102 protein-coding genes, 7 pseudogenes and 2 riboswitches (1 of these 111 only partly in view) are annotated in these 113,049 nt (G+C 70.8%); of the genes and pseudogenes, 68 read left to right on the top strand and 41 right to left on the bottom strand.

Features of this window, described 5'->3' with window-relative positions; all coding sequences use genetic code 11:
- A protein-coding gene (locus ABZ396_RS22845) for a tellurite resistance/C4-dicarboxylate transporter family protein (RefSeq protein WP_358923063.1) crosses the window boundary here: on the bottom strand, positions 1–441 show its beginning. The gene continues 528 nt to the left of window position 1, outside the view; 441 of the gene's 969 nt are visible here — the first part of the coding sequence; the start codon lies at positions 439–441; the stop codon falls past the left edge of the window.
- A 156-nt stretch (positions 442–597) separates the two neighbouring features.
- Positions 598–1,743 (bottom strand): NlpC/P60 family protein, encoded by a 1,146-nt coding sequence (locus tag ABZ396_RS22840; RefSeq protein ID WP_358923062.1) that lies wholly within the window; start codon positions 1,741–1,743, stop codon positions 598–600.
- Positions 1,744–1,751: 8 nt separating this feature from the next.
- Positions 1,752–1,924: riboswitch (cyclic di-AMP (ydaO/yuaA leader) on the bottom strand.
- A gap of 325 nt (positions 1,925–2,249) precedes the next feature.
- On the opposite strand from ABZ396_RS22840, the gene pcrA reads away from it, so the two are divergent.
- The gene (gene pcrA, locus ABZ396_RS22835; RefSeq protein WP_358923060.1) at positions 2,250–4,742 is read left to right on the top strand and encodes a DNA helicase PcrA; all 2,493 of its coding nucleotides are present in this window, start codon (positions 2,250–2,252) and stop codon (positions 4,740–4,742) included.
- A 73-nt stretch (positions 4,743–4,815) separates the two neighbouring features.
- On the opposite strand, the gene ABZ396_RS22830 is transcribed toward pcrA, so the two are convergent.
- Together ABZ396_RS22830 and ABZ396_RS22825 are read right to left on the bottom strand one after the other, a co-directional pair.
- A complete protein-coding gene (locus ABZ396_RS22830) occupies positions 4,816–6,285 on the bottom strand; it encodes a M23 family metallopeptidase (RefSeq protein ID WP_358923058.1) in 1,470 nt (489 codons plus the stop codon).
- Positions 6,286–6,551: 266 nt separating this feature from the next.
- Positions 6,552–7,406 (bottom strand): alpha/beta fold hydrolase, encoded by an 855-nt coding sequence (locus ABZ396_RS22825; RefSeq protein WP_358923056.1) that lies wholly within the window; start codon positions 7,404–7,406, stop codon positions 6,552–6,554.
- Positions 7,407–7,722: 316 nt separating this feature from the next.
- On the opposite strand from ABZ396_RS22825, the gene ABZ396_RS22820 reads away from it, so the two are divergent.
- Entirely contained in the window at positions 7,723–8,139 is a 417-nt protein-coding gene (locus ABZ396_RS22820) for a cobalamin B12-binding domain-containing protein (RefSeq protein WP_358923054.1), read from the top strand.
- Positions 8,140–8,271: 132 nt separating this feature from the next.
- Here the strand turns inward: ABZ396_RS22820 and ABZ396_RS22815 are convergent, their stop codons facing one another.
- On the bottom strand, positions 8,272–9,864 hold the full coding sequence (locus ABZ396_RS22815; RefSeq protein WP_358923052.1) for a DUF5691 domain-containing protein: 1,593 nt from the start codon (positions 9,862–9,864) through the stop codon (positions 8,272–8,274).
- Between the two features lie 64 nt (positions 9,865–9,928).
- A complete protein-coding gene (locus ABZ396_RS22810; RefSeq protein ID WP_358923051.1) occupies positions 9,929–11,284 on the bottom strand; it encodes an SWIM zinc finger family protein in 1,356 nt (451 codons plus the stop codon).
- A 132-nt stretch (positions 11,285–11,416) separates the two neighbouring features.
- Here ABZ396_RS22810 and ABZ396_RS22805 point away from each other — a divergent pair, with 132 nt between their 5' ends.
- The 7 genes from ABZ396_RS22805 to sucD all read left to right on the top strand — a co-directional run bounded on the left by ABZ396_RS22805 (position 11,417) and on the right by sucD (position 21,478).
- A complete protein-coding gene (locus tag ABZ396_RS22805) occupies positions 11,417–12,628 on the top strand; it encodes an AAA family ATPase (RefSeq protein WP_358923050.1) in 1,212 nt (403 codons plus the stop codon).
- Complete coding sequence (locus tag ABZ396_RS22800) at positions 12,625–15,252, top strand: DUF5682 family protein (RefSeq protein WP_358923048.1); 2,628 nt, start codon at positions 12,625–12,627, stop codon at positions 15,250–15,252. The genes ABZ396_RS22805 and ABZ396_RS22800 overlap by 4 nt, the downstream gene beginning before the upstream one ends.
- Positions 15,249–16,433 carry a VWA domain-containing protein gene (locus ABZ396_RS22795; protein WP_358923046.1) on the top strand — a complete coding sequence of 395 codons (1,185 nt, stop codon included), beginning with the start codon at positions 15,249–15,251 and terminating at the stop codon, positions 16,431–16,433. Before ABZ396_RS22800 ends, ABZ396_RS22795 begins: the two co-directional genes overlap by 4 nt.
- A gap of 230 nt (positions 16,434–16,663) precedes the next feature.
- The gene (locus ABZ396_RS22790) at positions 16,664–17,464 is read left to right on the top strand and encodes a hypothetical protein (RefSeq protein WP_358923044.1); all 801 of its coding nucleotides are present in this window, start codon (positions 16,664–16,666) and stop codon (positions 17,462–17,464) included.
- A 231-nt stretch (positions 17,465–17,695) separates the two neighbouring features.
- A complete protein-coding gene (locus ABZ396_RS22785) occupies positions 17,696–18,970 on the top strand; it encodes a hypothetical protein (protein ID WP_358923042.1) in 1,275 nt (424 codons plus the stop codon).
- A 417-nt stretch (positions 18,971–19,387) separates the two neighbouring features.
- Entirely contained in the window at positions 19,388–20,566 is a 1,179-nt protein-coding gene (gene sucC, locus ABZ396_RS22780) for an ADP-forming succinate--CoA ligase subunit beta (protein WP_358923040.1), read from the top strand.
- 27 nt (positions 20,567–20,593) lie between these two features.
- Positions 20,594–21,478, top strand: coding sequence for a succinate--CoA ligase subunit alpha (sucD, locus tag ABZ396_RS22775; RefSeq protein ID WP_358923038.1), 885 nt, complete (start codon positions 20,594–20,596; stop codon positions 21,476–21,478).
- A 134-nt stretch (positions 21,479–21,612) separates the two neighbouring features.
- Here the strand turns inward: sucD and ABZ396_RS22770 are convergent, their stop codons facing one another.
- On the bottom strand, positions 21,613–22,467 hold the full coding sequence (locus ABZ396_RS22770) for a sigma factor-like helix-turn-helix DNA-binding protein (RefSeq protein ID WP_358923036.1): 855 nt from the start codon (positions 22,465–22,467) through the stop codon (positions 21,613–21,615).
- A gap of 87 nt (positions 22,468–22,554) precedes the next feature.
- Here ABZ396_RS22770 and ABZ396_RS22765 point away from each other — a divergent pair, with 87 nt between their 5' ends.
- Positions 22,555–24,174, top strand: coding sequence for a DUF6350 family protein (locus ABZ396_RS22765; protein ID WP_359185620.1), 1,620 nt, complete (start codon positions 22,555–22,557; stop codon positions 24,172–24,174).
- Positions 24,175–24,245: 71 nt separating this feature from the next.
- On the opposite strand, the gene ABZ396_RS22760 is transcribed toward ABZ396_RS22765, so the two are convergent.
- Positions 24,246–25,025 carry a hypothetical protein gene (locus ABZ396_RS22760; RefSeq protein ID WP_358923032.1) on the bottom strand — a complete coding sequence of 260 codons (780 nt, stop codon included), beginning with the start codon at positions 25,023–25,025 and terminating at the stop codon, positions 24,246–24,248.
- A 326-nt stretch (positions 25,026–25,351) separates the two neighbouring features.
- On the opposite strand from ABZ396_RS22760, the gene purN reads away from it, so the two are divergent.
- Both purN and purH read left to right on the top strand, forming a co-directional pair.
- Complete coding sequence (gene purN / locus ABZ396_RS22755) at positions 25,352–25,981, top strand: phosphoribosylglycinamide formyltransferase (RefSeq protein WP_358923030.1); 630 nt, start codon at positions 25,352–25,354, stop codon at positions 25,979–25,981.
- Positions 25,978–27,561, top strand: a complete 1,584-nt coding sequence (gene purH / locus ABZ396_RS22750; RefSeq protein ID WP_358923028.1) for a bifunctional phosphoribosylaminoimidazolecarboxamide formyltransferase/IMP cyclohydrolase — start codon at positions 25,978–25,980, stop codon at positions 27,559–27,561. The genes purN and purH overlap by 4 nt, the downstream gene beginning before the upstream one ends.
- 122 nt (positions 27,562–27,683) lie before the next feature.
- Here the strand turns inward: purH and ABZ396_RS22745 are convergent, their stop codons facing one another.
- On the bottom strand, positions 27,684–28,283 hold the full coding sequence (locus tag ABZ396_RS22745) for an RDD family protein (RefSeq protein ID WP_358923026.1): 600 nt from the start codon (positions 28,281–28,283) through the stop codon (positions 27,684–27,686).
- A gap of 230 nt (positions 28,284–28,513) precedes the next feature.
- Here ABZ396_RS22745 and ABZ396_RS22740 point away from each other — a divergent pair, with 230 nt between their 5' ends.
- The 16 genes from ABZ396_RS22740 to ABZ396_RS22665 all read left to right on the top strand — a co-directional run bounded on the left by ABZ396_RS22740 (position 28,514) and on the right by ABZ396_RS22665 (position 45,888).
- Positions 28,514–29,368, top strand: a complete 855-nt coding sequence (locus ABZ396_RS22740) for a bifunctional methylenetetrahydrofolate dehydrogenase/methenyltetrahydrofolate cyclohydrolase (protein ID WP_358923024.1) — start codon at positions 28,514–28,516, stop codon at positions 29,366–29,368.
- Positions 29,358–29,786, top strand: coding sequence for a DUF3017 domain-containing protein (locus ABZ396_RS22735; protein ID WP_358923022.1), 429 nt, complete (start codon positions 29,358–29,360; stop codon positions 29,784–29,786). The genes ABZ396_RS22740 and ABZ396_RS22735 overlap by 11 nt, the downstream gene beginning before the upstream one ends.
- A gap of 700 nt (positions 29,787–30,486) precedes the next feature.
- Entirely contained in the window at positions 30,487–31,539 is a 1,053-nt protein-coding gene (locus ABZ396_RS22730; RefSeq protein WP_358923021.1) for a DUF2690 domain-containing protein, read from the top strand.
- Positions 31,540–31,848: 309 nt separating this feature from the next.
- A complete protein-coding gene (locus ABZ396_RS22725; RefSeq protein ID WP_358923019.1) occupies positions 31,849–32,838 on the top strand; it encodes a malate dehydrogenase in 990 nt (329 codons plus the stop codon).
- A gap of 337 nt (positions 32,839–33,175) precedes the next feature.
- The gene (locus ABZ396_RS22720) at positions 33,176–33,679 is read left to right on the top strand and encodes a DUF664 domain-containing protein (RefSeq protein WP_358923017.1); all 504 of its coding nucleotides are present in this window, start codon (positions 33,176–33,178) and stop codon (positions 33,677–33,679) included.
- Between the two features lie 178 nt (positions 33,680–33,857).
- Entirely contained in the window at positions 33,858–35,618 is a 1,761-nt protein-coding gene (locus ABZ396_RS22715; RefSeq protein WP_358923016.1) for a hypothetical protein, read from the top strand.
- Positions 35,608–35,958: a hypothetical protein gene (locus ABZ396_RS22710; protein ID WP_358923014.1), complete on the top strand. Its 351-nt coding sequence runs from the start codon at positions 35,608–35,610 to the stop codon at positions 35,956–35,958. Before ABZ396_RS22715 ends, ABZ396_RS22710 begins: the two co-directional genes overlap by 11 nt.
- Positions 35,959–36,021: 63 nt before the next feature.
- A complete protein-coding gene (locus ABZ396_RS22705) occupies positions 36,022–36,315 on the top strand; it encodes a hypothetical protein (RefSeq protein ID WP_358923012.1) in 294 nt (97 codons plus the stop codon).
- A gap of 445 nt (positions 36,316–36,760) precedes the next feature.
- Positions 36,761–37,417: a hypothetical protein gene (locus ABZ396_RS22700; RefSeq protein ID WP_359185610.1), complete on the top strand. Its 657-nt coding sequence runs from the start codon at positions 36,761–36,763 to the stop codon at positions 37,415–37,417.
- Positions 37,418–37,595: 178 nt separating this feature from the next.
- Positions 37,596–37,775 (top strand): hypothetical protein, encoded by a 180-nt coding sequence (locus tag ABZ396_RS22695; protein ID WP_358915904.1) that lies wholly within the window; start codon positions 37,596–37,598, stop codon positions 37,773–37,775.
- Positions 37,776–37,798: 23 nt separating this feature from the next.
- Positions 37,799–38,536 carry a DUF2637 domain-containing protein gene (locus tag ABZ396_RS22690; RefSeq protein ID WP_358915902.1) on the top strand — a complete coding sequence of 246 codons (738 nt, stop codon included), beginning with the start codon at positions 37,799–37,801 and terminating at the stop codon, positions 38,534–38,536.
- 164 nt (positions 38,537–38,700) lie between these two features.
- On the top strand, positions 38,701–40,212 hold the full coding sequence (locus ABZ396_RS22685; RefSeq protein WP_358915900.1) for an aldehyde dehydrogenase family protein: 1,512 nt from the start codon (positions 38,701–38,703) through the stop codon (positions 40,210–40,212).
- 66 nt (positions 40,213–40,278) lie between these two features.
- Positions 40,279–41,805 (top strand): GMC oxidoreductase, encoded by a 1,527-nt coding sequence (locus tag ABZ396_RS22680; protein ID WP_358915898.1) that lies wholly within the window; start codon positions 40,279–40,281, stop codon positions 41,803–41,805.
- A complete protein-coding gene (locus ABZ396_RS22675; RefSeq protein ID WP_358915896.1) occupies positions 41,802–42,998 on the top strand; it encodes a glycine betaine/L-proline ABC transporter ATP-binding protein in 1,197 nt (398 codons plus the stop codon). Before ABZ396_RS22680 ends, ABZ396_RS22675 begins: the two co-directional genes overlap by 4 nt.
- Positions 42,998–44,935 (top strand): ABC transporter permease subunit, encoded by a 1,938-nt coding sequence (locus ABZ396_RS22670; RefSeq protein WP_358915894.1) that lies wholly within the window; start codon positions 42,998–43,000, stop codon positions 44,933–44,935. Before ABZ396_RS22675 ends, ABZ396_RS22670 begins: the two co-directional genes overlap by 1 nt.
- 2 nt (positions 44,936–44,937) lie before the next feature.
- Positions 44,938–45,888: an ABC transporter substrate-binding protein gene (locus ABZ396_RS22665; RefSeq protein WP_358915892.1), complete on the top strand. Its 951-nt coding sequence runs from the start codon at positions 44,938–44,940 to the stop codon at positions 45,886–45,888.
- A gap of 39 nt (positions 45,889–45,927) precedes the next feature.
- Here ABZ396_RS22665 and ABZ396_RS22660 read toward each other — a convergent pair.
- Both ABZ396_RS22660 and ABZ396_RS22655 read right to left on the bottom strand, forming a co-directional pair.
- Positions 45,928–46,314, bottom strand: a pseudogene (locus tag ABZ396_RS22660) (isocitrate lyase/phosphoenolpyruvate mutase family protein); the annotation flags it as partial.
- The gene (locus ABZ396_RS22655) at positions 46,274–46,774 is read right to left on the bottom strand and encodes a carboxymuconolactone decarboxylase family protein (protein ID WP_358915890.1); all 501 of its coding nucleotides are present in this window, start codon (positions 46,772–46,774) and stop codon (positions 46,274–46,276) included. The pseudogene ABZ396_RS22660 and the gene ABZ396_RS22655, both read right to left, overlap by 41 nt.
- A 98-nt stretch (positions 46,775–46,872) precedes the next feature.
- Between ABZ396_RS22655 and ABZ396_RS22650 the strand changes: the two genes are divergently transcribed.
- Both ABZ396_RS22650 and ABZ396_RS22645 read left to right on the top strand, forming a co-directional pair.
- Positions 46,873–47,082, top strand: a complete 210-nt coding sequence (locus tag ABZ396_RS22650) for a hypothetical protein (protein WP_358915888.1) — start codon at positions 46,873–46,875, stop codon at positions 47,080–47,082.
- Positions 47,083–47,217: 135 nt separating this feature from the next.
- On the top strand, positions 47,218–48,564 hold the full coding sequence (locus ABZ396_RS22645) for a beta-1,3-glucanase family protein (protein WP_358915886.1): 1,347 nt from the start codon (positions 47,218–47,220) through the stop codon (positions 48,562–48,564).
- 9 nt (positions 48,565–48,573) lie between these two features.
- Here the strand turns inward: ABZ396_RS22645 and ABZ396_RS22640 are convergent.
- Both ABZ396_RS22640 and ABZ396_RS22635 read right to left on the bottom strand, forming a co-directional pair.
- Positions 48,574–48,702: pseudogene (locus ABZ396_RS22640) on the bottom strand (IS5/IS1182 family transposase); the annotation flags it as partial.
- A gap of 327 nt (positions 48,703–49,029) precedes the next feature.
- Complete coding sequence (locus ABZ396_RS22635) at positions 49,030–49,893, bottom strand: hypothetical protein (RefSeq protein WP_358915926.1); 864 nt, start codon at positions 49,891–49,893, stop codon at positions 49,030–49,032.
- 229 nt (positions 49,894–50,122) lie between these two features.
- Here ABZ396_RS22635 and ABZ396_RS22630 point away from each other — a divergent pair, with 229 nt between their 5' ends.
- Positions 50,123–50,467 (top strand): hypothetical protein, encoded by a 345-nt coding sequence (locus tag ABZ396_RS22630; RefSeq protein WP_358915884.1) that lies wholly within the window; start codon positions 50,123–50,125, stop codon positions 50,465–50,467.
- A gap of 7 nt (positions 50,468–50,474) precedes the next feature.
- On the top strand, positions 50,475–51,665 hold the full coding sequence (locus ABZ396_RS22625; RefSeq protein ID WP_358915882.1) for a glutathionylspermidine synthase family protein: 1,191 nt from the start codon (positions 50,475–50,477) through the stop codon (positions 51,663–51,665).
- Between the two features lie 20 nt (positions 51,666–51,685).
- Here ABZ396_RS22625 and rocD read toward each other — a convergent pair whose 3' ends face one another.
- Entirely contained in the window at positions 51,686–52,891 is a 1,206-nt protein-coding gene (rocD, locus tag ABZ396_RS22620) for an ornithine--oxo-acid transaminase (RefSeq protein ID WP_358915880.1), read from the bottom strand.
- Positions 52,892–52,994: 103 nt separating this feature from the next.
- Positions 52,995–53,084: riboswitch (ZMP/ZTP riboswitch) on the top strand.
- Here rocD and ABZ396_RS22615 point away from each other — a divergent pair.
- The 3 genes from ABZ396_RS22615 (at position 53,066) to ABZ396_RS22605 (ending at position 56,490) form a co-directional block, all read left to right on the top strand.
- On the top strand, positions 53,066–54,562 hold the full coding sequence (locus ABZ396_RS22615; RefSeq protein ID WP_358915878.1) for a glycine hydroxymethyltransferase: 1,497 nt from the start codon (positions 53,066–53,068) through the stop codon (positions 54,560–54,562). (Overlaps the previous riboswitch by 19 nt.)
- A gap of 170 nt (positions 54,563–54,732) precedes the next feature.
- On the top strand, positions 54,733–55,746 hold the full coding sequence (trpS, locus tag ABZ396_RS22610) for a tryptophan--tRNA ligase (RefSeq protein ID WP_358915876.1): 1,014 nt from the start codon (positions 54,733–54,735) through the stop codon (positions 55,744–55,746).
- 165 nt (positions 55,747–55,911) lie between these two features.
- Entirely contained in the window at positions 55,912–56,490 is a 579-nt protein-coding gene (locus ABZ396_RS22605; RefSeq protein WP_358915874.1) for a 2'-5' RNA ligase family protein, read from the top strand.
- 15 nt (positions 56,491–56,505) lie between these two features.
- Here the strand turns inward: ABZ396_RS22605 and ABZ396_RS22600 are convergent, their stop codons facing one another.
- The gene (locus ABZ396_RS22600; RefSeq protein WP_358915873.1) at positions 56,506–57,261 is read right to left on the bottom strand and encodes a decaprenylphospho-beta-D-erythro-pentofuranosid-2-ulose 2-reductase; all 756 of its coding nucleotides are present in this window, start codon (positions 57,259–57,261) and stop codon (positions 56,506–56,508) included.
- Positions 57,262–57,283: 22 nt separating this feature from the next.
- Positions 57,284–58,675, bottom strand: coding sequence for an FAD-binding oxidoreductase (locus ABZ396_RS22595; protein ID WP_358915871.1), 1,392 nt, complete (start codon positions 58,673–58,675; stop codon positions 57,284–57,286).
- Positions 58,676–58,825: 150 nt separating this feature from the next.
- On the opposite strand from ABZ396_RS22595, the gene ABZ396_RS22590 reads away from it, so the two are divergent.
- The 4 genes from ABZ396_RS22590 (at position 58,826) to ABZ396_RS22575 (ending at position 61,666) form a co-directional block, all read left to right on the top strand.
- Positions 58,826–59,350, top strand: coding sequence for a phosphatase PAP2 family protein (locus tag ABZ396_RS22590; protein ID WP_358915869.1), 525 nt, complete (start codon positions 58,826–58,828; stop codon positions 59,348–59,350).
- 137 nt (positions 59,351–59,487) lie between these two features.
- On the top strand, positions 59,488–60,351 hold the full coding sequence (locus ABZ396_RS22585; RefSeq protein ID WP_358915924.1) for a decaprenyl-phosphate phosphoribosyltransferase: 864 nt from the start codon (positions 59,488–59,490) through the stop codon (positions 60,349–60,351).
- Positions 60,348–60,773, top strand: a complete 426-nt coding sequence (locus ABZ396_RS22580; protein ID WP_358915867.1) for a GtrA family protein — start codon at positions 60,348–60,350, stop codon at positions 60,771–60,773. Before ABZ396_RS22585 ends, ABZ396_RS22580 begins: the two co-directional genes overlap by 4 nt.
- Positions 60,761–61,666 (top strand): YihY/virulence factor BrkB family protein, encoded by a 906-nt coding sequence (locus ABZ396_RS22575; RefSeq protein WP_358915865.1) that lies wholly within the window; start codon positions 60,761–60,763, stop codon positions 61,664–61,666. Before ABZ396_RS22580 ends, ABZ396_RS22575 begins: the two co-directional genes overlap by 13 nt.
- Here ABZ396_RS22575 and ABZ396_RS22570 read toward each other — a convergent pair.
- Positions 61,614–63,038 (bottom strand): D-alanyl-D-alanine carboxypeptidase, encoded by a 1,425-nt coding sequence (locus tag ABZ396_RS22570; protein ID WP_358915863.1) that lies wholly within the window; start codon positions 63,036–63,038, stop codon positions 61,614–61,616. The two genes, ABZ396_RS22575 and ABZ396_RS22570, sit on opposite strands and share 53 nt — an antisense overlap.
- Here ABZ396_RS22570 and ABZ396_RS22565 point away from each other — a divergent pair.
- The 4 genes and pseudogenes from ABZ396_RS22565 (at position 62,977) to ABZ396_RS22550 (ending at position 65,800) form a co-directional block, all read left to right on the top strand.
- Positions 62,977–63,216: a hypothetical protein gene (locus ABZ396_RS22565; protein ID WP_358915861.1), complete on the top strand. Its 240-nt coding sequence runs from the start codon at positions 62,977–62,979 to the stop codon at positions 63,214–63,216. The two genes, ABZ396_RS22570 and ABZ396_RS22565, sit on opposite strands and share 62 nt — an antisense overlap.
- 47 nt (positions 63,217–63,263) lie before the next feature.
- Positions 63,264–63,581, top strand: a pseudogene (locus ABZ396_RS22560) (metallophosphoesterase); the annotation flags it as partial.
- Positions 63,582–63,782: 201 nt separating this feature from the next.
- Positions 63,783–65,339, top strand: coding sequence for an ABC transporter substrate-binding protein (locus ABZ396_RS22555; RefSeq protein WP_358915859.1), 1,557 nt, complete (start codon positions 63,783–63,785; stop codon positions 65,337–65,339).
- A gap of 59 nt (positions 65,340–65,398) precedes the next feature.
- Positions 65,399–65,800, top strand: coding sequence for an ATP-binding protein (locus ABZ396_RS22550; RefSeq protein ID WP_358915857.1), 402 nt, complete (start codon positions 65,399–65,401; stop codon positions 65,798–65,800).
- A 34-nt stretch (positions 65,801–65,834) separates the two neighbouring features.
- Here the strand turns inward: ABZ396_RS22550 and ABZ396_RS22545 are convergent, their stop codons facing one another.
- Positions 65,835–67,268, bottom strand: coding sequence for a HAMP domain-containing sensor histidine kinase (locus tag ABZ396_RS22545; protein ID WP_358915855.1), 1,434 nt, complete (start codon positions 67,266–67,268; stop codon positions 65,835–65,837).
- On the bottom strand, positions 67,265–67,954 hold the full coding sequence (locus ABZ396_RS22540) for a response regulator transcription factor (protein ID WP_358915854.1): 690 nt from the start codon (positions 67,952–67,954) through the stop codon (positions 67,265–67,267). Before ABZ396_RS22540 ends, ABZ396_RS22545 begins: the two co-directional genes overlap by 4 nt.
- Before the next feature lie 175 nt (positions 67,955–68,129).
- On the opposite strand from ABZ396_RS22540, the gene ABZ396_RS22535 reads away from it, so the two are divergent.
- Positions 68,130–70,559, top strand: a complete 2,430-nt coding sequence (locus tag ABZ396_RS22535) for an MMPL family transporter (protein WP_358915923.1) — start codon at positions 68,130–68,132, stop codon at positions 70,557–70,559.
- Here ABZ396_RS22535 and ABZ396_RS22530 read toward each other — a convergent pair.
- From ABZ396_RS22530 to ABZ396_RS22485, 10 genes are all read right to left on the bottom strand, one after another.
- On the bottom strand, positions 70,531–71,145 hold the full coding sequence (locus ABZ396_RS22530) for a Uma2 family endonuclease (protein WP_358915852.1): 615 nt from the start codon (positions 71,143–71,145) through the stop codon (positions 70,531–70,533). The genes ABZ396_RS22535 and ABZ396_RS22530 overlap by 29 nt on opposite strands.
- A gap of 90 nt (positions 71,146–71,235) precedes the next feature.
- Entirely contained in the window at positions 71,236–71,979 is a 744-nt protein-coding gene (locus ABZ396_RS22525; protein ID WP_358915850.1) for a TetR family transcriptional regulator, read from the bottom strand.
- A 9-nt stretch (positions 71,980–71,988) separates the two neighbouring features.
- Complete coding sequence (locus ABZ396_RS22520) at positions 71,989–72,534, bottom strand: DCC1-like thiol-disulfide oxidoreductase family protein (RefSeq protein WP_358915848.1); 546 nt, start codon at positions 72,532–72,534, stop codon at positions 71,989–71,991.
- Positions 72,531–72,938 carry a hypothetical protein gene (locus tag ABZ396_RS22515; protein WP_358915846.1) on the bottom strand — a complete coding sequence of 136 codons (408 nt, stop codon included), beginning with the start codon at positions 72,936–72,938 and terminating at the stop codon, positions 72,531–72,533. Before ABZ396_RS22515 ends, ABZ396_RS22520 begins: the two co-directional genes overlap by 4 nt.
- Positions 72,939–73,032: 94 nt before the next feature.
- Positions 73,033–73,443: a VOC family protein gene (locus tag ABZ396_RS22510; RefSeq protein WP_358915844.1), complete on the bottom strand. Its 411-nt coding sequence runs from the start codon at positions 73,441–73,443 to the stop codon at positions 73,033–73,035.
- 307 nt (positions 73,444–73,750) lie between these two features.
- A complete protein-coding gene (locus ABZ396_RS22505) occupies positions 73,751–74,530 on the bottom strand; it encodes a succinate dehydrogenase iron-sulfur subunit (protein WP_358915842.1) in 780 nt (259 codons plus the stop codon).
- Positions 74,530–76,284, bottom strand: coding sequence for a succinate dehydrogenase flavoprotein subunit (sdhA, locus tag ABZ396_RS22500; protein ID WP_358915841.1), 1,755 nt, complete (start codon positions 76,282–76,284; stop codon positions 74,530–74,532). Before sdhA ends, ABZ396_RS22505 begins: the two co-directional genes overlap by 1 nt.
- A gap of 19 nt (positions 76,285–76,303) precedes the next feature.
- Entirely contained in the window at positions 76,304–76,786 is a 483-nt protein-coding gene (locus ABZ396_RS22495; RefSeq protein ID WP_358915839.1) for a succinate dehydrogenase hydrophobic membrane anchor subunit, read from the bottom strand.
- 5 nt (positions 76,787–76,791) lie between these two features.
- Positions 76,792–77,172 carry a succinate dehydrogenase, cytochrome b556 subunit gene (gene sdhC, locus ABZ396_RS22490; RefSeq protein WP_358915837.1) on the bottom strand — a complete coding sequence of 127 codons (381 nt, stop codon included), beginning with the start codon at positions 77,170–77,172 and terminating at the stop codon, positions 76,792–76,794.
- Positions 77,173–77,360: 188 nt separating this feature from the next.
- Positions 77,361–77,933: a 2-oxo-4-hydroxy-4-carboxy-5-ureidoimidazoline decarboxylase gene (locus tag ABZ396_RS22485; protein ID WP_358915836.1), complete on the bottom strand. Its 573-nt coding sequence runs from the start codon at positions 77,931–77,933 to the stop codon at positions 77,361–77,363.
- Positions 77,934–78,088: 155 nt separating this feature from the next.
- Between ABZ396_RS22485 and ABZ396_RS22480 the strand changes: the two genes are divergently transcribed.
- The 5 genes and pseudogenes from ABZ396_RS22480 (at position 78,089) to ABZ396_RS22460 (ending at position 82,346) form a co-directional block, all read left to right on the top strand.
- Positions 78,089–79,759 (top strand): glycoside hydrolase family 20 protein, encoded by a 1,671-nt coding sequence (locus ABZ396_RS22480; RefSeq protein ID WP_358915834.1) that lies wholly within the window; start codon positions 78,089–78,091, stop codon positions 79,757–79,759.
- 75 nt (positions 79,760–79,834) lie between these two features.
- Positions 79,835–80,626, top strand: a complete 792-nt coding sequence (locus tag ABZ396_RS22475; protein ID WP_358915832.1) for a DUF4328 domain-containing protein — start codon at positions 79,835–79,837, stop codon at positions 80,624–80,626.
- Positions 80,627–80,700: 74 nt separating this feature from the next.
- Positions 80,701–81,182, top strand: a pseudogene (locus ABZ396_RS22470) (hypothetical protein).
- Positions 81,183–81,268: 86 nt separating this feature from the next.
- On the top strand, positions 81,269–81,814 hold the full coding sequence (locus ABZ396_RS22465) for a hypothetical protein (protein WP_358915830.1): 546 nt from the start codon (positions 81,269–81,271) through the stop codon (positions 81,812–81,814).
- A 151-nt stretch (positions 81,815–81,965) separates the two neighbouring features.
- Entirely contained in the window at positions 81,966–82,346 is a 381-nt protein-coding gene (locus ABZ396_RS22460) for a hypothetical protein (protein ID WP_358915828.1), read from the top strand.
- A gap of 97 nt (positions 82,347–82,443) precedes the next feature.
- On the opposite strand, the gene ABZ396_RS22455 is transcribed toward ABZ396_RS22460, so the two are convergent.
- On the bottom strand, positions 82,444–84,696 hold the full coding sequence (locus ABZ396_RS22455) for a peptidoglycan recognition protein (RefSeq protein ID WP_358915826.1): 2,253 nt from the start codon (positions 84,694–84,696) through the stop codon (positions 82,444–82,446).
- Between the two features lie 279 nt (positions 84,697–84,975).
- Between ABZ396_RS22455 and ABZ396_RS22450 the strand changes: the two genes are divergently transcribed.
- From ABZ396_RS22450 to ABZ396_RS22430, 5 genes are all read left to right on the top strand, one after another.
- Positions 84,976–85,593, top strand: coding sequence for an RNA polymerase sigma factor (locus tag ABZ396_RS22450; protein ID WP_358915921.1), 618 nt, complete (start codon positions 84,976–84,978; stop codon positions 85,591–85,593).
- Complete coding sequence (locus tag ABZ396_RS22445) at positions 85,590–85,715, top strand: hypothetical protein (RefSeq protein WP_358915824.1); 126 nt, start codon at positions 85,590–85,592, stop codon at positions 85,713–85,715. Before ABZ396_RS22450 ends, ABZ396_RS22445 begins: the two co-directional genes overlap by 4 nt.
- The gene (locus ABZ396_RS22440) at positions 85,708–86,430 is read left to right on the top strand and encodes a hypothetical protein (protein WP_358915823.1); all 723 of its coding nucleotides are present in this window, start codon (positions 85,708–85,710) and stop codon (positions 86,428–86,430) included. Before ABZ396_RS22445 ends, ABZ396_RS22440 begins: the two co-directional genes overlap by 8 nt.
- Positions 86,431–86,769: 339 nt before the next feature.
- Entirely contained in the window at positions 86,770–87,432 is a 663-nt protein-coding gene (locus tag ABZ396_RS22435; RefSeq protein WP_358915821.1) for an RNA polymerase sigma factor, read from the top strand.
- The gene (locus ABZ396_RS22430; RefSeq protein WP_358915819.1) at positions 87,432–88,487 is read left to right on the top strand and encodes a hypothetical protein; all 1,056 of its coding nucleotides are present in this window, start codon (positions 87,432–87,434) and stop codon (positions 88,485–88,487) included. Before ABZ396_RS22435 ends, ABZ396_RS22430 begins: the two co-directional genes overlap by 1 nt.
- Positions 88,488–88,701: 214 nt before the next feature.
- Here ABZ396_RS22430 and ABZ396_RS22425 read toward each other — a convergent pair whose 3' ends face one another.
- Positions 88,702–89,625 carry a L,D-transpeptidase family protein gene (locus ABZ396_RS22425; RefSeq protein WP_358915817.1) on the bottom strand — a complete coding sequence of 308 codons (924 nt, stop codon included), beginning with the start codon at positions 89,623–89,625 and terminating at the stop codon, positions 88,702–88,704.
- A gap of 98 nt (positions 89,626–89,723) precedes the next feature.
- Here ABZ396_RS22425 and ABZ396_RS22420 point away from each other — a divergent pair, with 98 nt between their 5' ends.
- A complete protein-coding gene (locus ABZ396_RS22420) occupies positions 89,724–91,304 on the top strand; it encodes a methylmalonyl-CoA mutase family protein (protein WP_358915815.1) in 1,581 nt (526 codons plus the stop codon).
- Between the two features lie 43 nt (positions 91,305–91,347).
- Positions 91,348–92,010, top strand: a complete 663-nt coding sequence (gene leuE, locus ABZ396_RS22415) for a leucine efflux protein LeuE (protein WP_358915813.1) — start codon at positions 91,348–91,350, stop codon at positions 92,008–92,010.
- A gap of 16 nt (positions 92,011–92,026) precedes the next feature.
- Here leuE and ABZ396_RS22410 read toward each other — a convergent pair.
- A pseudogene (locus tag ABZ396_RS22410) lies at positions 92,027–92,242 on the bottom strand (pentachlorophenol monooxygenase); the annotation flags it as partial.
- A gap of 9 nt (positions 92,243–92,251) precedes the next feature.
- Here ABZ396_RS22410 and ABZ396_RS22405 point away from each other — a divergent pair.
- A pseudogene (locus tag ABZ396_RS22405) lies at positions 92,252–92,347 on the top strand (TetR family transcriptional regulator); the annotation flags it as partial.
- Positions 92,348–92,408: 61 nt separating this feature from the next.
- Here ABZ396_RS22405 and ABZ396_RS22400 read toward each other — a convergent pair.
- Positions 92,409–93,329 (bottom strand): class I SAM-dependent methyltransferase, encoded by a 921-nt coding sequence (locus ABZ396_RS22400; protein WP_358915811.1) that lies wholly within the window; start codon positions 93,327–93,329, stop codon positions 92,409–92,411.
- Between the two features lie 173 nt (positions 93,330–93,502).
- Positions 93,503–94,612: an acyltransferase gene (locus ABZ396_RS22395; RefSeq protein WP_358915809.1), complete on the bottom strand. Its 1,110-nt coding sequence runs from the start codon at positions 94,610–94,612 to the stop codon at positions 93,503–93,505.
- Between the two features lie 262 nt (positions 94,613–94,874).
- On the opposite strand from ABZ396_RS22395, the gene ABZ396_RS22390 reads away from it, so the two are divergent.
- Positions 94,875–96,335, top strand: a complete 1,461-nt coding sequence (locus tag ABZ396_RS22390; RefSeq protein ID WP_358915807.1) for a glycosyltransferase family 29 protein — start codon at positions 94,875–94,877, stop codon at positions 96,333–96,335.
- The gene (locus ABZ396_RS22385; protein ID WP_358915805.1) at positions 96,332–98,650 is read left to right on the top strand and encodes a glycosyltransferase; all 2,319 of its coding nucleotides are present in this window, start codon (positions 96,332–96,334) and stop codon (positions 98,648–98,650) included. Before ABZ396_RS22390 ends, ABZ396_RS22385 begins: the two co-directional genes overlap by 4 nt.
- A gap of 79 nt (positions 98,651–98,729) precedes the next feature.
- On the opposite strand, the gene ABZ396_RS22380 is transcribed toward ABZ396_RS22385, so the two are convergent.
- Both ABZ396_RS22380 and ABZ396_RS22375 read right to left on the bottom strand, forming a co-directional pair.
- Complete coding sequence (locus ABZ396_RS22380) at positions 98,730–100,064, bottom strand: polysialyltransferase family glycosyltransferase (protein ID WP_358915803.1); 1,335 nt, start codon at positions 100,062–100,064, stop codon at positions 98,730–98,732.
- Positions 100,061–101,038: a glycosyltransferase family 2 protein gene (locus ABZ396_RS22375; protein WP_358915801.1), complete on the bottom strand. Its 978-nt coding sequence runs from the start codon at positions 101,036–101,038 to the stop codon at positions 100,061–100,063. The genes ABZ396_RS22380 and ABZ396_RS22375 overlap by 4 nt, the downstream gene beginning before the upstream one ends.
- 198 nt (positions 101,039–101,236) lie before the next feature.
- On the opposite strand from ABZ396_RS22375, the gene ABZ396_RS22370 reads away from it, so the two are divergent.
- From ABZ396_RS22370 to ABZ396_RS22355, 4 genes are all read left to right on the top strand, one after another.
- Positions 101,237–102,574 carry a DUF6716 putative glycosyltransferase gene (locus ABZ396_RS22370; protein WP_358915799.1) on the top strand — a complete coding sequence of 446 codons (1,338 nt, stop codon included), beginning with the start codon at positions 101,237–101,239 and terminating at the stop codon, positions 102,572–102,574.
- 68 nt (positions 102,575–102,642) lie between these two features.
- Complete coding sequence (locus ABZ396_RS22365) at positions 102,643–103,893, top strand: N-acylneuraminate cytidylyltransferase (protein WP_358915797.1); 1,251 nt, start codon at positions 102,643–102,645, stop codon at positions 103,891–103,893.
- Between the two features lie 15 nt (positions 103,894–103,908).
- Positions 103,909–104,844, top strand: coding sequence for an N-acetylneuraminate synthase family protein (locus ABZ396_RS22360; protein ID WP_358915795.1), 936 nt, complete (start codon positions 103,909–103,911; stop codon positions 104,842–104,844).
- Between the two features lie 50 nt (positions 104,845–104,894).
- A complete protein-coding gene (locus ABZ396_RS22355) occupies positions 104,895–106,037 on the top strand; it encodes a hypothetical protein (protein ID WP_358915793.1) in 1,143 nt (380 codons plus the stop codon).
- Positions 106,038–106,049: 12 nt separating this feature from the next.
- On the opposite strand, the gene ABZ396_RS22350 is transcribed toward ABZ396_RS22355, so the two are convergent.
- Genes ABZ396_RS22350 through ABZ396_RS22340 form a run of 3 tightly spaced genes read right to left on the bottom strand, consistent with a single transcriptional unit; the run spans position 106,050 to position 107,326 of the window.
- Positions 106,050–106,256: a zinc-binding dehydrogenase gene (locus tag ABZ396_RS22350; RefSeq protein ID WP_358915791.1), complete on the bottom strand. Its 207-nt coding sequence runs from the start codon at positions 106,254–106,256 to the stop codon at positions 106,050–106,052.
- Between the two features lie 30 nt (positions 106,257–106,286).
- Entirely contained in the window at positions 106,287–106,475 is a 189-nt protein-coding gene (locus tag ABZ396_RS22345; protein WP_358915789.1) for a DUF397 domain-containing protein, read from the bottom strand.
- Positions 106,476–106,483: 8 nt separating this feature from the next.
- Entirely contained in the window at positions 106,484–107,326 is an 843-nt protein-coding gene (locus ABZ396_RS22340) for a helix-turn-helix transcriptional regulator (RefSeq protein WP_358915787.1), read from the bottom strand.
- A 189-nt stretch (positions 107,327–107,515) separates the two neighbouring features.
- Here ABZ396_RS22340 and ABZ396_RS22335 point away from each other — a divergent pair, with 189 nt between their 5' ends.
- From ABZ396_RS22335 to ABZ396_RS22325, 3 genes and pseudogenes are all read left to right on the top strand, one after another.
- A complete protein-coding gene (locus ABZ396_RS22335; protein WP_358915785.1) occupies positions 107,516–107,920 on the top strand; it encodes an ATP-binding protein in 405 nt (134 codons plus the stop codon).
- A pseudogene (locus ABZ396_RS22330) lies at positions 107,920–108,805 on the top strand (hypothetical protein). The gene ABZ396_RS22335 and the pseudogene ABZ396_RS22330 overlap by 1 nt, the downstream one beginning before the upstream one ends.
- A gap of 128 nt (positions 108,806–108,933) precedes the next feature.
- Positions 108,934–110,022 (top strand): glutamate--cysteine ligase, encoded by a 1,089-nt coding sequence (locus ABZ396_RS22325; RefSeq protein ID WP_358915783.1) that lies wholly within the window; start codon positions 108,934–108,936, stop codon positions 110,020–110,022.
- 25 nt (positions 110,023–110,047) lie between these two features.
- Here the strand turns inward: ABZ396_RS22325 and ABZ396_RS22320 are convergent, their stop codons facing one another.
- Positions 110,048–110,488 carry a class I SAM-dependent methyltransferase gene (locus ABZ396_RS22320; protein WP_358915919.1) on the bottom strand — a complete coding sequence of 147 codons (441 nt, stop codon included), beginning with the start codon at positions 110,486–110,488 and terminating at the stop codon, positions 110,048–110,050.
- Positions 110,489–110,493: 5 nt separating this feature from the next.
- Complete coding sequence (locus tag ABZ396_RS22315; protein ID WP_358915927.1) at positions 110,494–110,703, bottom strand: hypothetical protein; 210 nt, start codon at positions 110,701–110,703, stop codon at positions 110,494–110,496.
- A 259-nt stretch (positions 110,704–110,962) separates the two neighbouring features.
- Here ABZ396_RS22315 and ABZ396_RS22310 point away from each other — a divergent pair, with 259 nt between their 5' ends.
- Together ABZ396_RS22310 and ABZ396_RS22305 are read left to right on the top strand one after the other, a co-directional pair.
- Entirely contained in the window at positions 110,963–112,180 is a 1,218-nt protein-coding gene (locus tag ABZ396_RS22310) for a M20 family metallopeptidase (RefSeq protein WP_358915781.1), read from the top strand.
- A gap of 354 nt (positions 112,181–112,534) precedes the next feature.
- Positions 112,535–113,049, top strand: a 515-nt coding sequence (locus ABZ396_RS22305; protein WP_359185569.1) for a BMP family ABC transporter substrate-binding protein, incomplete at its 3' end; no start/stop codon positions are given.

Below are 113,049 nucleotides of genomic sequence, written 5' to 3'. Positions count from 1 at the left end.
CGCTCCCAGCACGGCCAGCCCCTGCGTGGCGACACAGCTCAGGAACACCGCACCGGGCATGCGCCGCGTCCGGTGCCGTACGACGAGGACCAGCAACGGCGGCCACAGCACCGCCGACAGCGCCAGCAGGGCTTCGGCCAGGGGCTGCCAGCCGAGCGCCGAGAACCGCGTCCCGAGCACCGTGGTAGCCGCCACGGCGGTGAGCGCGCCCGGCGTCGCCGCCTCCGTCACCCACCGCCGACGGTCCTCCAGCAGCCGTACGGCGAACTCCGCGGCCAGCCCCGCCCAGGCCACGCAGGCCAGCACCAGCGCGACCCGGGACACGGTCTCCGCCCCCGCCAGATGCAACCCCACCGACACGATGGCGGTGGCCATCACCGCGGCCCCGGACGCTGGCGAACGCTGCGCCCACCAGGCGCGAAGGTGTGAAATACCGGACATGCTCCTGATGCTAGGGAGCCTCGCGCGCCATGCGAGCGGGGCACGCGCGCGTGCCGCACGAAATGCGCGCCGCGCGGGGCCAGGCCTCGCGCCGGCGCCCGAGCAACGCCCGGCGCCCGCGTGCAGCGCTTACGCTCGGCGCCCGCGCCCGCGTGCTCAGGCCGGTCGCACCACGCTGTGGATGATTGACTCGCCTCCGTAAAAGATCGACTCCTCGCGGACGTACGTGCCGGGCTTCGGGGCGTGGATCATCATGCCGTTGCCGATGTAGATGCCGACGTGGGTGACGTCGTCGTAGAAGAAGACCAGGTCGCCGGGCCGGGCGTCGGCGAGGGAGACAGTGGTGCCGGCGTTCACCTGGTCGTACGTGGTGCGCGGCAGGGAGACGCCCGCGGCCTTCCAGGCGGCCAGGGAGAGGCCGGAGCAGTCGTAGGAGCCGGGGCCCGTGGCGCCCCAGACGTACGGCTTGCCGATCTGCGCGCGGGCGAAGCTGATCGCCTTGGCGGCCTTCGTCGCGTAGGAGGACGAGGACGAGGAGGAGGAGCCGCTGGAGGTCGACGTAGATGACGACGACGTGTCCTGCTTCGCGGCCGCCGCCTGCTGCTTCGCGAGCTCCGCCGCCTTGCGCACCGCCTCCGCCTTCTTCTTCTTCTTCTCGATCTCCGCCAGCCGCGCCTTCTCCTGGGCCGTCAGCTGCGACAGCAGCTCCCGCGCGGAGGCCAGCTTGGTCTGGACGGTGGTCTTGGCGGTCTTGAGGCCGTCCTGTGTCTCGGTGAGCGTCTCCAGGCTCTTGGCGGCCTCCTGCCGCTTCTTCATGGTCGCGGACTGCTGTGTGACGTAGTCGTCGACCGCGTCCTTCTGACGCGAGGTCAGCCGGCTCATCAGCTGCGTCTGGTCGAAGTAGTCCTGCGGGCTGTCCGCGAGCAGGAAGGTCGCCGTGTCGGGGGCGCTGGCCCCGGTCCGGTACTGGGCCGCGGCGAACGCACCCAGTTCCTCACGCGCCTTGTTGAGCCGGTCGGTGCGCTGGGCGACGTCGTCGAGCAGGGTGTCGACGCGGTTGCGCTGCTTGCCGGTCTTCTCCTTGGCCGCGTTGTACTTCTCGGTGGCGGACTCAGCCTGCCGGTAGAGGGCGTCGACCTTCTTCTCGACCTCCTCCAGGCTGGGCTTGCCGTCCGCGGAGGGCGCGGCGTTGGCCGTCTGGGTGAGCAGGGCCACGGAGGTGAGGGCGGCGGTGGCCAGGGCGGGGGTGCGTATGCCTGCTACGTGCGTTGCGGACGGGCGCGACTTGCGGTGCGACGCCAACGGGGGCGACTCCTTCCGTGCTCCGCCTACCGAGTTAGCTGTCGGGTTCGGGCGGGTGGTTCGGAAGGGTTGCCCTACGGTCCGTCCCCCGGTGGGGGGTCGGGACCGATTCACCCCAGGGTCGGTGTGGGTCCCCGGCTCCGGATGCGCGGCGGCACCCTGGACTCGGCGGAGGCCGTGCGGCCCGGCGACGTTCGCCGGTGGGGGTCGTACGGCCCGCCCGGCACGCTAGCCAACTCGTGTGCTCCGTGTGAAGGTTGATGTTCGATATGCCCCATACATTTTCGTGACCTTAGTGTTGCGGCTCATTCGGATCGGTTGATCAAGGAGGGTATGGGATGATTTGTCCTGAGCGGTCGAGCGGTCCGCGCCCCCGGGCGGACGGGCGCGCACATGTTCACGGCGTGTGATCACCCACTGTGAGGGGATGATTCTGGTGGGTGGCCGGGGTTGAGTTTCCGGGGCGGGGGCCGGTTGTCGGTGGGGCGCCCTAGACTCGGAGAGCGATGAGCAGCCTCTTTGACGACAGCTTCCTGGCGAGCCTCCAGCCCCCGCGCGGCCACGAGGAGGAACCCCCGCCGCCGCCCGAGGACGAGCACGTACCGGAGCCGGTTCCGGACGACCTGTTCGGCGGGAAGTTCGACGTGCCCCCGGACCGTGACGCCTACTACCGCGGCGGCGCCGCCCGCCCGGCCCTGGACGCGGCCGCGCTCCTGGAGGGGCTGAACGACAACCAGCGGGCGGCCGTCGTGCACGCCGGCTCCCCGCTGCTGATCGTGGCCGGCGCCGGTTCCGGCAAGACGCGGGTGCTCACCCACCGCATCGCCTATCTGCTCGCCGCGCGCAATGTGCACCCGGGCCAGATCCTCGCGATCACCTTCACCAACAAGGCCGCGGGCGAGATGAAGGAACGCGTCGAGCACCTCGTCGGCCCGCGCGCGAACGCGATGTGGGTGATGACCTTCCACAGCGCGTGCGTGCGGATCCTCCGGAGGGAGAGCAAGAAGCTCGGCTTCACCTCCTCCTTCTCCATCTACGACGCCGCCGACTCCAAGCGCCTGATGGCCCTGGTCTGCCGCGACCTGGACCTCGACCCCAAGCGCTACCCGCCCAAGTCCTTCAGCGCCAAGATCAGCAACCTCAAGAACGAGCTGATCGACGAGGAGGACTTCGCCGCCCAGGCGAGCGACGGCTTCGAGAAGACCCTCGCTCAGGCATACGCCCTCTACCAGTCGCGGCTGCGCGAGGCGAACGCCCTCGACTTCGACGACCTGATCATGACGACGGTCAACCTGCTGCGTGCCTTCCCGGACGTCGCCGAGCACTACCGCCGCCGCTTCCGGCACGTCCTGGTCGACGAGTACCAGGACACCAACCACGCCCAGTACGCGCTCGTGCGTGAGCTGGTCGGTAGCGGCGCGCGCGCCGACGAGGCCGACGCACCGCCGAGCGAGCAGGACCTCCAGCCCGCCGAACTGTGCGTGGTGGGTGATGCCGACCAGTCGATCTACGCCTTCCGGGGCGCGACGATCCGCAACATCCTCCAGTTCGAGGAGGACTACCCGAACGCGACGACGATCCTCCTGGAGCAGAACTACCGCTCCACGCAGACGATCCTCTCCGCCGCCAACGCGGTCATCCAGCGCAACGAGTCCCGCCGCCCGAAGAACCTGTGGACCAACGCGGGCGCGGGCGCGCAGATCACCGGCTATGTCGCCGACACCGAGCACGACGAGGCGCAGTTCGTCGCCGACGAGATAGACCGTCTGACGGACGCGGGCGAGGCGAAGGCGGGCGATGTCGCCGTCTTCTACCGCACCAACGCGCAGTCCCGTGTCTTCGAGGAGATCTTCATCCGCGTCGGCCTGCCCTACAAGGTGGTCGGCGGGGTCCGCTTCTACGAGCGCAAGGAGGTCCGGGACGTCCTGGCCTACCTCCGGGTCCTCGCCAACCCCGAGGACTCGGTGCCGCTGCGCCGGATCCTCAACGTCCCCAAGCGCGGTATCGGCGACCGTGCGGAGGCGATGATCGACGCCCTCGCCCAGCGCGAGAAGATCAGCTTCCCGCAGGCGCTCAAGCGCGTCGACGAGGCGTACGGCATGGCCGCCCGGTCGACGAACGCGGTCAAGCGGTTCAACACGCTGATGGAGGACCTCCGTACGGTCGTGGAGTCCGGGGCCGGACCGGCCACCGTTCTCGAGGCGATCCTCGAACGCACCGGCTACCTCGCCGAGTTGCAGGCCTCCACGGACCCGCAGGACGAGACCCGGATCGAGAACCTACAGGAACTCGCCTCCGTGGCACTGGAGTTCGAGCAGGAGTCCGGGGAGAACGAGGCATCGGGCGGCCTGTCCGACTTCCTGGAGCGGGTGGCGCTGGTCGCCGACTCCGACCAGATCCCCGACGAGGACGAGGACGGCTCCGGCGTCATCACCCTGATGACCCTGCACACCGCCAAGGGCCTCGAATTCCCGGTGGTCTTCCTGACCGGCATGGAGGACGGCGTCTTCCCGCACATGCGCGCCCTCGGCCAGACCAAGGAGTTGGAAGAGGAGCGGCGCCTCGCGTACGTCGGCATCACGCGCGCGCGGGAGCGGCTGTATCTCACGCGGTCGTCGATGCGCAGCGCCTGGGGGCAGCCGTCGTACAACCCGCCCTCGCGTTTCCTGGAGGAGATCCCGGCCGGGTATCTGGAGTGGAAGCGGACCGGGGCGATGGCGCCGGTGTCCTCCGGGCCCGCGTCGGGCGTGGCGGCCTCGCTCTCCTCGACCCGCTCGCGGTCCTCGGCGTCGGGCGCGTCCGGCTTCGCCACCCGGCGGACCGCGGAGAAGCCGGTGGTCTCGGTGGCCGTCGGCGACCGCGTCACCCACGACCAGTTCGGCCTCGGCACGGTCGTCGCGGTGAAGGGCACGGGCGGGAACGCGGAGGCGACGATCGACTTCGGCGACACCAAGCCGAAGCGGCTGCTGCTGCGATACGCGCCGGTGGAGAAGCTGTAGCCCCACAGAAGGCTGAGCCCCGCTTCCACGAGCGGGGCTCACTGGGCGGGGCTCACTGGGCGGGGCTCACTGATCAGGTCGGGTCGAGTCCGTGGCTCCGCAGCCACGGCAGCGGGTCTATGGCGGAGCCCCCCGCCGGCCTGACCTCGAAGTGCAGGTGCGGGCCGGTCGAGTTGCCGGAGTTCCCGGAGTACGCGATCGGATCCCCGGCCTTCACGGTCGTACCCGAGGCCACGCGGTACGACGAGAGGTGGCAGTACCACGTCTCCGTGCCGTCCTTCGCCGTCACGATCATCATGTTGCCGTAGGCGCTGTTCCACTTGGTGGAGACGACGCCGTCGGTCGCGGCCATCACCGTCGTGCCGTAGGAGACGGGGAAGTCGATGCCCGTGTGGATGGACATCCAGTTCACGCCGGCCTGGCCGAAATAGGCGCTGAGCCCTCTCTGCGTGACCGGGAGGGCGTACTTGGGGCGCAGCCGCTCCTTGCGGGCCGCCTCCGCCGCCGCCTTCTTCTTCTCGGCGTCCTGCTGGGCCCTGAGGTCGATGCGCTCCTGGGTCCGGCTGGCCCGGTCGGCGAAGTCGTCGGCGCCTGCCGAGAGCGTCTTGAGCTGGGCGTCCAGCTTGCTGTTGGCGGCGGACGGCTGCACCGACTGTGCGTCGGAGGCCGAGGCCGTCGTGTCCTTGCCGTCCTCGGTCATGGTCCCTACGGAGGCGGCCGCGATCCCGGCGACCCCCATCACACACGCCGAGGGCACGGCGACGGTCAGCAGCGCGGACCGCTTGGGGGGCGTACGACGGCGGGAACGCGACCCTGCGCGGGCGCCGGAGCGTGTCGCGGCCCGCGAGACCGGAGCGACCTGAGTGACCTCTTCCTGGTCCTCCAGCAGTGGCGTTACTGCAGGCAGCTCACCGGTCGCGGCCAACGTCCCCGCGTCCGGGGAGTCCTCCGTGAACTCCTCGAACTCGCCGTAGGGGAGCTGCTCGAACATCTGGGTCGCCGACTGGTCGAAGGGGTCGGCGGGCTGTGGCTCGGGCTCGGGCTCGGGCTGCGCCGGGGTGCCGTCGGAGTTCCACTGCGTGGCGTCGTACGCGCCGGTGTCGAAGGCCTGGGTGCCCCACTCCCACTGCTGGGTCGCGCCGGCCATGCCCGACTGGTCGGGCTGGATCCAGGCGTTCGCGTCCCAGTGGCCGCTGCCATCGGTGACCGTCCCCTGTGCCGGGACGGTCCAGGCCGTGCTGTCGTAGGCGCCGGAGTCGTACACGGCGTGGTGCTGGGCCGCGTAGGGGTCGTAGTTCAGCGACTGGTCGCCGACCGTCTGCCACTGCGTGGCGTCGTACGCGCCGGTGGCCTGGCCCTCGCCCGGGAGGTGGCCGAAGAGCGGATCACTGTGGAACGAGGTGCCGGTAGCAGTGTGGTCGCCGTACGTGGTGAAGTCGCCGTACTGGGCTTCCTGGGTGCCATACGGCGCGTAGTGCGCCGGGTCGGCGTCGGAAGCCGGGGCCGGGGTGGTCATGGTCCCCGACGGGTGACGGTCGTTCACCAACTTCTCTTTCGCCTCGACAACAGGGGCTGCCAGAGCAGTGCGGCGACTGTACCCGGCGGTATGCGGGCGCGACAATCTTCGGCAGGTTTCGTGGTTTCGGGAAACGGGCATTCGGCCGTGTTTCGGGGGACGACGGACGCGGGTTTGGCTTTGCGTTCGAGAAGTGTTCGACAGGTCGGGCGTCTAAGTCGGAGGTGCCGGGCGGTCGTTGCCCGCCCGAACCGACCCGAATACCCGGCTCGCCCGGCTCGTCCTCATCTCCGTCAGGCCACCGTCAGACCGCTGGCGATCCGCTCCTCCGGGTGCGTCTCGTCGAGGGCCTGCCGTATGCCGGTCGCGACCGCCGGATGGACGGGCAGGGCGAGGTGGCCGATCCCGGTCACCTGCACGTTCGTCACCAGGAGGTCCGGGTGGTCGATCCGGGCCGTCTCGACCGGCTCCATCAGCGAGTCGAGGTCGCTCCAGAAGCTGACGAACCGGGTGCGGCAGCCGGGCGCGGGCCGGGTCAGCTCCTCGATCACCTCCGAGCCGGGGCGCATCTGCCGCACTATCGGGTGCGCGTCCGCGAGCGGCACGACCCTGGTGCCGGAGTGCGGGGTGCCGAGCGTCACCAGGGTGCGGACGCGGTAGTCGCCGCCGAGGCACTGGACGTAGTAGCGGGCGATCAGACCGCCGAGGCTGTGCCCCACGATGTCGACCCGGCGGCTGCCGGTGCGCTGGCAGATCTCCTCTATGTGCCGGCCCAGCAGGCCGGCGGCGGTGCGGATGTCACAGGTCAGCGGCGAGTAGTTGAGCGACTCGACACGCTGGCCGCCGTGCTGGGCGAGGGTGCGGCGCAGCAGGACGAAGACGGAGCGGTTGTCGATGAACCCGTGCAGCAGCACGACCGGCGGAGTCGCCCGGATCGGCAGTTGGGCCGTGCCGTCACGCTGCGCGGGCTGCGCGGGGGAGCGGCGCTCCGGGGTGAGGCCGGTCGGGTAGAGCAGCAGATGCCCGGCCAGGACCGCAGCCTCCAGCGCGGTCGACTTCAGGAAGGCCACCGACAGGCCGGCCAGTCTGCCGGGCAGAAGACGACGGCAGAACGGGAGAAAGGGCGCCAGTACTCCGGTGACCTTCATCGGCCGACCTCCTGTCGGCGCGCGGCGGACGGCTCTGTCCCCGTGTGCCCTCATGGGAGGCCGAGCGGAGGTGGTGGCGGGGGTACGACGACGGGCCGCGTCGCGTGCCCTGTTGCCCCGCGGACCACGCTGCGGCTCCCTGACGTGTCCCACTGTGTGTGATTTCCCCCTCGGTAACCTCCGTGAAACTGCCGGTTGCGGGATGCTGGAGATAACGTTCGTTCACTGGAGACGGGTGGCGGAACGCGTCAAATGTGCGGTACTTGTCGGTACGCACGCATGGTGGCGTGTTCTTTTCATGGTCATGGAGGCAGTGATGGGTGTGGCAGCCGGTCCGATCCGCGTGGTGGTGGCCAAACCGGGGCTCGACGGCCACGACCGCGGGGCCAAGGTCATCGCGCGGGCGCTGCGCGACGCGGGCATGGAGGTCATCTACACCGGGCTCCACCAGACGCCGGAACAGATCGTCGACACGGCCATCCAGGAGGACGCCGACGCGATCGGTCTCTCCATCCTCTCCGGCGCCCACAACACCCTGTTCGCAGCGGTCATCGACTTGCTCAAGCAGCGTGACGCCGAGGACATCCTCGTCTTCGGCGGCGGCATCATCCCCGAGGACGACATCGCCCCCCTCAAGGACAAGGGCGTCGCCGAGATCTTCACGCCGGGGGCGACGATGGCGTCGATCGTGGAGTGGGTACGGGAGAACGTCCGGCAGCCTTCGGAGGCGTAGCCCGCGTTCACGCAGCGGTGGACCGACCCCGGCGACTGGGCCGGGGCGGCCGGGCCGCGCCCGAACGCGAGGCCGTTAACCCTGGGCGGGGTTCGGGGGCGCACCCCCGGGAGCCGCCGCGGCAGTGGACGCTCAGGCGCAGGCCGGACCCAGTTCCTCCAGCATCACCGCCCGCAACCTCAGTGTCGTCGCCAGCCGCTGGAACGCCTCCGCCCAGTACCCGCCGGCACCCGGTGACGCGTCCTGCCCTTCGTCCGGCACCGCCAGCAAGGCGTCCAGCCGGCTCGCTTCCGCGGGGTCCAGGCAGCGCTCGGCCAAGCCCATCACCCCGCTGAAACTCCAGGGATAACTCCCGGCGTCCCGCGCGATGTTGAGAGCGTCCACCACGGCCCGGCCGAGCGGCGCGGACCACGGTACGGCGCAGACGCCGAGCAGCTGGAACGCCTCCGACAGACCGTGCGCCGCGATGAACCCGGCCACGCATCCGGCCCGGTCCGCATCCCCCAGCGTGCCCAGCAGCATGGCCCGCTCGGCCAGGGACACCGCGCCCGGACCGCCCGCCTCCGGTGCCGCCGGGACCCCGAGCAGTGCTCTCGCCCACTCGGCGTCCCGCTGCCGTACGGCGGCCCGGCACCAGGCCGCGTGCAGTTCGCCCTGCCAGCCGTCCGCGACCGGCAGTGCCACGATCTCCCCGGGCGTACGGCCGCCGAGCCGCGCCGACCAGGTGATGAGCGGGGCCGCCTCCACCAACTGCCCCAGCCACCAGGACCGTTCACCGCGCCCGGTCGGCGGTTTGGCCACCACCCCGTCCCGCTCCATGCCAGGGTCGCACTCCGGCGGCGCCTCCACCGCGATCACCTGGCCGTCCCCCGTGTGGTCGACGGCCACACACGCCCCGGCCCGCACCGCCATCCGCCCCGCCAGCGCCGAGCCCGGCAGCGCGGACAGCAGCTCCGCCGCCGTGGTTCTCACGTTACGGCTCCGGTCTGACAGGGCCTGCTCCAGGAACGGCTCGTCCCCGGCGGCCAGTCCCGTGCGCAGCGAGTCGAGGAACATCAACCGGTCCTCCGCCCGCTCCCTCGCCCAGGTCCCGGCCAGCAGCTCGCGCGCCGACTCGGGCGCACGGGCCCGCAGAGCGGCCAGCAGCGCGACCCGTTCGGCGAACAGCCCCTCCTGCCACAACCGCCGTATCGCGTCGCCGTCCTCGGGGCCGGGCAGAGCCGCGCCGCCGCCCGGGGCCGCGCGCAGGGCGAACCGCCAGTCCTGGTTGAGCCGGGCCAGCCACAGGGCGCGCGGTCCGGCGAAGGCCAGCGCGGCGGGCCGCAGGTCGGTACGGCCCCGGGCCGCGTCCAGCAGCGCGGGCAGCGTCTGCGGGGGCGCGGCGAACCCGCGCGCGTTGGCCGCCGTGAGCCACTGGGGCAGCAGCTCCATGAGGTCGGGCGAGGTACCCCGGCGGCCGCCGGTCCCGGTGCCGGGGCGGTCGGACAGCAGCATCGAGAGCCTGCGCGCCGCCGCGGCCGGCAGCGCGGGGCGCGGGTCCTCGGGAGCCGGTTCGGGGCGGTGCGCGGCCCGCGCGGGCCGCAGTCCGGCCCGTCGTCGTACGGTCGCCACGGCCGCCTCGTCCAGCAGGGCCACCGGGGCCTCGCGGCCGGCCCCGTCGGTCGCGGGCGGACGCCGGTCCGTGCCCAGCAGGGCCGTGGTGACAAGATCTTCCCAAGCGGTCACGGGGCTCCCTTTCTGTGAGTTGGTCGGGTTGCGTGTGTCGGCCGGGTTCTGTGAGTCGGTCGGGTCAGCACAGCGGCACCGCCTCGCCCGCTTGCTCCGGCCAGGCCGTGAGTGGTGTGAAGCCACGGTGACCGCACTCGCCGAAGACCCTGACCGGGGCCCCGCCGGAGAGCGCGACCAGCCGCCACAGACCGGGCCGGGAGCGGATGGCGGCGGAGAGTGGCAGAGCCGATTCCCCGTCCGCGTCGGCCAGTTGCCAGGAGTCGCCGTCCGGGACGGGCACCACCCGGCCCAGCGTCACCGGCACCGAATCCAGCCATGGGTCCTCCCGCAGCGCCTCCCCGTACCGGGCCGCCGCCTGCGCCGTCGTCATGCCGGGCGGCCGTACCGAGACGGGCGCGGGTGCGGCGAACCGCTCGCCCAGCGCCGCCCTGTGGCCGCCCGCGCCCGGGTAGCCGGACAGCTCCGCCTCCAGGGCGAGACCGACCGGCAGGGCCGGCTCCGGGGCGCGGCCGGCCGCGCCGTAGGAGAGGAGCAGCGCCGTACGGCCCGAGTCGGCGCCGTGCAGCCAGATCCGGCGGGTCGTCAGTTTCCCGTCCGCCGTGTCGTACTGGGCGAGGACCAGCCAGTGGTCGCGCACCGGCGGGCCGTCCGCCGAGGCGGGCAGGCCGACGCGGGAACGGACCGTGGCGGCGAGGCCCTCAGGGAGCCCGTCGCGGCGCAGCCAGCCCTGGTCGAGAAGGTGCAGCAGCGCGCACTCCTCCAGCAGCCGCACCGGCCAGCCGGACCCGGAGCCCGGTATCGCACCCAACTCCCGCACCCGCGCGGCCAGCCCGGGTGCCTGGGCGTCGACCATGCGGGCCGCCGTCTCCTCCCACAACCCGTACCCCGTCTGCTCGGCCGCGGCCAGGCCGCCGCGCAGCAGGTCGGTCAGGCGCTGCTCCAGCTCCGTGGCGCCCGCCGTGACCCGCTCGGCCCGCCGCTCCGCCCGCCGCCGGGCCGCCTCGGGATCAGCGGCGGCCGGGGAACTCCCGCCGCTCGCCGGGCGTTCGTCCTCCGCGCGCCTGCGCCGGCCCGCGATCCACTGCTCTGCCCAGTCCGGCGGCTGTGCCACCGTCGGCACCGTGTCGTCCTCGCCCGCCCACAGCAAGAGCAGCCCGAGGGCGTGCTTGCAGGGGAACTTCCGGCTGGGACAACTGCACTTGTACGCCGGGCCGGCCGCGCCCGCGATGTCCACGATCGTCTGGTACGGCTTGCTGCCGCTGCCCTTGCACAGTCCCCATACCGTCCCCTCCGCACAACTCCCCGCCTCGGACCACGGTCCTGCCGCTCCGAGTTTGCTTCCCGCCTTGCGTGACGCGGTGTCAGGCGCCAGTGCCAGCACCTGGTCCGCACTCCAGCGCACCCCCTGCTGAGTCATGCCATCGAAGGTAGATCCCGCCACTGACAATCGACTCCGCGAGAGCATTTCTGCAGGTCAGAGTGATTGTCAGTGGCGTGGTGCACGGTGGACACCAGATCCGAACCGGCCGAGCTGGAGGGGGCCTCAGCCATGACTGTGTCCGTGGAACCGACCGAACCGACGACCACCGCACCGAACCAGAACCATTCCGCGCCCGGGGACGGGGGCGGGGGCGCGACGGGGGACGGGGGCGGGGGCGCGTCCGGGGGCGCCGCCGCTGCCCCGGACGCCCTGCGACCGCACGCCGAGCACGCCTTCGCCGCCGAACTCGCCGTGCTGGCCGCGCAGGACGACCGTCCGCGCCCGGCCCGCTGGAAGCTGTCGCCCTGGGCAGTGGCCACCTATCTCCTCGGCGGCACCCTGCCGGACGGCACCGTGATCACACCGAAGTACGTCGGCCCGCGCCGTATCGTGGAGGTCGCCGTCACCACCCTCGCCACCGACCGCGCCCTGCTCCTGCTCGGCGTGCCCGGCACCGCCAAGACCTGGGTCTCCGAGCACCTGGCCGCCGCCGTCAGCGGTGACTCGACCCTGCTCGTGCAGGGCACGGCCGGCACCCCGGAGGAGGCGATCCGCTACGGCTGGAACTACGCACAGCTGCTGGCCAACGGCCCGAGCCGGGACGCTCTCGTGCCGAGCCCGGTGATGCGGGCCATGGCAGAGGGGATGACGGCGAGAGTCGAGGAGCTGACCCGGATCCCGGCCGATGTGCAGGACACGCTGATCACGATCCTGTCCGAGAAGACCCTGCCGATCCCGGAGCTGGGACAGGAGGTACAGGCGGTCCGCGGCTTCAACCTGATCGCCACCGCCAACGACCGCGACCGGGGAGTCAACGACCTCTCCAGCGCCCTGCGCCGCCGCTTCAACACCGTGGTGCTGCCGCTGCCGGAGAGCGCCGACGCCGAGGTCGACATCGTCTCGCGCCGCGTCGACCAACTCGGCCGCTCCCTGGACCTGCCGGCCGTGCCCGAGGGGATCGAGGAGATCCGCCGGGTCGTCACCGTCTTCCGTGAGCTGCGCGACGGCATCACCGCCGACGGCCGCACCAAGCTGAAGTCGCCGAGTGGCACGCTCTCCACGGCCGAGGCGATCTCCGTCGTCACGGGTGGCCTCGCCCTGGCCGCCCACTTCGGGGACGGCGTGCTGCGGGCCGGCGATGTCGCGGCCGGCATCCTCGGCGCCGTCGTTCGCGACCCGGCCGCCGACCGGGTCATCTGGCAGGAGTACCTGGAGACGGTTGTCCGCGAGCGGGACGGCTGGAAGGACTTCTACCGCGCCTGCCGGGAGGTGAGCGCATGAGCGACTCCGCACGGCAGCGGCCCGGGCCGCTGCTCCTGGGGGTACGGCACCACGGGCCCGGCTCCGCGCGGGCGGTACGGGCCGCCCTGGACGCCGCCCGGCCAAGGGTGGTGCTGATCGAGGGGCCGCCCGAGGCCGATGCGCTGATCCCGCTGGCCGCCGACCCAGAGATGCGGCCCCCGGTCGCCCTCCTCGCGCACGCCGTGGATGAGCCAGGCCGTTCGGCGTTCTGGCCTCTGGCCGACTTCAGCCCCGAGTGGGTGGCCATCCGCTGGGCCCTGGAGCACGAGGTCCCGGCCCGCTTCATCGACCTGCCGGCCACGCACACGCTGGCCTGGGGGAAGGCGGAGGAGGAAGCGGCCGCGCCCCCCGACACCGAGGCCGGGGAGGCCGGTGAATCCGACGCCGGGGCCGGTGAATCCGACGCCGAGCAGCGGATGCGCGTCGACCCTCTCGCCGCCCTCGCCGAGGCCGCCGGATACGACGACCCCGAGCGCTGGTGGGAGGACGTCGTCGAGCACCGGGGCGGGGCCGGGGAGCGGGAGCGGGACGTGCTCGCGCCGTTCACCGCGGTGGCGGAGGCGATGGAGGTGCTGCGGGAGACGTACGGGGTCGGTGGGCACGACCGGGACCCGGTGCGGGAGGCGTATATGCGGCTCCAACTACGTTCAACGCAACGGGAGTTCGGTGAGGATGTCGCGGTGGTGTGCGGGGCGTGGCATGTCCCGGCGCTGCGCACGAGGAGCACCGTCGCGGCCGACAAGGAGCTGTTGAAGGGGCTGCCCAAGGTCAAGGCGGACCTGACCTGGGTGCCCTGGACCAACCGCCGGCTGGCGCGGGCGAGCGGATACGGCGCGGGCATCGACTCGCCAGGCTGGTACGGGCACCTGTTCCGGGCCCCCGACCGGCCGGTGGAGCGGTGGCTCACCAAAGTGGCCGGGCTGCTGCGCGAGGAGGACCGGATCGTCTCCTCGGCCCATGTCATCGAGGCGGTACGGCTGGCCGAGACGCTCGCCGTGATGCGTGGCCGCCCGCTGCCGGGCCTCGGCGAGACGACCGATGCGGTGCGGGCGGTGCTCTGCGAGGGCTCGGACGTTCCGCTGGCGCTGGTGCATGACCGGCTGGTGGTCGGGGACGTGCTGGGGGAGGTGCCGGAGGCGGCGCCCGCGGTGCCGTTGCAGCGTGACCTGGCCCGGGAACAGCGCCGGCTCAGGCTCAAGCCGGAGGCGCTGGAGCGGGAGTTGGAGCTCGACCTGCGCAGGGAGACCGACACCGGGCGCAGCCGGCTGCTGCACCGGCTGCGGCTGCTCGGCGTCGGGTGGGGCGAGCCGGTGCAGTCGCGGGGGAGCACGGGCACGTTCCGGGAGACCTGGCGGCTGCGCTGGGAGCCGGAGCTGTCGGTGCGGGTCGCGGAGGCCGGGGTGTGGGGGACGACCGTCGAGGGTGCGGCGACGGCCAGGGCCGAGGCCGACGCGGTGCACGCGACCGCCCTCGCCGACGTCACCGCGCTCGCCGAGCACTGCCTGCTCGCCGGGTTGGCGGACGCGCTGCCGGTGGTGATGCGGGCGCTCGCCGACCGGGCCGCGCTGGACACGGACGTCGGCCATCTCGCCCAGGCCCTCCCTGCTCTGGTCCGTTCCCTGCGCTACGGCGATGTACGGGGTACCGACACCCGGGCGCTCGCCGAGGTGGCCGCGGGCCTCGCCGAGCGGGTCTTCGTCGGGCTCCCGCCGGCCTGCGCCGCCCTCGACGCGGACGCGGCGGAGGAGATGCGGGGCCATGTGGACGCGGTACACACGGCGGTGGGGCTGCTCGGTGAGACGGCGACGGCGTCGGGCGCGGGGACCGTGGCGGTGCCGGGCACGGAGATCCCGACAGCGACGGGCGCGGAAGCCGCGGCGGCGGCAGACGCGGAGGCCGGCTGCGGCTCTGGTCCAGATGCCGGTCCTCGCCCGGGTGCCGGTCCTCGCGGCAACCACAACCCCACCGCCGGTCCCAACCCCAACCCCAACCCCACCGCGAACCCCGATCTCGACCCCAACCGCCACCCCAATCCCAACTTCGGTCACCGTGACCTGCGTGGCCGCTGGCGGGCGGTGCTGGGCGTGCTCTCCGGGCGGGACACCGTGCCCGGGGTGTTGCGGGGGCGGGCCGTGCGGATTCTGCTGGACGAAGCGGAGCTGGGGGCGGAGGCGGCGGCCCGGCTGATGGGGCTGGTGCTCTCGCCGGGGACCCCGCCGGCGGATGCGGCGGCCTGGATCGAGGGGTTCGTCGGGGGAAGCGGCGGGGGCGGGATGCTGCTCGTGCACGACGAGCGGCTTCTCGGCCTGGTCGACGCCTGGCTGACCGGGGTGCCGGCGGAGGCGTTCACGGACGTACTGCCGCTGCTGCGGCGGACGTTCTCGGCGTACGAGCCGGGGGTGCGCAGAACGCTCGGCGAGCTGGTACGCCGCGGCCCGGGGGAGCGGCCCCAAGGGGCGGGGCAGGCCGGCGGGCTACCGGGTTTCGGCGCCGAACCGGACACCGAGCGCGCGGACGCCGTGCTGCCGGTGCTGCGGCTGCTGCTCGGCCTGGACGACACGGCGGCCGTTGACGACAACAACCTTGTGGGGGCCGGGAGATGACAGCGGATCTGACGGACGGCGGCACCGGTTTCGACGATGCGGCGCAGGAGCGGCTGCGGCGCTGGCGGCTGGTGCTCGGCGGCGAGGCCGCCGACGGGACCGGATGCCGGCTGTCGGGGCGGGACGCGGCGATGGACGGGACGCTGGCCGCGCTGTACGGGAAGGGGGACAGACCGCAGCCGGGGCGGGAGCGCTCTGCGGGTCTGGGGGCTTCGGCGCCGTCGGTGGCGCGCTGGCTCGGGGACATCCGGACGTACTTCCCGGCCTCCGTCGTCCAGGTCATGCAGCGCGACGCCATCGACCGGCTGGGGCTGGCCTCCCTGCTGCTCGAACCGGAGATGCTGGAGGCGGTCGAGGCCGATGTGCACCTGGTCGGCACGCTGCTCTCGCTCAACAAGGCGATGCCGGAGACGACGAAGGAGACGGCACGGGCGGTCGTACGCAAGGTCGTCGAGGACCTGGAGAAGCGGCTGGCCACCCGCACCCGGTCCACCCTCACCGGCGCCCTCGACCGCAGCGCCCGGATCAACCGGCCGCGCCACCACGACATCGACTGGAACCGCACGATCGCGGCCAACCTCAAGCACTACCTGCCCGAGTACCGGACGATCGTGCCGGAGCGGCTCATCGGGTACGGGCGGGCGTCACGGTCGGTGAAGAAGGAGGTGGTGCTGTGCATCGACCAGTCCGGGTCGATGGCCGCTTCGGTGGTGTACGCCTCGGTGTTCGGAGCAGTGCTGGCGTCCATGCGGTCCATCGACACCCGGCTCGTCGTCTTCGACACGGCGGTGGTCGACCTCACCGACCAGCTCGACGACCCGGTGGACGTCCTGTTCGGCACCCAGCTCGGCGGCGGTACGGACATCAACCGGGCGCTGGCGTACTGCCAGTCGCAGATCACCCGGCCGGCCGAGACCGTCGTCGTGCTCATCAGCGACCTCTACGAGGGCGGGATACGCAACGAGATGCTGAAGCGGGTCGCGGCGATGAAGGCGTCGGGGGTGCAGTTCGTGGCGCTGCTCGCGCTGTCGGACGAGGGGGCGCCGGCCTACGACCGGGAACACGCGGCCGCGCTCGCGGCGCTGGGAGCACCGGCGTTCGCGTGCACGCCCGATCTCTTCCCGGAGGTGATGGCGGCGGCGCTGGAGAAGCGGCCGATTCCGGTACCGCAGGCCGTGTGAGGCCTTGTCCGGAGGGTGACTTGTCGACTCGGTGATACCCGGCTCCCACTGTCAAAAGGGACATGGCCACCCATCCGTAACGCGAGGCTTGCGCAACCTCGGGAGCCCCGTGCAAGGATCAATGCCTCCGTCGGCCTCCGTGCCGTCGCGTTCCCTCTGCTCTGCTCTGTTCGCCGCCCGGGAGGGTCCTCCCCGCCTTGACCTCGCCAGCAGTTCCGTCCGGTGCCGCCGTGCGCATGTCGCGTGCGACGACGGGACGGTGTGCGCTGCAACTGGCTCTGCTGGTCGGCGGACTGCTCGCGCTCGGCTTCCTCTGCGGGGAGCAGGCGCAGGCGGCCGAGGGGACGCCGTCGCCGATGTCGGCGGTGAGACAGCAGGCGACGGCGACGCCGACGCGAAAGCCCGTCACCGAGGCCGCGCCCGCCGAGCGTCTGGTGCCGGCGGTGCACGGCGTCCACAAGGCCGTCGGGTCGGTGACCGACCCGACGGCCTCGACGGTGACCCGGTCGCTCGGTGCGGTCGCGCAGCAGGTGTCGGAGCTGCCGGCGAAGGTGCCTTCGCTGCCCACCGAGCCGGTGGTGCAGGTGCCGGAGCTGCCCATCGTCTCCGGGCTGCCGGGCAAGTTGCTCCCGGCGCCGGTGACATCGGCGCCCCACCCCGCGAAGCCACGGACGCCGGTCAGGCACGACGCCGGGCACGAGAAGTCCCGTACGAAGGCGGTGGCGAACGCCGTCGAGTCGTCCGGGCCGCAGCTCACCGTCGTAACTCCCGGCGCCGTGCAGGTGAAGCACGCCGGCGGCCATCGTGCCGCCCGTGCGGTCGACGCCCCGACCCACCCCGCGCCCACCGGGGACCCGGACGGCGCGCTGGGCAAGGCGGCGGTCGACGACGCCGCCTGCCGGCACGGTGACGCGCACGCCGTGACGTTCGCCGACCGGGCGCCGTTGCGGCTGGTGACCGGCGCCTTCACAGATGCCGACGCGGCCGGCATCCGGGACCGGTACCGGGGCATCCCGCTCTTCCCCGGCTAGGACCGACGGCCCCTTGACCTGCCGCGCGGGGGGCGGAACAGGTCTGCCCGTCCGTCCGGACCCCTTGAGGAATCCCCCTTCGGATCCCTCCTTCGGATCCCCTCCCTCGGATCCCTACGAACCTCCCGGACGGTCTTGTCCCCGGCCGTGCTTCCGGTCGCACCGGAAGCCCTCCCGGCTCCGCGTTCGCGAGGCGAACGCATCGGAGCCCTGAAGGATCGTGACGCACGTATGAACAAGAACATCCGCCGCTCCATCGTCATAGCCGCCGGCGTGACCGGCGCGTGGGCGCTCGGATCGGCCGCGGCCAGCGCCGACGAACTGCCCGCCACGTCCGTCTCCACCCCGGACGCCACCACCGGATCCCTCACGGGCACCCTCACCGACACGGTCGGCGGGGTTGTGTCCGACGTCACCGGCACCGTCACCTCGACGGTCGCGGACACGACAGCGAAGGCGACGAGCACCGTGCACAACACCCAGCAGTCGGCGTCGGCCGAGTCCCCGACCACTGCCACCCACCAGGTTCGCCGCACGGTCGGCGCCAAGGTCAGGGGCGCCGAGGCCATCAAGGGCGCCCGGGCGGCCCGTGCGGCGCAGGCCCAGGCGAAGGCGAACGTCGAGACCGAGGCACGCGCCCAGGTCGAGGCCCACACGGAGGACACCGCGCACGCCGTGCACACCGTCCACCACGCGGTCGCCGAGGTCACCGCGACCGTCACGGACACCGTCACCCCGGCCGTTCCCCGCGGCGACGTCGACTACCTCTTCGGCCCCCTCGCCTCCTTCGCCCCGGAGGTCGAGCAGGCGCTCGCCGCCGCCCAGACCAAGCTGCAGGCGACCCAGGCGGCCGCCCGCGCGCAGGTGCGGGGCGTCGACGGGGTCATCCGCACGAAGGCGCAGCACACGGTGGCCGGAGCGAGCCGTACCGCCGCCGGGGTGCTGCCGGCCGCCGGGATGGTGGCCGCGGACGTGCACGGCACCGCCACAGGAGCGGTGGGCGGCGTCCAGGGCGTCGCCACCGGCGCCGTAGGCCAGGTCTCCCCGACTGTTGCGGACGTGCCGCCGTACGCGGCCGGGCTGGCCGGAGAGGTCGCGCAGGACGCCGTGGACGCCGTGCTGCCGCCCATCGCCGCGACCGTCGTGCGCGGGGCCGTGCCGGTCGCCGGGCAGGCCGCGGTGGACGCGGGGGCGCTGGCGTACGGCGTGGTGGGCGACGTCCGGCCCGTGGTGGGCACCGTGCCGCCGCTCGCGTACGGGGTGACCGGACAGGCGGCCGCCTGTGCGGAGGGGCTGGCCGGCCCGGTCGTCGGGGGCGCCGAGGCGCTCGGGTACGGCGTGGTCGGCGACGCGCGGCCGGTCGTGGCGGCCGTCGGGCCGGTCGCGGAGGACGTGACCGGCACTCCGCTGGCCGCGCACGCGGTCGCCGGAGTGCGGCAGGCCGCCGAGTCGGTCACCCCGGGGTACGTCCACGGCCCGCAGGCCGCCAGGACCTACTGCGTCTGACTCCGGGGGGTGCCCGGCCGGACGGCCGAATTCCGTCGCTCCGTCCGGCCGGGGCCCCTCGGTTCGGGCCGGCCGGTCTCCATTGGGGCGGGGACCGGCCGCCCACCCCCCTGAAAAGGGGCCTGAGGCCTCACCGGGCCAACCCCAGCCCGGTGAGGCCTCGCAGACCGTCCGCAAGGCGGCACGCCGTGCCATGAGAACCCCCGATACCCGGCATCATGTGACAGGTATCACCGCTCAGGTGTGACCCCTGATTTAGAGACCCCCCGCGAGCGGCGATAATCTGCGAGACGGACATGCCGCGCGCTCGGACACCGTGTGCGCCCCCCTTGTGACACATTGCGGACGTCACGTTGCCCTTCGCGGCACGCCCACGCATCCAACGAACCGCGAGATCACTGATAGGGACGGAAGCGCGTGGACCTGTTCGAGTACCAGGCGAGGGACCTCTTCGCCAAGCACGATGTACCGGTGCTGGCCGGTGAAGTCATCGACACGCCTGAGGCGGCGCGCGAGATCACTGAGCGTCTGGGCGGCAAGTCCGTCGTCAAGGCGCAGGTGAAGGTCGGTGGTCGCGGTAAGGCCGGTGGCGTCAAGCTGGCCGCCTCCGCGGACGAGGCCGTCGCCCGTGCGACGGACATTCTCGGCATGGACATCAAGGGCCACACGGTCCACAAGGTCATGATCGCCGAGACCGCCCCGGAGATCGTCGAGGAGTACTACGTCTCCTTCCTCCTCGACCGTGCCAACCGCACCTTCCTCTCCATCGCCTCCGTCGAGGGCGGCATGGAGATCGAGGAGGTGGCGGCCACCCGTCCGGAGGCCGTCGCCCAGACCCCGATCAACGCGATCGACGGTGTGGACCTGGCCAAGGCCAAGGAGATCGTCGCCGCGGCGAAGTTCCCGGCCGACGTCGCCGACAAGGTCGCCGACATCCTGGTCAAGCTGTGGGACACCTTCCTCAAGTCGGACGCCCTCCTGGTCGAGGTCAACCCGCTCGCGAAGGTCGTCTCCGGTGACGTCCTCGCCCTCGACGGCAAGGTGTCGCTGGACGACAACGCCGAGTTCCGTCACGACTGGGACGAGCTGCACGACAAGGCCGCGGCCAACCCGCTCGAGGCCGCCGCCAAGGAGAAGAACCTCAACTACGTCAAGCTCGACGGTGAGGTCGGCATCATCGGCAACGGCGCCGGTCTCGTCATGAGCACCCTGGACGTCGTCGCGTACGCCGGTGAGAAGCACGGTGGTGTCAAGCCCGCCAACTTCCTCGACATCGGTGGTGGCGCCTCCGCCCAGGTCATGGCCAACGGCCTGGAGATCATCCTGGGCGACCCGGACGTCCGTTCCGTGTTCGTGAACGTCTTCGGTGGCATCACCGCCTGCGACGAGGTCGCCAACGGCATCGTGCAGGCCCTGAAGCTCCTGGAGGACCGCGGCGAGAACGTCTCCAAGCCGCTCGTCGTCCGCCTCGACGGCAACAACGCCGAACTGGGTCGCAAGATCCTCACCGACGCCAACCACCCGCTGGTGCAGCGCGTCGACACCATGGACGGCGCGGCCGACAAGGCCGCCGAGCTGGCCCACGCCGCCAAGTAAGCACTCAGGACGAGGACAGAACACACCATGGCTATCTGGCTCAACAAGGACAGCAAGGTCATCGTCCAGGGCATGACCGGCGCCACGGGCATGAAGCACACCAAGCTCATGCTCGGCGACGGCACCAACGTCGTGGGCGGCGTCAACCCGCGCAAGGCCGGTCAGAAGGTCGACTTCGACGGCACCGAGGTACCGGTCTTCGGCACCGTCAAGGAGGCCATCGAGGCCACCGGCGCCAACGTCTCCGTCATCTTCGTGCCGGAGAAGTTCACCAAGGCCGCGGTCGACGAGGCCATCGACGCCGAGATCCCGCTGGCCGTCGTGATCACCGAGGGCATCGCCGTGCACGACTCGGCCGCCTTCTGGGCGTACGCCGGCAAGAAGGGCGACAAGACCCGCATCATCGGCCCGAACTGCCCCGGCATCATCACCCCGGGCCAGTCGAACGTCGGCATCATCCCGGGCGACATCACCAAGCCGGGCCGGATCGGCCTGGTCTCGAAGTCCGGCACGCTGACGTACCAGATGATGTACGAGCTGCGCGACATCGGCTTCTCGACCGCCGTCGGCATCGGTGGCGACCCGATCATCGGCACCACGCACATCGACGCGCTCGCCGCGTTCCAGGACGACCCCGACACCGACCTGATCGTGATGATCGGTGAGATCGGTGGCGACGCCGAGGAGCGTGCGGCCGCGTTCATCAAGGAGAACGTGACCAAGCCGGTCGTCGGTTACGTCGCGGGCTTCACCGCGCCGGAGGGCAAGACCATGGGGCACGCCGGCGCCATCGTCTCCGGTTCGTCGGGCACCGCCCAGGCGAAGAAGGAGGCCCTGGAGGCCGCGGGCGTCAAGGTCGGCAAGACGCCGACGGAGACGGCGAAGCTGGCGCGCGAGATCCTGGCCGGCTGAACAACCGCGTGACATACGCCGGTAGGCCCGTTCCCCCGGGTGGGGGCGGGCCTACCGGCGTACTGCGAGCTCCGTAAGGGGCGCGGGACCCGCAAGACGACCAGCCCCCACCGGCCCGCGGCTGGTGAACCGGCTCACCGTGCCAGCGGTACCAGCCTCTCCGGCCCGTTCCCGGTCGGCTCCCCCCGCAGCTTCGCGTGCAGTGCGCGCTCACCCGCCGACAACGGCCCCAGCCCCACGTCAGCCGGTACCCCGCTGATCGCCTGCGCGGGCCCGACCGGCGCCTCGTAGTGCGTCGGCGCCGTCCGTAGCGTGAGCGTGGTCGCCGAGATGATCGTCGCCGTGAAGGCGAGGGCGGACCGGGTCCAAAAACGTGTCCGGCGTTCGGCATAGGTCCGCACAGCGGTCGGCCGCTCCGCCCGAAGGCGCTCCGTCGACGCCAGTTCGGCCAGCCGGCGGTTCAGCGCGGCGGGGTCCGCCAGCTCGGGAACCTGTTCGGCGACCGCCTGCCGCGCACGGGTCAGACGCCGTGCCGCCGCCGGTGTGCTCGCCTCCGTCTCCGCCGCCGTCTCCGGCAGGTCGAGGCCCACACCGTCGTACAGGAGGAGCGTGCGGCGGTACGACGGCGGGAGTTCGAGGAGCGCGTCCAGCAGGGCGCGGTCGGCCGCGCCGGCCGGCGCGGCCTCGGGCTGGCGGTAGCGCAGGCGGAACCGGTGCCAGGGGGAGAGCGCGCACTCGTGCGCCGCCGCCCGAACCCAGCCGGCCGGGTCCCGGTCGCGGGCCACCTGCGGCCAGTTCTGCCAGGCGAGTTGGAAGGCCCGCTCGACGGCTTCCCGCGCCAGCTCCCGGCGCCCGGTCAGCAGATAGGTCTGCCGTACCAGGGCCGGGGCGCAGAACGCGTACAGCGCGTCGAAGGCCTGAGTGGGCGTCAGGGCAGTGGACGGTACGGCCTCGTCGGCGTGGACAGGGCTCTGCGTCACCGGGCGCACCTTCCCTCGAAAAAACACATAAACATATATTGGGCGACACTTCGGTAGTTCGCCTGTTACGGCGGGAAAGCGCGTGTCGTTGGGAGCATGGCCGTCGTGATTCGGATGCCCGCCTACCGACCGCCGTCGGCCCGCCCGTCGCGCCCGTCGCTTCTGTCGCTCCTGCTCACCCGGTTGCGCGACCGTTCCCCAGGGCTGGCCGCGAGCCTCCTCGGCGGCGCGATCGCGGCCGGGCTCGGACTCGGCTTCTTCTCCGTGCTGGTGATGGCGCTGTGGGTCAGTTCGCCGTACCCCGACAGCGGACCGGGCGGCGCGCTGCATCTCGTGGCGGCGCTGTGGCTCCTCGCCCACGGGGTCGAACTGGTCCGCAGCGACACCCTGTCCGGGGCACCGGCCCCGGTCGGCGTGACGCCGTTGCTGCTGCTCCTGCTGCCGGCGCTGCTGCTGTACCGGGGGGCCAAGGACGCGGTGGACGCGCCCGACGGCGACGACGCCGACGCACCGCCGCCGGTCCGGGCCCGCACGGCGTGGACCGGAGTCGTGGCCGGCTACCTCGGCGTCGGCGGCTGCGCCGCGCTGTACGCGTCCGGCGGTGAACTGCGGCCCGCGTGGGGGTGGGTGGCGGTGTGTCTGCCACTGCTCGCGACGGCCGCGGCGGGCGCCGGGGTGTGGACGGCGTACGGCCGTCCGCGCGAGCCGCTGCTGCGTCTGGCGGTGGTGCTGCCGGGGCCGGTACGGCAGCTGCTCACCGGCCGGGACACCCGGGTGCGGTGGGGTACGGCCTTCCGTGCGTCCCTCGCCGGGGTGGCCGTGTTCTTCGGGGGCGGCACGCTGCTGCTCGCGGTGTCGCTGGTGGCGCACGGTGACACGGCCTGGGCGTCGTTCCTGCAGCTGACGGAGGGGTGGACGGGCCGGTTCGCGGTCCTGCTGCTCTGTGTCTCGCTGATCCCGAACGCGGCGGTGTGGTCGGCGTCGTACGCCGTCGGCCCCGGCTTCGCGCTCGGCGCCGGTCATGTCGTGAACCCCCTGGCCGCCGACCCGGCTCCGCTCCTGCCGCCCTTTCCGCTGCTCGCGGCCGTACCGGCGGACGGCCCCGGAATGCCGGTGAACTGGCTGGCCGGGGCGGTGCCGGTGGCGGCCGGATTGACGATGGCGTGGTTCGTGGTGGGCAGGGCGGCCGGGCGGCGCTGGTCGGCCGGCCGCACGGCCGGGGTGATGACGCTGGCGGCACTGCTGTGCGCGCTACTGCTCGCGGCCCTGGCCGGACTGGCGGGCGGCCCCCTGGGTGTCGCCGCGCTCAGCCGCTTCGGCCCGCTCTGGTGGCAGACGGGCGCGGCGACCGGCGCCTGGCTCCTCGCGGCGGGCGTACCGGCGGCCCTGCTGCTGCGGTTCTGGCGGGGACTGAGCCTGGCCTCGTTCGCGGCGTGGCTGGGATTCGGGAAGCAGAAGCCGGGGGAGGAGCAGTCCGCGGAGAAACCGAAGAGCGATGCCACGTCGGCCCCGGCCCCAACCGCGGTGGCCGCGCTGCTTTCCGATCAAGGGGACGGCGACACGTTCGAGCTCTACGAGGCGCTGTCCCTCGAGCCGTACGAGGTGCTGCCGTCCGCCCCGCCGCCCGGCGCCTGGGAGGACGAGGCGGCGCGCAAGGCCCGGTGGGCCGCGCTGCGGGAGGCGTCCGAGCCGTCGGACAGGCCCGACGGATCCTGACCGCCCGTCAGCGGGCCTGGACTGCTCCTGGTCGTCCGTCAGCGGGGGCCGGACCGCTTCCGGTCGTCCCGTCAGTTGTTCGTGGTGCCCAGGAAGGTGCGCAGCTCCTGCGGCAGCAGGTGGTCGCAGGACTGCTTGGCCTCGCTGGTGAGGGCGTCCGTGACGCAGGTGTAGTAGTCGCGGTAGACCATCTGGGCCGTGAAGCCCGCCGCCACCAGTGCCAGGGCCAGCGACGCGGTGACCAGGCCGCTGATCGCCGCCGTCATCTGCGGACGGCCGGTGGTGGCCTCGTCGGGATCGCGCGGCTTGGCGCGGAGCGCGCTGATGCCCCAGTAGATGCCCAGGGCGCCCAGCAGCAGTGCCACGTACGGCCAGCCGAAGAGGGCGAAGAGGAAGGCCCACATGCCGGACAGCAGGGCGTACCGCGCCCGGCGCTGGGCCGGGTCCGTGGGGTCCCAGCGCATGCCCGGGCCCGGGCCCGGTCCGCCCTGGCCGCCGCCGCCCCGGCCCTCATCGGGACGCTCGCCGGGACGCTCGCCGAAGCCGCCGGACTGCCGGCCGGGCTGGCGGTCGCTCCACTGGCTGCCCCAGGGCGATTCCTGGTCGCCGTCGCCGTCGCCGTCGCCGTCGCCGTCACCGTCTCCGGCCGGGCGGCGTGGCTGCCACGGCTTGTCCGGCGTGCCCTCCGGCGGCGGGGCGAAGGGGTTGTTGTCCTGCTGGTCGCCCTTCGGCCGGTCCGAGGGCGCCTCCGGCGGCGAGGCCGGCCGCTCCCGCAACAGCACGGCGGAACGCGGCCCTCCCTGTACCGACTGCGGGGGGAGCATGCGAAGTCCCAGGCTGCGGTCCGGCATCAAGTGAGCGTCTTCCCCTAGATCAAGATGAACAGAGCTGATGGATACGGGTGATCGGTACAGCAGACGGAACAGCAGACGAAACGGCTGGTTACCTCGTCAACGCGTCGTATCCCGGACGCGTTCCCGCCTCGGTACCTCCCAGACGCTACCTTCCGGCCACGCCCCCGTCCCGTGGGGGCCGCCCGGTGTGCCGGTATCGTTGCTGACGGTCGGCCGCTTCGTAGACTTCCCCGTATCCCGGGGCGCGATGCACTCGTACGAATGTACAAAGCGGGTGCGAGTCCGGCCGCCGTACCGACGCTCCCCCGAGAAAGGGCCCCACCGTGGCCGCCAAGCCCGTGGCCAAGCGCCTTGTGGTGCTGGTCTCCGGATCCGGCACCAACCTCCAGGCGCTCCTCGACGCGATCGCCGAGAACGGCGTCGAGGCCTACGGCGCCGAGGTCGTCGCCGTCGGTGCCGACCGGGACGGCATCGAGGGGCTCGCGCGTGCCGAGCGCGCCGGGATCCCGACCTTCGTGACCAGGGTGAAGGACTTCGGGACCCGTCAGGAGTGGGACCGGGCGCTGGCCGAGGCCGTGGCCGCCCACGAGCCCGACCTGGTCGTCTCCGCCGGGTTCATGAAGATCGTCGGCAAGGAGTTCCTGGCGCGGTTCGGCGGGCGGACCGTGAACACGCACCCTGCCCTGCTGCCCAGTTTCCCCGGGGCCCACGGCGTACGGGACGCGCTCGCGTACGGCGCCAAGGTCACCGGCTGCACCGTCCACTTCGTCGACGACGGCGTCGACACCGGGCCGATCATCGCTCAGGGCGTGGTGGAGGTCCGGGACGAGGACGACGAGAGCGCTCTGCACGAGCGCATCAAGGAAGTCGAGCGAAGTCTGCTCGTCGAGGTCGTGGGGCGGATCGCCCGCAACGGCCATCGCATTGAGGGACGAAAGGTAGTTATCCAGTGACCGCCGAGAGCAACAAGCGGCCCATCCGACGGGCGCTCGTCAGCGTCTACGACAAGACGGGCCTCGAAGACCTCGCGCGCGGGCTGCACGAGGCGGGCGTCGAACTCGTCTCCACCGGCTCCACCGCCTCCCGTATCGCCGCCACCGGCGTCCCCGTGACCAAGGTCGAGGAGCTCACCGGCTTCCCGGAGTGCCTGGACGGCCGGGTCAAGACCCTGCACCCCAAGGTCCACGCCGGCATCCTCGCCGACCTGCGACTGGAGAGCCACCGGCAGCAGCTGGAAGAGCTCGGTGTCGAGCCGTTCGACCTCGTCGTCGTCAACCTCTACCCGTTCCGTGAGACCGTCGCCTCGGGTGCCTCGCCCGACGAGTGCGTCGAGCAGATCGACATCGGCGGCCCGTCGATGGTGCGCGCGGCCGCCAAGAACCACCCCTCGGTCGCCGTGGTCACCAGCCCCGCGCGGTATGCCGACGTCCTCGCCGCCGTCGCCGGGAGCGGCTTCGACCTCGCCACCCGCAAGCGGCTCGCCGCCGAGGCGTTCCGGCACACGGCCGAGTACGACATCGCGGTCGCGGGCTGGTTCGCGAGCTCCTACGCGCCCGTCGACGACTCGGGCTTCCCCGACTTCATCGGCGCCACCCTGGAGCGCAAGAGCACCCTGCGCTACGGCGAGAACCCGCACCAGCCCGCCGCGCTCTACGTCGACACCGCACCTGCCGACGGGTCGGGGAACGTCGGCCTCGCCGTCGCCGAGCAGCTGCACGGCAAGGAGATGTCGTACAACAACTACACGGACACCGACGCCGCGCGCCGGGCCGCGTACGACCACGACGAGCCGTGCGTCGCGATCATCAAGCACGCCAACCCCTGTGGCATCGCGATCGGTTCGGACGTCGCCGAGGCACACCGCAAGGCGCACGCCTGCGACCCGCTGTCCGCGTTCGGCGGGGTCATCGCCGTGAACCGGCCGGTGAGCAAGGAGATGGCCGAGCAGGTCGCGGAGATCTTCACCGAGGTCATCGTCGCCCCGGACTACGAGGAGGGGGCCCTGGAGGCTCTCGCCAAGAAGAAGAACATCCGGGTGCTCAGGGCCGCGGGCGCGCCCGCCCACCCCGCCGAGGTCAAGCCCATCGACGGCGGCGCCCTCCTCCAGGTCACCGACCGTCTCCAGGCCGAGGGCGACGACCCGGCCAACTGGACCCTCGCGACCGGCGAGCCGCTCAGCCCCGAGGAGCTGAGGGAACTCGCCTTCGCCTGGAAGGCCTGCCGGGCCGTGAAGTCCAACGCCATCCTGCTGGCCAAGGACAGCGCCTCGGTCGGCGTCGGCATGGGCCAGGTCAACCGCGTGGACTCCGCGAAGCTCGCCGTCGAGCGGGCGGGGGAGGAGCGAGCCCGCGGCTCGTACGCCGCCTCCGACGCCTTCTTCCCCTTCCCCGACGGCCTGGAGATCCTCACCGCGGCCGGCGTGAGGGCCGTGGCGCAGCCCGGCGGTTCGGTCCGTGACGAACTCGTCGTCGAGGCCGCGAAGAAGGCGGGCGTGACGATGTACTTCACCGGGACGCGGCACTTCTTCCACTAGCGGCACCAGCTTCCCCTGGTGGCGCTTTCTTCCACCGAGGGTCCCGTTCAGACACCAGGGCCGTGTCCCCCCGCTCGGGGGGGACACGGCCCTGGTGTCTGCGGGACCGGTTGCCCGGTCGCTCAGTTGCTGCGGATCACGATCGTGCCGCACACCTTGTCGGCGAACGTCTGACGCTTGGCGTCCCACGCCGGCCACAGCCACCCCAGGTAGCAGGCGAGGCTGTCCAGGAAGTGGGCGATACGGCGCACGAAGGCCATGCCGACGCCGATCGGCTGGCCGGTGGCCTCCTTCACCAGGCGGATGCCCAGCGCCTTCTTGCCGACGGTCTGGCCGGTGCGGCCCTCCATGATCAGCTGCCAGATCGCGAGGCCGAGGAGCGCGAGACCGCCGATGGCCGACAGCGCCGGGGTGTCCTTGCCGACGATCACCAGGATGTACGGAACCAGGTAGACCAGGCCGTCGACGAGCGTGCCGAGGAAGCGCTGACCCCAGTTCGCGTACGGCGGCGTCGCGCCGTAACCCTGCTGCGGGTAGCCGTAGCCACCCTGCTGCGGGTAGCCGGGCTGCTGCTGGGGGTAGCCGTACCCCTGCTGCGGCGGCACGCCCTGCGGGGCCTGCTGGTATCCGGGCTGACCCTGCTGCGGGTAGCCGTAGCCGGGCTGACCCTGCTGCGGGTCCTGCGGCTGACCGTAGGGGTTGTTGGGCGCGCCGAAACTCATGGCCGTTTTCCTCCGTTGAATCTGCGGGGACGACGCGGACAGGGACGGAGGTACGTCATGATCTGAGCGGTTTGCCCCCCAGCCGGACCGCGATACTGCGCCGCTCATCGTTTAGTAACCGGGAGTTGTTGTCCAGTCCGATTCGCGATGTGTTGTGCAAGTGCAACATCATCGATCATGACCGCACACCCGATTGGAACCGGGAGACCGGCATCCGCGAGGATGGAGCCATGACCGCCCAGATTCTCGATGGCAAGGCCACCGCAGCCGCGATCAAGTCCGAGCTGACCGCCCGCGTGGCGGCGCTGAAGGAGAAGGGCGTCACGCCCGGCCTCGGCACGATCCTGGTCGGGGACGACCCCGGCAGCCAGAAATACGTCGCCGGCAAGCACCGCGACTGCGCGCAGGTGGGCATCGCCTCCATCCAGCGCGAGCTGCCGGCCACCGCGACCCAGGAGGAGATCGAGGCAGTCGTCCGCGAACTCAACGACGACCCCGCCTGCACCGGCTACATCGTCCAGCTCCCGCTGCCCAAGGGCATCGACGAGAACCGCATCCTGGAGCTGATGGACCCGGACAAGGACGCGGACGGCCTGCACCCGATGAACCTCGGCCGGCTGGTCCTCGGCGAGCCCGCGCCGCTGCCCTGCACGCCCAACGGCGTGCTGACCCTGCTGCGCCGGTACGGCGTCGAGATCAAGGGCGCCGAGGTGGTGGTCGTCGGCCGTGGTGTGACCATCGGGCGCCCGATGCCGCTGCTGCTCACCCGGCGCAGCGAGAACGCGACGGTGACCCAGTGCCACACCGGCACGCGCGATCTGTCCTCCCACCTCAGGCGCGCCGACATCATCGTCGCCGCGGCCGGCTCCCCGCACCTGATCCGCCCCGAGGACGTCAAGCCGGGCGCGGCCGTCCTCGACATCGGTGTCTCCCGCAACGCCGAGGGCAAGATCGTCGGCGATGTGCATCCCGGGGTCGCGGAGGTCGCCGGCTGGCTCTCCCCGAACCCCGGCGGTGTCGGGCCGATGACCCGTGCGGAACTGCTCGTCAACGTGGTCGAGGCGGCAGAGCGCAGTGTCGGCTGACGGCGGTCACGGGCAGGACGCGGGGCGCCGGGCGACCCGTCGCTTCCCGCTGTTCACACGGGACACGGCACGCCCCGAGGGTGGCGGCCGGGCGGCGTCGGGAGATCTGCCGGCGCCGGCCCGGCAGTGGCCGATGCTGGTCGTGCTGGCGACCGTCGCAATGGGGTTGCTGCTGACCTCGCTGGATCAGTTCCGGGTGGGTGCGCTGCTGATCGGGGCCGCGCTGCTCGCCGGGGCGGCGATGCGGTGGATACTGCCGAGTGTGGGGATGCTGGCGGTGCGGTCCCGTTTCACGGACATCGCGACGTACGGGGTGCTGGGGCTGGCGATCGTGCTGCTGGCGTTGATGGCGCAGCCGAAGCCGTGGCTGGTGATCCCGTATCTGAAGGACACGCTGCACTTCACGATGAAGAGCTAGGGATTCCGTTCAGTTTCAGTTGCGGCTGCGGGTCGTGGGGGCTCGTCGCGCCCACGCGGCGGTGGCCGTGGCCGCACATCGATACAGCGCCGCGTACCAGACCGGCCGGTGACGCCGGGCGCCCGCCGAGCGGACCGGTGGGCCGTTCGGCAAGGCGGGCTGTCGGCGTGGCGGGTGTCCGAAAGGCGGCCCGTCCCCTTCCCCGAGAAGGACGGACCGCCGTCGGGTTTCGTACAGCAAGTCGTCCTGGCAGCGGTACCTCAACGCCGTGCCGCACGGCCTGCTGCTCTCCGCGGGCCTGCTGCTGCTCGTACTGCTCCTCGTGGCGGCCGTCGGTGCCGTGGTTCTCGGGTGAGCTGAGTGCCCTGTGACGTGCGAGGTAACAACCGGATGACCGGTGTGCCGATGTCTTGACAAGTTCGCGGATGTGTCACGAAGCCGACTCACAAGCGGGCTAACGTGTCCAATCGGGACGAGCCGAACGCCCGTTGGACCGCGCCGTGTTCGGCGTGCGACGGTGCGCGTCGGCGGGTCAGTGCTCCTGTGCGCCCCCTGCCCGGGGACTGAGTTGCGGGGTCGCGGCGGTTCGCTGGGTAGGCCAGAACGGGGACCGGCGCGGGGGGCACCACGCGCAAGGAGACGCGGGGGAAGACACGGCACCGAACCGGGGGAAAGAGGACCGGGGGAAGAGGGGGAAGCAATGCCTCGTTGGAAGGCCCTGCCGGATGAACTCGATCCGCAGGTCAGGGAGTTCGCGACCCAGTTGCGGCGGCTCGTGGACCGCAGCGGGCTGAGTGTCGCGGCACTGTCCGACCGCACCGGCTACAGCAGAACGTCCTGGGAGCGGTACCTGGGCGGGCGCCTGCTGGCACCCAAGGGCGCGATCGTCGCGCTCGCCGAGGTCACCGGCGCCAATCCCGTTCACCTCACGACCATGTGGGAGCTGGCCGAACGGGCCTGGAGCCGTTCGGAGATGCGCCATGACATGACGATGGAGGCGATCCGGATCTCCCAGGCGCGGGCCGCGCTGGGGGAGTTCGGGGCGCCGCCGGTCGCGTCCACGTCCACGACCACGGCCGGGGGCAAGGCGCCGCGCCGGGCGGGCAGCGCCGTCGCGACGCCGGGGATCGCGGGGCCGGCGGGCGTCTCGCCCGCCATCCCCTCCCAGCCGACGGCACCAGACGCGAACCGCCGGGAGGGGGCGGGGTCCCCCGGGCCGGCCGCCCCCGAGGGGCCGACGGCCTCCGGTGGCGGCCGGCGGCGGCTGACGATGTTCCTCGCGGGGGTCGTCGGCGTGGCCGTGGTCATCGCCGCCGTCTTCTTCCTCACCGGCAGCGACGGCGGCGGGAAGAAGCACCGGAGCGGTGCCACCTCGTCCGCCCCGTCCACCAGCGCCGGCACCAGCACCGATCTGCCGGCCGGCGTGAAGTGCGCCGACGCCGGCTGCACCGGCAAGGACGCGGAGGCCATGGGGTGCAGCGGCGACCTCGTGACCACCGCCAAGGCGGCCACGGTCGGCGCGACCACCCTGGAGGTCCGCTACAGCAGCACCTGCGGCGCCGCCTGGGGCCGTATCACCGGCGCCGCCCAGGGCGACTCGGTACGGGTCACGGCCGGCACCACCGCGCAGACCGGCGACATCACGGCCGCCGGCGACACGATCGCCTACACCCCGATGGTGGCGGTACGGGACGCGGCGGAGGCGAAGGCGTGCGCGACGCTGGCGTCGGGGCAGACGGGGTGCACGTCGTAGAAACCCGGCGTGTCCAGGAATGCCGCCGCATTTCCTGGGCACGCGAACCGTACCCCCACGGGAGTCCGGATACCGGTGCCCCCGGTGGCGGCCGCCCCGTCTCACCTCTCCCGGACGGGCGGCCGCCTCTTTCGTGCGTCGCTTGTAGGGTCACCTCTGTGGGGTGAGCCACACCCACCCCTCGACGTCCGGCATTCGGGTTGCGCGATAGCCTGACCGGTGGATCTCTTGATGCCGAGAGATCGATCATTTGTACGTCCGCACCCCAGGGCAAGGACGCCCACCGCCAGCTGTCATACGGAGAACGCCATGACCCGCACTCCCGTGAACGTCACCGTCACCGGCGCGGCCGGCCAGATCGGTTACGCCCTGCTCTTCCGCATCGCCTCCGGCCAGCTGCTCGGCGCGGACGTGCCGGTCCGGCTCCGCCTCCTGGAGATCACGCCCGCGCTGAAGGCCGCCGAGGGCACCGCCATGGAGCTCGACGACTGCGCCTTCCCCCTCCTCCAGGGCATCGACATCACCGACGACCCGAACGTCGCCTTCGACGGTGCCAATGTCGCCCTCCTCGTCGGCGCCCGCCCCCGGACCAAGGGCATGGAGCGCGGTGACCTGCTGGAGGCCAACGGCGGCATCTTCAAGCCGCAGGGCAAGGCCATCAACGACCACGCCGCGGACGACATCAAGGTCCTGGTCGTCGGCAACCCGGCCAACACCAACGCGCTCATCGCGCAGGCCGCGGCGCCGGACGTACCGGCCGAGCGTTTCACCGCGATGACCCGCCTCGACCACAACCGTGCGCTGACCCAGCTCGCGAAGAAGACGGGCTCCACGGTCGCCGACATCAAGCGCCTGACCATCTGGGGCAACCACTCCGCCACCCAGTACCCGGACATCTTCCACGCGACCGTCGCCGGCAAGAACGCCGCGGAGGTCGTGAACGACGAGAAGTGGCTGGCCGAGGAGTTCATCCCGACCGTCGCCAAGCGCGGCGCGGCCATCATCGAGGCCCGCGGCGCTTCCTCCGCGGCCTCCGCCGCCAACGCCGCGATCGACCACGTCCACACCTGGGTCAACGGCACCGCCGACGGCGACTGGACCTCCATGGGTATCCCGTCGGACGGCTCCTACGGTGTCCCGGAGGGCCTGATCTCCTCCTTCCCGGTCACCACCAAGGACGGCAAGTACGAGATCGTCCAGGGCCTGGAGATCAGCGAGTTCTCCCGCACCCGGATCGACGCGTCGGTCAAGGAGCTGGCGGAGGAGCGCGACGCGGTCCGCGCCCTCGGCCTCATCTGAGCCTCCCGCACCCACGGGCCCCACTCCGGTTTCGTCCGGAACGGGGCCCGTTCCCGTTTCCGCCGCTACCGTCGGAAGGGGTACGCGGTGGAGTGAATCGGGGGGTTCGCGATGACCGACCGGAACGGCGAGAGCGGGCCGGGGAAGGCCCTGGGAGCGGGGGAACAGGCCGCAGCGACTCGACCGGGCAGGAGCGACCTGAGAGGCCGGTGGGGAGCGAGTCGCCGGCCGCGCCATGACGCCGACCCGGCGCATGCCTGGGTCCGGCGCTGTGCACGGGAGTTGGTGGTCGGCGGCCCCGGGGCCCTTGTCAGTGGCGGGTCGTAGTCTTCGGGGCATGGCTGATGACACACGATCCACGGTGTGGTGGGAGCCACCCGTCGCGGGCCCCGAACTCGACACGCTGATCGGCTCGCTGGAGCGGCAGCGGCGTACGTTCGCCTGGAAGTCCGAGGGGCTCGACGCGGAGGCGCTCGGCAGACGGCTCGCGCCCTCCGCCCTCACCCTCGGTGCGCTGCTGAAGCACCTCGCCCTGGTGGAGGACGATCACTTCACCGTGCGGCTGGCCGGGGAGAAGCTCCCGGCGCCCTGGGACGCGGTGGACTGGGACGCGGAGCCGGACTGGGAGTGGAAGTCGGCCGTCGCGGACAGCCCCGAGGAGTTGTACGGGCTGTGGGAGGCGGCGGCCCGGTCCCGGGCCAACCTGCGGCGGGCGGCCGCCGAGGGCGACGCCGGTGTGCTGATCTCGTACACGTCCCGCAGCGGTGCGCGGCCCAGCCTGCGCCGGCTGCTGACCGACATGATCGAGGAGTACGCCCGGCACGTCGGGCGGCCGACCTGATCCGGGAGTCGATCGACGGGCGCGTGGGGGAGGACCCGCCGGCCGACTTCTGACCAGCGGTGTCTTCGGGCAATTCCGGTTCACCGGTCACGACCGTCCCCCTATGCTGATGGCCTGTCAACTCGGCGTCCGGCAAAGCACTTCCAGCAACGCACTTCACACGCATCGGGGGATCCGCGTGAGCACTGCTTATGTGCCGCAACAACCACAGCAGGGGCCGCCCGCCGGGGCGCCGCCCGCGCTGCCGCCCACACCGCCGTACGCCAGCGAGGCCACCCGCCTGCTGTGCGCGGGCGCCTATCTGGATTCCGCGTACCGGGACCGGGTCATCGAGCAACTCCACCTCAACGAACAGCGGATCGCGGCGCCCTCGCTCGGCTTCGACGCCGCCCGGGTCCTCGCCCACGCCCTGCGCGCCCGCCGCCAGGAACTGCTGTGGGCCACGGCGATCCTGGGCCTGTGGGTGGTGGGGCTGCCGCTCAGCGGCGGGCTGCTCGCGCTCTTCCTCGTGCCGGGCATCGCGCTCGCCGTCACACCCTGGATCAGGGGGCGCGCCGCCCGGCCGCCGCTGAACCGGGTGATCGCCGCCTTCCTGGTCCGCTGGTGGGGCCGGTCGTTCTACGCGGTCGCCCTGATCGCGACCCTCGTCGTCGCGTTCGGCGGCGGCTCGGACAACGGCCCGTCCTACGACTCGTACGGCTCCTACGACGGCTCCTTTGGCTACAGCTACTCCGACTCGACCAGCTTCGGCGATCTGCTCGCCCCGGGCGTCAGCGGCTTCCGCGGCCTGGCCGAGACCTGGCACGCCTGGCTCACACTCGCCGTGTTCGCAGGTATCGCCCTGTGCGCGCACGCCCAGCGCACCCAGTTCAGCCGGGCGCTGGCCGGCGAGCTGTCCCCGCAGCGCTTCCCGGACGCGGCGAGCGACCCCGCCGAGAGGGCGGAGAACCCCCGCTTCCAGCGGCTCAAGCAGCGCATCCGGATCGAACAGCACGCGCCGCTGATCATGTACAACGAGGCCGACCCGTTCTGCGGGGCGGGCGCCGCGTACAACACCTGGGTGCTCGCCGTCGAGCTCAGGCCCGACGAGCTGAAGAAGGAGCAGCAGCCGCTGAGCAACCGGGCGATCCTGGAGAAGATCCGCCCGCTGCTCGAACAGCTCCGCGTCCCCGCCGAGTACGCCGGACCCGGCATCCGCGACCGGCTGCGCCAGCTGGAGATCGACGAGTGCGTGTTCCTTCCCGCCGAGGGGCTGCTCACCCGGGACCAGGCGCCTTACACCCCGCAGGCCTTCGAGGAGCACCGGGCGCGGGCCGTCGAGGAGGGCGCCGAGAAGCGCCGGCACTTCCTGCGCATCCGCGTCGGCGGCTGGGAGGAGGAGGTGGTCGTCACGGTGTTCGTCCGCATCCACACCCAGGGCCGGATGCTGGTGCTGGAGGTCGCCCCGCACGTACTGACCCCCGTCCGTCCGGACTTCAAGGACGCCGACCGCACCGCCCACCGGTTCCGCAACAACAACTGGGCCGGCAAGGCTGCCGTCGCGATCGCCCTGGTCCCCGGCTCGGTGGGCCGCTCGCTGGGCCAGCTCGGCCGGGGCGGGGTGTACGTGTGGCGGCTGCTGACCGGCGGCCACGCGGGCGCCCTGCCCGAGGGGCCCGCGCTGTCCGTGCGCGAACTGGGCTCGGTGGACGTCGGCTCCCACTTCCAGGAGATGGACGTCGTACGGTACCTGCGCAGCATCCAGGACCGGGTGGCCAACGGCGTACGGGCCGCGCTCGCCGAAGCGGGCTACGAGACCGGCGAGTTCGTCCAGAAGACGATCAACAACAGCACCAACGTGAGCATCGACCGGGTCGAGGGCTCCACGCTCGCCTTCGGCAGCCACGCCACCGCCACGAGTCACGCGACGCAGAAGGGGTCCGACAGCAATGGCAAGTGACGAGCCGCAGGTCAACCTGGGGAACATCTCCGGGAGCACGTTCGCCATCGGTAGCCACGCGCACGCCGAGAGCCACCATCACGGTGCCTCCGACTCCCGGGCCGACGAGGAACTCCTCGCTGCTGTACGGGAGTTGCGCGCCGACCTGGAGCGGGTGCGGGGTACCGAGCGGACGGCGGCGCTGGGCACGGCGCTCGCCGAGACGGAGGACGAGATAGCCCGCACCGGCCAGGCGGGCCCCACCCGCCGGGAACGCCTGCGTGAACTCCTCACCGACTCCCAGATGCTGCTGAGCGTGCTGGCCTCGGCGGGCACGCTGGCCGGGCTGCTGGGGATGTGAGAGGGAGCCGATGAGCAACGGGGGCAACGGGGGAGCACGGCACTGGAACGAGGACGCGCAACGATGGGAGGACGGGGCCCAGCCCGCCACCACGACGTCCTTACCACCAGCCGCCCGTCCGCCGGCGGCCCCGCCGCCGGTGACTGCGCCGCCGATGGCGCGGCCACCGGCAACAGCGTCGGCTCCGGCTCCGCCGGGGGAGTGGTGGTCAGGGGCGGGCGCAGCTTCGCAGTGGTCGTCGGCCGGTGCTCCCGGCGGGCCACCCGCCGAATCGGCCCGGCCACCCGCCGAGCCAGCCTGGCCGTCCGCCGAGCAGCCAGCCCGGCCACCCGCCGAGCCGGCCTGGCCGTCCGCTGAGCAGCCGGCCTGGTCGTCCGCTGAGCAGCCGGCCTGGTCGTCCGCTGAGCAGCCGGCCTGGTCGTCCGCCGAGCCGGCCCGGCCGTCCGTCGAGCAGCCGGCCTGGCCGTCCGCCGAGCCGGCCCGGCCGTCCGTCGAGCAGCCGGCCTGGCCGCCCGCCGAACCAGCCCGGCCGTCCGCCGAGCCGGCCCGGCCGCCCGCCGAGCAGCCAGCCCGGCCACCCGCCGAGCCAGCCCGGCCGTCCGCTGAGCAGCCGGCCTGGTCGCCCGCCGAACCACCCTGGTCGCCCGCCGAACCAGCCCGGCCGTCCGCCGAGCAGCCGGCCTGGCCGTCCGTTGAGCAGTCGGCCTGGCCACCAGCCGAGTCGGCCCGGCCGCCCGTGTCCTCCCGGCCGCCCGGCCGCAGGCTCGTGTGGTCCGTTGTTGTCGGGGCCGCTGTCGTCGGTGTGGCGACCAGCCTGGTTCTGACCCTGGTGGTCGGTAAGAGCGACGGTGGCAGGCCCGCCAAGGCCGCCGCCTCCGACACCTCCCCGGCCCCCACCGCGCCGACCGGGGAGGTGCCGGAGTCACCTTCGGACACTGGTGATCAATCCCCGTCGGCCTCCGCACCCCCGGCCGGGTACGAGGTGCGCCACGACAGGGAGGGCTTCCGGATCGCCGTCCCCGAGGGTTGGTCGCGCTCCACCGTCGACTCCTCGTACGGCATCGCCGTCGTCAGCTACCGCAGCCCGGACCGCGAGCACCGGCTGCAGGTCTACCAGGTCGCCGAGGACTCCCCGGAGGCCTCCTTCGAGCTGTACCTCTCCGACCAGACCTCCAAGCCGGACGGCTTCCAGGAACTCGGTCTGACCAGCCTCGACGACGGCGTTTTCACCGGCTCCCGGCTGGAGTACCTGGCCGGCACGATCGGTGGTGAGCCGGACGTCGGTACCTGGCATGTTGTCGACGAGCGGTTCGTCGCACCGGACGGCAACATCTACGCCGTCGCCTCGTACGGCCCCGACTCCGACGGCCGCGACGACGAACTGGCCCATCTGACGACGGCGGTGGACTGGTTCTGCCCGCCGGACACCGTCTGCGACGCGGATCCCGCCGTGGACTGAGCGCCCGCTCCCGAGCCGCACACCTCTGCGTTCATTTAATTCCAGTATCCGCGGAATGTAATTGCCTGCCTATTCACGGTTTCTCCAAGTGTGTGGCGGCAGGTATTCTATAGGTTCTCTTTCGGGTGACTGAATTCCCCCGAACGCCACAAACCCCACCCTGTGTGAAGGTCGTTAGGTGACCGTGACGCGATTGGACTGGCTTACCACCCAAGATCACCCGACGACCGCGCTCCGCTGGCCCGGCAGTATGGATATCACTTCATGCTCGGACCTGCTGGATGATTTCCTGAAGACAATCAATACGCTGGAAATGGAATATCGGCGGACGATGGCCGATCTGTACGGAGCGTCCTGAAGCAGGGTGCGGAGGTTTTATCGATGGACGGGATTCAGCGCGATGCGGGTCTCTATGACCATCCCGGTCTTCACGACCATCCCGGTCTTCATGACCATCCGGGTCTCTACGAGCATCCCGGACTCTATGACCATCCCGGTCTCTACGACCATGCCTGGGGCGTCCCGGAACCGGACGTCACGCGGAACGACTGGGACCCGGTCGAGGAACTGGCCCAGATGCTGTCCGCACCGGCCGGTGTGAGTGCGGCGCCCACCCTGCTGGACGTACCGGCCCAGCGCGGGACCGGCCGTCGGCGGCTCCGCCACGAGTCGCATCTGCTCGACGGTGGCCGGAGCGTCACGTACGTCACGCTCCTGATCGCGGCCGTCACGCTGTGCGCGGTGTGCATGCTGGCCTGGTCCCTCTGCTACTCCTACGGGCAGCTGCGCGTAATCGCCTCGTCGATGCTGCCCGCGGGGCTGGCGCTGTACTGGCCGCTGACGGTGTACGGCCCATGGTTCGTGGCGGCGCTCTCCGTCGTGCGGGCCACCGCTCAACGCCGGAGTGCGCGCCGGTCCTGGTGTGTGGTGCTGGCCGCCTCCGCCATGGCCGTGGTGCTGTGTGTCAGCCACTCGTCGCAGGCGCTGCTGTCGTTAGTGATTTTCGGGATTCCGCCGGTGACTGCCCTCGTGTGCTTCTGGGAACTCGTCGGTCAGATCTCGACCAGGAGCGGGCCCCGGCATGCCACGCGCACCGAACCGTCGGGTTCCGTGCCATGAAGAGGCTTTTTTGCCCGGTTTTGTCCGACTGTTCAGTGACGCGGCACACTTTCGGCCATCGATTGCGCATGCAATTCGAGACCGAGGGCATGCGCTGACGGTCTCCGAGTGTGACTCCTCTGTCACACCGGGGCACTGAACAGGAACGGAAGGCAATACCGATCATGGCGGACCGAACGGCACAAGCGACCATCCATGCCGGAGGCGAGTGGCTGGAAGCCGTCTCCGGCGCGACGCGCGAGATCATCGACCCCGCGGACGGCCTGCCCTTCGCCGTGGTCGCCGAGGGCGACGAGAAGGACGCGGAGACGGCGGTGGCCGCCGCCCGGCGCGCCTTCGACACCGCGGCCTGGCCCCGCACCCCCGTCGCCGAGCGCGCCGCCCTGCTCCGCCGGGTCGCCGACCTGCTCGTACGCGACCGCGAAAAGCTCGGCCTCCTCGAGAGCCGGGACGCCGGCAAGACCGTCGAGGAGGGCCGTGTCGACATCGACTGCGTCGCCGCCGCCTTCCGCTACTTCGCCGACCTGGTGGCGGCTGAGGGCGCGGGCCGGGTGGTCGACGCGGGCTCGCCCGACATCCACAGCGTCGTCGTGCACGAGCCCGTCGGCGTCTGCGCCCTGATCACCCCCTGGAACTACCCGCTGCTCCAGGCGAGCTGGAAGGTCGCCCCGGCGCTGGCGGCGGGCAACACCTTCGTGATCAAGCCGAGCGAGATCACCCCGCTGACGGCCATCGCGCTGATCGAGTTGCTTGAGGAGGCCGGGCTGCCCGCCGGGACCGCCAACCTCGTCACCGGCCCCGGGCACAGCGTGGGCGCCCGCCTCGCCGAGCACCCCGACGTCGACCTGGTCTCCTTCACCGGCGGACTGGTCAGCGGAGTCAAGGTCGCGCAGGCGGCGGCCGTGTCGGTCAAGAAGGTCGCCCTCGAACTCGGCGGCAAGAACCCCAACGTCGTCTTCGCCGACGCCTGCGCGACCGAGGGGGGCTTCGACACCGCCGTCGACCAGGCCCTCAACGCGGCCTTCATCCACAGCGGCCAGGTCTGCTCGGCCGGCGCCCGGCTGATCATCGAGGAGCCGGTCCGGGAGCGGTTCGTCGCCGAACTCGCCCGCCGGGCCGCGCGGATCCGGCTGGGCCGGGGCACGGCGGACGGCGTCGAGTGCGGTCCGCTCGTCTCCGAGCAGCAGCGTGCCAAGACCGAGGCGTTTGTGGCCTCGGCGCTGGCCGAGGGCGCGGTGCTGCGCTCGGGCGGCAAGCGCCCCGATCCGTCCGCCGACCGCCCCGCCGGCGGCTACTTCTACGAGCCGACGGTCCTCGACCAGTGCCACCGGGAGATGAGGGTCGTACGCGAGGAGGTCTTCGGGCCGGTCCTCACCGTCGAGACCTTCCGCACCGAGGACGAGGCGGTCGCCCTCGCCAACGACACCGAGTACGGCCTGGCCGGTGCCGTCTGGACCGCCGACGCCGGACGCGCCCGGCGGGTCGCGGGGCGACTGCGGCACGGCACCGTCTGGATCAACGACTTCCACCCCTACCTCCCGCAGGCGGAGTGGGGCGGGTTCGGCAAGAGCGGCACCGGCCGTGAGCTGGGCCCCGCCGGGCTCGCCGAGTACCGCGAGTCCAAGCACGTCTACCAGAACCTCGCACCGCGGCCGGTGCGCTGGTTCGCCGGCTGAGCCCACCCGACCGCCGTACGCGAGAAGCCGCGTCAGTCTTCCGGAAGCCCTTTGGAGCACCTCCCCATGCCCCACACCTACGACTACGACTACGTCGTGATCGGTGGCGGAACCGCTGGTTCCGTCATAGCCTCCCGCCTCACCGAGAACCCCGATGTCACGGTCGCCGTGATCGAGGGCGGCCCCAGCGACGTCGGCCGCGACGACGTCCTCACCCTGCGCCGCTGGATGGGCCTGCTCGGCGGCGAGCTGGACTACGACTACCCGACCACCGAGCAGCCGCGCGGCAACTCCCACATCCGGCACAGCCGCGCCCGCGTCCTCGGTGGCTGTTCGTCCCACAACACGCTCATCGCCTTCAAGCCGCTGCCCTCCGACTGGGACGAGTGGGAGGAGGCCGGTGCCAAGGGCTGGGGCGCGGTTCCGATGGAGGCGTACTACGCCCGCCTCCTCAACAACATCGTCCCGGTCGACGAGAAGGACCGGAACGCCATCGCCCGCGACTTCGTCGACGCGGCGCAGGAGGCGCTGGGCGTCCCGCGCGTGGAGGGCTTCAACCGCAAGCCGTTCACGGAGGGCGTCGGCTTCTTCGACCTCGCCTACCACCCCGAGGACAACAAGCGGTCCAGCGCCTCGGTGGCCTACCTGCACCCGGTGATGGACGAGCGGCCGAACCTGACGATCCTGCTGGAGACCTGGGCGTACCGGCTGGAGCTGAACGGCAGCCGCGCCGAGGGCGTCCATGTCCGCACCAAGGACGGCGAGGACCTGCTGATACGGGCCCGCAACGAGGTCGTGCTGTGTGCGGGCGCCGTCGACTCCCCGCGTCTGCTGCTCCACTCGGGCATAGGCCCGGCCCGGGATCTCGAAGCGCTCGGCATCCCGGTCGCGCTCGACCTCCCGGGCGTCGGCGAGAACCTCCTCGACCACCCCGAGTCGGTGATCGTCTGGGAGACGAACGGCCCGATCCCCGAGAACTCCGCGATGGACTCCGACGCGGGCCTGTTCGTGCGCCGCGATCCCGGACACGCGGGCCCGGACCTGATGTTCCACTTCTACCAGATCCCGTTCACGGACAACCCGGAGCGACTGGGCTACCGGCGGCCGGAGTTCGGCGTGTCGATGACCCCGAACATCCCCAAGCCGAAGAGCCGCGGCCGCCTCTACCTGACCAGCGCCGACCCCTCCGTGAAGCCCGCGCTGGACTTCCGCTACTTCACCGACGAGGACGACTACGACGGCCGCACCCTCGTCGACGGCATCCGCGTCGCCCGCGAGATCGCGAAGACCGAGCCGCTGGCCGGCTGGCTGAAGCGCGAGGTGTGCCCCGGGCCGGAGATCCTGGGCGACGCCGAGCTCAGCGAGTACGCCCGCAAGGCCGCGCACACGGTGTACCACCCGGCGGGCACCTGCCGGATGGGTTCGACGGACGACCAGCAGGCCGTGGTGGATCCGGAGTTGAGGATCCGTGGCCTGGACGGCATCCGTATCGCCGACGCGTCCGTCTTCCCGACCATGCCGGCGGTGAACCCGATGATCGGAGTGCTGATGGTCGGCGAGAGGGCCGTGGACCTGCTGAAGGGCGGTGCGTGATGAGTAGTAAGACCCCTGGTACGACGCCTGTGACGACCCGTGGCACGACGCCTGTAGCGACTCCTGCCGCGACGCCTGTCACGACCCCCGTCTTCTCCGTCGACGGCCTCTGGAAGGTCTTCGGCCCCAAGGCCGAACGCGTCCCCGCGGACCCCGACCTGACCGGCCTCGCGCCCGCCGACCTGCGCTCCCGCACCGGCTGTACAGCCGCCGTCCGTGACGTCTCCTTCGACGTGCGCAAGGGCGAGGTCTTCGTGGTGATGGGCCTGTCCGGCTCCGGGAAGTCGACCCTGGTCCGCTGCCTGACCCGGCTCATCGAGCCGACGGCCGGCACCATCGCCATCGACGGCGAGGACGTCCGTGCGATGGACAAGGGCCGACTGCGTGAACTGCGCCGCCACCGTGCGGCGATGGTCTTCCAGCACTTCGGGCTCCTGCCGCACCGGTCCGTCCTCGACAACGTCGCGTACGGGCTGGAGATCCAGGGCGTCGGCAGGTCCGAGCGGCGCGGCCGGGCCGCCGAGGTCGTCGCCAAGGTCGGCCTGGAGGGCATGGAACAGCGTCGCCCCGGCCAGCTGTCCGGCGGCCAGCGTCAGCGGGTCGGCCTGGCCCGGGCGCTCGCCGTCGACCCCGAGGTCCTCCTCTTCGACGAGCCGTTCAGCGCGCTCGACCCGCTGATCAGGCGGGACATGCAGGAGGAGCTGGTCCGTCTGCACCGCGAGGAGGGCCGCACGATGGTCTTCATCACGCACGACCTGAACGAGGCGCTCAAGCTCGGTGACCGCATCGCGCTGATGCGGGACGGGCGGGTGGTGCAGCTGGGCACGCCGGAGGAGATCGTGGGATCCCCCGCCGACGACTACGTCCGTGAGTTCGTGCGGGATGTGCCGCGCGAGCAGGTGATGACGGTCGGCTCCGCGATGCGGGCGGTCGAGGCGGGGGAGACCGAGACCGGGCCTGTGGTCAGTCCGGGGGCGACGGTCGCCGAGGCGATCGACGTGGTCGCGGGGGCCGGCGTCCCGGCGCGGGTTGTGGAGGGGCAGCGTTGCGTCGGGGTCGTGGACGCCGACGCGTTGCTCGGCGTCGTGGCGAAGGCGGATGCGGGCAGTCGTTCGGCCGCGCGCGGTAGTGGGCCCCGTGAGCGCGGGCAAGTGAACCCCCCGGCCGCCCGCACCAGTCCGGAGGGCGTCTGATGGCGACGATCACTGTCCCGACCCCTCGTCGGATACCGCTCCCCGCCAGCCGGGCCGTACGCAAGCTTCTGGTGCTGGCCGTGGCCGCCGCGATCCTCGTCCCTCTCGCCAACTCCCACTGGACCGCCGCCGCCTGGCCCCACAACCTCACCGTCGACCTCTCCTCACCCCTCACCTCCGCCAGCAACTGGGTCATCGACAACCGCGACACCCACCCCGTCTTCCTCTACTTCTTCGGCTACATCAGCAACGCCGTCGTCCTCACCGTCCACGCCGTCTACCTCACCCTCCTCGCCGCGGGCTGGCCCGGCGTCACCGTGCTCGCCGCCGCCGTCGCCCACCGCGTGGCCGGCCTCCGGCTCGCCGCCGGTACGGCCGCCGCCTTCCTCGCCTGCGGTGCCCTCGGCATGTGGGTGGCGACGATGCAGACCCTCGCGCTGATGGTCGTGGCCGTCCTCGCGTCCGTCGCCGTCGGTCTCGTCCTCGGCCTCGGTGCCGGCCTGTCCGACCGGCTGCACCGCGCCCTGCGCCCGGTGCTGGACACCATGCAGGTGCTCCCCGCCTTCGCATACCTCCTCCCCGTCGTCCTGGTCTTCGGCATCGGCGTCCCCGCGGCCGTCCTCGCCACCGTCGTCTACGCCGCCCCGCCCATGGCCAGGCTCACCGCCCTCGGCCTGCGCGGCGCCGACCCGGAAGTCCTGGAGGCCGTGGAGTCACTGGGCGCCACCCGCAGGCAGCGGCTGCTGACCGCCCGTATCCCGCTCGCCCGCAAGGAACTCCTCCTCGGCCTCAACCAGACGATCATGATGGCGTTGTCGATGGCGGTCATCGCTTCCGTCATCGGCGCCGGCGGCCTCGGTGACCGCGTCTACCAGGCCCTCGCCTCGGTCGACGTCGGCGCGGCTCTCGCGGCCGGCATCCCGATCGTCCTGCTGGCGGTCGTACTGGACCGCATCACGGCAGCGGCAGGCGACCGGACCGACGACGCACAAACCCGCCCCCGCGCCTGGGCCTACGCCCTCGCCGCCACCGTGGCCGTCGCCGTCGCCGCCCGGCTCCTCGGCGGCCTCGACTGGCCCGCCGCCTGGACCCTGAACTTCGCCGAACCGGTCAACCGCGCCGTCGACTGGATGACCGCCCATCTGTATTCGGGCGTCCCCGTCGTGGGCGGTACCGCCGACTGGGCGGCCCACTTCACCACCTGGATCCTGGACCCCGTCCGGTCGGGCCTGCAGTGGCTGCCCTGGTGGTCGGTGCTGCTCGTCGTCGCCGCCCTGTCCTGGCTGATCGGCACCTGGCGCACCGCGCTCACCGCCGTCCTCGCGATGGCCGCGATCGGTGTGCTGGGGGTGTGGGAGCCGTCGCTGGACACGCTGTCCCAGGTCCTCGCGGCCGTGGCCGTCACCCTCGTCCTCGGTTTCGCGGCCGGTATCGCCGCCGCCCGCAGCGACCGCGTCGAACGTGCCCTGCGCCCCGTCCTGGACGTGTTCCAGACCATGCCGCAGTTCGTGTACCTGATCCCGGTCGTCGCCCTGTTCGGCGTCGGCCGCGCCCCGGCTGTGGCGGCCGCCGTCGTCTACGCGCTTCCCGCCGTCGTACGGATCACCGCGCAGGGTCTGCGCCAGGTGGACCCGGCCGCCCTGGAGTCCGCGCGGTCGCTCGGCGCGACCGGCCGTCAGCAGCTGTTGCAGGTCCAACTGCCGCTCGCCCGGCGCGCGTTGCTGCTCGCCGTCAACCAGGGTGTGGTGCTGGTCCTCGCCGTCGTCATCATCGGCGGTCTGGTCGGCGGTGGCGCTCTCGGCTACGACGTCGCCTTCGGTCTCGCCCAGGGCGATCTGGCGACCGGACTGGTGGCCGGTGCCGCCATCGTCTGCCTGGGCCTGATGCTCGACCGGGTCACCCAGCCCACGGAGCGCCCTACCAGGAAGGGAGCGTGACCATGCGCCGTACCACTGTGATCGCCGCCTCCTGCGTGCTGGTCCTCGCGACCGGCTGCGGTGCCGCCGACATGACCAAGCAGGCCTCGCCCTTCGCCAACGCGCGGGGGTCAAAGACCGTGACCCTGTCCGTGCAGTCCTGGGTCGGCGCGCAGTCCAACGTCGCCGTCGCCCAGTACATCCTGGAGCACGAACTCGGCTACCGCGTCGACACCGTCCAGGTCGACGAGGTGCCCGCCTGGGACGCGCTCAGTCAGGGACGCGTCGACGCGCTCCTGGAGGACTGGGGGCACCCGGACCAGGAGAAGCGGTACGTCGAGGACAAGAAGACCATCGGCCGTGCCGGGGACCTCGGGGTCACCGGGCACATCGGGTGGTACCTGCCGACCTACCTGGTCAAGCAGCACCCCGACATCACGAACTGGAAGAACCTCAACAAGTACGCCTCCCTCTTCCGCACCGCGGAGAGCGGCGGCAAGGGGCAGCTCCTCGACGGCTCACCGTCGTACGTCACCAACGACAAGGCGCTGGTGAACAACCTGAAGCTGGACTACCAGGTCGTGTTCGCCGGTTCCGAGGCCGCGCAGATCACCCAGATGAAGCAGTTCGCCAAGGAGAAGAAGCCCTTCCTGACCTACTGGTACTCGCCGCAGTGGCTGTTCAAGAAGGTGCCGATGACCGAGGTGAAGCTCCCGGCGTACCAGGAGGGCTGCGACGCCGACGCGGCCAAGGTCGCCTGCGCCTATCCGCACACCCCGCTGCAGAAGTACCTCAACGCGGACTTCGCGAAGAGCGGCGGCAAGGCGGCGGCCTTCCTGAAGAAGTTCAAGTGGACGACCGAGGACCAGGACCAGGTCTCGCTGATGATCGCCGACCAGAAGCTGAGCCCTCAGGAGGCCGCGAAGAAGTGGGTGGAGAGCCACCCCTCCGTGTGGAAGGAGTGGCTGTCATGACGGCCTCTCCTCGCGCAGGGCGCCCGCACCGTCCAGGCCCGCGCACATGTTCAGCGGGCCCTGGACGCCGGAGCGCAGGAGGGGGAGCACGGCGGCCGGGGCCTCGATCGGGTACACGCAGTCGGCACCGGCCGCGACGTACAACGCGGCCCGCTCGACGAGGCGCCAGCCCCGTAGCCGTCCTCCACGTCGGCCGACACCGGTACGTCCGCGGCCCGGGCGATCCGCGCGACGGCCGCGGACATCCCGTCCGCCGGGGTCTCGCCGTCGCCTACCCGGGCCTCGCCGAGACCCCATCGCTGGGCGTCTCCGGCGCCGGGGAACCCCCGCCACCACGGCCCGGGCGCTCGCCGCGTCCCACGGGCCCGGAAGACACCGGCCTTGCTCACGCGTGCTGCCCCGGCCGGTAGTGCCCCGGCACCACACGGCAGGTCACCCCGAACCGGTTCCACGCGTTGATCACCGTGATCGCGGCGATCAGCTGCGCCAGCTCCGCCTCCTCGAAGTGCTCGGCGACCCGCTCGAAGACGTCGTCCGGCACGAACCCGTCCGTCAGGACCGTCACCGCCTCCGTCAGCGCCAGCGCCGCCAGTTCCTTCACGGTGTAGAAGTGCCCGGACTCCTCCCAGGCGCTGAGCTGGACGATCCGCTCGACGCTCTCGCCCTGCGCGAGCGCGTCCTTGCTGTGCATGTCCACGCAGAGCGCACAGCGGTTGATCTGCGAGGCCCGGATGTTCACCAGCTCCAGGAGCTTCGGTTCGAGGCCTTTCCGGGCGGCGGAGTCCAACCGGACCATCGCCTTGTAGACGTCGGGCACCAGCTCCGACCAGGGCAGACGGGCGGAGTGTTCGGGTGCGTACGACCGACGGGCAGCGTTGGTAGGCATGGCTCAACCTGGACAGCGCTGCGGCGCTCCTCGCCGAGGAACCCGAGGACCTGGACGACATCAGCCTGTGGGTGGGAACACCCGAGTTCAGTGAGTCCGTGAGGCGCAGGCGTGCGGAACTCGAAGCGGAAGTTCCCGCCGACGCTGAAGGCGCCCTCGTCTGGGCTGCTGCGGCCGGGATCCCTGTCACAGCACAGCAGCCCCAGATCGAGGAACTGCTGCGCTCGCGGGAGACCTTTGTGGAGGACCTCGTCAGCGCCTTGCTGGACGCGTTGGGCTTTCCCAACGCCACCCAGCCGCCGTCATGACCATAAGAAACGACGTCTTAGCCTCTTAAGTACAGACCATTGACTCGCGCGCGGGTGCTTGCGAGCATCACTCGCCAGCAGGCATTTGTCTTTGCGGTCTCCGTCACGGCCCCCACCCGTAAGAGGAGTACGACCGTGTTAAACATCGTCATACCGCACAGTGCGCGGCGTCGCCCCCAGACCATCCTCGCCGTCCTCTTGGCGTTGATCGCCGCTTTGGCCATCAACGCCGTCTCGCCTTCGCCGGCCCGAGCAGATGGAACGCTGCTCTCCCAGGGCAGGCCCGTCACCGCCTCCTCCACAGAGAACGCGTCCTTCCCTGCTTCCCAGGCGGTGGACGGCAATGAACAGACCCGCTGGTCCAGCGCGTTCAGCGACCCTCAGTGGATCCAAGTAGACCTCGGATCCGAGCAGCCCATCACGCAGGTCACCCTGAAATGGGAGGCCGCGTATGCCAAGGCCTTCACCATCCAGACAGCCACGAGCCCGAGCGGCCCGTGGACAACCGTCTACTCGACCACCACAGGCACGGGCGGTGTACAGAACCTGAACGTGACTGCCTCCGGCCGGTATGTGCGGATGTACGGCAGCCAACGCGCCACCCCGTACGGCTATTCGCTCTACGAGTTCCAGGTCTACGGCGGCTCCGGGACCACGCCGCCGGACAACTTCTGGGGGACGACCGATGACATCCCGGCCTCATCGGCCGTCATGAAAGTGAAGGTCCTCAACCGGACCAACGGCGCCTACCCGGACAGCCAGGTCTACTGGAGCTACAACGGTCAGGTCCACTCGATCGCCGAACAGCCCTACCTCGACATCGTCGCAGGGCCCGCCCAGCGCATGTACTTCTACGTCGGCGCCCCGAACAGCCAGTACTACGATTTCATCGAATTCACCACCGGTAGCGCCGACTTCAACGGCAACACGACCCGCGTGGACGCCTGGGGACTGCCTTTGGCCATCCGACTGCACTCGCACAGCGGTCAGGACGTCCAACTGGGCGACTCCCAGGACCTGTTCACCATGAGCCGCGAGCAGGTCTTCCAGAGCTTCCAGAATTCCGTGCCGCAGCAGTTCAAAGTACTGGCTCAGACTCAGGCGCCGTACCGCATCATCGCCCCGGGCAGCGACCCGAGCTTCCGCGCAGGCGGCGCCAACGCCAACTACTTCAACGCGTACGCGAATTCCGTCGGCGTCAACGAGTCCACCTCGAACATCTTCGGATGTGCCGGTTCCCTCGCGGCGAATGCCGGCCTGTGCGCGGCACTGAACCGGCACACTGCAGACCTGCCGGCTGCCCAGCAGCAGGACCCGGCCCGGTTCTACGCCGGCGACCCGGCCAACTGGTACGCCAAGTACTGGCACGACCACGCCATCAACCACCTCGCCTACGGCTTCCCCTACGACGACGTGGCCGGCCAGGCCGCCTACACCTCGATGCAGAACCCGCAATGGATGGAGGTCGCAGTCGGCTACTAGGGTCCGTCTTCAAACGGATCTTGCCCAGAGCAGGAACGACGCGAGTGTGACCGCCGCTTCGTAGGAGGTGGCGGTCTTGTCCTACCGGGTGGCGATGCCGCGGAAGCCCTTGAGCTGGTTGAAACAGCGCTCGACGACTATCCCGTTGATGACCCGCCGGTCCTCCACCCGCTGCCGGCCCGTGGCCGCGCGAGGTATCAGCGGAGCGAGTAACTCCCCCTCCCGATCGGTGAGTTCATGACGACGTATTACTCCACCATGATCCAGCACCCGATGATATTTGAAGATGGACCCTACGCCTCCGGCAGTGGCCGCATAGCCTCGCCGTCGAGCAATTCCCCCCCCCGCCACGGCCGGCGCCCGGCGTGGTGGCCGGCCTGTGCGGAATCGACGAACAGCGCTGGAACGAGGCCGTCGGGATCGTCGTCGCCGCCCCGGATGCCAGGTCGCGCATCTGGGCCGGGATCAGGGACGCGGTGGACCGACCGGCTCCGACGCCCCGGTGTCCGCATCCTGCGCCCCGGGCGCCTCACCGAACCGGGCCAGCGCCAGCGCCCCCGCCACGGCCACCGTGAAACCGAGCACCGCGAGCCAGGTCAGCCCCTCGCGGGTGCGGTCCCCGAGCCACACCACCCCGACCGCCGCCGGGCCGATCGTCTCGCCGATGACCATGCCCGCCGTCGCCGTGGTCACCGAGCCGCGCTGCAGCGCCGAGGTCAGCAGCAGAAATGCGCCACCGCCCCCGATGAGCAGCGCGTAGGCCGCGGGGTTGGTGAACAGCCCGCTCGGCCACAGGGTGTCGATCAGCCGCACCGACACCTCCACCACCCCGAACCCGAAGCCCGCGCCGAGGCCCAGCAGCAGCGCCCGCCAGCGCCCCGACAGCCGCCCGCCGACGAGCCCGAGCAGCAGCACGCCGACCGCGGTCGCCAGCATCGCGTACTTCAGCCCGTCGGAACCGGCCCGGGCCCCCTCCGGGCCCGACGCCAGCCCCAGCATCGCGAGCCCCGCGCACACCACCCCCACGGCACCCCACTCCACCCCGCTCAGCCGCACCCGCAGCAGCCGGGCCGCGACCACCGCGGTCACCGCGAGGCTCGACGCCAGCGCCGCGCCCACCGCGTAGATGGGGATCGACCGCAGTGCCAGGATCTGGAACACGAACCCCAGCCCGTCCAGCCCCAGACCGGCGATGTACCGCCACTGCCGCACGGCCCGCAACAGCAGCGCGGCCTCGCCGCCCGCACCCTCACCGGCCGCCCGCGCGGCCACCGCCTGCAGAACCGTCGCGGTACCGAAGCAGATCGCGGCGGCGAGAGCGCACAGCATTCCAAAGAGCACAAAGGGACTGTAGGGGAAGTCGCATCCATGGAGCTCCACGGCCCCCGGCGGCGGAGCACATGCCCCGACGTGCCTGTGCGTTCCTCCAGCCGTGTCCGCACCGCCGTAACTCTGCCGCGGTCGGCGCCGCATGCGCTCGTCTAAGCTGTCGCCGGACATCCGGCCGATGATCACCTGGGGACCGTCGGCCGACCGCAGGCAACGGGGAGACACGAACATGGCTGACGCGCGCCGGCAACTCCGCTCGGGCACGGTGATCCTCGGCGGGATGGGCCTGCTGGCCGCCGCCCTCACCGCCTGCTCCTCCGACCCCGACAAGCGCTGCGTCGACCGCAACAGCTACACCGCCGCCAAGGGCTACCAGGTCGTCTCCGACAAGAACTGCACCTCCACCAAGGGCGCCGTCAACGGCGCCTACTACTACGGCGGCAAGAGGAACGGCGGCTGGGTCGGCGGCGGCTCGTTCACCAAGCCGGGCAAGGGCTCGGGCAGTTCGTCGAGCGGCGGACACAGCGTCCACCGCGGCGGCTTCGGCAGCGGCCACGGCAGCTCCGGCGGCTGACCGCACGATGGAACGCCGTACCACCGGACCCCGCCCTGGCTGGCAGCGGACCGTCGAGGAACAGGGCCTGATCTACCCCCTCACCCGCCATCCCGACGGCGTGCTGCGCCCGTACTGGGACGAGAGCGCGTACTACGTCTTCACCCTGGAGGAGGTGGAGGCGCTGGAGGAGGTCGTCGAGGAACTGCACGCCATGTGCCTGGCGGCGGCCGGCCACATCGTGGCGAAGGATCGTTTCGCCGAGCTGGGCATCAGTGACCCGCGCATACGCGCCGCCGTCGCCGAGGCCTGGCAGCGCCGCTCCGAACTCCCCTCCCTCTACGGCCGCTTCGACCTCCGCTATGACGGCAGGGGCCCGGCGAAACTCCTGGAGTACAACGCCGACACCCCCACCTCCCTGGTGGAGGCGGCCTCGGCCCAGTGGTTCTGGATGGAGGACCGCTTCCCGGGCGCCGACCAGTGGAACAGCCTCCACGAACGCCTCATCGCCGCCTGGCGGAAGCAGGCCCACCTGCTCCCGTCCGGCACCCCCCTCCACTTCGCCCACTCCTCCGCCGACGAACTCGGCGAGGACCTGATGACGGTCGCCTACCTGAAGGAGACCGCCGAGCAGGCGGGCCTGGACACCGACTGGATCTCCATGGAGGAGATCGGCTGGGACACCCTCTCGGGCCGCTTCGTCGACAACCGACTCCGGTTCATCCGCAGCTGCTTCAAGCTCTATCCCTGGGAGTGGCTCACGACCGACGCCTTCGCCGCCCACGTCCTCGACACCCTGGACAACGGCGGCGGCACGGGCACCACGATGTGGATCGAGCCGGCCTGGAAGATGCTGCTGAGCAACAAGGCGCTGCTGGCCATCCTCTGGGAGCTGTATCCGGGGCACCCGAACCTGCTTCCGGCCTACCTGGACGGCCCGAGAGACCTGGCAGCGGGCAAGGGCTACGTGAGCAAGCCGCTGCTGGGGAGGGAGGGTGCGGGGGTGGTCGTGCACGAGCCCGGCCATGACCCGGTCGTACGCGAAGAGCCGTGCTGCTACCAGCAGTTGGCGCCCCTGCCTTCGTTCGACGGCAACCATGTGGTGCTGGGCGCCTGGGTGGTGGGCGAGGAAGCGGCGGGCCTGGGAATCAGGGAGTCGCAGGGCCTGGTGACGGACGACTACGCCCGCTTCCTGCCCCATGTGATCCTGCCTGCCTAGGGGCGCGGGCGGCGCCCCCCTCAGGCACCCAGGACCTCCCACAACCGCTCAAGCCCCCACTCCAGGTCCTCCTGCTCGACCACCAGCGGCGGAGCGATCCGCACGGTCGCCCCATGTGTGTCCTGCGCCAGCACCCCCCGCTCCATCAACCGCTCCGACACCATCCGCCCCGACCCCACCCCGGGGTCGATGTCCATCCCCGCCCAGAGCCCCCGCCCGCGCACGGCCGTCACCCGCCCGCTTCCGGTGAACTCCGCCAGCCGCCGGTGCAGCACCTCACCCAACTCGGCCGCCCGCTCCTGGAACTCCCCGGTCCGCAGCATCGCGATGACCTCGAGGGCCACCGCACAGGCCAGCGGATTCCCCCCGAAGGTGGACCCGTGCTCGCCGGGCCGGAAAACCCCCAGCACCTCGGCCGGCGCCACCACCGCCGACACCGGCAGCACCCCGCCCCCGAGCGCCTTCCCGAGAACGTACACATCCGGTACGACCCCCTCGTGCTCGCACGCGAAGGTCCGCCCGGTCCGCCCGAGCCCGGACTGGATCTCGTCCGCGATGAACAGCGCATTCCTCTCGCGGGTCAGCTCCCGCACCCCCGCCAGATAGCCCTCCGGCGGCACGATCACCCCGGACTCGCCCTGGATCGGCTCCAGCAGCACGGCGACCGTGTTCTCGGTCAACGCGCCCCGCATGGCGGTCAGGTCGCCGTACGGCACGATCTCGAAGCCGGGCGTGTACGGCCCGAAGTCCGCCCGTGCCTCCGGATCGGTCGAGAAGCTGATCACCGTCGTCGTACGGCCGTGGAAGTTGCCGCCGGCGACCACCACCTTCGCCATCTCCGCCGGCACCCCCTTCACCCGGTACCCCCACTTCCGGGCGGTCTTCACGGCGGTCTCCACCGCCTCCACCCCCGTGTTCATCGGCAGCACCATCTCCATCCCGCACAGCTCGGCCAGCTCCCTGCAGAACGCGGCGAACCGGTCGTGGTGGAAGGCCCGGGACGTCAGCGTCACCCGCTCCAGCTGCGCCTTCGCCGCCGCGACCAGCCGGGGGTGACCGTGCCCGAAGTTCAGCGCCGAGTAGCCGGCCAGGAAGTCCAGATACCGGCGCCCCTCGACGTCCGTCATCCAGGCCCCGTCGGCCGTGGCGATCACCACCGGCAGCGGGTCGTAGTTGTGCGCGCTGTGCATGTCGGCGGCGGCGATGAGGGCTTCCGTAGTGGTCACGGCGACTCCAGAGAACGCGGCGAGGTGTCCCCCTTACTACCCTCTGGTCCTGCCCGACTGGTGGACGCCACGGCCCCTGGACCCGGCGTGCCGGGTAGTGTGACCAGCGGGCCGTGACTGGCGCGCTGGGATGGGACCGACCATCGGGGAGCGGCCCTCGCTGGATCGAGTGCCGTGCGCCTGGGCCGAACCGTGAACGCCGAACGCCATGTCCGGAGGTCCCGAATGTCCGAGCCCCTGTCCACCGAGTCCACCGCGTACCGCGCAGCCCTCGATGTGATCCGCGCGGTCGAGCCGCGGGTCGCCGACGCCATCGGCCAGGAGGTCGCCGACCAGCGCGAGATGCTCAAGCTGATCGCCTCCGAGAACTACGCTTCCCCGGCGACGCTGCTCGCGATGGGCAACTGGTTCAGCGACAAGTACGCCGAGGGAACCGTCGGCCGCCGCTTCTACGCCGGCTGCCGCAACGTCGACACCGTCGAGGCGCTCGCCGCCGAGCACGCCCGCGAGCTGTTCGGCGCCCAGCACGCCTACGTCCAGCCGCACTCCGGCATCGACGCCAACCTGGTCGCCTTCTGGGCCGTCCTCGCCGACCGTGTCGAGGCCCCCTTCCTGGAGAAGGCCGGCGCCCGCCAGGTCAACGACCTCTCCGAGGCCGACTGGGCCGAGTTGCGCCAGGCGTTCGGCAACCAGCGGATGCTCGGCATGTCCCTGGACGCGGGCGGCCACCTCACGCACGGCTTCCGCCCGAACATCTCGGGCAAGATGTTCGACCAGCGCTCCTACGGCACCGACCCGGCGACCGGCCTGATCGACTACGACGCCCTGCGCGCCCAGGCCCGCGACTTCGAGCCGCTGATCATCGTGGCCGGCTACTCCGCGTACCCGCGTCTGGTGAACTTCCGGATCATGCGCGAGATCGCCGACGAGGTCGGCGCGACCCTGATGGTCGACATGGCGCACTTCGCGGGCCTGGTCGCCGGCAAGGTCCTCACCGGTGACTTCGACCCGGTCCCGCACGCCCAGATCGTGACGACCACCACCCACAAGTCGCTGCGCGGCCCGCGCGGCGGCATGGTCCTGTGCGACGACTCCCTCAAGGACCAGGTCGACCGCGGCTGCCCGATGGTCCTCGGCGGCCCGCTCCCGCACGTCATGGCCGCCAAGGCCGTCGCCCTGGCCGAGGCCCGCCGGCCCTCCTTCCAGGAATACGCCCAGCGGATCGTCGACAACTCCCGTGCGCTGGCCGAGGGCCTGATGCGCCGGGGCGCCACCCTGGTCACGGGCGGCACGGACAACCACCTCAACCTGATCGACGTCGAGACGTCCTACGGCCTCACCGGCCGCCAGGCGGAGACGGCCCTCCTCGACTCCGGCATCGTCACCAACCGCAACGCGATTCCGGCCGACCCGAACGGCGCCTGGTACACCTCCGGCATCCGCATCGGCACCCCCGCGCTGACCACGCGCGGCCTGGGCACGGCCGAGATGGACGAGGTGGCGGGCCTGATCGACCGTGTCCTGACGGCGACAGAGCCGGGCACCACCAAGTCGGGTGCCCCGAGCAAGGCCTCGCACGTCCTGGACGAGAAGGTCGCGCAGGAGATCGCCCATCGCGCGACGGACCTGGTGGCCGGCTTCCCGCTCTACCCGGAGATCGACCTGGGCTGATCAACGCCGGTCAGGGGCAGCGCCCCGACAGGGGGCGCGGGGCTGGTTGCGATGTGCGGCTACCGCCGCGTGGCGCGACCAGCCCCGACGGCGCCGCAGTCCCCGCGCTCCGTAATCACCCCCCACCCGGCGGGCCGTTCCCACCCTCTCCCTCTGAGAGAATGGTGAGCATGGCCTCTGATCGACCCCGCGTGCTCTCCGGTATCCAGCCCACCGCCGGCTCGTTCCACCTCGGCAACTACCTCGGCGCCGTCCGCCAGTGGGTGGCCCTCCAGGAGTCCCACGACGCCTTCTACATGGTCGTCGACCTGCACGCGATCACGGTCCCGCAGGACCCCGCCGACCTGCGCGCCAACACCCGTCTCGCCGCGGCCCAGCTGCTCGCCGCCGGCCTGGACCCGGACCGCTGCACCCTCTTCGTGCAGAGCCACGTCCCGGAGCACGCCCAGCTCGCCTGGGTCATGAACTGCCTCACCGGCTTCGGCGAGGCCGGCCGGATGACCCAGTTCAAGGACAAGGCGGCCAAGCAGGGCACGGACCGCGCGAGCGTCGGCCTGTTCACGTACCCGATCCTCCAGGTCGCCGACATCCTGCTCTACCAGGCCCACGAGGTGCCCGTCGGTGAGGACCAGCGCCAGCACGTCGAGCTCACCCGCGACCTCGCCGAGCGCTTCAACGGCCGCTTCGGCGAGACGTTCGTGATCCCGAAGCCGTACATCCTCAAGGAGACGGCGAAGATCTACGACCTCCAGGATCCGGCGATCAAGATGAGCAAGTCGGCGTCCACGCCGAAGGGCCTCATCAACCTCCTCGACGACCCGAAGACGACGGCGAAGAAGGTCAAGAGCGCGGTCACCGACACCGACACGGTCATCCGCTACGACGTGGAGCACAAGCCGGGCGTCAGCAACCTCCTCACCATCCACTCCACCCTCACCGGCAAGTCGATCGCCGAGCTGGAGCAGGAGTACGAGGGCAAGATGTACGGCGCGCTCAAGACGGACCTCGCCGACATCATGACCGACTTCGTGACCCCGTTCCGGGAGCGCACCCAGCAGTACCTGGACGACCCGGAGACGCTCGACTCGATCCTGGCCAAGGGCGCGGAGAAGGCCCGCGCCGTCGCCGCGGAGACGCTGACCCAGGCCTACGACAGGGTGGGCTTCCTGCCGGCCAAGCACTGAGCGGGGCGCCGGGGGCGCCCGGGGCGCTCCGGGGAGCGCACGGGAGCGCTGCACATCACTTCGGCCACGGCTGCCCGGAAGGCGGCCGTGGCCGTAAAGTCGATAGCCGGACGGTGGGGTACGAACCCGACACACGTCCGACCACCACGACCGACAGGAGATGACGTGGGGACCGTAACGATCGGCGTGTCGATCGCGGTCCCGGAGCCTCATGGCAGCCTGCTCCAGGAGCGGCGCGCGGGCTTCGGCGACGCCGCGGCCCACGGCATCCCCACCCACGTCACGCTGCTGCCGCCCACGGAGATCGCCGAGGAAAAGCTGGCCGCCGTTCAGGCCCACCTCAGCGAGGTCGCCGCGGTGGGCCGGCCTTTCCCGATGCGCCTGTGCGGTACGGGCACGTTCCGGCCCCTTTCGCCGGTCGTCTACGTCCGGGTGGTCCAGGGGGCGGACGACTGTGCCTGGCTTCAGCAGCGGGTCCGGGCCGCGTCCGGGCCGCTGGACCGCGAGCTGCAGTTCCCGTACCACCCGCATGTCACCGTCGCTCACGGGATCGACGAGGCGGCGATGGACCGGGCCTTCGCCGAGCTGGCGGACTACGAGGCCGAGTGGTCCTGCATGGGGTTCGCGCTGTACGAGCAGGGTTCCGACGGTGTGTGGCGGAAGCTGCACGAGTATGCGTTCGGGGGCTCCGTGGTGCCGCCACAGGCGGGGCACGTGGAGCGCGGGACCATCGCGAGCCGGTAGCCGACCGGTGGCCGACTAGATCGGCAACCGCCGGAACACGGAGCGCGGAGCATGCCGCAGCGCCGCCATCACCACCCGCAGGGCTCCTGGCACCCACACCAGCTCCGACCGCCTCCGCAGCCCCGTCTCGATCGCCGTCGCCACCGCCTCCGGAGTCGTGGCCAGCGGCGCTTCCTCCAGTCCCGCCGTCATCCTCGACCGCACGAACCCCGGCCGTACGACCATCACGTGCACGCCCGTCCCGTGCAGGGCGTCGCCCAGGCCCTGTGCGAACGCGTCCAGGCCGGCCTTGCTGGAGCCGTAGATGAAGTTGGAGCGGCGGGCCCGTTCCCCGGCGACCGACGACAGCACCACCAGTGAGCCGTGGCCCTGCGTCTGCAGGGCCCGTGCGCTGACCAGGCCCGCCGAGACGGCACCCGTGTAGTTGGTCTGCGCCACCCGCACCGCCTTCACCGGCTCCCGCTCGTCGGTCGCCTGGTCGCCCAGGACGCCGAAGGCGAACAGCACCAGGTCGATGTCACCCTCGGCGAAGACCTTGCCGAGGACGGTCTCGTGGGACTCGGGGTCGAGCGCGTCGAAGGGCACCGTGTGGACGTCGGCGCCGAGGGTGCGCAGATGATCGGCGGCGCGGTCCAGCGCGGGGGAGGGGCGGCCGGCCAGCCAGACCGTGCGGGTACGGCGGGCGATCAGCCGGCGCGCGGTGGCCAGCGCGATCTCGGACGTACCGCCGAGGACGAGCAGGGACTGGGGCATTCCGAAGGCGTCCTTCACGACAGCTCCTGAAGACGGGGGACTAGAGACCGAGACGGCGGGACAGGTCGGAGACGAACACCCCGCGCGGGTCCAACTCCGCACGCAGGGCACGGAAGTCGGCCAGCCGCGGATACATCGCGGCGAGCAGGTCGGGGCGCAGCCGGGCGTCCTTGGCGAGGTAGACGCGGCCCCCGGCGCCCGCGACCTCCTCGTCCAGCTCGTCGAGGAACGCGCCGAGGCCGGGCAGGGCGGCCGGGATGTCGAGGGCGAGGGTCCAGCCGGGCACGGGGAAGGAGAGCCAGCCGGGGTCGGCGTCGCCGAAGCGCTTGAGGACGGCCAGGAAGGACGGGCAGCGGCGCTCGGAGAGACGGGCCACGATCCGGCGCAGGGCGTCCTCCTGGCCGTACCCGACGACGAACTGGTACTGCACGAATCCGCCTCGGCCGTAGACGCGGTTCCAGTGCGGGACGCCGTCCAGGGGGTGGAAGAACGCGGGGATGCTCTGGAGCTGGCCGGTACGCGCGCGTGGCGCCTTGCGGTACCAGAGCTCGTTGAAGAGGCCGACGGAGGTGCGGCCCAGGAGGCCTTCGGGCACGAACGCGGGGGCGGCCGGGAGCCGGCGGGGGCGGAAGGCAAGTGGTGCACGTCCGGCGCGTGTGCCCTTGCCGAGCGCCTCCCGGGGTGCGTGGTCGCCCCGGGTGAGCACCGCGCGCCCGGTCGCCGCCCCGCGCGCCAGCAGGTCGATCCAGGCGACCGAGTAGCGGTAGCGGTGGTCCCTGGTGGTCAGGCGGGCCATCAGGTCGTCGAGGTCGGTGGCGCGTTCCGTGTCGACGGACATGTACGACGTCTCGACCGGAAGGAGGCGGATGGTCGCCGTGAGGATCACTCCGGTCAGACCCATGCCGCCGGCCGTCGCGTCGAACAGCGGGGTGCCGCGGCTCACCGTGCGGACCTGGCCGTCGGCGGTGAGGAGTTCGAAGGACAGCACGTGACGGGAGAAGGATCCCGAGACATGGTGGTTCTTGCCGTGGATGTCGGCGCCGATCGCGCCGCCCACCGTCACCTGGCGGGTCCCCGGGGTCACCGGGACGAACCAGCCGAGCGGCAGCAGCACCTCCATCAGGCGGTGCAGGGAGATCCCCGCGTCGCACAGGAGTGTGCCGCCGTCGGCGTCGATGGCGTGGATGCGGTCGAGGCCCGTCATGTCGAGCACGGCACCGCCGGCGTTCTGCGCCGCGTCCCCGTACGCGCGTCCCAGACCTCGCGCGATACCGCCGCGCGCCCCGCAGTTCCGGATCGCGTTCGCCGCCTCCTGGTAGGTCCGGGGGCGGATCAGGTGGGCGGCGGTGGGGGCGGTGCGGCCCCAGCCGGTGACGGGGACGGCGGTTTCGGGCTCGGCGGGACCTGCGGGCCCTCCAGGCTTTCCAGGCATGAGGACGACCGTATCGCTGCCGTATGGGTGTTATAGGCGTTATTGGCGATTTGTTAAGGAAGATCACCTGACTCCCCGAAACGGGTGATTATCGAAATGTCGCTCAATATGGTCGTAGATTTGGCGCTGTGACGGTGAACAGTGAGTCCAATGGACGACATGGACCACCGGATCCTCTCCGCACTGCACGCCTGCGGTGCCGATCCACGCGTCGCGTCCGCCGCGTGCGGTCTCTCCCTCGCCGGTGAGCACGGCGCGCTCTGGCTCGCGGCGGGCCTCGCCGGGGCCGCCGTGGACGGTGCGCGGCGCGGCGCCTGGTTGCGTGGCACGGCGCTGGTCGCGGGCGCGCACCTCGGCAGCATGGGCGTCAAACGGATCGTGCGCCGTGCGCGCCCCGCGCATGTCCGGCCCCGGGTGCGCACCGCGGGCCGGCACTCCTTCCCCAGCTCGCACGCCACCTCCGCCACGGCCGCGGCCGTCGCCTTCGGCGCGCTCGGCGCGCCCGCCCTCGCCCCCCTGGCGGCCGCCATGTGCCTCTCCCGACTGGTCGTCGGCGTGCACTACCCGACGGACGTCGCGGCGGGCGCGGCCCTGGGGGCGCTCACGGCGCGCGCCGGGGAGCGGTGGATGCGCGGGGGAGTGCCGGCTGCCTCGTGCGCGGGGAGGCGGGTGTGACCGAGACCGCGCACGCCGCCACGGAAGCGACCGCCGACGCCCTTGCTGAAACGAATCTGCACGAGCAGCGCGGCCACCCCGCCCAGCCGCACGGAGCGGCACGCGCGCGGGTCACCCCCGGCGGTCTCCTCAAGGGCCTGCTGAAGACCACCCGCCCCAAGCAGTGGGTCAAGAACACCCTCGTCATCGCCGCCCCGGCCGCCGCCGGCCGGCTCTTCTCCGCGCACGCGCTCCTCACCCTCACCCTCACCTTCGCCCTCTTCACGGCCTGCGCCGCCGCCGTCTACCTGATCAACGACGCCCGGGACGCGGACGCCGACCGCGCCCACCCCACCAAGTGCCGCCGCCCCGTCGCGGCGGGGCAGGTTCCGGTCCCCGTCGCCTACGCGGCGGGAGGCGTCCTGGCAGTCCTCGGACCCCTGCTCGCGGTCCGGCTTACCCCGCCCCTCGTCCCCGCCCTCCTGATCGCCTACCTGGGCATGCAACTGGCGTACTGCGTCGTCCTGAAGCACGTCCTGGTGGTCGACCTCGTCGTCGTCACCACCGGCTTCCTGATGCGGGCGGTGATCGGCGGGGTCGCGCTCGGCATCCCGCTGTCCCGCTGGTTCCTGATCACCACCGGCTTCGGCGCGCTCTTCATGGTGTCGGCCAAGCGCTACTCCGAGGCCGTGCAACTGGCCGGAAAAGCGGGCGCCACGCGCGCGTTGCTCACCGAATACACCACCGGCTACCTCCGCTTCGTCTGGCAGCTCGCGGCCGGCGTCGCCGTCCTCGCCTACTGTCTGTGGGCCCTGGAGGGCCACCGCACCGCCGCCGCGGGCCTGTTGCCGTGGCGTCAGCTGTCCATGGTCGCCTTCATCCTGGCGATCCTGCGCTACGCCGTCTTCGCCGACCGGGGCACCGCCGGCGAACCAGAGGATGTCGTCCTGCGCGACCGCGCCCTCGCCCTGATCGGCCTGGCCTGGCTCGCTATGTACGGGCTCGCGGTGGCCCACTGGTGACCGCGCACCCGCGCGAGCTGATCGGCTTCGCGACCGTCGGCCTGCTCGCCTACACCGCCGACCTCACCCTCTTCAGCTGCCTGCGCGGTCCGGCCGCCCTCGACCCGCTCACCGCCAAGTCCCTGTCCTTCCTGGCGGGCTGTACGGTCGCCTACCTCGGCAACGCGCGCGGCACCTACCGCCACGCGCGCGTGCCCGGGACGCGCCCCTACGTCGTCTTCGTCGCCGTGAACCTCGCCGGCGCCCTGGTCCAGCTCCTCTGCCTCGCCGTCAGCCACTACGGCCTCGGCCTCACCTCACAGCGCGCCGACACCGTATCCGGCGCGGTCATCGGCATGGCGCTCGCCACAATCCTGCGCTTCTGGGGTACCCGCACATTGGTATTCCGCGCAGGGGGCAGAGTCGGATCATGGAGTGGCTGAGAAAGATCCCCGTCGTCGGCCCGCTCGTGGGCTGGCTGGCGGGCACGCACGCGTGGCGGTCGTACGAGCGGCTGGACCGGGTGAAGTGGACCCGGCTGGCCGCCGCCATGACCTTCATCAGCTTCGTCGCGCTCTTCCCGCTGCTGACCGTGGCCGCCGCGATCGCCGCGGCCACGCTGAGCGAGTCACGGCAGCACACCCTGCAGAACAAGATCGCCGACCAGTTCCCGGGGATCTCCGACCAGCTGGACATCAACTCCCTGGTGCAGAACGCCGGGACCGTCGGTCTCATCGCCGGTGCCGTCCTGCTGTTCACCGGCATCGGCTGGGTCGGCCAGATGCGGGACTGTCTGCGCGCGGTGTGGGAACTGCCCGACAAGGAGGAGAACCCGATCCTTGCCAAGGCCGTGGACGCCGGCATCCTGGTCGGCCTCGGCGGCGCGCTGCTGGTCACCCTCGCCGTGTCCACGATCGCCTCGGCGGCGGTCGGCTGGACGGCGGGACAGCTCGGCCTCGCCGAACACGGCTGGGGCAGCCTGCTGCTGCGCATCGTCGCGTTCGTCGTCGCGGTGGCCGCCGACTTCCTGGTCCTGCTCTACGTCCTCACCCTGCTGCCCGGGGTCGAACCCCCGCGCCGCCGCCTGCTGGTCGCGGCCCTGATCGGCGCGGTCGGCTTCGAACTCCTCAAGCTGCTGCTCAGCGGCTATATACAGGGCGTCGCCGCGAAGAGCATGTACGGCGCGTTCGGCGTCCCGGTCGCCCTGCTGCTGTGGATCAACTTCACCGCGAAACTCGTCCTGTTCTGCGCCTCCTGGACGGCCACGGAGAGCAGCACCGAGGTCACGGACGAGTCCGCCGGCGCACCAGATCCGGCAGCGGCCAACGGCGGTTGACCAGGTACGCCGCGCTCACGAGCAGCACCAGCGCCCCGCCGGCGATCGCCAGCGCGACCCCGACCCCGCTGGAGCCGCCGGAGGAGGCGGCTGCCACCGGAGTGGACCCGGCGCCCTTCCCGGAACCGGACGGGGACGCCGAGGCGGTCGCCCCCGGCTGGGCAGTGGAGTCCACGGCCCCCTTCGGCGGGACCAGTTCACCCACCGGAGTGGTCTTGCCGACCGCCTGGAAACCCCAGTCGAAGAGCTTGGCGGTCTCCTTGTACACCTCGTTGTGCTCCTTCTTCTCCGGGTTCATCACGGTGACCAGCAGCACCTTGCCGTTCCGTTCGGCGACCCCGGTGAAGGTGGCGCCCGCGTTGGTGGTGTTGCCGTTCTTCACACCCGCGATGCCCTGGTAGACCGGCACGTCGGTGTCGCCGCTCAGCAGCCGGTTGGTGTTCTGGATCTCGAAGGACTCACGGACCGACTTGCCCTTGGCGTTCCTCGTCTCGCCCGGGAACGCGGCCCGCACGGTCGAGCAGTACTCCCGGAAGTCCTTCTTCTGCAGCCCGGAACGGGCGAACAGCGACAGGTCGTACGCCGACGACACCTGCCCGGCCGCGTCGTACCCGTCCGGACTCACCACATGCGTGTCCAGCGCCTGGAGGTCGTCGGCATGGGACTGCATGTCCTGGACGGTCTGCTCGACACCGCCGTTCATCGCGGACAGCACATGCACGGCGTCGTTGCCGGAGCGAAGGAAGACACCGAGCCAGAGGTCGTGGACCGTGTAGGTCTGGCCCTCCTTTATCCCCACCAGGCTGGAACCGGCGCCCATGTCCGCGAGGTCGGTCGGCACCACCTTGTGCGCGGTCGACTTCGGGAACCGCGGCAGCACGGTGTCCGCGAACAGCATCTTCAGGGTGCTCGCCGGGGGCAGCCGCCAGTGCGCGTTGTGCGCGGCGAGCACCTCCCCCGACTCGGCGTCGGAGACGATCCAGGAACGCGCCGTGATGTCCTTCGGCAGCACCGGCACGCCGGCGGCCAGACCGACCTGGGTACCGGGCTGCCCCAGCCGGGTGCCGCCGACCGTCGACATGTGCGCCGGGGGAGTGGCCGACGGACTGGTCGAGGGCGTGGGCGCGGCGAGCGCGGCCGGCGCGGTGAGCGACAGGGACAGCAGGGCGGCGGAGGCGACCAGCAGAGACCGGCCGGCATGGGTCTTCGATGCGGACACGGACGAGAACGTACCCGGCACGGAGGGCGAAGTCCCGCCACCGACCCCACCCCGGACACGGAACCGGACAGCGGACGGAGATACTGAACCCATGAAGCTCAGCCGTCCGGTCTCCTGGTTCCTGCTCGCCTTCGGGGTGTGGAGCTGGTTCATCTGGATCACTTTCGTCAAGAATCTCGTCAAGGACGGCAGCGGACTCGCCTTCGACCACGGCCATCCCACGGCGTACTTCTGGGTCCACCTGACGCTGGCCGTCGTTTCCTTCGTATTGGGGACGGTCGTCGGGGTCATCGGGTTGCGCGGAGTGCGTGCACTGCGCCGAATGTCATAGGGAGAGGCCCGTCGGGGTGATCGTCGTCTGCGGGCTTCGCGCCCTGGCGGGGTCCGGACTTCGACCGGGGGCTCGGCGGCCGCGACCCGGCCCGCGCCTGCGTGCTCCTCGCCCATCAGCCCGTCGAGATCCATGAGGCCGTCCGCCGTCACGTCGACCTCCAGCTCTCCGGCCACACCCACGGCGGCCAGCTCTGGCCCGGCAACTTCGTCGCGGCCGCGGCCAACCCGACGGTCGCGGGACTCGACCGCTACGGCGACACACAGCTGTACGTCTCCCGGGGCGCCGGCGCCTGGGGTCCGCCCACGCGCGTCGGGGCGCCCTCCGACATCACCGTCATCGAACTGGCGTCGAAGCGGGCCTGAACGCCGGGTGGCTGTGGAGGAGCTGTGAAATCCGGCGGAAACAAGCGCTCGGTAAGTTCTTCGTCATCTGGTCAGATCACTCTTCCCCCACACGAAACACCTGTGGTTAGGTGATCCGCGTCACTTAGGGGAGTGGCATCTGGGGAGGGCCTGGGTAGGGCCTGGAGCGGATCCGTGAGGGTCCTGGGGAGGGCACCAACCATGCGATCTGTTCGCATGCGGATTCTCGTGACGCTTCTCGTACTGGCGGTCGTGGGCATCGGCGGCTGGCAGCTGCTGCCGTCGCAGGGCAACAAGAACAAGGCGATCACCGTCGGTACGACCGACGCCGTCACCTCGCTCGACCCGGCAGGCGCCTATGACGCCGGTTCCTGGGCGTTGTTCAACAACGTCTTCCAGTCACTGCTCACCTTCGACCCGGGCGGTGTCCAGCCGGTCCCGGACGCGGCCCAGAGCTGTGAGTTCACCGACACCGGTCTGGAGACGTACCGCTGCGTCCTCCGGGACGGGATCACCTTCCCGAGCGGACGGGCGATGACCGCCGAGGACGTGAAGTTCTCCTTCGACCGGGTCAAGAAGATCAACTCCGACGTCGGTCCGGCGTCCCTGTTCTCGACGCTCTCCTCGGTCACCGCCGCCGGCAAGGCCGTCACCTTCCGTCTGTCGTCCCCGGACGCGACGTTCCCGTTCAAGGTGGCCACCGGCGCCGGTTCGATCGTCGACAAGGACAGGTACCCGGCGAACGGCCTGCGCACCGACAACTCGGTGGACGGCACCGGCCCGTACCGCCTCACGTCGTACACGAAGGACAAGCAGGCGGACCTGGAGCCCAACAGCGGCTACAAGGGCGGCCTCGGCGGCACCGGCCGTCCCATCCAGCTGGACTACTACCCCGACTCGGCCAAGCTCAGCAGTGCGTACAAGGCGAAGGAGATCGACGTCGCCACCCGCACGCTGCCGCCGGCCATGGTGTCGAAGCTCTCGCCGAGCGACCCCAACCAGCGTGTCACGGAGGCCGAGAGCGCCGAGACCCGCAACCTGTACTTCAACACCCGTAAGAACTCGTCCCTGCACGACGTCCTGGTACGCCGTGCGCTGGCCTGGCTGGTCAACCGCGAGGAGCTGGCCGCCACCGTGTACGAGGGGACGGTGGAGCCGCTGTACTCGCTGATCCCCTCCGGCCTCACCGGCCACACCACGTCCTTCTTCGACGAGTACCCGTCGCAGAGCGTGGCCAAGGCGAAGTCGCTGCTGCAGCAGGCCGGTGTCAGCACCCCGGTCGAGTTCTCCTTCGGCTACGGCATCGGGCACGGCGCGGGAGCCGAGGAGGCCGCCGCGCTGAAGAAGCAACTGGAGGCGGGCGGCCTGTTCAAGGTCGACGTCAAGGGATACGAGTGGACCGACTTCCAGAAGTCCTGGGCCACGGGCAAGATGGACGCCTGGGCGGTCGGCTGGGTCGCCGACTACCCCGACCCGGACACCTTCGGCGCCTCCCTGGTCGGCAGCGACTCCACGATGAGCACCGGCTACAGCAACAAGGCCGTCGACGGCCTCATCCTGGACAGCCAGCGGTACGCCGACCGCGCCCGCGTGAACGCGGACTTCCGCAACATCCAGACGGACGTGGCGAACGACGTGCCGCTGATCCCGCTCTGGCAGCGCACGGACTACGTCGTCAGCAGCGAGGACGTGGCCGGCACCCAGTACCTCACGGACAGCACGGGACTGTTCCGCCTGTGGAGTCTGAACTGGATCTGACGGGCGGGCACCCGACGCAGCACCATGTGACGGAGGTGTGCGTGGGGTGAGGAGCAGACGTGCTGAGACGCAACTCCTTCCGGCTGCCCCGGCATCCGGCGTCCGTGGGCCTGGCCCGGCACCGGGTCCGGGACCGTCTGGCCGACTGGGGCCAGGGCCCGGACGACCCGGCGGTCGATGACGCCGTGCTCCTGGTGTCCGAGCTGGCCACCAACGTCGTACGCCACGGCCCGCTGCTGGAGCGGGAGTTCGAGGTGGCGGTGACGGCGCTGGCGGACGGCTCGTGCCTGATCGAGGTCTCGGACGAGGGGCGGGTGGAGCCCCCGCTCCGGATCGTACGAGAGGACGGCGAGACCGGCAGGGGCCTGCACCTGGTGGAGACGGTCGCGGCGGCGTGGGGGGTGTGGAGCAGAGGCACACGGGGAAAGACGGTGTGGGCTCTGGTGTTGGCCGAGCCCTGAAAGCGTCCCCGGCCGTACGCCCCGCACCCGGAACTCACCCGGATCTCAGCGTCACCGTCACAGCCAGCCCCTCCCCGGGCGCTGTCCGCACCCACACCTCACCGCCGTGCGCGTCCACCACTCCCTGCACGATCGCCATCCCCAGCCCACTTCCCTCCGCACTCCCCACCCGGAAGAACCGGTCGAAGATCCGCGCGGCGTCCTCTTCCGCCAACCCCGGGCCCTCGTCCGCCACACACACCCGCACCACCCCGTCCGACCGCTCCACTCCCAGCCGCACCGCCGCCTCGACAGGCGTGTGCGTCCGCACGTTGGCCACCAGGTTCCCCAGCACCTGCCGCAGCCCCGACTCGTCGGCCCGCACCAGCACCGCCCCGTCGGCGCTGACGGCCACCGGCCGCCCCGGCTGCTGGGCCCGCAGATCCTCTGCCGCATCCCGCACCAGCCGGCTCACGTCCACGTTCCGGAACCGGATCTCGGGCCGCTGGTCGAGCCGGGCCAGCAGGAGCAGCTCGTCCACCAGCCGGCCCATCCGGTCCACCTCGCCGTGCATCCGGTCCCAGGCCCGCCGCCGCTCCCCGGGCTCGCGCAGCATCCCCTTGTCGTACAGCTGGAGATAGCCGCGGATGGCGGCGAGCGGTGTCCGCAGCTCGTGCGACGCGTCGGCGACGAACCGGCGCAGCTGGGCCGCGCTGCGCTCGCGGGTCCGGTACGCCGTCTCCACCTGGTGCAGCATCGAGTTGAGGGCCAGCCGCAGTTGCTCGACCTCCTCCGTCGGATGCTGGCTCGACGGCACCCGCCGGGTCAGATCGCCCTCGGCTATCGCCGACGACGTCTCCACCATGTCCTCCAGCGGCAGCATCCGGCGCCGCACGCTGAACATGGTCAGACAGGCCAGCAGCGCGAGCAGCAGCGTGCCGACGGCGAAGTCGAGCCGGAGCGCCCTGGCTATGCCCGCGTGCAGCAGCTCGGTCGAGGTGGCCAGCAGGATGTAGGGGCCGTCGGCGAGCCGGGTAGCCGTCACCCGGTACTTCGCGCCGTGCACGGTGACATCGCCCGGTTCGGGGGCGGCGGCGAGGGCGCGCGGGTCGTGCACGGCGGCCGCCAGACCGCGCTGGGCCTCGGTCGGCCCCATGTCGAAGACCGTGAGCGCGCTGCCGTGGGTGTCGACCACGGTGAAGATCGAGCCCGGTGCCGGGTCGGACTGCGCGGGCACGACCCGGTCGCGGATGACGCCGAGCGCGCCCAGTGAGTCGACCTGCCGCAGGGTGAGCCCCGAACTCCCCAGTGAGGTCCGCATCTTGAGCAGCGAGGAGTCCACCTGGTCGAGCAGGTACAGCCGCATGCCCATGATGCTGACCGTGGTCGCCGCCACGATGCCGATGGCGAGGAGGCCGACGTTGGCCAGGGTCAGCTTGCCGCGCAGCGAGTGCACCCCGTGCCGGTGCCGGCGCTTCCCGACGTTCATGACAGGCCGTACCCGACGCCCCGCCGGGTGGTGATCACCGGCGCGCCCAGGGCGTCCAGCTTGCGCCGCAGATAGCTGATGTAGGTCTCCACGACGGTCGACTCGGACGGCGCGTGCTCGTACTGCCAGACGTGCCTGAGCAGTTGCTCCTTGGAGACGATCCGGCCGCCGTTGCGCACCAGGAAGCGCAGCAGCGCGTACTCGGTCGGAGTCAGCTCGACCGTGCGGCCGGCGCGGTTGACCGAGTACGTCGTCTCGTCCAGCTCCAGGTCGCCGTAGCGCAGCGGCGGGCGCTGCTGGATGACGTCGGCCGGGCGGGTGCGGCGCAGCACCGCGCCGATTCGGGCGACGACCTCGTCGATGTTGAACGGCTTGGTGATGTAGTCGTCGCCGTAGCCGAGGGCGCCGACTATCTCGGCCGGCGCGTCCCGCGCGGTCAGGAAGACCAGCGCCAGGTCCGGCTGCCGGGCGCGCAGTTCACGCCCCAGGGCCCGTCCGTCGCCGTCCGGCAGCATCACGTCCAGCAGGGCCGCGTCGGGGCGGGTGCGCTCGGCCAGCGCGAGGGCCTCCCGGACCGTACCGGACGTCATCACCTCGAACCGGTGGTAGCGCAGGGCGATGGCGAGGACGTCCGCGATGCTCGGCTCGTCCTCCACGATCAGCACGGTGCTCCCTGGGGCCGTCATGCCCCCAGTATCGGCGCCCCCACCGACAGCCGGGTGCTCACAGCTTTGGAGTTCCTTGAGAGTCATGTGCGCCGCATGTCCCGGCGCCGGCTCCGCCGCCAATCCTGTTGCCCAGGACCTGGGGGACCGACCGACCGAACTTACTTGACGCAAGGAGCTGTTGAGCGTGACGGCATTGGCACGGTGGTGCTATCGGCACCGGCTGGTGGTCCTGTTGCTGTGGGTGGGGGCACTGTTCGGCGTGGGCTTCTCGGCCTCGACGGCGGGCACGAACTACGCGAACGTCTTCTCCCTCCCCGACACGGACTCCAAGAGCGCGTACGACCTGATGCAGAAGGCCTTCCCGGACACCTCGGGCGACACGGACACCGTGGTCTGGAAGGTCACCGACGGCTCGGTCAGGGACCACGCGGTCCGGAGCCGGATCCAGCCGGTCCTCGACACGATGACGAAGCTGAAGGGCGTCGGCGCGGTCACCAGCCCCTACACCGGCGCCCGGGGCGCCGCGCAGATCAGCCAGGACGGCAAGATCGCATACGCCCAGCTCACCTTCGCCCAGCGCGCGAACGAAATCCCCAAGGACCTCGTCCAGAAGGTCGTCGACACCGCCCAGGGTGCCGAAAGCGGCGGTCTCCAGGTCGAGTTGGGCGGCCAGGCCATCCAGCGTGTCCAGGAGCCGCCCCAGGGCCTCTCCGAGATGGTCGGCATCATCGCGGCGGCCGTCGTCCTCTTCCTGGCCTTCGGTTCGTTCTTCGCGATGACCCTCCCGATCGCGATCGCCGTCTTCGGCGTCGGCATGGGCCTGTTCTCCACCCAGCTCCTGAGCCACACCACGAACATCCCCGACATCGCCCCGCTGCTCGCCTCCCTGATCGGCCTGGGCGTCGGTATCGACTACGCCCTGTTCATCGTCACCCGGCACCGCAAGGGCATCCTGCGCGGTATGGACCCCGAGGAGTCGGCGGTCGCCGCCCTCAACACCTCGGGCCGGGCGGTGCTGTTCGCGGGCGGCACGGTCTGTATCGCGCTGGCCGGCATGCTGGTCACCCGGCTCCGCTTCCTGGACGGCGTGGTCATCGGCACCTCCCTGACGGTGGTGCTCAGCGTCCTGGCCGCCACGACCCTCCTCCCCGCCCTGCTAGGCATCCTCGGCCCACGCGTCCTCAGCCGCCGCCAGCGCCGCCGGCTGGCCGCCGAGGGCCCGGAACCGGAGAGGGCGAGCGGCCTGGCGGCCCGCTGGTCGGTGAACGTCGAGAAGCGTCCGAGGCGTATCGCGGCGATCGCGGTGGTCGTCATGGCGGTCCTCGCCATCCCGGTCCTCTCCCTCCGCCTCGGCGCCACAGACCAGGGCAACGACGACGCGTCCACGACCACCAGGAAGGCCTACGACCTGCTCGCCGAGGGCTTCGGCCCCGGCTTCAACGGCCCGCTCCAGGTGGTCAGCGCGGGCGGCGACACGGCGAAGCTGGTCCAGGGCATCGAGGCGACCTCCGGAGTCGCCAGGGCCGCCGCGCTCCCGCCCGCACAGGGCGTGACCGTCATCCAGGTGATCCCGACGACGTCCCCCCAGTCCAAGGAGACGGACGACCTGATCGACACGCTCAGGGACCAGGTGATCCCGAAGGCCGGGGCCCAGGCCCATGTGGGCGGCGTGACGGCGGTCTCCAAGGACTTCGCGACGGTGACGGGCGACCGACTGCCGTTGTTCATCGCGACCATCATCGGCCTGGGCTTCCTGCTCCTCCTGATCGCCTTCCGCTCGCTCGTGGTCCCGCTGACGGCGGCGGTGATGAACCTGATCGCGGCGGCGGCCTCCTTCGGCGTCCTGGTAGCGGTCTTCCAGTGGGGCTGGGGCCTGGACCTGCTGGGCCTCGGCAAGGAGGGCCCGATCAACGCGTTCCTCCCCGTCATCATGCTGTCCCTCCTCTTCGGCCTCTCGATGGACTACCAGGTGTTCCTGGTGAGCCGGATGCACGAGGAGTGGGTGCACACGAGGGACAACGCGCGGGCGGTACGGGTCGGCCTGGCCGAGACCAGCCGGGTCATCAACAGCGCGGCCCTGATCATGGTCTGTGTCTTCCTGGCCTTCGTCCTGAGCGGCGACTCGGGCGCGGCGATGGCGGGCGTGGGCCTGGCGGCGGCGGTGGCCCTGGACGCGTTCATTCTCCGTACGGCCCTGGTCCCGGCGGCGATGCATCTGCTCGGCACATCGAACTGGTGGCTGCCGGACTGGCTGGAGAAGCGGCTGCCGCACCTGGCGGTGGAGCCGCAGGAGGAGGCCGCTCAGGAGTCCGCCGAGCCGGCCGGTCCGGCCACGGTGATCCACGGCTTCGTCCGTACGGCGGACGGTGACCCGGTGGAGTACGCGTCGGTGACCCTGATGTCCAAGGGCGGCCGCCAACTGGACCGCGTGACGTCCCTGGCGGACGGCTCCTACATCGTGTCGGTACCGGCGCCGGGTTCCTACCTGCTGGCGGTGACGTCGGCGTCGTACGGCTCGAAGGCCCGGCATGTGGTGGTGAGCGAGGGGCCGCTGGTGTTCGACGTGGAGCTGGCGGAGGGGGAGGTGGACGCGGTCAATCGGCCCTCTTCTGGGCGGCCTTGAGAATCTTGTCCACGTCGAGGGTGACCTTGGCGCCGATCGACTCGGGCAGTGTGACGGTCTCGCCGGGGGAGTGCGGGCGGTGGTGCTCGTACTTCTCCCCGGTGGGGTCGGTGAGCACGTGGAGGCGCTGGTGCTTGCGGTCGACGATGACGTAGACCGGCACCTTGGCCTGGGCGTAGGCGCCTGCCTTGGTCTTCAGGTCGTCCTTCCGGTTGGTGGACGTGACCTCCAGGACGAGGCGGAAGGAGACCGGGTCGTAGGCGTTGTTCTCGACGAAGTAGTCGTCGATGTCGGCGTCCACGATCGAAAGGTCGGGGATGGCGTAGTCCTCGGCTCCGGTGGGCAGCCAGAGGCCCACGTTCTGGAGGACCTCGGTTTCCTCGCCGTGCAGACCAGCGGCGATAAAGGGGACCATGAGGTCGGTCAGGGCGCGGGCGTGCGGGGCGTCCGGCGATGGGGTCACGAGGAGGTGCCCTCCGATGATCTCGACGCGGTAGCCCGGATGGCGCTCCATGATCTCGTCGGCGATGGCCGTGAGCGAGAACGGCTCGTCGTCGAAGGGCTGCTCGATGGCTGCGGCGGACATCGCGTGCCTCCCAGGGGCTGGTGTCGAGGAAATCATCGTAGGCAGCCAAGCCACCCACTGTCCCCTTCGAACCGCTTCACCCGGAAGTGATCACTCGCCCCCGCGCCCCTTGACCGCCGGGTCCGGCAGCACCCGGGTCATTCCCGGCAGGAAGTCCGTGAACAGTTCGTGCACCTCCAGCACGAGCGGCCGTAGCACCCGGAACCGTGCGAGGGAGACGCCTCGCGCGGTCAGCCGGGCCCCCCGCTCGGCGAGCCGGTAGCTGCGCTCGCGCCCCTCGGTCCGGTCGAAGATCCAGTACAGGACGAGGCCCATCTGCGAGAGCCACATCAGCTCGGGCAGGACGTCCCGGAGTTCGGGCGCGACCTTCGTCTTCGCCCCGGCCAGTACCTCCCGGTGCACGCTGATCGCCTCCACGCGCGCGTGCTCGCTCTCGGGGGAGAAGGGGCTGAGCGGGCTGTCGGGGTCGGCGGCGTTCTTGAAGAAGTGGACCGCGAACTCGTGGTACGGCCGGGCGATGTCCAGCCACACCTTGAGCACGCCCGCGAGCCGCGCCTCCAGGTCGGTCTCCCGGTCCAGGACCTCGCGGACCGCCACCCGGTGCTCGGCGGCGAGCTGGTCGTAGAAGCCCTGGATCAGGTGTTCCTTGCCGGCGAAGTAGTAGTAAGCGTTACCGACGGAGACCCCGGCCTCCGTGGCGATGGCCCGCATCGTGGTCTTCTCGTAGCCGCGCTCCCGGAACAGCCGCATCGCCGTCTCCAGGATCAGCGCGCGGGTCTGCTCGGACTTGCTCGGGGTACCGGCCTCGACGGGACCGTCGTTCTTCGCGGACACGGACAGAGCCTAACGAGTGGCGCAGACGCCGCCGTCACACCCCGGAGGGTCGTAGATCCACCCGAGTCCCGGGTCGTATGCCCACCCGTCGCCCGACCACCGCCCCTCAACGAGGCGCTGCGCGCCGCCCCTGTTGATCGCCTCGCGCCGGTAGACCTTCCCGCCCCACTGTGCGCCCCGCCACCGGGCCGCGGCGAGCACCGCGCCCCGGGCCAGCCGGGCTCCGGTCCGTGTGCTCAGCCGGTGGGCCAGCGGCCGCTGCTCCCGAAGCGCCCACAGAACGACGATCCAGGCGGCGGTGTCCCGGTAGACCTGCCCGGAGTCGCCGACGACGGTGACCTCGTCGAGCGTGGCGGAGTGGTCGAGTCCGGGGAAGCGGGCGCGGGCCTCGTCCGACGCCGCCGGGATCAGGGTGAGCGGCACCAGCTGCGGCTGCCGTACGAGCCAGTCCCGCAGGTGGGTGCAGAGGGTGCACTCGGCGTCGTAGAGAACGGTGAGCCCGCGGACCGGGACGCGCGCGGCGCCCCGGTCGTCGGTGGCCGGCACGGTGCTCACGCCCCGGCCGCCGGCGCGGTCCAGCCCTGCGGCGGGACGGGCGGGAGCTGTTCCTTCTCCATCGCCCCGCGCCGCCGTATCCGGTTGAGGACATACACATTGCCGAGGTGCATCACGCCGAGCACCAGCAGCACGACACCGAGCTTGGCCGACAGGGCCTCGAAGATCTCCCGGGTGTCGTCGATGCTGTCGCTGGTGTTCAGGTACAGCGCGACGAAGCCGAGGTTGACGAGGTAGAAGCCGACGACCAGAAGATGGTTGACGGCGTCGGCGAGCTGTTCGTTCCCGCGCAGTACGTCGGAGAGGAAGATCCGCCCGTTGCGGCTGAGCGTGCGGGCCACCCAGATGGTCAGTCCGATGCTGACGAGCAGGTAGATGACGTAGGCGATGACCGTGAGGTCCATGCCCCACCCCTTCTTGAACGCGTTCAAAACGCTGACAGGGATGACTGTAGCCCTGCTTTTGAACGTGTTCAACTCCGTTGTGGAGTGAGCCCGTTCACGCCCGTCGCGCCAGCTCCGGCCGCTTGGTGTAGTCGGTGAACCCGAGGACGTTCCCCCAGGGGTCGGCGATCTCGACGGTCCACCCGGTGGCGGTGGAGAACGGCGCGTCGAGCGGGGCGACCCCGGCTTCCGCCAGCCTCCGCGCCGCCACCCGCGCGTCCGGCACCTCCAGCCACAGTCGCGGCGTGGCCCACACCGGCGTCCGCCGCCCCAGCCCCGCCTCGGCCCGCAACAGAATCCCGGGTGTCTCACCCCCGACCTTCAGCAGGGCGATCCCGCCCTCGTCGAACCGGAACCCGACCGTGAACCCGGCTCGCTCGTAGAAGCCGACGGCATCCGCGAGATCCCCGACGGGGAACAGCACGTTGTCGAACCCGAGCAGTTCGTACGACTCGTCATCTGACATACCGTCAGGTTAGAACCTCGCCCCGAGTACGGACGTGAGCCACGCGCCTGTGAGGAGCGGGGCCCTGAACGGTGCACCGTTCGGATCAGCCGATCGCGATCCGCGTCTTCTACGTCACACGCGCGATCAGGCCGACGCACCGGGCGATTTCACCGGCGACAAGCTGCCCGACGCTCGGGGGACGCGATGGTGTGCGACGTTCAAGTTGAGTTCAGGTGGGGTCAAGCGCCGTCGCGGGATGGAACGGCGAGGGCCCCGCCCCGGTGTGGAACCGGGAGGCGGGGCCCTTGCTGTGGCGGGAGGGAGATCAGAAGCGGCGCGTGATCAGCGCTCGCTTCACCTCCTGGATCGCCTTCGTGACCTCGATGCCGCGCGGGCAGGCGTCCGTGCAGTTGAAGGTCGTGCGGCAGCGCCAGACGCCGTCGCGGTCGTTCAGGATCTCCAGGCGCTGTTCGGCCGCCTCGTCACGGCTGTCGAAGATGAAGCGGTGCGCGTTGACGATGGCGGCCGGGCCGAAGTACTGGCCGTCGTTCCAGAAGACCGGGCAGGACGACGTGCACGCGGCGCAGAGGATGCACTTCGTGGTGTCGTCGAAGCGCGCACGGTCCTCCGGCGACTGCAGACGCTCACGCGTCGGCTCGTTGGTGTCGTTCGTGATGAGGAACGGCATCACGTCCCGGTAAGCCTGGAAGAACGGCTCCATGTCGACGACCAGGTCCTTCAGGACCGTCAGGCCCTTTATGGGCTCGACCGTGATCGGCTTCTCGGGGTTGATGTCCTTGATGAGGGTCTTGCAGGCAAGACGGTTCTTGCCGTTGATCCGCATCGCGTCCGAGCCGCAGATGCCGTGGGCGCAGGAGCGGCGGAAGGTGAGGGTGCCGTCGATCTCCCACTTGATCTTGTGGAGGCCGTCGAGGACGCGCTCCTTCGGGTCGATCTCCAGCTGGAAGTCTTCCCAGACGGCGTCCGAGGAGACCTCCGGGTTGAAGCGGCGGATGCGGAAGGTGACCGTGATGTACGGGGAGTCGGCGAAGCCGGGCTCGGGCTGGCCGGCCGCGTCCGCCTTGTCCAGAACAGGGGTTGCCATCAGTACTTACGCTCCATCGGCTGGTAGCGGGTCTGGACGACCGGCTTGTAATCGAGACGGATGGACTCGGTGCCGTCGTCGCCCACCTCGCGGTACGCCATGGTGTGGCGCATGAAGTTGACGTCGTCGCGGTTGGGGTAGTCCTCGCGGTAGTGACCGCCGCGGGACTCCTTGCGGGCCAGGGCGGAGACCGCCATGACCTCGGCGAGGTCCAGCAGGTTGCCGAGCTCGATCGCTTCCAGCAGGTCGGTGTTGAACCGCTTGCCCTTGTCCTGGATCGAGACGTTCCGGTAGCGCTCGCGGAGCTCCGCGATCTTCTCCACGGCCGTCTTGATCGTCTGCTCGGTGCGGAACACCATGACGTTGGCGTCCATGGTCTCCTGCAGCTCCTTGCGGAGCGTGGCGACCCGCTCGTTGCCCGTCGAGGTGCGCAGCCGCTCGATCTGCTCGACCACCAACTCGGCCGGGTTGTCCGGGAGGTCGACGAAGTTCACCGTGTGCGCGTAGTCGGCGGCCGCGATGCCCGCCCGGCGGCCGAACACGTTGATGTCCAGGAGGCTGTTGGTGCCCAGGCGGTTGGCGCCGTGGACGGAGACACAGGCGACCTCGCCGGCCGCGTACAGGCCCGGGACGACCGTGGCGTTGTCCGACAGGACCTCACCCTCGACGTTCGTCGGGATGCCGCCCATCGCGTAGTGCGCGGTCGGCTGGATCGGGATCGGGTCCGTGTACGGCTCGATACCGAGGTAGGTGCGCGCGAACTCGGTGATGTCCGGGAGCTTGGCGTCCAGCTGCTCCGGCGGGAGGTGGGTGAGGTCGAGGTAGACGTGGTCGCCCTCGGGACCGCAGCCGCGGCCCTCACGGATCTCCGTGTAGATGGACCGGGAGACGACGTCACGGGACGCCAGGTCCTTCATGACCGGCGCGTACTTCTCCATGAAGCGCTCGCCGTCCTTGTTGCGGAGGATGCCGCCCTCACCACGGGCGCCCTCCGTCAGCAGGATGCCCATGCGCCAGATGCCGGTCGGGTGGAACTGGAAGAACTCCATGTCCTCCAGCGGGATCCCGCGCCGGTAGCAGGCGGCCTGGCCGTCACCGGTCAGGGTGTGCGCGTTCGACGTCACCTTGAAGAACTTGCCGGTGCCGCCGGAGGCGTAGATGACCGACTTCGCCTGGAAGACGTGGATCTCGCCGGTGGCCAGCTCGTACGCCACCACACCCGCCGACTTCTTGACGCCGTCGACCTCGGTGATCAGCTGGTCCAGGACGTAGAACTCGTTGAAGAACTCCACGCCCTCCTTGACGCAGTTCTGGTACAGCGTCTGGAGGATCATGTGGCCGGTGCGGTCGGCCGCGTAGCAGGACCGGCGGACCGGCGCCTCGCCGTGGTTGCGGGAGTGACCGCCGAAGCGGCGCTGGTCGATCGTCCCGTTGGGCGTCCGGTTGAACGGCAGGCCCATCTTCTCCAGGTCGAGGACGGCGTCGATGGCCTCCTTCGCCAGGATCTCGGCGGCGTCCTGGTCGACCAGGTAGTCACCGCCCTTGACCGTGTCGAAGGTGTGCCACTCCCAGTTGTCCTCCTCCACGTTGGCGAGCGCGGCGGCCATACCGCCCTGCGCGGCGCCCGTGTGGGAGCGGGTGGGGTAGAGCTTGGTCAGGACCGCGGTGCGGCTGCGCTTCGTCGACTCGATGGCCGCGCGCATGCCCGCGCCGCCGGCGCCGACGATGACGGTGTCGTACTTGTGGATCTTCATGATTCTCGCAGCCCCGTGCCTAGCGGATGTTCGGGTCGAAGGTGAAGATCACCAGCGTGCCCAGCAGGATGGTGAACACCGTGGCCGTGTAGAGCAGCCCCTTCAGCCACAGCCGGGTGTTCGCGCGCTCCGCGTAGTCGTTGATGATCGTGCGCAGACCGTTGGCGCCGTGCAGCATCGCGAGCCACAGCATCAGCAGGTCCCAGACCTGCCAGAAGGGGCTCGCCCAGCGGCCGGCCACGAAGGCGAAGCCGATCTTCGACACGCCGCCGTCGAGCACCAGCTGGATCAGCAGGTGGCCGAGGACCAGGACGACCAGCACGACGCCGGACAGGCGCATGAACAGCCACGCGGCCATCTCGAAGTTGCCCCGGGTGGACTTCGGGCTCTTCTTGGTGCGCCGGCGCGGGGCCTCGATCAGGGGGGCCGGGTTGTCCACGTTGAAGACGGGGGCGCCCTCGACGGGGCCGACGCCGGCTGCGGTGGTTTCAGTGGTCGACATCTGCGTCAGCTCCCGAACAGGACACGAGCGGCGTGGCCGAGAACGGGGTAAACGGCCCCAGCCATCAGGACGACCCAGACACCGACGACCGTCCAGAACATCTGCTTCTGGTAGCGCGGGCCCTTCGACCAGAAGTCGACGGCGATGACACGCAGGCCATTGAGCGCGTGGAAGAGGATGGCGGCCACGAGGCCGTACTCCAGCAGCGCGACGAGCGGCGTCTTGTACGTGGCCACGACCTTGTCGTAGGCCTCGGGGGAGACACGGACGAGAGCGGTGTCCAGCACGTGAACGAACAGGAAGAAGAAAATGAGGACGCCGGTGACTCGGTGAGCCACCCAGGACCACATTCCTTCCCGGCCGCGGTACAGCGTTCCAGCCGGCACGGAAGTCCCTCCGGGAGCGGGGATTGGGGCCGCGCCGGCTTGGTGTCGGTCGGGCCCGGCCGGGTACGGTCCACCGGCCCCCAGCATCGTAGCGATGCACCACGGCTGGGCTTACGCCGGGCCTATCGGTGTGATCAAAGTGGCACGCGTATGGGTTAGCCGGGTGGTATCCGGGGTGGGTTGTGCGGTTATCTGCCGGGGGCGGCACCGTGGGGGTCGACCGCGCCCGGCGGCGGAGCCGCTGGTGTACGCGGTCCTACGCCCCTGAGGAGGAGCAGCAGACGCACTCTGGCCAGCCGGCGGAGTTGCTCCGCCGTTACCACCCGTTCCTCTTCCGGATCGTTTGTCAAACGTGACCGAATGCCCTCCAGGACGCGGTCCAGGGACTCCCCGGGTGGCATGTCGCCCAGGGCGATTACGAACACGTGTCCGAATTTGGCCTCGTAGGCCGCGTGGGCAGCGGTCAGGGCCGTGTGGGCCGCCGAGTACGTGTCCTCGGGCAGCTCGGGCAGCGACTCGCCCGCCAGGGCCTCGGAGAGGTCGGCCGGGGACAGGTCGTACGCAGCCTCGTCCGCCGCCGCCAGGAGGGACTCCACATCCGGGTAGGGGCGGTGGTCGGCAAGCCGACGGGACCAGCGCGGACTGCGCAGGCAGTGCAGGAGCAGGGCGCCGACCTCGTCGTCCGGGGCGGCGTTGAAGGCGTCCAGCGGAGTGGGGAGGTGGGGCGGGCGATGGGCGGGCAGCGTGGGTCCTCGCGTCACATGTGGTGTGGCAGGGGGTGCTGTGAGAGATGTGTCGTCGACGTTATCGAGGACGTTCACGGTGTGTCCGTCGGTTGCCTCAGTTTCACCCGAACGTGAGAGTTTCGGAGCGGGGGAATGACGTCTGTGCGGTGGGTGCGTCGTACGTTGGCCAAGTGAGCCAGCACAAGCGCAGGCCTTCGGTACGGCAGGTCGCACGGAGGCGGGCGGTGGTCGCCGCAGCCTTCGTGGCGACCGCCGCGCTCGGCACCGGCATCGGCGTATGGGCCGCCTCCTCGGGCGACGGCGAAACCCCGGTCGGATCGGCCGCCCGGCAGCCGTCCGGAAGCGGGACGGCCGCCTCGTCCGCTGCCCGGGCCGGCGCGGCGACCCCGACCCCCAAGCCCACCCGCAGCTACCCCCTCTCCCAGGCCCCGCGCACCATCCCCGCCGTGCGTTCCCACACCGCCGCCCGCGGACCCGGCTGGCGCCCCCAGGACGGCGGGCGGGTCGTGGTGAGCGACGCGGCACTGATCGACGAGGGGCGGCTGGTAGCGGGCGAGCTGGGGCTGTCGTACGCCGGCCGGAAGGGGGCGAACGAGGACGTCAAGGCGGGCGACCTGCGGCTCGACCTCGGCGGGACGGGGGACCAGGAGTCGTACACGATGACCGTGCGCGACGGGTCGGTGCGGATCAGCGGGCCCGGTGACGCCGGCGTCTTCTACGGCACCCGGACGCTCAAGCAGGAGGTGCACGGCGGCGGCAGCGCCCCGGAGGGGGTCGTGAAGGACCAGCCGGCCAAGCCGCAGCGCGGGTTCATGCTGGACATCGCGCGCAAGCCGTTCACGGCCGGGTGGATCGAGAGCCGGATGAGGGAACTGGGCGATCTGAAGTTCAACCAGTTCGGGCTGCACTTCTCCGACGACCAAGGGTTCCGGATCGAGTCCACCAGCCATCCCGAGATCGTCTCGCCGGACCATCTGACCAAGGCACAGGTCAAGGAGATCGTCGCTCTCGCCGCCGGCCTGCACATCCAGGTGGTGCCCGAGATCGACTCGCCCGGTCACCTGGGCGCCGTCATCGCCGCCCACCCGGATCTGCAGCTGCGCAATGTGCAGGGCCTTGCCACCAAGGGCGCGATCGACATCTCCGAGGACGAGTCGGCGAAGATCGTCGACGATCTGCTCGACGAGTACGCCGACGTGTTCCCCGGCTCCTACTGGAACCTCGGCGGCGACGAGTACCAGGCCCTCACCGTCGCCAGCCCGCAGACCTCCTACCCGCAGTTGGCGGCCGCCGCCCAGAAGGCGTACGGCGCCTCCGGCACCGTCGCCGACCTCACCACGGGCTGGCTCAACGACCGCGCCGACACCGTCCGCGCCCACGGCCGGACCATGCGGGTCTGGAACGACGGCTTCTTCCGCGGCACCTCCGTGCAGCCCGCCAAGGACCTCCAGGTCGCCTACTGGACCGGCAAGGAGATCGGCGCCCGGCAGCCGGTGGAGTACCTGAGCGCGGGACGGAAGGTCCTCAACTACAACGACGAGTACCTCTACTACGTCCTCGGGCAGCCCAACACCTTCGTCTACCCGACCGGACAGCGGATCTACGAGCAGTGGACCCCGCGTGTGCTGCGCGGCACCACGGCCGTCTCCTCGGCGTACGACGCGCAGATCCCCGGCGGCTCCTTCGCCGTCTGGTGCGACCTGGCTAACTCCCAGACGCAGGACCAGGTCGCCGCCGGCATCCGGATGCCGCTGCGGGCCACGATCCAGAAGCTCTGGGACCCGGGCACCCCGACGACGTCCTGGACCGACTTCAAGAGTCTCGCCGGCAAGCTGGGCTGATACACGACGGCAGGTGGACGTACGGCGGTGACGGGCCGTATGTTCCGCTTCCGCGCGCGGACCGGGGAGGGTTCCGTGCCCAACCCCGGGGGAACCGTCTTGATCTGCGCCCGCTGTCACCACTTCGCCGCCGCGCCCGGCACCGCCCTGTGCCACCTCTGCCAGGGCCGCTCGTCCGAGCCCGCCCCCGTCTTCGACGGCACGCCGGGCCTGTGGCTGCGCTCACCCGTGGGCCTCGGCTGGGCCGCCGCCGTGCTGCTCGGGGCGGTCATCGCCGCCGACCTGTTCGCCGTCTGCGCGGACCTCCTCCAGTACGACGCCACGGGCGCCCTGGCCGACGGCGAGACGGGCGCCGCCGCGCTCCGCCGGGCCGACCGCGCCGACGTGCTCTCCGCCCTCGCCGCCGGCGCCCAGTCGGTGTCGCTGGTCAGCTGCGTGGTCGTGTACCTGTGCTGGTTCCGGCGGGTCCGGGCCAACGCCCAGGTCTTCAACCCGTTCGGGCACCGTAAGTCGCCGGGCTGGGCGATCGGCGGCTGGTTCGTGCCGGTCGTGTCCCTCTGGTTCCCACGCCGGATCACCCTCGACATCTGGGACGCCAGCAGCCCGTGGGGGGCGCCCCGTTCGCATGCGCTGGTCAACGCCTGGTGGACGCTGTGGCTGGCCTCGCTGTTCGCCGGCCGCGCGGCTACGAGCGGCTACGGCGACGCCGAGGGGGGCGCGGCCCAGGCCCGTGACGACGCCCTGGGGATGCTGCTCTCGGACTCCCTCGACATCGCCGCCGCCGTCCTCGCCGTCCTCGTCGTGGTACGGCTGACCCGGATGCAGCACGAGAAGGCGATGGCGGGCGCCGCCCCGGCCGCGCTCTGATTCCCGGCCGCGCGCGTCTGGCGAACTCCCGTGTCCCTGTGGTGTATTCGGCCCGGGACGGATGGGGGACAGAGATGGGCCACTGGGGATGTTTCGTCGTGGGCCGGGGTGAACCGCCCGACGGGGGCACCGTGCGGACCGCGGCGCCGGACGGCTGGCGGGTCTGGGAGTACGGCAGCCCGGATGCCGATGTCGGCAGCATGAACGCCCTCGCGGTGCGCACCGGTTCGCCCGCGCTGTTCGGCTGTGTAATGGAGGGCGCCTGTGTGGCCGTCGAGGCGGCGGCGCCGGAGAGCGGCGGCTGGACCACCTGCCTGGGCCGCAAGGCCGCGGCCCGCCTGCTGGGTCCCGACGAGCAGGGGCTGTCCCTGGAGGACTACTTCCTCGACCCCGGCGACGCCGCCGGCCGCGCCGTCGCCTGGGCGGCCGAGGCCGGGCACACCGCGGACGCCGGCGCCCTTCTCGCCGTACTGACCACCGACCCCGACCCGTCGGCGCGTTGGCCGAAAACCCTTTCTTCCGGCTGCTCGATCTGCTGGGCGTCATACCGCTGTGACACTCCCGGGCCGTTTCACGCAGTAAGGGGAAGTGCGGGCTCCGTAGAGGTCGGCGCTTTGGTACATACCGTTGTGGAGGCGTGGGATGAGCCTGGTGGAGCTGATCGCTCAGGCCGATGAACGCGGACTGGCTGCCAGCGGGCTGGCTTGTTTGGATCGGTGTGTGCCGCTGCTGGGCGGTGACGACCTGGTGCTGCGGCCGCTGTGGGCGAGCCTCGCCGACGGCTCCGGGTGGGGACCGGGCCTGGAGAAGGCCCGGGGCGAGCTCGGCTCCGGCGAGGCCGAGGCCGAGGCCGAACTGCTCGTCCGCCGTATGCTCGACGCCGCGCCCGAGGACCGCGCCCCCGACGAGGTGCGGCAGTGGGCCGACGCCTGTTCCGTCGCCTCGCTGCGGATCCACCGGCTCCTCGACACCGCCGAGGACCCGGCACCCTCGGTCGACACCCGCCGTGAGGGCGGCACCGAGGGCATGTCCCCGCTGGTCGCCGCCGAACTGCGCCGCCAGGTCACCGTCCTCGAACTGCTCGCCGGCCATGGCCAGGCAGGGCTGCGCCGTGCGCTGGACGTCTCCACCGAGGGCCGCCGGGTACTGCGCGCGGTGGTGTCACGCCGGGCCCGCGGGCTCGGCTGAACCGGAAGACCGGCCTGGGAGATTCCTGTGAGCGCCGTGCGGTGGAGCTGCGGCGGACTTGCGGGGGTCCTGCACCGGTTGCGGAAACGCCCGGAACCGGAGTGACGAAACCGCCGCTGACCTCGCTTTTCCCTATGTGACAGCCCACTACGTGACAGCACAGCAGCAGACCAGGCCGCAGGCCGCCACGAAACCGGCCCGCTGGGCGGCGGACGCGGTGGCCATGATGCGCGAGGGCGCGCGGGTCCGGCTCGACTACTCGGCACAGAGTCTGTGGCGGGTCGACCGGATGATCGACGAGATACGCAGGGAGGGCGCGCCGTACGACGCCGTACGGGAGATGCTGCGCGGCTTCGGTGCCTACGCCGGCGAGGTGATCGCCCGTCAGTCCGGCGCCGAGTGGTGGGCGTCCGGCGGCGACCACTGGATCCGCACCCCCGACGGCCGGCTCTGGGACCCCGTCGCCGAGGCCAGGCGGTGTTACGACGGTGACGGCTCGCTGCGGCTGCTGTGCCGGGACGCCATGGGGTAGCGAGGAGGCGGCGGTCGTGACCGCGGACCGGGCGCCCGTCCCGCAGGATGCGCGGGAGCGGACGCCCGAACCGGTGGACCCGGCGACGTGAGCCCGGCTACTTGAGGTAGACCAGACCGTCCGTCGTGATCGTCGGGCGGCCGCTGGTGCCGACGACGACGATCTTCACGGTGTGCTTGGCACTGGACGTCCAGGTCTTGGTCCAGATCGCCTGACGGTACGAGGTCGTCGAGGACTTCAGGTCGACGGTCGCGACCTTGGTGCCGTCGACGTACACGTACGCCTGACCGGAGGTGGAGGCCCGGCTGACCACCCAGGAGGCGGACCGGCCGGTGAAGGTCCAGCTCAGGCTCGCGCCCTTGGAAGCGCTGGAGTACGACTTGCCACCCAGGTAGTTGGTGGACGAACGGGCCGTCCAGCTACCGGACTTGGTCGCCGAGGTCTCCTGCAGGATCACCGGGGTGAAGGCCGGGGACGAGGTACGGGTGTTGCCCGCGTAGTCGTACGCCTTCAACGACCAGGTGGACGCCGAGCCGGGCTTGGCGGTGCGGCTGGAGCTGGTCGTGGTCGGGCCGAAGGTGGCCGTCGTCGGCGAGAGCAGGCTCACGGACTTCAGGGCCGCGTTGTCGGTGGCCTTCCAGCCGAGGGTGACCGGGACGGCGGTGGTGCTGACGGTGCCGGTGCGCAGGGAGAGCTTTGGCGCGGTGGTGAAGGCGGGCGCGGTGGTGTCGGCGAGGACGGTCACCGCGGCGGTGGTCGTGGTCTTGCCCGACTGGTGCACGGCCCGTACGGCGACGGTGTGGCTGCCCGAGGCGAGCGTGGCACCGGCCGAGGTCGCCGTACCCGAGGCGGTGGCGGCGACCTTGCCGTCCACCAGCAGCTCGAACTTGGAGATCAGCGAACCGGGCGTGGTGGTCGACCACTTCGCCGTGATCGCGCCCTTGGTGTAGTACGTCGAGCCGGACAGGCCCGCGCCGGACAGCGAGGTGAGCTTCAGGCCCTGCACCGGGCCGGACGCCCAGGTGCGGATCGTCGGCAGCTGGGCGTAGAGGGCGTCGCCGGGGCACTGGGTGTTGTAACCGTCGCGGTGACCGGAGATCCGGTTGAAGGTGTAGGAGCTGCCCGCGGTGAAGGTGGTGTGGAAGTAGTTCGTCTGGGTCGCGCCCGAGGTGAGCTTGACGGTGGTGGCGGGGTCGGCGCCGTACTGGCCGAGCTTCCAGGCCGCGATACGGGCGACCGACGCCAGCGCCGCGTTCGTGGCGCCGGTGGTGGTGTAGTCACCGAGCACCGCGATACCGGCCGACTCCCGGTTCCAGCCGTAGCTGTGTGCGCCCAGCACCGGCAGGCCGACGCCGCCCTTGCGGCCCTCGAACACCGTGCCGCACTTGTCGACCAGGAAGTTGTAGCCGATGTCGTTCCAGTGCTCGGTCTGTGTGTGGTACGCGTAGATGCCCCGCACGATCGCCGCGGAGTCGGAGCACGCGTAGTCGTTGGTCCCGTCCGAGTGGTGGACGAAGACGGCCTTCACATCGGCGTTGTACTCCGAGGGGTCGGGGCTCAGCGACTCGTCGGCGCCCCAGCCGGCCCGCGAGACGATCGGCGGCTCGGGCACGGTGGACGGCGGCGCGGTGGGCGTGGAGGCCGACGGGCTCGCGGACGCGCTGGCCGAGGCCGAGGCCGAGGCCGGCGGTGACAGGGAGGGTGACGCGGACGTGCTGTCGCTCGGGGAGGCCGAGTCGGAGGCCGTCACGGACTGGCTGGGCGACGGGGAGCCGCCGGGCGAGGCGCTGTCGGTAGGCGACGCGCCGGCATCGGGGCTGCCCGCCGCCACGTACGCGGCCGGCTCGGCCTTCGCCTCGGCATCGGTCGCCACCCCGGGGTCGACCAGGTTCACCTGGAGCCCCTTGGGCAGACCGGAGCTGGTGGAGCCGTCCTTGTGGACGACCTGGACCTGGACGCCGTCGGAGGGCCCCACCCACAGCGGCTCGGACCCGCCGCGCGCGCCGGCGTCCGTCTCCGGGTCCGGTAGCGCGTCGGCCGCCTCCAGATTCCGCCAGGCGGTCCACTCCCCGGTCTTGACACTGCGGGTGCGTACCTGGGCCGTGCCGTGCAGCCGCGTGGTCGCCCCCGTCCAGGAGACACCGAGCATCGAGAACTGCCCGGTGTCCGTACGCGGCAGCTCCCGCCTGCCGTTCGCGGTGCCCTTCAGTGTCAGGTCGTAGACCTTCGCCGGCCGCTTGGCCTGCCCGGCGGCCCCATGACCGGCGGACGGGCTGGCGACGGCGTACGTCACCACACCCCCGCCGCCCAGGAGCACCGCACCGAGCGTCAGCCAGGCCCGTCGCTTCATGCTCAGCGGTCTGTACGCACGCTGCCCGCGTGGACTCACTCGTCCCCACCCCTAAAAAACCATGACTGTCGCACCTGTCACGCCTGTCGCACAGGTATCGCTTAGACACAGCGTTCGGCCTCGACCAAACGTCACTCACCACCGCCGTAACCGGTCGGCTGTGACATTTCTTTGACGGGGGACGCTGATGATCGTGGGGGCCGTGCGCACCACCGGACGTGTCGCGCGGGACGAGTTGGGTGAGAGCCCGTTTCGCACTCGGTACGAACGAGGAACGTGTTGGGCCAAGGAGGGGAAACCCGCCGCGTGCAGGCGTACGACGGCGAGCTGGGTGCGGCCGTGGCGCGCGCCCAGGAAGGCGACGAGGCCTCCTTCGCGGTCGCCTACCGGCTGGTGCAGCCCGGTCTGCTCGGCTATCTCCGCGGGATCGTCGGTGACGAGGCCGAGGACGTGGCCGCCGACGCGTGGCTGGAGATAGCCCGGGACCTGGGCCGGTTCAGGGGCGACGGGGCCGGTTTCCGGGGCTGGACGGCGACCATCGCCCGGCACCGGGCGCTGGACCATCTGCGCCGGCTGAAGGTACGGCCCCGGTCGTCGGTGATCGAGCAGGACGTACTGGACCTGCCGGGCATCCACAGCACCCATGACCAGGCGCTGGAGGCGCTCTCCACCGAACGTGCCCTGGAACTGGTCCGCTCGCTGCCCCGGGACCAGGCCGAGGCGGTGCTGCTGCGGGTCGTGGTCGGCCTGGACGGCCCCGCCGCCGCGCGGGTCCTCGGCAAGCGCCCGGGCGCGGTACGCACGGCCGCGCACCGCGGGCTGAAGAGCCTGGCCCGGCGGCTGGGTGTCACGGGTGTGACGCAAGAGGACCCCCGGACGCTGGGGGAGTCGAAATGAACACCAACGGCGGCATGAACACCAACGGCGGCATGAACGCCCAGGGCGGCGTGAACGTCAAGGACGGCAGGGGCGGCCGCGACGGGCCGCTGCCGGACAGGGATGGACAGGGACATGGGTGAACGGCGAAGCGACGATGCCGACCGTGGCCGTCGGCACGTGCACCCCGACGGCACCGTGCTCGGCCCCGAGGCCGAGCCCGCCGGTCCGGCGCTGGAGGTCCTGCTCGCCGCCGCCATCCGTGACGACGGCCTCGACACCGAGGGCGAGAAGCGGGCGGTGGCCGCGTTCGAGGCCGCACGGGACGCCGGCGCGCACCGGGCGCGGAGGCGGCGCCGGGACGACTGGCGGCCGCGCGAGCCGCGGCGCACCCGCCGCTCGGTGAAGGCCACCCTGACGATGGCCCTGGCCGGCCTCACCCTGGGCGGCGTCGCGGTCGCGGCGATCGGCTCGGTGCACTCCTCGGCCGGGGGGCACGACGACCGTCGGCGGTCCGTCCCGTCGGCCGCCGCACCCGGCCCCTCCGCCGGACAGTCCTCCACGGACGCCCCCGGCCGCGCCGACGCGTCACAACGCCCGGCCACCGCGCAGGACACCGAGGCCCATTGCCGGGCCTACGGGAAGGTCAAGGGCAACGGCAAGGCGATGAGGTCGACGGCCTGGCAGCGGCTGATCCGGGCCGCGGGCGGTGAGACGAACGTAACCGCGTACTGCGCCCAGTTGCTGTCGCAGACGACGACCTCCGGGAAGAAGCCGGGCAAGTCCAGCAACACGAAGAAGCCCGGCAAACCGGAGAACCCCGACAAGAGCAAGAGCGGGAAAGGCAAGGGCAACTGATCCCGTGCATCGGGAGCCGGACGGCCAACTGGCCTTGCGTGCCTCGGTGTTGGCACGCAATCCGAACCGAAGCAACGGCCGGGGCCGCCACCCCCCACAGGAGAGGCCCCGGCCGTCGCGCGGCACGGACCGCGCGGCGGCCCGTACTCTGTTCAGCGCCATGAGTGCGTTTTCTGTCACACCCCAGGGCGTCACGAGTTAGTTGCGCTTTGTACGGACGTGGACGGCGAGCGGTTTCAGGTCGTAACGTGCCTTTCGCGTCGAGCGCGAATGCATGATCACTGCAACGATCGGCGGCTGCGTCGTAGCCGCGACCGACCACTTACTGGGGAACGACGGGTGCTGGGGGACGACGCGGAGCTGACCGCCGCGGTGCTGGCGGCACAGGACGGGGACGAAACCGCCTTCCGCATTGTCTATCGAGCGGTGCAGCCCCGCCTGCTCGGATACGTCCGCACACTGGTCGGCGATCCGGACGCCGAGGACGTCGCATCCGAGGCCTGGCTGCAGATCGCCCGCGACCTCGACCGGTTCGAGGGCGACGCGGACCGGTTCCGCGGCTGGGCCGCCCGGATCGCCCGCAACCGCGCCCTCGACCACATACGGATGCGCGGCCGCCGCCCCGCGATCGGCGGCGACGAGACGGAACTGACCGGCCGGGCCGCCGAGTCGGACACCGCCGGCGAGGCCATCGAGGCGCTGACCACCGAGTCCACCCTCTCCCTCATCGCCCGGCTGCCGCAGGACCAGGCCGAGGCGGTCGTCCTCAGGGTCGTCGTGGGCCTCGATGCCAAGACCGCCGCCGAGACGCTCGGCAAACGCGCCGGTGCCGTCCGCACGGCCGCGCACCGGGGCCTGAAGAAACTCGCGGAGCTGCTCGGCGCCGACCCGGAGCGGGCGGGCGTCCTCGACGTGCTTCCCCCGCAGCGAGAACCGAAGAATCGTGCGGTGACGTCCGCCACTGTGACGCATACGCGTTCGTGGACGCAGAAGGACATGTGATGGCCGACGAGCAGGACAAGTGGCTGAACCGTGAGACGGCGGAACGTCTGCTGCGCGGTGAGTCGCTGGAAGCCGTCGACGCCTCCACCCGTGATCAGGCAGAACGCCTCGCCAGGGCGCTCGGCGCGCTCTCCGTGCACACCGCGCCGGCCGCCGCCGAACTGCCGGGCGAGGAAGCCGCGCTGGCTGCCTTCCGCAAAGCGCGCGAATCCGCCGAGGACGAGTGGACCGCCGCGGCGCGGCAGCCGGACAGGTTCGGGCGGGGCTCCGACGTGGGTCTCGTACGCATCGGCGCCGGTCCCCGGCCGGCCCGTGTCCCGCGCTGGGCCCGCCCCGCGCGGTTCGCCCTCGCCGCCGCGCTGACCGCCGGCATGCTCGGCGGGGTCGCGGTGGCGGCCGGCACCGGGGTGCTGCCTACGCCGTTCGACGACAACCGCCCCGGACCGGGAGCCTCCGTCTCGGCCGCCGACACCCCGCAACGCCCCCAGGGCTCGCCCTCGACCGAGTCCCTGCTCGGCGGCGAGACCGGCGAGCCGTCCTCCGGCGCCACCTCCGGCGCCACGTCCGGCGGCTCCGGGCAGACCTCGCCCGGACCGTCCGGCAAGCCGAAGGACAAGGGCACCGGTTCGGCCGGCACCTCCGGGAACGGGCGGAGCGGTGCCCTGGCGTCCTGCCGTGCCCTCCAGGAGGGCAAGTCCCTGGGCGCCGACCGCAAGCGCGCGCTGGAGGGCCTGGCGGGCGGCGCCGGACGGGTGACCGAGTTCTGCAAGAGCGTCCTCGGCACCGGCACGTCCGGCAAGGACGCCGCCGCCGGCGACGACAAGGGCGGCGCCGGCGGTCAGGACGGCCAGAACAACGGCCAGGGCGGCGCCGGCCAGGGTGACAACAGCGGCCAGGGCGGTGGCGGCGACGGTCAGTCGGGCCGGAGCGGGGTTGGCGGCGGGGGCAACGACCATCACCAGGACGGTGTGGCCTCACCCGCCCCGACGGCCTTCGTGCCTCTGCTGCCGAACCCGACTGTCCCCTCGCCCGGCCCCACATACAGCGCATTTTGACCTTTACATACCGCTGTGACCTGCGGCTTTGAAACTTGCTGAATTCTCTTCCCGCAGGGTGTGACGTTTTCGGCGGCGACGGCGCAGTAGAGAGTGAGCCGACTGGTCATCGGCCGTCGCACGTAGCCGGGGTTCCCCCCGTACCTGCGGCTCGTGCATCGGCGCGGGCGGGACACGTTCCCCCGGTCCCGCCCGCGCCCCGCACATCCTCCGCTCACCAGTACACGACGACCTTGTCGCCGTTGCGCACCTGCGCGAACAGATCCGCGATCGCGGCCTCGTCCCGCACGTTGACGCAGCCGTGCGAGCCGCCCGCGTAACCCCGGGCCGCGAAGTCGTACGAGTAGTGCACCGCCTGGCCGCCGCTGAAGAACATCGCGTACGGCATCGGGGAGTGGTAGAGCGTCGACACGTGATGGCGTGACTTCCAGTAGACGTGGAACACACCCTCGCGGGTCGGCGTGTACTCCGCTCCGAACCGCACCGACGTCGTCGAGACCGTGCGTCCGTCGATCATCCAGCGCAGCGTCCGGCTGGTCTTGCTGACACACAGCACCCGCCCGGTCATGCACCGCGGATCGGGCGCGGCGGCCGGCTGACCGCCCATCAGATACAGCTCCCACTGGCCAGGCTTGTGCGTCATCCTCAGCAGCCGCTGCCAGGTCACGGCGTCGGTCTCACCCGTCCGCGGTAGCCCGCGCTTGCCCTGGAAGCCCTTCACGGCCTGGGTGGTGAGGTCGTCGTACGTCCCCGTCGGCCCGTCGAACAGCCAGGCGACCTGGCGCAGCCGGGCCTGGAGCTCACGCACGCCGGTGCCGGTGTCGCCGCGGGTGAACACGATGTGCGGCGGGGTGGTCTCGACGGCGGGCGGCGTCGGGGTGGGGGTCCGGACGGGTGTCCTGCCGGTTGTCGTGCCGGGTTTCTTGCCGGGTGTGCCGGTGCGCGCCGGGCTGGTTTTCCTGCTGGGCGCCGGGCTGCGCGGAAGCTCGATATGGATGGGTGAGTTCCGCTTGCCGTCCGCGGTGTCCGGCGGTTGCACGGTGCAGCCGCAGAGCGCGGTGAGCGCGGCGAGTACGGCGGCCGAGGCGAGCACGGCGGTGGGCCGGCCCACGATCCCTGAGTACACCGAGACCTTCATGCGAGGATGCTTCCCCGCGTGACCGCCGCCGAACAAAAGGGCATGGTGGGGAGTAATAGACGTACCGGCGTACTGGCGCACTGCGGAGGTCGGCCACCATGGTCCGTGAGTCGGAGTCCGGACTGCCCATCGAGCCGGTCTACGGCCCCTCGGCCCTGGCGGGCTGGGACCCGGCCGGGAAACTCGGCGACCCGGGGTCGTACCCCTTCACCCGGGGCGTGTATCCGACGATGTACACCGGCCGCCCCTGGACCATGCGCCAGTACGCCGGTTTCGGCACCGCGGCCGAGTCCAACGCCCGCTACCGGCAGCTGATCGCCCACGGCACCACGGGCCTGTCCGTCGCCTTCGACCTGCCCACCCAGATGGGCCATGACTCCGACGCCCCCCTGGCGCACGGCGAGGTCGGCAAGGTGGGCGTGGCGATCGACTCCATCGACGACATGCGGGCGCTGTTCGGCGGGATCCCGCTGGACCAGGTGTCGACGTCGATGACGATCAACGCGCCCGCGGCCGTGCTGTTGCTGCTGTACCAACTCGTGGCGGAGGAACAGGGGGTGCCGTCGACCGCCCTGACCGGCACGATCCAGAACGACGTTCTCAAGGAGTACATCGCGCGGGGCACGTACATCTTCCCGCCCAAGCCCTCCCTGCGTCTGACCGCGGACATCTTCCGGTACTGCCGGGCCGAGATCCCGAAGTGGAACACCATCTCCATCTCCGGCTACCACATGGCCGAGGCCGGGGCCTCCCCCGCGCAGGAGATCGCGTTCACGCTCGCCGACGGCATCGAGTACGTGCGGACGGCGGTCGCGGCCGGCATGGACGTCGACGACTTCGCACCCCGCCTGTCCTTCTTCTTCGTGGCCCGTACGACGCTTCTCGAGGAGGTCGCCAAGTTCCGCGCGGCGCGCAGGATCTGGGCGCGGGTCATGCGGGAGGAGTTCGGCGCGCGGAACCCCAAGTCGATGATGCTGCGCTTCCACACCCAGACGGCGGGCGTCCAGCTGACGGCCCAGCAGCCGGAGGTGAACCTGGTCCGGGTGGCGGTCCAGGCGCTGGCGGCCGTCCTCGGCGGCACCCAGTCGCTGCACACCAACTCCTTCGACGAGGCGATCGCGCTGCCGACGGACAAGAGCGCGCGCCTGGCCCTGCGCACCCAGCAGGTGCTGGCGCACGAGACCGATGTGACGGCGACGGTGGATCCCTTCGCGGGTTCGTACGCCGTGGAGCGGATGACCGACGACGTGGAGGAGGCGGCCGTCGATCTGATGCGCAGGGTCGAGGACCTGGGCGGCGCGGTGGCTGGGATCGAGCACGGCTTCCAGAAGGGCGAGATCGAACGCAACGCCTACCGCATCGCGCAGGAGACGGACGCGGGGGAGCGGGTGGTGGTCGGCGTCAACCGCTTCCGGCTGGACGAGGAGGAGCCGTACGAGCCGCTCCGCGTCGACCCGGCCATCGAGGCCCGGCAGGCGGAGCGGCTCGCGCGACTGCGCGCCGACCGGGATCAGCCGGCCGTCGACTCGGCCCTGGCCGCCCTGAGGAAGGCGGCGCAGGGCGATGACAACGTCCTCTACCCGATGAGGGAGGCGCTGCGGGCGCGGGCGACGGTGGGCGAGGTGTGCAACGCGCTGCGGGAGGTGTGGGGCGTGTACGTCCCGTCGGACGCCTTCTGACCTCCGGCGGGCGTTGTCAGACCCCCGTGCGAGACTTCTTCGCATGTTCGGCGTCATCGATCTCCCCACCTACCTGGCAGGACTCGTCCTGATCGTCCTGCTGCCCGGCCCCAACTCGCTGTATGTGCTGTCCGTCGCCGCCCGCCAGGGCATACGGGCCGGTTACACGGCCGCCGCGGGCGTGTGGTGCGGCGACACCGTGCTGATGACGCTGTCGGCGGCCGGGGTGGCCTCACTGCTCCAGGCCAACGCCGTGCTGTTCGGGATCGTGAAGTACGCGGGCGCCGGGTATCTGACCTGGCTGGCGGTCGGCATGCTGCGGGCGGCCCGGTCGATGTGGCGGACCCGGCTCGAGCGCGCGGCCGTGGAGACCGGGACGGCACCGGCCGGTATCGCCGTCGCACAGGAGCGGCCGTACCGCCGCGCCCTGGTGATCAGCCTCTTCAACCCGAAGGCGATCCTGTTCTTCGTCGCCTTCTTCGTGCAGTTCGTTGATCCGGGGTACGCCTACCCGGCCCTGTCCTTCGTCGTCCTCGGCGCGTTTGCCCAGCTGGCCAGCTTCCTGTACCTGACCGCACTGATATTCAGCGGTACCAAGCTGGCCGCCGCCTTCCGCCGCCGCAAGCGCCTGGCGGTGACGGCGACCTCGGCGGCGGGGGCGCTGTTCCTGGGCTTCGCGGTGAAGCTGACGCTGGCGAGCGCGTGAGGTGCGCGCGCACCCGTTACGGCGTGCTCCAGGCCCCGGTGCGCCGGGCGTACTCCGCCAGGCCCTGAGCCGTGTCGCCCGCCCAGCCCACATAGCCGTCCGGGCGGACGAGGAACACGCCGGGGCCGTACGACTCCGGGCTCGGTAGCCGCCGTACCGGGTCCGGGAGCGTGTGGACCGGGCCCGGGGTCAGATTCACCCTCGCCCAGCGGCCAGGGTCGGCGCGACGGCCAACGCCTGCACCATCGGCTTCGTCACGGAGGAACAGGGCGTCCAGCCCCTCCCGGGCGAGCGCCGGGAGGGGTACGACATCGAGGAACGATCCGCAGGAGTCGAGGCAGGCTACCGATAGCCCCCGTGTGTGTAGCGGCCCCGTAAGGGGGGCGCCCCGGTCGGCGCTACTTCATCGCCTTCCGAAGAGCCCGCGTGAGCACAGGCGGCAGCAGATCCACGGCCACCCGCCGCACCCCGCTCCGCCTCCGCGGCGCCTGCGGCGTCAAGACCGGCGTCGCAGCCGCAGGAGTCGGCTCGGGCGCCTCCGGCGCCTCCGGGACATCCGCGTACCGCGACAACGGGAACTCCGGCGCCGGCATCCGCTTCGACTTCAGCCTTATGATCCGGTGCCCCGCCGCCTCCTGTGTGCTCAGATGGCAGTCGGTCCGCCCCCGCGCCATCTCGATCAGCTCCTCCTGCACCGGCCCGGGGTCGCCCCATGTGCCGTACAGCTTCTGGGTGCTGATGCATATCGGGTGCAGGTCTCCGTTGAGAACCGCCTCCCAGGTGGCTATGGAGACGCCGGGCGTGTGCTCGGAGCGGAAGTCGTCGAGGACCACGATCCCGTCGGGCAGGAGCAGATCGCGGGCCGCCCTTATGTCACCGCGCACATGCTCGTACAGATGCGAGGCGTCGACGTGCACGAACCGGCAGGTGCCGGGCGGGACTTCGGCGGGAACCACGGAGCTGGGGCCCTGCAGTACGCGGGGCAGCTCGTCGTGGAAGGCGAGGTAGTTCTCCTCGAAGAGGCGCCGGGTCAGTTTGCTGTACGACTTCGTCGACTCCGCCCGGTTCGCGTCGTCGGGGGCGTCGCCCTCGAAGAGGTCGCACACGGTGAAGGACTCACCGGGCTGCAGGTGCCGGCCGGTGAAGATCGCGCTCTTGCCCATGTAGACCCCGACCTCCAGGAGGTCGCCGCGCATGCTGACGGTCTCCTGACGGCTGAGGAACCAGTCGAAGAGGACCTGGTCGAGCACGGGGAACCAGCCGGGCACGTCGTCGAGACGGCGGGGCAGTCGGGTCGTTTCCTGGGTGGTGGTGGCCATGTGGAGAAGGCACTCCCTCGATACGCGATCGGCAGCCTGTGGGGACCCTGCGCGATGGCTGTGCATCTGCAGGCCTCTACGGTGCCTGCCCGCCGTACGTTTTCGAAATCAGCTGAGAGATGAACGGCTGGCCAAGACCTCTTCAAGTTAACGAAAGATGAATTCTAATCGCATCACGAGTTTTTCAAGGTCCTTTTCAATCTCGGACCGAACGGCGTCTCCACGAACCGGTGGATCAGCCAGGCGAGCCCAAGCATCCCGGCCACCGTCAGCGCCAGGGTCGGCCACGGCGGCAGCCCCACGCCCCGGTGCAGCACCCGGATCACGAACCAGCCCAGGTGCTCGTGCACCAGGTAGAAGGGGTAGGTCAGCGCCCCGGCCGTGGTCAGCCAGGGCCAGGCGGCCCACCGTGTCCAGCCCGCCGCCACCGCCGCCACGGCGGCGTAGGCCAGCGTGACGACGAGCATCGCCACGTACGGGTTCCGGGGCGAGCCGGCGTGCCACGACCCCTCGGTGGCCATCCGCATTCCGAGGATCCAGGAGAGCGCCACGATGCCCCAGGACAGCAGCTGGTTGCCGAAGCGGTGCACGAGGTAGAGGGCCAGGCCGCCGATGAAGTACGGGGCGTACTGCGGCATCACGACCAGATCGGTCCAGGGGCCGCCGGCCGAGGTGCTGAGCACGGTGGCCAGGGTCCACACCGAGCAGAACAGCACCACCCTGCGGTAGGTGACACCGGGCAGGACGACGAGCAGCGCGAACAGGGCGTAGAAGCGCACCTCCACCCAGAGTGTCCAGCAGACGCCGAGGACGCGGGGCACGCCCATCGGCTGTTGCAGCATCGTCAGGTTGACCAGGAACTCGTCGAGCCGGACCGCGTGGACGACGGCCGGCAGGACCAGGGACGCGCCGGTGACCAGTACCAGGGCGACCCAGTAGGCGGGGTAGAGGCGGGCGACGCGGGAGCGGAAGAAGTCGCCCAGGGAGCGGCCCCAACTGCTCATACAGATCACGAAGCCGCTGATGACGAAGAAGAACTGAACGCCGAGACAGCCGTACACGGCGGCCTTGGAGAGGGTCGGGAAGATCTGGGTGGGGTTCTGGTGCCAGGACGCGGAGACGACTCCGCCGCGGCCGGCGTAGTGGTAGAGGCAGACCATCAGCGCGGCAGCGAGCCGCAGTCCGTCTAGGGCCAGGAGTCGGGGGCGCGGCCGTCCGGGTGGGGCTGGGACGACGGCAATCCGCGCAGGCGAGGGCGTCTTTGTGGGGGTCGCGAGAGACATGGTTGGAGACACCTACCCGGCTCCGGGCGTTTAATCATCCGATCTGTTCGTCAGGTCACCGGGACGTGGGAAGCCCAATACCGTCACCTGGGGGAATCATAGGAAGTACGCGGTGATCATCCTAACCATTCTCTTACCCGTCGGGATTCGTTAACCATATAGTCGTTTTGACTTTCTAGTTTCTCCATCCAACCCCCAGGTGCGGATCAACCCACCACACGCAGCGGTTACACAAGCTTTGCTTGGCAAAATCAGGAGAGTTATGACGAGGGTCCAGAACAGGCGGGCACCTGCGCGCGGAGGGGAGCTGGACGACTGCCTGCACGCCTGTGCCGTGCACAGTGGCAAACTCGTCGGCAGTCTCGACCGTCGCCGCAGCGAACTCGCCGAGCAGCTGCGCAAGCTGCTGGTGGTTGTCGCCACGGAAGGGGTCACCGCTCCCGCGGCGGCCCCGGCCGGCAGCGCGACCGCCCTGCTCAAGCGGGCCGTCAAGGGCGCCGCGGCCCCCGTCGGCGGGATCAACAGCGACCTGCTCGACGCGCTGCTGGCGGTTGCCAACAAGGCCCTTGAGTGCGGTTACAACGATGAGCTGAACCTCGCTCTGGTGATCAGCGACACCGTGCTCGCCCAGCGCAAGAACTCCCGCGCCGGCTGGCGGCTGCGCGCCCGCATCCTGGAGGGTCTCGGCGAGGAGAGCGAGGCCGTCGAAGCCTACGAGCGCTACCTCGAACTCACCACGGACGACGGTTTTGGCGTCGCCAACCGGATCTCCGGCATGCGCCGCGCCGCCGAGCGCGAGCGCGACCTCCTGGACCTCCTCAAGCGCCAGGTCCCCACCGCCACGGACCACGTCCGCGAGCCCGCCACGGCCACCTGGGCCGAGGGTCTCGCCCTGCACGCCATGGGCGACTGGAAGGCCGCCGAGCCCCGCCTGGTGGGCTCCCTGCTCGCCCTCTCCGCGGACGAGGCGCCGGTGAACGACCGGCAGGAGCTGCTCAGCCAGTACCTCGACCTCCGCCTCGCCGAGGGCGGTGACGCCGGTCTCACCGAGGCCGTCGCGCTCTACGCCGAGCAGCGCCGCTTCCGGATGCGCGGCCCGGTCGGCAATCCGACGGTCGACGGCGTGCAGTGGATCACCCTCGGGGAGTTCCGCAACCAGATCGCCGGCAAGTCGGTCTGCCTGATCGCCAACTCCGGCCGGGTGGGCGCCAGTGGCATCGGCAAGGAGATCGACGACTACGACCTGGTCGTGCGCTTCAACTCGTACAAGATCGACCCGCAGCACACCGGTGAGCGCACCGACATCCACGTCAGCATCCACAAGCACGCCTTCAACTGGGAGAAGCCGGTGACCACCCGGCTGATCTTCGGCGGCCTCTCGGGCGACTGGAAGCACTCGCTGCGCAACAAGCTGGTGCCCGGTGCCCAGCAGTACCTCGGTGACGAGTCGCTGCGCTGGCCGCTGCGCAACATCGGGCACGTCGGCGCCGACGCCTGGTCCGGCATCCCAACTTCCGGGTTCAACATGCTCTGGCTGCTGGACTTCCTGGACGTCAGCCCGACCCTGGACCTGATCGGCTTCGACTTCTACGAGAGCGGCGCCTACCGCGTGCAGGAGGCCATGAAGCTGGCCATCACCTCCGTGCACGAATACACCAGCGAGAAGGATTGGGTCATGCAGCGGGCCCAGAGCGTGACCGACATGAGGATCTCCCTGCGATGACGACGACCTTCACCCCGGCGATACCGAACACCGACGCGAGCGCTCTCACCAAGAAGCGCCGGATCGCCTTCGCCTCCTACGTGGACGAGAACTACCTGCCCGGCTTCCTGGTCCTGCTGCGCAGCCTCGCCCTGTCCAACCCGGGCGTCTGTGAGGACTTCGTCGTGCTCTACGACGACCTGCGGCCGGCCTCCATCGCGAAGATCCGCGCCCTGCACCCGCGCATCGTGCTGCAGCGGGTCAACGACACGCACTACGACTCGTACGTCAAGGGCGACCAGGACAACTACCTGGTCCGCAAGGCGTACTTCATCCTCGACATCTTCCGGCTGCGCGACTACGACACGGTCATCACCTTGGACACCGACATGGTCGTCCTCGGCGGTCTCGGCGAGCTCCTGGAGCTCCGCGAGGGCCTCGCGGCCGTGCCGCAGTTCTTCTACGGGCAGCACAAGCTGAACTCCGGTCTTCTGGTGATCCAGAAGGAGTACCTGTCCGACGAGTTCTGCGCGAAGATCGACAAGATCGGCCGCAGCGGCGAGTACGAGCTGGACAAGCACGACCAGGGCATCCTGAACGCCGTCCTGGACGGCGACTTCGTCCGCCTCGACGCCAAGTACAACTTCGTCAAGCGGCGGCTTTCCGGTGACCTCCCGGTCCCGGAGGACACGAAGATCCTGCACTTCACCGGGCGGCACAAGCCCTGGCAGGGCGGTGAGTCCGGCTACTCGCAGGCCGAGGACCGCTGGCGCGAGTTCGAGATGAACGACGCCGACTTCCAAGCGGCCTACTTCGCCGCCTCGGGCGGGCTCCACCACGACCTGGTCGTCCACTTCGGCGCCCCGCACGTCAAGCGCACCGGTGACGTCGAGATCGCCCGCAAGGTGGCCGCCGCGCACATATCGGCCGGCGACTACCAGGACGCCGTCGACGTCCTCAGTAGCGTCCGTATCCCGCTGGACGATGCCTGGCCGCACGAGGCGCTCGGCCACGCCCTGATGAGCGTCTCCCGCTACGAGGAGGCCAAGACGCAGCTGCTGCTCGCCTCGGCCGCCCCCAACCGGGCCGCGACCGCGTTCGCCCGGCTCGCCCAGATGGCCTGGGTGCACGGCGACAACACCGAGGCCCTGAAGCACGCCACCGCCGGCCTCACCGTCGACCCCACCCACCGCCCCAGCCGCCTGTGGGCACAGCGCGCGGCCGCCGTCCCCTCCCAGGAGCAGGGCAGCGCCGAGGACCAGCTGGCGCATGTCGCGTTCTACATGGACCGGCAGGGCAACGCGGGCGACAAGCTGCTCCCGGAGACCGTGCGCCTCGGCTTCGGCCCGGACACCACCTCCCGGCGCTGGCACTCCGTGCACGCCCACCGCTACTTCGACCAGGCCGCCCTGGAGCGGGTCAACGCCCGCCGGGGTCTGGTCATCGGCGGCGGCGGTCTGTTCATCCCGGACACCATGCCCAACGGCAACAGCGCCTGGCAGTGGAACGTCCCGGACGAGCACCTGCGCGGCATCGACGTCCCGATCATGGTGTACGCGGTCGGCTTCAACGCCTTCGACGGCCAGTCCTACCGGGCGACCCGGTTCAACGAGAGCCTGCGGCTGCTGGTCGAGAAGTCGTCCTTCTTCGGCCTGCGCAACCACGGCTCCATCGCCAGGGTCCGCGCGATGCTCCCGCCGGAGCTCCAGGACAAGGTCGTCTTCCAGCCCTGCCCGACCACGGTCATGCGCCAGCTGGTGACCGGCTGGAGCGACCCGGCGTACCGCGAGGACACGGTGATGCTCAACGCGGCCTACGACCGCGCGGGGCTGCGCTTCGGCCACGACTACGGGCACTTCCTCGCCGAGATGGCCAAGGCCGTCCGCAAGATCGGCGAGCACACCGAGGTCAAGTGTGTCGCGCACTCGCTGGACGACGAGCGGATCGCCTTCGACCTGCGCCGCGAGCACGGCATCTCGCTGCCGGTGATACCGATGTACGACTTCTCCAACGACGAGATCCGTGAGACGTACGCCAAGACCCGCCTGGTCATCGGCATGCGCGGGCACGCCGGCATGATCCCGTTCGGTGTCGGTACGCCCATCGTCTCCCTCATCTCGCACCCGAAGATGGCGTACTTCCTCAACGACATCGAGCGGCCCGAGTGGGGTGTCTCGGTCCACGAGCGCGACCTCGGCGAGATCCTCACCGAGCGCGCGATCGACATCCTCGACAACCACAGCCGTACGGTCGCCGATGTGCACGACCGGCAGCAGCAGCTGTGGAAGGTCACCGAGGAGAACGCCGCCAAGGTCAAGCAGATCCTGGGCCGGTAACACCGAAGGGGCGGGCCCGTGGTGGGCCCGCCCCTGTTCGGAAACGCTTTTGTGAAGAGCTGTTCGGGAGGGGCCGCGCTCAGCGGCGTACCACCCGGCGCAGGTTGCGCGCCTTGCGGGCCATCCGGCGGACGGTCGCGTTGCGCGGCAGGAAGCTCAGCTGGGCCGGCAACCCGCCGGGCAGCGCGAGCGAGGTCAGGCGCTTGCGCTTGAAGTAGCGGACGGTCGTGTCGTTGAGATGCTTGGTGAGATAGCGCTCGGTCTCCTGGCGCAGCTGCGGATAGATCTTCGGCTGCATCGCGAAGCCCACCGCGCAGATCAGCTCGCCGAGTTCCTCCACGCTCAGCAGCGCGCGCTGCTCCTCGACGGCCGTGCGGTCGGTGAGCGAGGGCAACAGCGCGTCGACGACGGTGACCGGGACGCGGTTGCTGTTCTCGTACGGGGTGAGCTTGTCGAGGAGCGTGTCGGTGCCGATCCGGGCGGTCGGCAGGCCGTACAGCGTGGACGCGGTGAGCAGTGCGGTGGAGAAGCAGCCGACGACCAGCGCGGGGCGCATCTTCTGGTACAGCACCTCGGCGAGGACCGTGGTGTCCAGGACGGTGAGGTCAACCCCGAGCTTCTCGGCCTCCTGCTCCAGCGTCCGCACGTAGCGGGCCGGGGCGGAGGGGTGCGGCTTGAATACGATCTTGGTGTGGCCGAGTTCGACGGCGCCCTTCAACATCCGGACGTGCAGGTCCTCCTCCTGTTCGGGGGAGAGGATGTCGAGCGCGGAGAGGTACTGGCCGAGCAGCAGGGCCGGTTCCTCGATCTGGGGCAGCTCGTCACCGCTGGGCGCCAGTTCGGCCAGCACCTTGGTGAACGCCGAGGTCGGCACGACCTCGCCGGGGACGCCGAACTCGGTGAGCAGCAGGGGCTTGAGGCCCGGCACCAGGTCGAGGTGGAGGACCCGGTCCACGCGGGTGCCGACCAGCGGGTCGATCTTGTTGCGGGTAGGGCCGTAGCTCATCAGGCCGTCGGCGTAGACCGTGACCGGGGCGCCGGTGAACATCTGGGTGAGGCTGAGCGAGGGGTTGACCTGGATCGACTCGACGGCGAACTCCACGTCGTCGTCGCCGAGCTGCCACTCGTGACGCAGGAACCGTTCCCACAGGGGGTGGTCCTCGATGCGGGGGGCCCAGCCGCCGGGGTGGAACGGGAAGATCGTCTCGTTGTAGGAGATCACTTCGTCGAAGCGGTCGCGCAGCCGCTCGAAGCCGGGCGCCACGTCCAGGCCCGGGGTGGTCTCGGGGGTCGCGGCGTTGTTGCAGACCAGCAGGATGCGCCGGTCGGCCGGGCGGAACGCGCCGGAGTCCAGGGCGGCGGCGAGGGTGGCCGTGCCGTAGAGGGTGGACGCCTGGAAGATCTGGGTGGTCACGCGGCGGCCCCCGCGGGAGCGGGACGGCGGCGAAGCCGGCGCAGCTTGGTGGCGCGCTGGAGGTCCATGGAGTCCAGGGCCTCGTCCAGCACGTCCTGCGGCATGCGCCGCAGCGCGGCGGCACTCATGGATTTCAGCTTCTTCGCCACCGCGGGCTCGAACCTTTCGATGGATCCCAGGTGATGGGAAATGATGGCGCAGTAGGTACGGACGGCCTTCGGCAGGAGATCCCTCGCGTCCGCGTCCTGCGCGGTTTCCTCGATCACCTGGTCGAACGCGCGAATGAAATCGAGCTGACGGACATCCCCGATCTGCGTGAGTGACGAGGCTACGCCACGCCGATAGAAGACACCGATCAGGTTCACCGCCGCGAAGGACTCGGCCTCCCGGTGCAGCCGCCAGATCCACGGCCGGTCCTCGGCCGTGCGCAGCCCGTCCGTGAAGTGGACGAGCCCCTTGTCCACCAGACGGCGGTGGTAGACACCCGCCCATGCGTAGGCGTAGTCGACGGAGGTGGACCGGTCGGCGGGCAGGATCGCGTCCCGCGGGTTCATCACGGTGTTGCGGCGGCCGACCGGCACCCGGTGCACGACCCGGGCGCGCGCGGTGCACTGCACATGGTCGGCGCGGACGAAGTCGCAGCCCAGCGACTCGATTGCGTTCACGAGGTTCGGGTAGTAGCCCGGCGCGAGCCAGTCGTCGCCGTCCAGGAAGGTGACGTACTCGCCGCGCGCTTTGTCGATACCGGTGTTGCGCGCGGTGGCCAGCCCTCCGTTCAGCTCGTGTCTGACATGGACCGCGCCTGGTAGCTCGCGCTCGGCTCGCGCGAGAATCTCTGGCGTCCCGTCGGTCGAGCAGTCGTCGACGAGAATGAATTCGAAGTCCTCACGCGCGTTCGCACGCAGGCTCCTGAGGGTGTCGGGCGCGTATTGCTGCACGTTGTAGAACGGCACGATGACGGAGAGCTTGACCACGTGGTGGACGTTAGGGGGGCGCCCGTCATTCGTCTTGACCGCCGCCTTGACACCAGGTGAACGACGTGTGGCGAAGCCATGAACCAAGACTCTTTGAGACCTTATCCCGGGCTGATTCGCCATTCGGCGATGTGCTGTTAACCGTTTGTTGGACTTGGGTTGGTCAGATACACGGAATGGCTTCCTAGCGTCTTCGGTGTGCCAGTAAGTGCAACGAAGTCCCTGCGGGTGGCCGTCCTGGCGGATTCCGATACTCGGTGGAAGTGGGGGGCGCTCACCGCGAAGCGCCTGATTCCCAACGAAAGCGACAATTCGGACGTCCGGCTCGATGGTTACCTTCTGCGGGGGCGTGCCACCCCCACCGCCCGCCAGCTCCAGGAAGTCGGCGTCCACGCGGACTCGCTCCGCGAAGTGACGGCCGTCGAGTTCCTGCGTGCCATGGAGGCCGGACCCGAGGACGCGGAGTCGTACGACATCCTCGTCCTCTCCCTCGTCGGCGGCGGGGTGCAGGCGATGCTGCACGGGCTGCGCAGCGCCTGGGCCGGCCGCGAGAAGCGGCCCGTCGTCGTCACCGGCTATGTCGGCGTCGTATACGAGAAGCTCGCCGACGGACTGCTGCTGCGGCACGGCGCGGACCTGGTCCTCGCCAACTCCCGACAGGACGCAGACCGCTTCCGGGCCGTGTACGACGGGGTCGGCGCCGACTCCTCCGCGGTGACCGAGGTCGCGCTGCCGTTCCTCGGCGGGGCGCCATACGAGGGTGAACACGAGCCGTACACCGTGGTGTTCGCCGCCCAGCCGTCCGTGCCGGAGAGCCGCAAGGACCGTACGTACCTGCTCAACCGTCTCATCCAGCACGCCCGTCAGCACCCCGAGCGGGAGGTGCTGCTCAAGCTGCGCTCCAAGCCCGGCGAGCACACCACCCACATCGAGGAACTGCCGTACCAGAAGCTGGTCCAGGGCAAGGACGTGCCCGCCAACTTCCGGCTGGTGTACGGACACATGGGCGAGGTACTCGACCGCACGGACCTCCTCGTCACCGTCAGCTCCACGGCCGCTCTGGAAGCCCTGCACCGCCGGATCCCCACCGTGGTCCTCACCGACCTCGGCGTCCGCGAGATGCTCGGCAACCACCACTTCGTCGGCTCCGGCTGCCTCGCCTCCTGGGACCAGCTCGACGCCGGACACCGCCCGGTGCCCGACGCCGAGTGGGTCTCCCGGCAGGGCGTCGCCGCGGACGGCACGTACGGCACCGCGTTCGACGCGGGACGTGAGCGGATCGCGAAGCTGCTCCGCCGGCCCGGCGGTCTGCCGCCCCTGAACCCGTACTACACACCCGAGACCGCGCCCGGTTACCTGCCCGGCATCCTGGCCCGCCACCACCTCGGCCCCGACGGCGTGCCGCTGCCCGGCGCGCCCGCCGCCGACAAGGCCCCGGGCCCCGTGCGCCAGATCGTGCGCCGGGCCGCACGCGGTGCCTACCGCCACGGCGTCCAGCGGGTGGCCCCCGTGATCCGACGAATGGGAGAGCTGTGAGCGACCGGATCCCGCACCAGGCGCAGTCAGAGCCGTCAGCGCCCGTGTCTTCTGAAGGAACAGAGCCGATGCCCCACCGCGAAGCGGTCGTCGTCCCCCGTGTGCTCGCCGTGATCCCCGCGCGCGGCGGTTCCAAGGGCGTGCCCGCGAAGAACCTCCTCCCGGTCGGCGGCGTCCCGCTGGTCGCCCGCGCCGTCCGCGAGTGCCGCGCCTCCCGCCTGGTGACCGACGTCGTCGTCTCGACGGACGACCAGGCGATCGCTGCGGCCGCCCGGTCCGCCGGCGCCGAGGTCGTGCTGCGCCCGGCCGCCATCGCCGGTGACACCGCCACCTCCGAGGCCGCCGTCCTGCACGCCATGGACGCCCACGAGGCGCTGCACGGCGCCCCGGTCGACGTCGTGCTGCTCGTGCAGTGCACCAGCCCGTTCATCATCCGCGAGGACCTCGACGGGGTGGCCGGCGCGGTCGTCGAGAACGGCGCCGACACGGCCCTCACCGTGGCCCCCTTCCACGGCTTCGTCTGGCGCGACGAGGTCGACGCCCCCGTGCCGGTGGGCGCCGACGCGGCCTCGGCGAGCGGCGGCTTCGGCGTCAACCACGACAAGTCCTTCCGCCCCCGCCGCCAGGACCGCCCCCAGGACTTCCTGGAGACAGGCGCCGCCTACGCGATGCGCGCGGACGGCTTCCGCGAGCACCAGCACCGCTTCTTCGGCCACACCGAGCTGGTGCGCACCGACCCGGCCCGTGTGCTGGAGATCGACGACCCGCACGACCTGGCCCGCGCCCGCGCGCTGGCCACCCTCTTCGACGCGGACCGCCCCGGTTCGCTGCCGACCGCCGACGACATCGACGCGGTCGTACTGGACTTCGACGGCACCCAGACCGACGACCGGGTGCTGATCGACACCGATGGAAAGGAGTTCGTCTCCGTGCACCGCGGCGACGGACTCGGCATCGCGGCCCTGCGCAAGAGCGGGCTCAAGATGCTGATCCTCTCCACGGAGCAGAACCCGGTCGTCGCCGCACGGGCCCGGAAACTCCAGATCCCGGTCCTGCACGGCGTCGACCGCAAGGACCTCGCCCTCAAACAGTGGTGCGAGGAGCAGGGCATCGCTCCCGAGCGCGTGCTCTACGTCGGAAACGACGTCAATGACCTCCCGTGCTTCGCCCTCGTCGGCTGGCCCGTGGCGGTCGCGAGCGCCCACGACGTCGTACGCGGCGCCGCACGCGCGGTCACCACCGTCCCCGGTGGCGACGGCGCGATCCGAGAGATCGCCAGCTGGATCCTCGGCCCCTCTCTCGATTCCCTCCCGAAGTAAGGACACCCCACAGTCATGAGCAACTCCCGTCAGCGTGCGTTCGGTTCCCGTGAGGTCGGCCCGGGCAAGCCCGTCTACATCTGCGGCGAGATCGGCATCAACCACAACGGTGAGCTGGAGAACGCCTTCAAGCTGATCGACGTGGCCGCCGAGGCCGGCTGCGACGCCGTCAAGTTCCAGAAGCGCACCCCGGAGATCTGCACCCCGCGCGACCAGTGGGACATCGAGCGTGACACCCCCTGGGGCCGTATGACCTACATCGACTACCGCCACCGGGTGGAGTTCGGCGAGGACGACTACCGCCAGATCGACGAGTACTGCAAGAGCAAGAACATCGCCTGGTTCGCCTCCCCGTGGGACACCGAGGCCGTCGCGTTCCTGGAGAAGTTCGACGTCCCGGCGCACAAGGTCGCCTCCGCGTCCCTCACGGACGACGAGCTCCTGAAGGCGCTGCGCGCCACCGGCCGCGCGATCATCCTCTCCACCGGTATGTCCACCCCGAAGCAGATCCGCCACGCGGTCGAGGTCCTCGGCTCGGACAACATCCTGCTCTGCCACGCCACCTCCACCTACCCGGCGAAGGCCGAGGAGCTCAACCTCCGCGTGATCAACACGCTGGAGAAGGAGTTCCCGAACGTCCCGATCGGCTACTCCGGCCACGAGACGGGCCTGCAGACCACCCTCGCCGCGGTCGCGCTCGGGGCGACCTTCGTCGAGCGTCACATCACCCTGGACCGCGCGATGTGGGGCTCCGACCAGGCTGCCTCCGTCGAGCCGCAGGGCCTGCAGCGCCTGGTCCGCGACATCCGCACCATCGAGGCCTCCCTGGGCGACGGCGTCAAGAAGGTCTACGACTCCGAGCTCGGCCCGATGAAGAAGCTGCGCCGTGTCGCCGGTGTCGTCGCCGAGGCGGAGATCGCCGCGGCCGCCGGCGAGCCGGTCCAGGTCTGACACCTCTGAAGTTACGTCTGTTGTCACGACGACGGGACGGTCGTACGTCGATGAGCCCCCGCGCCGGGAACACCGGCCCCCACACACTCGCGTTCGTCGAGAGTCCGGTGCAGCTGCTGAACGTGCTGGAGTGGGCACATGTCCACGCCCTGCGCGGTGCGGTGGAGCCGGTGCCGACGGTGCCCTCGCAGGGCCGCCGCGCATCGGCCGCCATATCGGCGGCACCCGGCGTGGAACTCACGATCGTCGTCCTGTCCCCGACGGACCCCATGACCCGGGGCCAGCTTCGCCGTATGGCGGATCTGGCCCGTGACGAGGGTTACCGGGTCCGCTGGGAGGAAGCACGGGGCGGCACCACCGCCCCCTTCCAGACGATCGGCGGCCTGGCGGGTTCCCTCCGCCGGGCCGACCGGATCGTCATGGGAGACCCGTTCTCCCGCTACGTACAACTTCTGCTGACGATCACCCGCGCCCGTGAGCTGGTCGTCGTCGACGACGGCACGGCGACGATGGAGTTCGTGGCCCAGCTGGCGCGCGGCGAACGCCTGGTCCGCTGGCACCGCAAGGGCGGCCGCCCGGGCGTTCGCGATCTGCTCTTCGCCCCGGTCTCCTCCTCCGCCCGCCGCCGCCTCACCCCCAGTGACCGCCGCCGCGTGGAGGTCTTCTCCTCCATGCCGGTGACGGAGACACCGGCGGGAGTCAAGGTCACCGCGAACGACTTCGGCTGGACCCGGGCCCGCTTCGGCCCGCCGCGCATCACCAAGGGCGCGGACATGGTCGGCACGTCCCTGGTGGAGACCGGTGTGGTGGACGGCGATCGCTATCTGGAAGCGGTGCAGCAGCTGGCGAAGACGCATGGCGCCACCCGCTACTTCGCGCACCGCAGGGAGAGCACGGAGAAACTCCGCCGCCTCGCGGCCGAGACGGGACTTGAGATAGTCCGCCCGGACCTCCCGCTGGAGCTGATCGCCCGCCGCGGCCCGATCGGCCGTACGATCCTGAGCTTCCCCTCAACCGTCGTCCACACCCTGCCTCTTGCTCTGGTCGGCACGGGAGTCCGCGTGGCGGTCTGCGACATCGACCCGGCCTGGCTGACGGAGAGCGCGTCACCTCGGGCGCAGGGGTTCCTGTCGGGCGTCACGGGCACGGCGAAGGACGTGCACCGACTGGCGGCGGTCACCAGCCTGGCGTAGGCAGCGGTTCGCTCATGGCACGGTGATCACGGCCTTCCCGCGAACGTGGCCCTGCTCCACATGGCGCACGCCCGCGCCGGTGTCGGCCGGCGGGTATGTCCGGTCGACCACCGGGGTGAGCCGGCCGGCCTCGACGAGCGCGGCCCGCCGGTCACCAGGACCACAGTTCCCTCGAATCGGTTCATGGCGACGAGCATCACGCTGTCCACGGCTGAACACTGGCGTGAACCGGACCTCGCGGTCGATGAACTACTGGGGGTGCTGCGTCGTTTTAAGGACCTGGAGGAAGGGCGCGAAGGCTCCGACGGGGAAGCTGAGGACGGCTCTGGCGGGGGCTTTTGAGTCGCGGACGGATATGTGTGTGGGAGAGTTCGCTATCTCTACGCAGGAGTCGCCGTCGCCGGGGCCGGAGTATGACGACTTCCGCCAGGTGTCCATCGGGTGCCTCATAGCTCTTTCGACAGTTTGTGAATGAAGTCGCGCGAGTGCTCGGGGTCGAGCGATGCGGACTCCACCTTATGAAAGAGTGTTCGAAAGGTGCTCAGTTGTGCCTCGGAGTCGATGAAGGCCGCTCCCTGCGGGCCGTCGCGTACGACCGTGTCCAGCTTCGGTACAGCGCCTCCCACGTACGTCATGGCGCTCGCGGCGCTGGTGAACCCTTCCAGGTGGAAGGGGATGACACGGACGGTGACGTGTCCCGCGTCAGACGCCTCCAGGACGTGGGTGAGCTGAGTCCGTGAGGTGCTGCGGTCGCCGACCATGATGCGCAGCGCCGCCTCGTGGATGACTGCCTCGTAGGGGGTCTCGGCGGCGGCCGCCGCACGTCGCATCCGATGGCGAACGCGCAACTCGACTTCGTCTGCGGGGAGTTCCGGAACCCGGTCGGAGAAGACGGCGCGAGCGTAGCTCTCCGTCTGAAGGGGCCCGGGGACGAACAGGAACTGGACCTCCTGCAGGAAGGCCGCGTGGTACTCGAGCTCGGCGAGATCGAGGAACGGCGTCGGCAGTAGCTCCCGGTACTCCTCCCACCAGCCTTTGGTCCGGGCGGTCGCCATGGCCGCCAAGGCGTCGATCAACTCTTGGTCTGTGCACGAGTAGTTCGCGGCGAGACGGCGCAGCCGCTTCTCGCTCAGGCCCGCGATTCCTGACTCGATCTGGCTGATGACCGGAGCGGTGACTCCGAGCAGGGCTGCTGCCTCCCGCGCTGTGAGGCCGGCCGCGTCGCGGAGCCTGCGCAACTCGACCGCCAGTCGCAACTGACGCGCTGTCGGCTCGCTCCTCAGTGCCATCGGCTGCCCTCCCAAAGCGCCTGAGCGCGTGGCTCGTTCGGCGTCACTTTACGGGACCGGCTTGCGAAGCATAAACAATTAGCCCTACCGTCGGTGACGTTACGCACACGCTGCGGAAGTGCACCGCATCGTCATGCGGCGATGCCACCGTGCGTGAAATCTCCTTCACCTGACCGGAGTTGATGACGCATGCCCGAAACCTGGGACTACACGCTGTCCATCCCCAACGACCTCAGAGCGGTGACGATCTGCCGCCGCACCCTGCGCCTGATCCTGACGATGCACGGCCTGATCGGGCTCGCGGACACGGCGGAGCCGCTGGCGGCGGAGCTGGTGTCCAATGCCGTACGGCATACGAAGGGGCCGGCGGCGCTGAGGGTGCGGCGTTCGGCGGAGGGCGTCGTGTGGATCGGGGCGTGGGATGCGGATCCCGTGCCTCCGGAGCCGCCGGGGTCGTTGGAGGCGGTGACGGATCTTGAAGCGGGGCGGGGGTTGGGGCTGGTGGTGGCGTGTGCCGACTGCTGGGGCTGGCAGCCGTCCGCCCGGTTCGGGGACCGGGGCAAGTACGTGTGGTGCGAGTTGGGGGTGGCGTGATGGTGGGGTCGTCGCATGAGGCGTTGCATCGGATCTTCCAGAAGGACCCGGGGTTGCTGACGCATGCGTTACAGCGGGTGCTGGGTGTGCCGTTTCCCGAGCCGCGGGAGATCGCGGCGATGAACGTGGATCTGACGGAGATCGAGCCGGTCGAGCGTCGGGTGGACACGTTGCTGCGGGCGGAGACGGACGAGGGGACGTATCTCCTGGTTGTGGAGTCGCAGGGAAAGGTGGACGACCGGAAACGAGGCAGCTGGCCGTACTACCTGTCGTATCTGTATGAGAAGTATCGATGCGAGCCGGTGCTGATCGTGATCACGCAGAGCAGTGCGACCGCGCGGTGGGCGGCGCGGCCGATCCAGCTGGGCTTGCGGGGGTGGGAGTCGCTGACGGTGCGTCCGCTGGTGTTGGGGCCGGACAACGTGCCGGTGATCGCGGATGTGCGGGAGGCAGAGGACGACGTACCCCTTGCGGTGCTTTCGGCCATGACACATGGGCGGGGTAGGCAGGCCCCGGCCATACTGCAGTTCGCTGGCAGCCGCCTTGAAGACCGTTGACCGTGACAGTGCCGCGGTCTTCGCGCAGTTCGTCGATTCGTGCCTGGTTGAACCTCAGGCGAAGCAGATGTGGAGGGACCTGATGACGGCGATCCAGTACTTCTGGCGGCACCCGCTGGCGGAGCAGGTGCGCGAGGAAGGCCGGGAACAAGGGCGGGCCGAGGCCAAGGCCGAGATGCTCCTCCGGATCCTGGAGTGGCGCGGCATCCCGGTGGCTGACGCCGTGCGCGAGCGGGTGAACGCCTGCACCGAGCTGGACCAGCTTGAGATCTGGGCCCAGCGTGCCATGCACGTCACGGACGCTGCGGAGCTGTTCGGCGAGGAGTGAGGGGCGGGGCCGCCCGCTCCTGGACAACCGTCGCGGCGGCGGGGAGGTGTTCCCTCGGCCCGGCTGGGAAGTCGGGTGATGCAGAGCCTGCCGCGTTCGGCGGTGGCACGGATGGAGGGCGGGTTCGCGTGCGTACCGTCGGAGTGGAGGAGGAGCTTCTGCTCGTCGACCCGGATTCGGGTGAGCCAAAGGCGTCGGCAGCCGCGGTGCTGGCCCGGGCCGCCTTGATCGATCCGGGGCAGGACGTGTTCGAGAAGGAGCTCTACGGGCAGATGCTGGAGTTCGCCACTCATCCGCAGTCGGATATGGCGGACCTGGGCGAGGAGATCGTGCGGTGCCGGAAGGAGGCCGCCCAGCTTGCCGGGGAGCTCGGGTGTGCCGTGGCCGCGCTCGCCAGCTCGCCGCTGCCGGTGAGCCCCTCCGTCAGTGTGAACCGGCGCTACCAGTGGATGGCCGAGCAGTACGGGATCGCCACCCGTGAGCAGCTGGTCTGCGGCTGCCATGTGCATGTTGCCGTGGAGTCCGACGACGAGGGAGTGGCTGTTCTGGACCGGGTGCGGCCCTGGCTGCCCGCGCTCCTCGCGATCAGCGCCAACTCCCCCTTCTGGCAGGGCAGCGACTCCGGCTATGCCAGTTACCGCCGTCAGGTGTGGTCGCGCTGGCCGTCCGCGGGCCCGGTGGAGCCGTTCCGGTCCGCCGAGCGGTACCACCGGCTGGTCGCGGACATGGTGGCCACCGGCGTCATCCTGGACGAGGGGATGGTCTACTTCGACGCGCGGCTCGCCCGGCGCTATCCCACCGTGGAGATCCGGGTCGCCGATGTGTGCCTGCGCGCCGAGACCGCCGTCCTCGTGGCCACGCTCGCCCGTGCGCTGGTGGAGACCGCCGGGAGGGAGTGGCGGGCCGGACAGGAACCTGTCGACCACGGGGTGGGGCTGGTGCGGCTGGCCGACTGGCGCGCCGCCCGCTCCGGGCTCGGCGGGGAACTACTCGACCCCGTCACCCTGCGGCCCCGGCCGGCGGAAGCGGTACTGGACGCCCTGCTGGCGCACACCCGGGACGCCCTCGTGGACACCGGCGACCTGACGGCTGTGGAAGAGGCCGTGCAGCGGTTGCTGCGGGACGGCAACGGCGCCGACGAGCAGCGGCGGCTGATGGAGGACACCGGAAGCCTGCGGGACGTCGTCACCGAGTGTGTGCGCCGCACTCAGGTCTGATGTCCCGGGCCGCGGCGGCTCCCGGTCAGCGCGGTTTGCGGGCCAGTACGAACGCCCGGGGCCATTTCTCCTCGCCCAGGGGCTCACGGATCAGGGTGGCCGCCACCTCAAGGCCCGCCTTGGCGAGCATGTCGCCCACCGCGTGCGCCGGGCGCCAGTAGTAGCGGAGGTCGATCTCGTGGCCGAAGCGTTCGGTGAGATGGAGGCCGGGTTGTTCGCCCTTCTGGAAGGCCACCAGGACATGGCCGCCGGGGACCAGGACGCGGTGGAAGCCGGCGAAGGTCGCCGGGAGGTGCTCGTCGGGGATGTGGATGATCGAGTAGAGCGCGAGGAGGCCGCCCAGGGTCTCGTCGGGCAGCTCCAGGGACGTCATCGAGCCCCGGTGGAAGCGCAGGGCCGAGTGGGTCTCGCGGGCCAGGGTCACCATGGCGGGGGAGAGGTCGATACCGAAGGCCGGGACGCCCAGGTCGTTCAGGTGCGCGGTGATGTGGCCGGGGCCGCTGCCCAGGTCGCCACGGGGGCGGTGCCGTTCGCCTTCACCAGCTCGGCGAAGGCGGCGATCAGGGACATGTCCACCGGTTGGTCGGGGAGGCCGGGGTAGGCGGCGGAGTAGTCCTTGGCGATCGCGTCGTAGGACGTACGGGTGGTCTCTATGAAGTCGGTCGTCTCCGAGTCCGTCACGGTCGCGCACGCTACCGGGCGGGCGTGCCGGGCGCGGCCAAGTCGCCGTTGCGGCCCGGTTCCGATTCGGTAGATGGACAGGAACGGCGTGATTGCCGTACGGCGTGGTATGCGTGGAAGAGAAACATAGGTTTTACCCAGCCACGTCCGAGGTCATGCCTCCGAGGTCAGGTTTTCTTCCCCTAACGGGCTGAACTTTTGTTGATCTCGGGGCAGTTGACCCACCGGGCGTCCTACCCTTCAGAGGGTGAACCAATTGATGTCCCTAGAGTCCGAGGCCGACCTCCCAGGGGATGTGCTCCCCGGCGTGCTCAGCGAGGAGCTGCACGCCGAACTCGTAGCCTTCCGGCGCGACCTGCACATGCACCCGGAGCTCGGCAACCAGGAGTTCCGCACCACGGCCGCGATCAAGGAACGGCTGGAGAAGGCCGGCCTCCGGCCGCGCGTCCTCCCCATGGGAACCGGGCTCATCTGTGACATCGGGCCCGACGCCGACGGGCTGCCCGTGCTCGCCCTGCGCGCCGACATCGACGCCCTGCCCATCCCGGACATGAAGACCGAGTGCCCCTATCGGTCCACCGTGCCGGACCGGGCCCACGCGTGCGGGCACGACGTGCACACGGCCGTGGTGCTGGGCGCGGGGCTGGTCCTGGCCGAACTGCACGAGCGGGGGCTGCTGCCCCGGCCCGTACGGCTGCTCTTCCAGCCCGCCGAGGAGGTGCTGCCCGGCGGTGCCGCCGACGCCATCGAGGGCGGGGCGCTGGACGGGGTGGGGCGGATCATCGCCGTGCACTGCGATCCGAGGGTGGACGTGGGCAGGGTCGGCCTCAGGATCGGGGCCATCACCAGCGCCTGCGACCGTGTCGAGGTGGCGCTGGACGGGCCCGGCGGGCACACCGCCCGGCCGCATCTGACCACCGACATGGTCACGGCCGCCGCCCGGGTCGCCGTCGACGTGCCCGCGCTCATCGGGCGGCGCGTGGACACTCGCAGCGGGCTCGCCGTGACCTGGGGGCGGATCGAGTCCGGGCACGCGCCCAACGTCATCCCGCAGCACGCCGAGCTCTCCGGGACCGTGCGGTGCCTGGACCTGGAGGCCTGGCGGCAGGCTCCGGACGTCGTGCACGCGGCGATCGACGAAGTCGCGACCCTGCACCGGGCCAAGTCCGAGATCAACTACCTGCGCGGGGTGCCGCCGGTCGTCAACGACCCGGTGATCACCGAACTGCTGCGGGACGCGATGACCGCCCGGCGCGGGACCGACTCCATCGAGGGGACCGAGCAGAGCCTCGGCGGTGAGGACTTCTCCTGGTACCTGGAGCGTGTGCCGGGCGCGCTGGCGCGGCTCGGGGTGCGTACGCCGGGCGAGCGGACCGTGCGGGACCTGCACCAGGGTGACTTCGACGCCGACGAGCGGGCCATCACGGTCGGGGTGGAGCTGTTCACGGCCGCCGCGCTCCTCGACGCGACCCGGTAGTCCTATCAAGACCGGTTAGTCGTATCAAAGGGATTCGTATTAAACGGCGGCAGAAGCGGTCAGGCGGCCGGAGGGGGGCGAAGAGTGTCCGATCGGTACTCGTTCGCCCCCTTGTGTCACCCCGCCGTAATCGGCAGGCTCCGCTTGTAACCCGGGGTCGGCACGGTTCGATAACGGCCAGGAGAAACCCCGTTCCCCTCCCCTTCTACGCGCGTTACTGTGCGCCGCAATCGCCACCAAAGGTGGCCGATTGGGGAAGCGGGCCGGTGACGGTGCCGTGGGGACGAAGGGGTGCTTGCTGTGCGTTTTGTCTCTAGGGGAATCTCTCGCAGGTCGAGGGTCTCCCAAGCCGCGGTGACCGTCGCCGTCATCGCCCTCGCCGCCGCCGGGTGCGGTAAGTCCAGCCAGGACGGTGGTGGCACCGCCACGAGCTCGTCCGGCAAGTACAACGGCAAGGGCATAGGCCTTGCCTACGACATCGGCGGTAAGGGTGACCAGTCCTTCAACGACGCCGCGTTCGCCGGTTTCCAGAAGGCCGAGGCGGAGTTCAAGATCGGCGGGCGGGACGTCGAGCCGAGCGACAACGAGACGGACGCCGACAAGGCGCAGCGGCTCGAGCAGCTCGCCAAGGCGGGTTACAACCCGATCATCGGTGTCGGCTATGTGTACGCGCCGGCGGTCAAGGAGGTCGCGGCCAAGTATCCGAAGATCACCTTCGGCATCATCGACGACAACAATGACATGGCGAAGAACGTCGCCGACATGGTGTTCCACGAGGAGCAGGCCTCGTATCTGGCCGGTGTCGCCGCCGCCACGGCCACGAAGAAGGATCACGTCGGTTTCATCGGCGGTGTGGACATCCCGCTGAT

Origin of the sequence: Streptomyces sp. NPDC005866, from assembly GCF_040629895.1 — a bacterium.
Classification (GTDB): domain Bacteria; phylum Actinomycetota; class Actinomycetes; order Streptomycetales; family Streptomycetaceae; genus Streptomyces.
Note: the sequence above shows the minus strand (reverse complement) of the source record. Positions and strands in the feature narration are given on the sequence as shown.

What these genes read in the sequence shown, in the direction of transcription:
- ABZ396_RS22455 (WP_358915826.1), bottom strand. Translation starts at nt 84,696, where the DNA reads ATGAAGCGACGGGCCTGGCTGACGCTCGGTGCGGTGCTCCTGGGCGGC.
- ABZ396_RS22655 (WP_358915890.1), bottom strand. Translation starts at nt 46,774, where the DNA reads ATGCCTACCAACGCTGCCCGTCGGTCGTACGCACCCGAACACTCCGCC.
- ABZ396_RS22685 (WP_358915900.1), top strand. Translation starts at nt 38,701, where the DNA reads ATGGCGGACCGAACGGCACAAGCGACCATCCATGCCGGAGGCGAGTGG.
- ABZ396_RS22425 (WP_358915817.1), bottom strand. Translation starts at nt 89,625, where the DNA reads ATGAAGGTCTCGGTGTACTCAGGGATCGTGGGCCGGCCCACCGCCGTG.
- leuE (WP_358915813.1), top strand. Translation starts at nt 91,348, where the DNA reads ATGTTCGGCGTCATCGATCTCCCCACCTACCTGGCAGGACTCGTCCTG.
- ABZ396_RS22810 (WP_358923051.1), bottom strand. Translation starts at nt 11,284, where the DNA reads ATGACTCAGCAGGGGGTGCGCTGGAGTGCGGACCAGGTGCTGGCACTG.
- ABZ396_RS22495 (WP_358915839.1), bottom strand. Translation starts at nt 76,786, where the DNA reads ATGTCGACCACTGAAACCACCGCAGCCGGCGTCGGCCCCGTCGAGGGC.
- sdhA (WP_358915841.1), bottom strand. Translation starts at nt 76,284, where the DNA reads ATGAAGATCCACAAGTACGACACCGTCATCGTCGGCGCCGGCGGCGCG.
- ABZ396_RS22665 (WP_358915892.1), top strand. Translation starts at nt 44,938, where the DNA reads ATGCGCCGTACCACTGTGATCGCCGCCTCCTGCGTGCTGGTCCTCGCG.
- ABZ396_RS22785 (WP_358923042.1), top strand. Translation starts at nt 17,696, where the DNA reads ATGAACAAGAACATCCGCCGCTCCATCGTCATAGCCGCCGGCGTGACC.
- ABZ396_RS22545 (WP_358915855.1), bottom strand. Translation starts at nt 67,268, where the DNA reads ATGAACGTCGGGAAGCGCCGGCACCGGCACGGGGTGCACTCGCTGCGC.
- ABZ396_RS22340 (WP_358915787.1), bottom strand. Translation starts at nt 107,326, where the DNA reads ATGGCACTGAGGAGCGAGCCGACAGCGCGTCAGTTGCGACTGGCGGTC.
- ABZ396_RS22355 (WP_358915793.1), top strand. Translation starts at nt 104,895, where the DNA reads ATGAGCCCCCGCGCCGGGAACACCGGCCCCCACACACTCGCGTTCGTC.
- ABZ396_RS22630 (WP_358915884.1), top strand. Translation starts at nt 50,123, where the DNA reads ATGGCTGACGCGCGCCGGCAACTCCGCTCGGGCACGGTGATCCTCGGC.
- ABZ396_RS22360 (WP_358915795.1), top strand. Translation starts at nt 103,909, where the DNA reads ATGAGCAACTCCCGTCAGCGTGCGTTCGGTTCCCGTGAGGTCGGCCCG.
- ABZ396_RS22820 (WP_358923054.1), top strand. Translation starts at nt 7,723, where the DNA reads ATGGGTGTGGCAGCCGGTCCGATCCGCGTGGTGGTGGCCAAACCGGGG.
- ABZ396_RS22730 (WP_358923021.1), top strand. Translation starts at nt 30,487, where the DNA reads ATGCCTCGTTGGAAGGCCCTGCCGGATGAACTCGATCCGCAGGTCAGG.
- ABZ396_RS22765 (WP_359185620.1), top strand. Translation starts at nt 22,555, where the DNA reads ATGGCCGTCGTGATTCGGATGCCCGCCTACCGACCGCCGTCGGCCCGC.
- ABZ396_RS22555 (WP_358915859.1), top strand. Translation starts at nt 63,783, where the DNA reads ATGCGATCTGTTCGCATGCGGATTCTCGTGACGCTTCTCGTACTGGCG.
- trpS (WP_358915876.1), top strand. Translation starts at nt 54,733, where the DNA reads ATGGCCTCTGATCGACCCCGCGTGCTCTCCGGTATCCAGCCCACCGCC.
- ABZ396_RS22540 (WP_358915854.1), bottom strand. Translation starts at nt 67,954, where the DNA reads ATGACGGCCCCAGGGAGCACCGTGCTGATCGTGGAGGACGAGCCGAGC.
- ABZ396_RS22625 (WP_358915882.1), top strand. Translation starts at nt 50,475, where the DNA reads ATGGAACGCCGTACCACCGGACCCCGCCCTGGCTGGCAGCGGACCGTC.
- ABZ396_RS22710 (WP_358923014.1), top strand. Translation starts at nt 35,608, where the DNA reads ATGGCAAGTGACGAGCCGCAGGTCAACCTGGGGAACATCTCCGGGAGC.
- ABZ396_RS22430 (WP_358915819.1), top strand. Translation starts at nt 87,432, where the DNA reads ATGGCCGACGAGCAGGACAAGTGGCTGAACCGTGAGACGGCGGAACGT.
- ABZ396_RS22385 (WP_358915805.1), top strand. Translation starts at nt 96,332, where the DNA reads ATGACGACGACCTTCACCCCGGCGATACCGAACACCGACGCGAGCGCT.
- ABZ396_RS22760 (WP_358923032.1), bottom strand. Translation starts at nt 25,025, where the DNA reads ATGCCGGACCGCAGCCTGGGACTTCGCATGCTCCCCCCGCAGTCGGTA.
- ABZ396_RS22745 (WP_358923026.1), bottom strand. Translation starts at nt 28,283, where the DNA reads ATGAGTTTCGGCGCGCCCAACAACCCCTACGGTCAGCCGCAGGACCCG.
- ABZ396_RS22530 (WP_358915852.1), bottom strand. Translation starts at nt 71,145, where the DNA reads ATGTCCGCCGCAGCCATCGAGCAGCCCTTCGACGACGAGCCGTTCTCG.
- ABZ396_RS22800 (WP_358923048.1), top strand. Translation starts at nt 12,625, where the DNA reads ATGAGCGACTCCGCACGGCAGCGGCCCGGGCCGCTGCTCCTGGGGGTA.
- ABZ396_RS22400 (WP_358915811.1), bottom strand. Translation starts at nt 93,329, where the DNA reads ATGGCCACCACCACCCAGGAAACGACCCGACTGCCCCGCCGTCTCGAC.
- ABZ396_RS22335 (WP_358915785.1), top strand. Translation starts at nt 107,516, where the DNA reads ATGCCCGAAACCTGGGACTACACGCTGTCCATCCCCAACGACCTCAGA.
- ABZ396_RS22565 (WP_358915861.1), top strand. Translation starts at nt 62,977, where the DNA reads ATGAAGCTCAGCCGTCCGGTCTCCTGGTTCCTGCTCGCCTTCGGGGTG.
- ABZ396_RS22690 (WP_358915902.1), top strand. Translation starts at nt 37,799, where the DNA reads ATGGACGGGATTCAGCGCGATGCGGGTCTCTATGACCATCCCGGTCTT.
- ABZ396_RS22345 (WP_358915789.1), bottom strand. Translation starts at nt 106,475, where the DNA reads ATGGACACCTGGCGGAAGTCGTCATACTCCGGCCCCGGCGACGGCGAC.
- ABZ396_RS22805 (WP_358923050.1), top strand. Translation starts at nt 11,417, where the DNA reads ATGACTGTGTCCGTGGAACCGACCGAACCGACGACCACCGCACCGAAC.
- ABZ396_RS22440 (WP_358915823.1), top strand. Translation starts at nt 85,708, where the DNA reads ATGGGTGAACGGCGAAGCGACGATGCCGACCGTGGCCGTCGGCACGTG.
- ABZ396_RS22310 (WP_358915781.1), top strand. Translation starts at nt 110,963, where the DNA reads ATGTCCCTAGAGTCCGAGGCCGACCTCCCAGGGGATGTGCTCCCCGGC.
- ABZ396_RS22510 (WP_358915844.1), bottom strand. Translation starts at nt 73,443, where the DNA reads ATGTCAGATGACGAGTCGTACGAACTGCTCGGGTTCGACAACGTGCTG.
- ABZ396_RS22795 (WP_358923046.1), top strand. Translation starts at nt 15,249, where the DNA reads ATGACAGCGGATCTGACGGACGGCGGCACCGGTTTCGACGATGCGGCG.
- ABZ396_RS22635 (WP_358915926.1), bottom strand. Translation starts at nt 49,893, where the DNA reads ATGCTGTGCGCTCTCGCCGCCGCGATCTGCTTCGGTACCGCGACGGTT.
- ABZ396_RS22505 (WP_358915842.1), bottom strand. Translation starts at nt 74,530, where the DNA reads ATGGCAACCCCTGTTCTGGACAAGGCGGACGCGGCCGGCCAGCCCGAG.
- ABZ396_RS22570 (WP_358915863.1), bottom strand. Translation starts at nt 63,038, where the DNA reads ATGAACCAGCTCCACACCCCGAAGGCGAGCAGGAACCAGGAGACCGGA.
- sucD (WP_358923038.1), top strand. Translation starts at nt 20,594, where the DNA reads ATGGCTATCTGGCTCAACAAGGACAGCAAGGTCATCGTCCAGGGCATG.
- ABZ396_RS22395 (WP_358915809.1), bottom strand. Translation starts at nt 94,612, where the DNA reads ATGTCTCTCGCGACCCCCACAAAGACGCCCTCGCCTGCGCGGATTGCC.
- ABZ396_RS22465 (WP_358915830.1), top strand. Translation starts at nt 81,269, where the DNA reads ATGAGCCTGGTGGAGCTGATCGCTCAGGCCGATGAACGCGGACTGGCT.
- ABZ396_RS22670 (WP_358915894.1), top strand. Translation starts at nt 42,998, where the DNA reads ATGGCGACGATCACTGTCCCGACCCCTCGTCGGATACCGCTCCCCGCC.
- ABZ396_RS22420 (WP_358915815.1), top strand. Translation starts at nt 89,724, where the DNA reads ATGGTCCGTGAGTCGGAGTCCGGACTGCCCATCGAGCCGGTCTACGGC.
- ABZ396_RS22595 (WP_358915871.1), bottom strand. Translation starts at nt 58,675, where the DNA reads ATGCCTGGAAAGCCTGGAGGGCCCGCAGGTCCCGCCGAGCCCGAAACC.
- ABZ396_RS22725 (WP_358923019.1), top strand. Translation starts at nt 31,849, where the DNA reads ATGACCCGCACTCCCGTGAACGTCACCGTCACCGGCGCGGCCGGCCAG.
- ABZ396_RS22825 (WP_358923056.1), bottom strand. Translation starts at nt 7,406, where the DNA reads ATGAAGGTCACCGGAGTACTGGCGCCCTTTCTCCCGTTCTGCCGTCGT.
- ABZ396_RS22575 (WP_358915865.1), top strand. Translation starts at nt 60,761, where the DNA reads ATGGAGTGGCTGAGAAAGATCCCCGTCGTCGGCCCGCTCGTGGGCTGG.
- ABZ396_RS22705 (WP_358923012.1), top strand. Translation starts at nt 36,022, where the DNA reads ATGGGAGGACGGGGCCCAGCCCGCCACCACGACGTCCTTACCACCAGC.
- ABZ396_RS22515 (WP_358915846.1), bottom strand. Translation starts at nt 72,938, where the DNA reads ATGGACCTCACGGTCATCGCCTACGTCATCTACCTGCTCGTCAGCATC.
- ABZ396_RS22680 (WP_358915898.1), top strand. Translation starts at nt 40,279, where the DNA reads ATGCCCCACACCTACGACTACGACTACGTCGTGATCGGTGGCGGAACC.
- ABZ396_RS22590 (WP_358915869.1), top strand. Translation starts at nt 58,826, where the DNA reads ATGGACGACATGGACCACCGGATCCTCTCCGCACTGCACGCCTGCGGT.
- ABZ396_RS22720 (WP_358923017.1), top strand. Translation starts at nt 33,176, where the DNA reads ATGGCTGATGACACACGATCCACGGTGTGGTGGGAGCCACCCGTCGCG.
- ABZ396_RS22390 (WP_358915807.1), top strand. Translation starts at nt 94,875, where the DNA reads ATGACGAGGGTCCAGAACAGGCGGGCACCTGCGCGCGGAGGGGAGCTG.
- ABZ396_RS22740 (WP_358923024.1), top strand. Translation starts at nt 28,514, where the DNA reads ATGACCGCCCAGATTCTCGATGGCAAGGCCACCGCAGCCGCGATCAAG.
- ABZ396_RS22445 (WP_358915824.1), top strand. Translation starts at nt 85,590, where the DNA reads ATGAACACCAACGGCGGCATGAACACCAACGGCGGCATGAACGCCCAG.
- ABZ396_RS22365 (WP_358915797.1), top strand. Translation starts at nt 102,643, where the DNA reads ATGCCCCACCGCGAAGCGGTCGTCGTCCCCCGTGTGCTCGCCGTGATC.
- pcrA (WP_358923060.1), top strand. Translation starts at nt 2,250, where the DNA reads ATGAGCAGCCTCTTTGACGACAGCTTCCTGGCGAGCCTCCAGCCCCCG.